Annotated in this window: 106 protein-coding genes, 1 tRNA gene and 2 pseudogenes (1 of these 109 cut by a window edge); 26 read left to right on the forward strand and 83 right to left on the reverse strand. The window is 60.1% G+C overall.

The features are described from left to right. Both guaB and EDD75_RS04920 read right to left on the reverse strand, forming a co-directional pair. Positions 1-1,389, reverse strand: the 5' portion of a protein-coding gene (gene guaB / locus EDD75_RS04915; protein ID WP_123928920.1) for an IMP dehydrogenase. The gene continues 75 nt to the left of window position 1, outside the view; 1,389 of the gene's 1,464 nt are visible here — the first part of the coding sequence; its start codon is at positions 1,387-1,389; its stop codon lies beyond the left edge, outside the window. A gap of 60 nt (positions 1,390-1,449) precedes the next feature. Further along, positions 1,450-2,688, reverse strand: a complete 1,239-nt coding sequence (locus EDD75_RS04920) for an ArnT family glycosyltransferase (RefSeq protein ID WP_123928923.1) — start codon at positions 2,686-2,688, stop codon at positions 1,450-1,452. Between the two features lie 167 nt (positions 2,689-2,855). On the opposite strand from EDD75_RS04920, the gene EDD75_RS04925 reads away from it, so the two are divergent. The 3 genes from EDD75_RS04925 (at position 2,856) to EDD75_RS04935 (ending at position 5,908) form a co-directional block, all read left to right on the forward strand. Further along, the gene (locus EDD75_RS04925; protein WP_170157721.1) at positions 2,856-4,052 is read left to right on the forward strand and encodes a glycosyltransferase family 2 protein; all 1,197 of its coding nucleotides are present in this window, start codon (positions 2,856-2,858) and stop codon (positions 4,050-4,052) included. Between the two features lie 227 nt (positions 4,053-4,279). Further along, entirely contained in the window at positions 4,280-4,864 is a 585-nt protein-coding gene (locus EDD75_RS04930; RefSeq protein ID WP_245963111.1) for an RNA polymerase sigma factor, read from the forward strand. Between the two features lie 9 nt (positions 4,865-4,873). Beyond that, the gene (locus EDD75_RS04935) at positions 4,874-5,908 is read left to right on the forward strand and encodes a DUF4349 domain-containing protein (protein WP_123928933.1); all 1,035 of its coding nucleotides are present in this window, start codon (positions 4,874-4,876) and stop codon (positions 5,906-5,908) included. Between the two features lie 124 nt (positions 5,909-6,032). Here EDD75_RS04935 and EDD75_RS04940 read toward each other — a convergent pair whose 3' ends face one another. The 15 genes from EDD75_RS04940 to sigG form a co-directional block, all read right to left on the reverse strand. Continuing rightward, positions 6,033-9,962, reverse strand: a complete 3,930-nt coding sequence (locus EDD75_RS04940) for a S8 family serine peptidase (RefSeq protein WP_123928936.1) — start codon at positions 9,960-9,962, stop codon at positions 6,033-6,035. Positions 9,963-10,056: 94 nt separating this feature from the next. Beyond that, positions 10,057-10,608 carry a pyruvate kinase alpha/beta domain-containing protein gene (locus EDD75_RS04945; RefSeq protein WP_123928939.1) on the reverse strand — a complete coding sequence of 184 codons (552 nt, stop codon included), beginning with the start codon at positions 10,606-10,608 and terminating at the stop codon, positions 10,057-10,059. Between the two features lie 21 nt (positions 10,609-10,629). Next, positions 10,630-11,637 carry a rod shape-determining protein gene (gene mreB, locus EDD75_RS04950; RefSeq protein ID WP_123928942.1) on the reverse strand — a complete coding sequence of 336 codons (1,008 nt, stop codon included), beginning with the start codon at positions 11,635-11,637 and terminating at the stop codon, positions 10,630-10,632. 119 nt (positions 11,638-11,756) lie between these two features. Further along, positions 11,757-12,008 carry a sporulation transcriptional regulator SpoIIID gene (gene spoIIID / locus EDD75_RS04955; protein WP_123928945.1) on the reverse strand — a complete coding sequence of 84 codons (252 nt, stop codon included), beginning with the start codon at positions 12,006-12,008 and terminating at the stop codon, positions 11,757-11,759. A gap of 197 nt (positions 12,009-12,205) precedes the next feature. After that, positions 12,206-13,174 (reverse strand): stage II sporulation protein D, encoded by a 969-nt coding sequence (spoIID, locus tag EDD75_RS04960; protein WP_245963078.1) that lies wholly within the window; start codon positions 13,172-13,174, stop codon positions 12,206-12,208. A gap of 196 nt (positions 13,175-13,370) precedes the next feature. Beyond that, positions 13,371-14,753 carry a radical SAM protein gene (locus tag EDD75_RS04965; protein ID WP_123928948.1) on the reverse strand — a complete coding sequence of 461 codons (1,383 nt, stop codon included), beginning with the start codon at positions 14,751-14,753 and terminating at the stop codon, positions 13,371-13,373. Between the two features lie 111 nt (positions 14,754-14,864). Continuing rightward, on the reverse strand, positions 14,865-15,536 hold the full coding sequence (locus tag EDD75_RS04970) for a helix-turn-helix domain-containing protein (RefSeq protein WP_123928951.1): 672 nt from the start codon (positions 15,534-15,536) through the stop codon (positions 14,865-14,867). A 106-nt stretch (positions 15,537-15,642) separates the two neighbouring features. Then, positions 15,643-16,161: an anaerobic ribonucleoside-triphosphate reductase activating protein gene (gene nrdG / locus EDD75_RS04975; RefSeq protein ID WP_123928954.1), complete on the reverse strand. Its 519-nt coding sequence runs from the start codon at positions 16,159-16,161 to the stop codon at positions 15,643-15,645. A 49-nt stretch (positions 16,162-16,210) separates the two neighbouring features. Then, positions 16,211-16,765, reverse strand: a complete 555-nt coding sequence (locus EDD75_RS04980; protein WP_123928957.1) for a BglII/BstYI family type II restriction endonuclease — start codon at positions 16,763-16,765, stop codon at positions 16,211-16,213. Continuing rightward, positions 16,749-17,723, reverse strand: a complete 975-nt coding sequence (locus EDD75_RS04985; protein ID WP_123928959.1) for a DNA-methyltransferase — start codon at positions 17,721-17,723, stop codon at positions 16,749-16,751. Before EDD75_RS04985 ends, EDD75_RS04980 begins: the two co-directional genes overlap by 17 nt. A 130-nt stretch (positions 17,724-17,853) precedes the next feature. Beyond that, a complete protein-coding gene (nrdD, locus tag EDD75_RS04990) occupies positions 17,854-19,884 on the reverse strand; it encodes an anaerobic ribonucleoside-triphosphate reductase (RefSeq protein ID WP_123928962.1) in 2,031 nt (676 codons plus the stop codon). A gap of 17 nt (positions 19,885-19,901) precedes the next feature. Further along, entirely contained in the window at positions 19,902-20,354 is a 453-nt protein-coding gene (gene nrdR, locus EDD75_RS04995) for a transcriptional regulator NrdR (protein WP_123928965.1), read from the reverse strand. Positions 20,355-20,525: 171 nt separating this feature from the next. Next, positions 20,526-20,789 (reverse strand): YlmC/YmxH family sporulation protein, encoded by a 264-nt coding sequence (locus tag EDD75_RS05000; protein ID WP_123928967.1) that lies wholly within the window; start codon positions 20,787-20,789, stop codon positions 20,526-20,528. Between the two features lie 184 nt (positions 20,790-20,973). After that, entirely contained in the window at positions 20,974-21,597 is a 624-nt protein-coding gene (gene spoIIR / locus EDD75_RS05005; RefSeq protein ID WP_123928970.1) for a stage II sporulation protein R, read from the reverse strand. A gap of 17 nt (positions 21,598-21,614) precedes the next feature. Beyond that, the gene (sigG, locus tag EDD75_RS05010; protein ID WP_123928972.1) at positions 21,615-22,385 is read right to left on the reverse strand and encodes an RNA polymerase sporulation sigma factor SigG; all 771 of its coding nucleotides are present in this window, start codon (positions 22,383-22,385) and stop codon (positions 21,615-21,617) included. A 203-nt stretch (positions 22,386-22,588) separates the two neighbouring features. Here sigG and EDD75_RS05015 point away from each other — a divergent pair, with 203 nt between their 5' ends. Then, positions 22,589-23,905 carry a DNA methyltransferase gene (locus EDD75_RS05015; protein ID WP_123928975.1) on the forward strand — a complete coding sequence of 439 codons (1,317 nt, stop codon included), beginning with the start codon at positions 22,589-22,591 and terminating at the stop codon, positions 23,903-23,905. 119 nt (positions 23,906-24,024) lie between these two features. Here EDD75_RS05015 and sigE read toward each other — a convergent pair whose 3' ends face one another. From sigE to mraZ, 20 genes are all read right to left on the reverse strand, one after another. After that, the gene (gene sigE / locus EDD75_RS05025) at positions 24,025-24,747 is read right to left on the reverse strand and encodes an RNA polymerase sporulation sigma factor SigE (protein WP_245963113.1); all 723 of its coding nucleotides are present in this window, start codon (positions 24,745-24,747) and stop codon (positions 24,025-24,027) included. 66 nt (positions 24,748-24,813) lie between these two features. Next, a complete protein-coding gene (locus EDD75_RS05030) occupies positions 24,814-25,707 on the reverse strand; it encodes a sigma-E processing peptidase SpoIIGA (protein WP_123928982.1) in 894 nt (297 codons plus the stop codon). A 166-nt stretch (positions 25,708-25,873) separates the two neighbouring features. Continuing rightward, positions 25,874-26,923 carry a cell division protein FtsZ gene (gene ftsZ, locus EDD75_RS05035; RefSeq protein WP_123928985.1) on the reverse strand — a complete coding sequence of 350 codons (1,050 nt, stop codon included), beginning with the start codon at positions 26,921-26,923 and terminating at the stop codon, positions 25,874-25,876. A 132-nt stretch (positions 26,924-27,055) separates the two neighbouring features. Next, entirely contained in the window at positions 27,056-27,397 is a 342-nt protein-coding gene (locus EDD75_RS05040) for a small basic family protein (protein ID WP_123928988.1), read from the reverse strand. An 89-nt stretch (positions 27,398-27,486) separates the two neighbouring features. Beyond that, positions 27,487-28,185: a DUF881 domain-containing protein gene (locus EDD75_RS05045; RefSeq protein ID WP_123928991.1), complete on the reverse strand. Its 699-nt coding sequence runs from the start codon at positions 28,183-28,185 to the stop codon at positions 27,487-27,489. Then, positions 28,186-28,893: a DUF881 domain-containing protein gene (locus tag EDD75_RS05050; protein WP_123928994.1), complete on the reverse strand. Its 708-nt coding sequence runs from the start codon at positions 28,891-28,893 to the stop codon at positions 28,186-28,188. It lies immediately after the preceding gene. Beyond that, complete coding sequence (locus EDD75_RS05055; RefSeq protein ID WP_342780968.1) at positions 28,805-29,566, reverse strand: cell division protein FtsQ/DivIB; 762 nt, start codon at positions 29,564-29,566, stop codon at positions 28,805-28,807. Before EDD75_RS05055 ends, EDD75_RS05050 begins: the two co-directional genes overlap by 89 nt. 117 nt (positions 29,567-29,683) lie before the next feature. Beyond that, positions 29,684-30,937, reverse strand: a complete 1,254-nt coding sequence (gene murA, locus EDD75_RS05060) for a UDP-N-acetylglucosamine 1-carboxyvinyltransferase (protein ID WP_123929001.1) — start codon at positions 30,935-30,937, stop codon at positions 29,684-29,686. 4 nt (positions 30,938-30,941) lie between these two features. Next, complete coding sequence (murB, locus tag EDD75_RS05065; RefSeq protein ID WP_123929004.1) at positions 30,942-31,856, reverse strand: UDP-N-acetylmuramate dehydrogenase; 915 nt, start codon at positions 31,854-31,856, stop codon at positions 30,942-30,944. After that, positions 31,853-33,229 (reverse strand): UDP-N-acetylmuramate--L-alanine ligase, encoded by a 1,377-nt coding sequence (gene murC, locus EDD75_RS05070; protein WP_123929007.1) that lies wholly within the window; start codon positions 33,227-33,229, stop codon positions 31,853-31,855. Before murC ends, murB begins: the two co-directional genes overlap by 4 nt. Positions 33,230-33,349: 120 nt before the next feature. After that, positions 33,350-34,468 (reverse strand): undecaprenyldiphospho-muramoylpentapeptide beta-N-acetylglucosaminyltransferase, encoded by a 1,119-nt coding sequence (gene murG / locus EDD75_RS05075; RefSeq protein WP_123929010.1) that lies wholly within the window; start codon positions 34,466-34,468, stop codon positions 33,350-33,352. A 4-nt stretch (positions 34,469-34,472) separates the two neighbouring features. Beyond that, on the reverse strand, positions 34,473-35,579 hold the full coding sequence (gene spoVE / locus EDD75_RS05080) for a stage V sporulation protein E (protein ID WP_123929013.1): 1,107 nt from the start codon (positions 35,577-35,579) through the stop codon (positions 34,473-34,475). A 12-nt stretch (positions 35,580-35,591) separates the two neighbouring features. Further along, positions 35,592-36,938, reverse strand: coding sequence for a UDP-N-acetylmuramoyl-L-alanine--D-glutamate ligase (gene murD, locus EDD75_RS05085; RefSeq protein ID WP_123929016.1), 1,347 nt, complete (start codon positions 36,936-36,938; stop codon positions 35,592-35,594). Between the two features lie 67 nt (positions 36,939-37,005). Further along, positions 37,006-37,989 (reverse strand): phospho-N-acetylmuramoyl-pentapeptide-transferase, encoded by a 984-nt coding sequence (mraY, locus tag EDD75_RS05090; protein WP_123929019.1) that lies wholly within the window; start codon positions 37,987-37,989, stop codon positions 37,006-37,008. Next, a complete protein-coding gene (locus EDD75_RS05095; RefSeq protein WP_123929022.1) occupies positions 37,986-39,374 on the reverse strand; it encodes a UDP-N-acetylmuramoyl-tripeptide--D-alanyl-D-alanine ligase in 1,389 nt (462 codons plus the stop codon). The genes mraY and EDD75_RS05095 overlap by 4 nt, the downstream gene beginning before the upstream one ends. Then, entirely contained in the window at positions 39,371-40,855 is a 1,485-nt protein-coding gene (locus tag EDD75_RS05100; RefSeq protein ID WP_123929025.1) for a UDP-N-acetylmuramoyl-L-alanyl-D-glutamate--2,6-diaminopimelate ligase, read from the reverse strand. The genes EDD75_RS05095 and EDD75_RS05100 overlap by 4 nt, the downstream gene beginning before the upstream one ends. 140 nt (positions 40,856-40,995) lie before the next feature. Beyond that, the gene (locus EDD75_RS05105; protein WP_123929027.1) at positions 40,996-43,140 is read right to left on the reverse strand and encodes a stage V sporulation protein D; all 2,145 of its coding nucleotides are present in this window, start codon (positions 43,138-43,140) and stop codon (positions 40,996-40,998) included. Positions 43,141-43,197: 57 nt separating this feature from the next. Continuing rightward, positions 43,198-43,671 (reverse strand): FtsB/FtsL family cell division protein, encoded by a 474-nt coding sequence (locus EDD75_RS05110; RefSeq protein WP_123929030.1) that lies wholly within the window; start codon positions 43,669-43,671, stop codon positions 43,198-43,200. Positions 43,672-43,797: 126 nt separating this feature from the next. Continuing rightward, complete coding sequence (gene rsmH, locus EDD75_RS05115; RefSeq protein WP_123929032.1) at positions 43,798-44,757, reverse strand: 16S rRNA (cytosine(1402)-N(4))-methyltransferase RsmH; 960 nt, start codon at positions 44,755-44,757, stop codon at positions 43,798-43,800. A gap of 13 nt (positions 44,758-44,770) precedes the next feature. Continuing rightward, positions 44,771-45,214, reverse strand: coding sequence for a division/cell wall cluster transcriptional repressor MraZ (gene mraZ / locus EDD75_RS05120; protein WP_123929036.1), 444 nt, complete (start codon positions 45,212-45,214; stop codon positions 44,771-44,773). 282 nt (positions 45,215-45,496) lie between these two features. Here mraZ and EDD75_RS05125 point away from each other — a divergent pair, with 282 nt between their 5' ends. After that, positions 45,497-46,882 (forward strand): MFS transporter, encoded by a 1,386-nt coding sequence (locus EDD75_RS05125; RefSeq protein ID WP_123929039.1) that lies wholly within the window; start codon positions 45,497-45,499, stop codon positions 46,880-46,882. Positions 46,883-46,958: 76 nt separating this feature from the next. On the opposite strand, the gene EDD75_RS05130 is transcribed toward EDD75_RS05125, so the two are convergent. After that, a complete protein-coding gene (locus tag EDD75_RS05130) occupies positions 46,959-48,830 on the reverse strand; it encodes a methyl-accepting chemotaxis protein (RefSeq protein WP_170157723.1) in 1,872 nt (623 codons plus the stop codon). A 140-nt stretch (positions 48,831-48,970) separates the two neighbouring features. Further along, complete coding sequence (locus EDD75_RS05135; RefSeq protein ID WP_211328098.1) at positions 48,971-50,377, reverse strand: aspartate aminotransferase family protein; 1,407 nt, start codon at positions 50,375-50,377, stop codon at positions 48,971-48,973. Positions 50,378-50,607: 230 nt separating this feature from the next. Here EDD75_RS05135 and ffh point away from each other — a divergent pair, with 230 nt between their 5' ends. From ffh to EDD75_RS05190, 11 genes are all read left to right on the forward strand, one after another. Beyond that, positions 50,608-51,948, forward strand: a complete 1,341-nt coding sequence (gene ffh, locus EDD75_RS05140) for a signal recognition particle protein (RefSeq protein WP_123929045.1) — start codon at positions 50,608-50,610, stop codon at positions 51,946-51,948. 29 nt (positions 51,949-51,977) lie between these two features. Continuing rightward, entirely contained in the window at positions 51,978-52,220 is a 243-nt protein-coding gene (gene rpsP / locus EDD75_RS05145) for a 30S ribosomal protein S16 (protein ID WP_123929048.1), read from the forward strand. A gap of 39 nt (positions 52,221-52,259) precedes the next feature. Continuing rightward, positions 52,260-52,487, forward strand: coding sequence for a KH domain-containing protein (locus EDD75_RS05150; protein WP_123929051.1), 228 nt, complete (start codon positions 52,260-52,262; stop codon positions 52,485-52,487). Between the two features lie 16 nt (positions 52,488-52,503). Further along, positions 52,504-52,908 (forward strand): YlqD family protein, encoded by a 405-nt coding sequence (locus EDD75_RS05155; RefSeq protein WP_123929054.1) that lies wholly within the window; start codon positions 52,504-52,506, stop codon positions 52,906-52,908. Next, positions 52,868-53,422 carry a ribosome maturation factor RimM gene (gene rimM / locus EDD75_RS05160; RefSeq protein ID WP_123929056.1) on the forward strand — a complete coding sequence of 185 codons (555 nt, stop codon included), beginning with the start codon at positions 52,868-52,870 and terminating at the stop codon, positions 53,420-53,422. The genes EDD75_RS05155 and rimM overlap by 41 nt, the downstream gene beginning before the upstream one ends. A gap of 49 nt (positions 53,423-53,471) precedes the next feature. Beyond that, positions 53,472-54,227, forward strand: coding sequence for a tRNA (guanosine(37)-N1)-methyltransferase TrmD (trmD, locus tag EDD75_RS05165; protein ID WP_123929059.1), 756 nt, complete (start codon positions 53,472-53,474; stop codon positions 54,225-54,227). 92 nt (positions 54,228-54,319) lie between these two features. Beyond that, positions 54,320-54,667: a 50S ribosomal protein L19 gene (rplS, locus tag EDD75_RS05170; protein WP_123929063.1), complete on the forward strand. Its 348-nt coding sequence runs from the start codon at positions 54,320-54,322 to the stop codon at positions 54,665-54,667. Between the two features lie 129 nt (positions 54,668-54,796). Further along, the gene (gene lepB / locus EDD75_RS05175) at positions 54,797-55,285 is read left to right on the forward strand and encodes a signal peptidase I (RefSeq protein ID WP_281277493.1); all 489 of its coding nucleotides are present in this window, start codon (positions 54,797-54,799) and stop codon (positions 55,283-55,285) included. A 21-nt stretch (positions 55,286-55,306) separates the two neighbouring features. Next, the gene (gene ylqF / locus EDD75_RS05180; protein ID WP_123929069.1) at positions 55,307-56,128 is read left to right on the forward strand and encodes a ribosome biogenesis GTPase YlqF; all 822 of its coding nucleotides are present in this window, start codon (positions 55,307-55,309) and stop codon (positions 56,126-56,128) included. 70 nt (positions 56,129-56,198) lie between these two features. Beyond that, a complete protein-coding gene (locus tag EDD75_RS05185; RefSeq protein ID WP_123929073.1) occupies positions 56,199-56,909 on the forward strand; it encodes a ribonuclease HII in 711 nt (236 codons plus the stop codon). Further along, a complete protein-coding gene (locus EDD75_RS05190) occupies positions 56,902-57,267 on the forward strand; it encodes a YraN family protein (RefSeq protein ID WP_123929076.1) in 366 nt (121 codons plus the stop codon). The genes EDD75_RS05185 and EDD75_RS05190 overlap by 8 nt, the downstream gene beginning before the upstream one ends. 74 nt (positions 57,268-57,341) lie before the next feature. Here EDD75_RS05190 and EDD75_RS05195 read toward each other — a convergent pair whose 3' ends face one another. Further along, positions 57,342-58,868, reverse strand: coding sequence for a YifB family Mg chelatase-like AAA ATPase (locus EDD75_RS05195; protein ID WP_123929107.1), 1,527 nt, complete (start codon positions 58,866-58,868; stop codon positions 57,342-57,344). 192 nt (positions 58,869-59,060) lie between these two features. Here EDD75_RS05195 and EDD75_RS05200 point away from each other — a divergent pair, with 192 nt between their 5' ends. Continuing rightward, positions 59,061-59,816 carry a DUF4198 domain-containing protein gene (locus EDD75_RS05200; RefSeq protein ID WP_170157724.1) on the forward strand — a complete coding sequence of 252 codons (756 nt, stop codon included), beginning with the start codon at positions 59,061-59,063 and terminating at the stop codon, positions 59,814-59,816. Between the two features lie 111 nt (positions 59,817-59,927). Here the strand turns inward: EDD75_RS05200 and EDD75_RS05205 are convergent, their stop codons facing one another. The 6 genes from EDD75_RS05205 to EDD75_RS05230 all read right to left on the reverse strand — a co-directional run bounded on the left by EDD75_RS05205 (position 59,928) and on the right by EDD75_RS05230 (position 63,386). Beyond that, positions 59,928-60,197, reverse strand: coding sequence for a DUF3243 family protein (locus EDD75_RS05205; RefSeq protein WP_123929113.1), 270 nt, complete (start codon positions 60,195-60,197; stop codon positions 59,928-59,930). A 65-nt stretch (positions 60,198-60,262) separates the two neighbouring features. Next, a tRNA-Sec gene (locus EDD75_RS05210) sits at positions 60,263-60,356 on the reverse strand. Positions 60,357-60,423: 67 nt separating this feature from the next. Next, positions 60,424-61,743, reverse strand: a complete 1,320-nt coding sequence (locus EDD75_RS05215) for a replication-associated recombination protein A (RefSeq protein ID WP_123929115.1) — start codon at positions 61,741-61,743, stop codon at positions 60,424-60,426. 37 nt (positions 61,744-61,780) lie between these two features. Further along, positions 61,781-62,548: a DUF72 domain-containing protein gene (locus EDD75_RS05220; RefSeq protein WP_170157725.1), complete on the reverse strand. Its 768-nt coding sequence runs from the start codon at positions 62,546-62,548 to the stop codon at positions 61,781-61,783. A gap of 24 nt (positions 62,549-62,572) precedes the next feature. After that, the gene (locus tag EDD75_RS05225; protein ID WP_211328099.1) at positions 62,573-63,004 is read right to left on the reverse strand and encodes an MOSC domain-containing protein; all 432 of its coding nucleotides are present in this window, start codon (positions 63,002-63,004) and stop codon (positions 62,573-62,575) included. Further along, positions 62,997-63,386: a hypothetical protein gene (locus EDD75_RS05230; protein WP_123929124.1), complete on the reverse strand. Its 390-nt coding sequence runs from the start codon at positions 63,384-63,386 to the stop codon at positions 62,997-62,999. The genes EDD75_RS05225 and EDD75_RS05230 overlap by 8 nt, the downstream gene beginning before the upstream one ends. A 183-nt stretch (positions 63,387-63,569) precedes the next feature. Here EDD75_RS05230 and EDD75_RS05235 point away from each other — a divergent pair, with 183 nt between their 5' ends. Then, positions 63,570-64,394, forward strand: a complete 825-nt coding sequence (locus tag EDD75_RS05235) for a tRNA (adenine-N1)-methyltransferase (protein ID WP_123929127.1) — start codon at positions 63,570-63,572, stop codon at positions 64,392-64,394. A gap of 40 nt (positions 64,395-64,434) precedes the next feature. Here the strand turns inward: EDD75_RS05235 and rbr are convergent, their stop codons facing one another. Next, on the reverse strand, positions 64,435-64,971 hold the full coding sequence (gene rbr / locus EDD75_RS05240; RefSeq protein WP_123929130.1) for a rubrerythrin: 537 nt from the start codon (positions 64,969-64,971) through the stop codon (positions 64,435-64,437). Between the two features lie 173 nt (positions 64,972-65,144). On the opposite strand from rbr, the gene EDD75_RS05245 reads away from it, so the two are divergent. The 5 genes and pseudogenes from EDD75_RS05245 to EDD75_RS05260 all read left to right on the forward strand — a co-directional run bounded on the left by EDD75_RS05245 (position 65,145) and on the right by EDD75_RS05260 (position 69,330). Next, the gene (locus EDD75_RS05245; protein ID WP_170157726.1) at positions 65,145-67,094 is read left to right on the forward strand and encodes a CoB--CoM heterodisulfide reductase iron-sulfur subunit A family protein; all 1,950 of its coding nucleotides are present in this window, start codon (positions 65,145-65,147) and stop codon (positions 67,092-67,094) included. A gap of 67 nt (positions 67,095-67,161) precedes the next feature. Further along, positions 67,162-67,386, forward strand: coding sequence for a sulfurtransferase TusA family protein (locus tag EDD75_RS05250; protein WP_123929136.1), 225 nt, complete (start codon positions 67,162-67,164; stop codon positions 67,384-67,386). Positions 67,387-67,689: 303 nt separating this feature from the next. Beyond that, a pseudogene (locus EDD75_RS11570) lies at positions 67,690-67,812 on the forward strand (hypothetical protein); the annotation flags it as partial. Continuing rightward, on the forward strand, positions 67,807-68,325 hold the full coding sequence (locus EDD75_RS11575) for a methyl-accepting chemotaxis protein (protein WP_425451658.1): 519 nt from the start codon (positions 67,807-67,809) through the stop codon (positions 68,323-68,325). The pseudogene EDD75_RS11570 and the gene EDD75_RS11575, both read left to right, overlap by 6 nt. Positions 68,326-68,397: 72 nt before the next feature. Beyond that, the gene (locus EDD75_RS05260; RefSeq protein ID WP_123929143.1) at positions 68,398-69,330 is read left to right on the forward strand and encodes an L-lactate dehydrogenase; all 933 of its coding nucleotides are present in this window, start codon (positions 68,398-68,400) and stop codon (positions 69,328-69,330) included. A 53-nt stretch (positions 69,331-69,383) separates the two neighbouring features. On the opposite strand, the gene EDD75_RS05265 is transcribed toward EDD75_RS05260, so the two are convergent. The 4 genes from EDD75_RS05265 to EDD75_RS05280 form a co-directional block, all read right to left on the reverse strand. Further along, positions 69,384-69,767 carry a hypothetical protein gene (locus tag EDD75_RS05265; RefSeq protein ID WP_123929146.1) on the reverse strand — a complete coding sequence of 128 codons (384 nt, stop codon included), beginning with the start codon at positions 69,765-69,767 and terminating at the stop codon, positions 69,384-69,386. Positions 69,768-69,782: 15 nt separating this feature from the next. Beyond that, on the reverse strand, positions 69,783-70,808 hold the full coding sequence (gene queA, locus EDD75_RS05270; protein WP_123929149.1) for a tRNA preQ1(34) S-adenosylmethionine ribosyltransferase-isomerase QueA: 1,026 nt from the start codon (positions 70,806-70,808) through the stop codon (positions 69,783-69,785). Beyond that, on the reverse strand, positions 70,801-71,580 hold the full coding sequence (locus EDD75_RS05275; RefSeq protein ID WP_170157727.1) for a YkgJ family cysteine cluster protein: 780 nt from the start codon (positions 71,578-71,580) through the stop codon (positions 70,801-70,803). Before EDD75_RS05275 ends, queA begins: the two co-directional genes overlap by 8 nt. Positions 71,581-71,796: 216 nt before the next feature. Beyond that, positions 71,797-72,501, reverse strand: a complete 705-nt coding sequence (locus tag EDD75_RS05280; RefSeq protein ID WP_123929155.1) for a helix-turn-helix domain-containing protein — start codon at positions 72,499-72,501, stop codon at positions 71,797-71,799. Positions 72,502-72,812: 311 nt separating this feature from the next. On the opposite strand from EDD75_RS05280, the gene EDD75_RS05285 reads away from it, so the two are divergent. Together EDD75_RS05285 and EDD75_RS05290 are read left to right on the forward strand one after the other, a co-directional pair. After that, the gene (locus EDD75_RS05285; protein WP_170157728.1) at positions 72,813-73,796 is read left to right on the forward strand and encodes an HD-GYP domain-containing protein; all 984 of its coding nucleotides are present in this window, start codon (positions 72,813-72,815) and stop codon (positions 73,794-73,796) included. Between the two features lie 66 nt (positions 73,797-73,862). Continuing rightward, entirely contained in the window at positions 73,863-74,069 is a 207-nt protein-coding gene (locus tag EDD75_RS05290; RefSeq protein ID WP_170157729.1) for a response regulator, read from the forward strand. 55 nt (positions 74,070-74,124) lie between these two features. On the opposite strand, the gene EDD75_RS05295 is transcribed toward EDD75_RS05290, so the two are convergent. Both EDD75_RS05295 and EDD75_RS05300 read right to left on the reverse strand, forming a co-directional pair. After that, on the reverse strand, positions 74,125-74,859 hold the full coding sequence (locus EDD75_RS05295; RefSeq protein WP_245963079.1) for an ABC transporter permease: 735 nt from the start codon (positions 74,857-74,859) through the stop codon (positions 74,125-74,127). Further along, on the reverse strand, positions 74,859-75,698 hold the full coding sequence (locus tag EDD75_RS05300; protein ID WP_123929164.1) for an ABC transporter ATP-binding protein: 840 nt from the start codon (positions 75,696-75,698) through the stop codon (positions 74,859-74,861). The genes EDD75_RS05295 and EDD75_RS05300 overlap by 1 nt, the downstream gene beginning before the upstream one ends. Positions 75,699-76,311: 613 nt before the next feature. On the opposite strand from EDD75_RS05300, the gene metE reads away from it, so the two are divergent. Further along, on the forward strand, positions 76,312-78,633 hold the full coding sequence (gene metE, locus EDD75_RS05305) for a 5-methyltetrahydropteroyltriglutamate--homocysteine S-methyltransferase (RefSeq protein ID WP_123929167.1): 2,322 nt from the start codon (positions 76,312-76,314) through the stop codon (positions 78,631-78,633). A 71-nt stretch (positions 78,634-78,704) separates the two neighbouring features. On the opposite strand, the pseudogene EDD75_RS11495 reads toward metE, so the two are convergent. From EDD75_RS11495 to EDD75_RS05465, 30 genes and pseudogenes are all read right to left on the reverse strand, one after another. Next, positions 78,705-79,937 (reverse strand): annotated as a pseudogene (locus EDD75_RS11495) (RHS repeat-associated core domain-containing protein); the annotation flags it as partial. A 384-nt stretch (positions 79,938-80,321) separates the two neighbouring features. Continuing rightward, positions 80,322-81,368, reverse strand: coding sequence for an RHS repeat-associated core domain-containing protein (locus EDD75_RS05320; RefSeq protein WP_123929173.1), 1,047 nt, complete (start codon positions 81,366-81,368; stop codon positions 80,322-80,324). Further along, the gene (locus EDD75_RS05325; protein ID WP_123929176.1) at positions 81,365-82,084 is read right to left on the reverse strand and encodes a zinc ribbon domain-containing protein; all 720 of its coding nucleotides are present in this window, start codon (positions 82,082-82,084) and stop codon (positions 81,365-81,367) included. The genes EDD75_RS05320 and EDD75_RS05325 overlap by 4 nt, the downstream gene beginning before the upstream one ends. Positions 82,085-82,134: 50 nt before the next feature. Continuing rightward, on the reverse strand, positions 82,135-83,019 hold the full coding sequence (locus EDD75_RS05330; RefSeq protein WP_170157731.1) for an RHS repeat-associated core domain-containing protein: 885 nt from the start codon (positions 83,017-83,019) through the stop codon (positions 82,135-82,137). Positions 83,020-83,145: 126 nt separating this feature from the next. Continuing rightward, on the reverse strand, positions 83,146-83,736 hold the full coding sequence (locus EDD75_RS05335) for a hypothetical protein (RefSeq protein WP_123929181.1): 591 nt from the start codon (positions 83,734-83,736) through the stop codon (positions 83,146-83,148). Beyond that, a complete protein-coding gene (locus tag EDD75_RS05340) occupies positions 83,726-89,545 on the reverse strand; it encodes an RHS repeat-associated core domain-containing protein (protein WP_123929184.1) in 5,820 nt (1,939 codons plus the stop codon). The genes EDD75_RS05335 and EDD75_RS05340 overlap by 11 nt, the downstream gene beginning before the upstream one ends. A 258-nt stretch (positions 89,546-89,803) precedes the next feature. Continuing rightward, complete coding sequence (locus EDD75_RS05345) at positions 89,804-90,973, reverse strand: phosphoglycerate kinase (RefSeq protein ID WP_123929187.1); 1,170 nt, start codon at positions 90,971-90,973, stop codon at positions 89,804-89,806. Between the two features lie 41 nt (positions 90,974-91,014). Then, positions 91,015-91,371, reverse strand: a complete 357-nt coding sequence (locus tag EDD75_RS05350) for a LytTR family DNA-binding domain-containing protein (RefSeq protein WP_170157732.1) — start codon at positions 91,369-91,371, stop codon at positions 91,015-91,017. Positions 91,372-91,626: 255 nt separating this feature from the next. Continuing rightward, positions 91,627-92,664 (reverse strand): type I glyceraldehyde-3-phosphate dehydrogenase, encoded by a 1,038-nt coding sequence (gene gap, locus EDD75_RS05355; protein ID WP_123930362.1) that lies wholly within the window; start codon positions 92,662-92,664, stop codon positions 91,627-91,629. Next, positions 92,642-93,352 (reverse strand): ribulose-phosphate 3-epimerase, encoded by a 711-nt coding sequence (gene rpe, locus EDD75_RS05360; RefSeq protein ID WP_123929193.1) that lies wholly within the window; start codon positions 93,350-93,352, stop codon positions 92,642-92,644. The genes gap and rpe overlap by 23 nt, the downstream gene beginning before the upstream one ends. A gap of 1 nt (position 93,353) precedes the next feature. Further along, complete coding sequence (gene fbp, locus EDD75_RS05365) at positions 93,354-94,487, reverse strand: fructose-1,6-bisphosphate aldolase/phosphatase (RefSeq protein ID WP_123929195.1); 1,134 nt, start codon at positions 94,485-94,487, stop codon at positions 93,354-93,356. Continuing rightward, positions 94,480-95,445, reverse strand: coding sequence for a transketolase family protein (locus EDD75_RS05370; protein WP_245963080.1), 966 nt, complete (start codon positions 95,443-95,445; stop codon positions 94,480-94,482). Before EDD75_RS05370 ends, fbp begins: the two co-directional genes overlap by 8 nt. Next, positions 95,436-96,296, reverse strand: coding sequence for a transketolase (locus tag EDD75_RS05375; protein ID WP_123929198.1), 861 nt, complete (start codon positions 96,294-96,296; stop codon positions 95,436-95,438). The genes EDD75_RS05370 and EDD75_RS05375 overlap by 10 nt, the downstream gene beginning before the upstream one ends. Next, entirely contained in the window at positions 96,280-97,182 is a 903-nt protein-coding gene (locus EDD75_RS05380) for a phosphoribulokinase (protein WP_123929201.1), read from the reverse strand. The genes EDD75_RS05375 and EDD75_RS05380 overlap by 17 nt, the downstream gene beginning before the upstream one ends. A gap of 1 nt (position 97,183) precedes the next feature. Next, complete coding sequence (gene rbcL / locus EDD75_RS05385) at positions 97,184-98,461, reverse strand: type III ribulose-bisphosphate carboxylase (RefSeq protein ID WP_123929203.1); 1,278 nt, start codon at positions 98,459-98,461, stop codon at positions 97,184-97,186. A 19-nt stretch (positions 98,462-98,480) separates the two neighbouring features. Next, a complete protein-coding gene (gene fsa, locus EDD75_RS05390; protein ID WP_123929206.1) occupies positions 98,481-99,161 on the reverse strand; it encodes a fructose-6-phosphate aldolase in 681 nt (226 codons plus the stop codon). Positions 99,162-99,547: 386 nt separating this feature from the next. Next, positions 99,548-100,291 carry a DUF4198 domain-containing protein gene (locus EDD75_RS05395; RefSeq protein WP_123929209.1) on the reverse strand — a complete coding sequence of 248 codons (744 nt, stop codon included), beginning with the start codon at positions 100,289-100,291 and terminating at the stop codon, positions 99,548-99,550. Between the two features lie 474 nt (positions 100,292-100,765). Further along, positions 100,766-101,593, reverse strand: coding sequence for a nucleoside recognition domain-containing protein (locus EDD75_RS05405; protein ID WP_170157733.1), 828 nt, complete (start codon positions 101,591-101,593; stop codon positions 100,766-100,768). Between the two features lie 354 nt (positions 101,594-101,947). Beyond that, positions 101,948-102,712 carry a class I SAM-dependent methyltransferase gene (locus EDD75_RS05410; protein ID WP_170157734.1) on the reverse strand — a complete coding sequence of 255 codons (765 nt, stop codon included), beginning with the start codon at positions 102,710-102,712 and terminating at the stop codon, positions 101,948-101,950. A gap of 32 nt (positions 102,713-102,744) precedes the next feature. After that, on the reverse strand, positions 102,745-103,746 hold the full coding sequence (locus EDD75_RS05415) for an ABC transporter ATP-binding protein (RefSeq protein ID WP_123929217.1): 1,002 nt from the start codon (positions 103,744-103,746) through the stop codon (positions 102,745-102,747). Then, entirely contained in the window at positions 103,739-104,674 is a 936-nt protein-coding gene (locus EDD75_RS05420; RefSeq protein ID WP_245963081.1) for an ABC transporter ATP-binding protein, read from the reverse strand. The genes EDD75_RS05415 and EDD75_RS05420 overlap by 8 nt, the downstream gene beginning before the upstream one ends. 18 nt (positions 104,675-104,692) lie before the next feature. Then, entirely contained in the window at positions 104,693-105,532 is an 840-nt protein-coding gene (gene nikC / locus EDD75_RS05425; RefSeq protein WP_211328101.1) for a nickel transporter permease, read from the reverse strand. A gap of 4 nt (positions 105,533-105,536) precedes the next feature. Next, positions 105,537-106,478, reverse strand: a complete 942-nt coding sequence (nikB, locus tag EDD75_RS05430) for a nickel ABC transporter permease (protein ID WP_123929226.1) — start codon at positions 106,476-106,478, stop codon at positions 105,537-105,539. Positions 106,479-106,568: 90 nt separating this feature from the next. Further along, positions 106,569-108,143, reverse strand: coding sequence for an ABC transporter substrate-binding protein (locus EDD75_RS05435; protein WP_123929230.1), 1,575 nt, complete (start codon positions 108,141-108,143; stop codon positions 106,569-106,571). 294 nt (positions 108,144-108,437) lie between these two features. Beyond that, positions 108,438-109,574 carry a magnesium chelatase ATPase subunit I gene (locus EDD75_RS05440; protein ID WP_123929233.1) on the reverse strand — a complete coding sequence of 379 codons (1,137 nt, stop codon included), beginning with the start codon at positions 109,572-109,574 and terminating at the stop codon, positions 108,438-108,440. Between the two features lie 120 nt (positions 109,575-109,694). Continuing rightward, entirely contained in the window at positions 109,695-111,737 is a 2,043-nt protein-coding gene (locus tag EDD75_RS05445) for a putative cobaltochelatase (protein WP_123929236.1), read from the reverse strand. A 60-nt stretch (positions 111,738-111,797) separates the two neighbouring features. After that, positions 111,798-112,556, reverse strand: coding sequence for an ABC transporter permease (locus EDD75_RS05450; protein ID WP_123929240.1), 759 nt, complete (start codon positions 112,554-112,556; stop codon positions 111,798-111,800). Next, a complete protein-coding gene (locus tag EDD75_RS05455; RefSeq protein ID WP_211328102.1) occupies positions 112,556-113,365 on the reverse strand; it encodes an ABC transporter permease in 810 nt (269 codons plus the stop codon). Before EDD75_RS05455 ends, EDD75_RS05450 begins: the two co-directional genes overlap by 1 nt. Before the next feature lie 182 nt (positions 113,366-113,547). After that, positions 113,548-114,522 carry an ABC transporter ATP-binding protein gene (locus EDD75_RS05460; RefSeq protein ID WP_245963082.1) on the reverse strand — a complete coding sequence of 325 codons (975 nt, stop codon included), beginning with the start codon at positions 114,520-114,522 and terminating at the stop codon, positions 113,548-113,550. After that, positions 114,509-115,327 (reverse strand): ABC transporter ATP-binding protein, encoded by an 819-nt coding sequence (locus tag EDD75_RS05465; protein ID WP_123929246.1) that lies wholly within the window; start codon positions 115,325-115,327, stop codon positions 114,509-114,511. Before EDD75_RS05465 ends, EDD75_RS05460 begins: the two co-directional genes overlap by 14 nt. Positions 115,328-115,343: the final 16 nt, after the last annotated feature.

Consider the following 115,343-nt stretch of genomic DNA (forward strand, 5'->3'; position numbering starts at 1 on the left):
CCCGGCGACGGTAATCCGCACAAAACGTGCCTTTTCTTTTAACTCCTCAATGGTCCGGCAACCGCAGTAACCCATGCCGGCCCGCAGGCCCCCGATAAGCTGAAAAACCGTTTCCGCCAGCGGTCCCTTGTAGGGCACCCGGCCCTCAACACCTTCCGGCACCAACTTTGGGCCGTGGTCCTGGAAGTAACGCTCCGCGCCGCCTTCCCGCATTGCACCAAGCGAGCCCATGCCGCGGTAAACCTTGTAACTGCGCCCCTGGTAGATTTCGATTTCCCCGGGGCTCTCCTCGGTACCGGCAAGGAGGCTGCCCAGCATAACCGTATCTGCTCCAGCCGCAATCGCTTTGGTAATGTCGCCCGAATACTTGATACCGCCGTCCGCGATGATGCGCCGGCCGAACCTTTTGGCCTCCTGGGCGCACTCGTAAACCGCGGTTATCTGGGGCACGCCCACGCCAGCGATAACCCGTGTAGTGCAAATTGACCCGGGGCCGATGCCGACCTTCACGGCGTCGGCCCCCGCCTCGAAAAGCGCCCGCGCACCCTCCGCCGTAGCCACGTTCCCGGCTACTAACTGAAGGTCGGGGTAGACCCGCCGGATTTCGCGCACCGCCTCGATTACCTTCTGCGAATGGCCGTGGGCGGTATCGACCACGATCGCATCCACTTTCGCCGCCACTAAGGCTTCCACCCGCTCCAGATAGGACGTCACGCCGACCGCCGCCGCTACGAGGAGCCGCCCCTGGGCGTCCTTCGCCGCGTGCGGGTACTTGTGCGCCTTCTCGATGTCCTTGATGGTAATTAAGCCGCACAGGTGAAAGTTCTCGTCCACCAAAGGGAGCTTCTCAATCTTATGCCGGCGCAGGATCTCCTTTGCCTTCTCAAGGGTAGTGCCGACCGGCGCCGTGATCAGGTTTTCTTTAGTCATTACGTTCTTTATCGGCTGGTCAAAATTAGTTTCGAACCGGATGTCCCGGTTGGTGATGATGCCGACAAGCTTCTTTCCCTCGGTGATGGGCACACCCGAAATCCGGTAGCGTTCCATCAGGGCCATCGCTTCCCGGATGCTGTTCTCCGGTGCGAGAAAGATCGGGTCGGTGATGACGCCGTGCTCGGACCGCTTTACCCGGTCCACCTCCAGGGCCTGGCGCTCCACCGTCATATTTTTATGGATAACGCCGATGCCACCCTCCCGCGCAATCGCAATCGCCAGGCGTGATTCCGTCACCGTATCCATCGCAGCGCTCACCAGCGGGATGTTCAGCCTGATCTGATTTGTAAAGTAAGTGGTCGTTTCGACATCACGCGGCAAAACGGCCGACGCGGCAGGAACCAGCAGCACGTCATCGAATGTGAGCCCCTCGCGGCCAAACTTCTCCGCGAACATCCGTCTCCCCCCTCGGTATTTAGGACCTAATTATAGCACAGGCCCCCCACAAAAGAAAGGTTACCGCGCAAAAACTTTCAGCGGCCAAAAAGCCGTGGCTGCCAGTAACGGCAGAAGCGGCAGCGCATACCGGCAGTGAGCGTAAGTAGCAAGATGAACCAGGGTGAAAAGGAGCAGGACCGCAAAAATTCTCCCGCTACCCGGAAAACAGCGCCACAGACCGTAGAGCAGGCCAAACCCGCCTGCCGCAACCAGCACGTAATGGTAAGGAAGGGTGACTCCCCGCGGCAGCTTGTCTTCGCCCCCCCAGACGAAGGCCCGCCCCCAGAGAAGCCGGAATTTCCCCCGCGTGTACCAGTCAAGGTAGCGCCAGAAATCGTTCTGGAAGCCATCCCGCAGGCGTTTTATGGCGAGGGCGGTATGGAGCTCACCCGTCTCCATCGGGTCTTTCCCCACCGGCCAGGAAGGATGCCAGCCGTACTTTATCCCCTCGAGATTAACGTAGGTCCCTAACAACAGGGGGTTGCCGCCGCTCGCCGTCAGGGGGATGAAGCGGTGAAAGACAAGGGCATTGCGCACCCACCAGGGAGAAAGAACGAGACAAAAGGTGAGCAGAAGGGCACCCAAAGCAGGCCAGAGAGCGCGGACCCCAATTTTTCTGCGCATAAGGCACAACGCCAGGCGGCCGGCAGCAGCAAAGAGCAGGAGAACTCCCGTGGGGCGCACAAGCGTGGCCAGCCCGCTTACCACACCGAGCACCGCGTGCCTCCGGGCGTCAGCGGGCTTCGTCTGCACCCAGAGGCCCACGAAGGATATAAGGAGAAAGGTGAAGAGGGTTTCGGTCAAGAGTAACCCGTTGATCAGAATGAGCGGGGGGTAAAAGGCGACTAAAGCCGCCGCCCCGAGCCCCGCCCACCTTCCGGCCAACTCCCGGCCAAGACGGTAGGTAAGATAGACCGAACCCACCATAAGGAAGGCCTGCGCGTACCGTGCGGCCGCCAGAGCGTGAGCGTTATCGCCCCAAAGATAGATAAAAAACGAGAGGAAAAGCGGGTAGCCGGGTGGCATGTAGGCACTCGGTCCTAAAGCCGGCTCCGGGGAAAGGCGCGGTCGCCAGTAAGAAAAGACGTGGTTCGATACGAGGCGCCGGGCACTCTCGGTGTAGCCGACGTCGTCACTCCCTAAAGCGAGGCTGCTCCCCCAGTGATGGATAAATACAACCCGGACCACCAGCGCGCCTAACAGCACCGCCGCTAATATAAGATACGTGAGCAATTCTTTCCGTGTGTCCCTCACCATAGATAGAAGTTTTTCGCCTTTAATTGCGCTCTTCCTCCTTCCCCGCACGCAAAACTCCGCTTTCTGCTGCCGAAAAGCAGGAATAGCGCGTAGCGCGGCGAAAAATTAAGCGGTACGGCGCCGCTTGCAGGCAGCGCAAAACACACCTGTCGTTCAAGGAGCAAAACGTGCCCCAAGTTTCGGTTATCGTTCCGGCTTTTAACGAAGAGCAGGGCATCGCCGCAACGCTCAAAGAGATCGCCGCTGCGGTCACGGAGCTAGACGCCGAAGTCATCGTGGTTGACGACGGCTCCACCGATAAGACGGCGGAACTGGCCCGGGCCTGCAACGCCAAAGTCATCTGCCATCCGGTCAACCGGGGCAAGGGCGCGGCAATGCGCTCGGGTTTTGAGGCCTCCCGCGGCGATTTCATCATTTTTATCGACGCCGACGGCACCTATCCGGCAAAATATATCCCGGAAATAGTGCAAGAGCTCAAAAAGACGGACGTAGTCTTCACCTGTCGCACAAACCGGGAAAATATTCCCTACTTCAACCGTGGCGGTAACTGGCTGATTACCCGGCTCATCAAAAACCTGGCCGGCTTTCCGGGAAACGACCCGCTTTCGGGATTATACGGTATGCGGCGGGGCGTGCTCGCCGCAGTGGGGATAGAATCGTCTACCTTTGCCATCGAAACCGAGTTGGTGGTAAAAGTCAGCCGGAGCCGCTTCCGGGCTACGGAGATTCCTATCGCCTACCGCCCGCGCCTCGGCGCATCCAAATTGCGCCCCTTCCGGGACGGCCTCCGAATCGCACGGGTCCTGCTCGACCTCCTTTTTATTTTTCAGCCTTACCTTACCTTCGTCCTTCCCGGTCTCCTGATCTTCCTGGCCGGGGCCATCCTCGCCGGTCTTCTAGCCGTTAGAGGCACGGTGCACCTCGACGGGATCAACTTGGGACTCCACTCCTTTCTCGCCGGACTTGCGTTTATGCTTCTCGGCATCAACACCGCTGCTTACGGAGGAATTATCGACCTTTATGCCGTGCGCCACCGCTTTAAAAAACCTTCCCGGGCCACCAAGCTCCTGACCAACCTCGCGCTTTACAAGCAGCTCCGGAACCTGAGTCTGCTGCTTTTGAGTGTTAGCGTCCCCGCGCTCATCTACCACTTCGCCTCCTGGGTAGGGAGCGGTTTCGGCCCCTTCACCGCTACCAGAAGCTGGATGCTCGCGCTTACGGGGCTACTCCTGGGGCTGCAAGGCATCTTTACCAGCATCATTTACCGCATCTTCGCCAAAGAATGCCTCATGCCCGAAACAACCGCTACGAATCCTCTCGTGAGCGCCATAGCAGAGCGCCGGCCGCGCAACATGCACGGTTAAAATGCGCGCCACCGGGAAATTTTCCCCCGCTTGCCGGAATCAGCCCCCGATGATAGACTTGAGGTGTAGCGCAACCCCCGGAAAGCGAAAGACAGCAGCGACTTTAATTTTAAGAAATCCTCCCGCGCAAATTTTGGTGACCCCAGGGAACTTTTCGGCATAATTTGGGGTCTAATAAGTGTCCGGGAAATTTGCCGGACCCAGAGGAGGACGCTCCTTTGGTCGACGTGAAAACTCTGGTCGCGCAGGCCCAGCAGGGCGACGTGCAGGCCTTTGAGAGGCTGGTTCTTGCATACCAGGATCGCCTTTACGGTCTCTGCTACCGCCTGGCAGGAAACCACGCCGACGCCCAGGATCTGGCGCAGGAAACCTTCGTACGGGCCTACCGGGCGCTTGATAGGTTTCGCCAGGAGGCCGATTTCGGGACCTACCTGCACCGGATAGCGGTCAACCTCTGGCTGAACCACCGCAAAAGAAACCAGGCCGTGTTGTCGCTTGACGACCCGGTGCTGACCGGCGAAGGGGAGTTACCCCGCCAGGTGGCGGACAACAACCGGCAGCCGGAACAAGCGGTCGAAGACGGTGAGCTGAAGGACCTGGTCTGGCAGGCGCTAGGCACTCTCGGGCGGGAGCACCGGGCAGTGCTGGTATTACGGGAAATGGAAACCCTCAGCTACGAAGAGATCGCCGCCGCGCTTGGCGTGGCCCCGGGTACGGTGAAGTCCAGGTTGAGCCGGGCACGAAACGTCCTCAAGAAGGCGCTTTACCACCTGGCGAAGCAAAGGGGACTCGAACTGCCCGGGATGGAATAGGTGAAACCGATGCGGTGCAAACGTTTACGGAAAAAGCTTTTGTTGCTCGTGGACCATCCGGAGCGAGACTTGCCGCCCGCGGTGGCCGCCCATCTCGCCGGGTGCCCGGCCTGTCAACGCGAGTTTGCCCTCCTGCGCCAGATGAGGGCCTTGTTGCAGGCGGCAGAGGCGCCGCCAGCGCCTGCGGGTTTCGCCGCCGGCGTCATGGCCCGCATCGCGGCGGCGGACAGGGAGCCGGCGCACGGCTGGCGTGTTCTGCTCACAGGATGGAAGCGCGTGGCCGCGGCAACGGCAGCGCTGCTCCTGGTGGCGGGCAGCGCCTTTGCCCTGGTGCGCTTCGGGACCTTCCAGCCGCCGCTGATCGCCTCTAAAGAGCAACGGACCGTGGTTTCCCCGGCAGCACCAGCAACACCGGTAGCGCCGGCCAAAACGGAACAGGTTGACAAGACCGCTGTCCCGGCGCCCCGACCGCAGCAGACGCCCGCCCCGGCTCCGAGCACCGGCAAGACCGAGCCTAAACCCGCCCCGCCGGCGGCCAAGGAAAAAACCAAGCCCGCAGATAGGCAGCCGGTGGCCGTTGCTGTGGAGCGCCCGGCGCGTGTCTTTCTCGACCGGCAACGGGTTGTTTTCAGCACCTTCCTTCGCGTGAAAGTGGTGGATCTCAACGCGGCAAAAGCGAGAGCAGCGGCGATCGCGTCTGCCTGGGGCGCAACGCAAAGCTACGCCACCAGCACCACCGATCGAAACCAGCAGGTCCAGATCTGCCAGTTTATCGTCGCGAAGGAGAAGAGCGCCGCTTTTGTTAACGAGCTGGCGGGCCTCGGATCGGTGGTCCTCCGGCAGGACGAGAAAAACGACGTTACGCAGGAGTTCAACAGCATTAAGGCTGAATACGAAAGGCTGACGGCGTTACGCAAAGCGGCCCCTGAAGATGAGCGGGCAGCACTCGACGCTACGCTGAACACCCTCGAGGGGCGGCTTAGCCAGCTAGAAACGGCCGCCAGCAGGTACACCGTAACCCTTTGTCTTAGCGAACAGGGCTAACGGTCCGTCGGCGCACTTCCAGTGGACTTCGAAAATAGCAAAAAGGAGCAGGGCAAGCACCTGGCTCCTTATTTTGTTTGGCAGTTTAGCTGAATATATTTATTTCAGTAACGCCTTCCCGGGCTCATTCCGGTAAGTAGCGGAGCCGGTAAAATAAAGCTGCCGCCTCCGCCCGCGTCAGAGGGGCGAAGGGGTCGAACCGGCCGTCCGGCCGTCCCCGCAGGATACCGCGGGCGTAAAGTTCGGCTACCGCCTCTCTTGCCTGCACCGGCACCTTTACCCAGTCGCGGAACGGCGGGACCGTGCCGCCGGGCGCTTCGCCCGGGAGGAGCGAAGCCAGCGCCGCCGCAACGGCCACCCGGTCCAACACCGCCGCCGGGCGGAAAAGCCCTGCTGGGGAAAGCGCCAAGGTACCGCGGTAAACCGCTAACCGAACGGCATCCCGCGCCCAGGCTGGCGCATCTGCGGGAACGGGGCCGCACGGCACACCGGGCCACAAACGCGCCGCTAGAACGGCTAACTCCACCCGGGTAACTGGCGCGTCGGGGCGAAAGGTTCCGTCCGGATAACCGCAGAGGAACCCTTCAGCGGCAAGCGCTGTAATCTCCTGGGCCGCCCATGAATCCGCAACATCGCTGAAAGTCCGCGGGCCGGACAGCTCCACCCAGCTCCCGTTAACGCCGCCCGTGCGCTCATCCACACTTACCACCCGCACCGCCCCCGCCGTCCTGACTCCGACAGCATAGGCAAACTCCCCGCCGTAAACCGCAACCGTAAGCCGCCGCCCGTCACCCGGATAGACGTAGAGGCGCGTCCCGCTCGTCCGACCCTGCAGGGGTTTCCCGTAAAGATGAGGCGCAATTTCCAGGATTGGGCGCGGTGCGTTGGTCTCGGCCTTCACCGCCAGGGCCACCGGTAAGCTCCCGGACCCCTCCCAGAAGGTCACCGTTACGCGCTCCCCCGCCCGAAAGTCGTCTACCGTCACCGGCCAGCCGTTTTTCAAGAGCAAACTCCGGGAGCTTAGCCGGTACGCCGTACCGTCCACGGAAATGATCAGGTGCGCGCTATCAAAACCTTCGATCACCCCCGCAGTCTGGTGTACTCCCCCTGATAGATCGGCCCGCACCACCCGCCCGTCAGGTCCGGTTTGCAAACGGACCCACTCTCCCGGAAAGAGCGCCGCAGCGCTGAGACTGACCGTACCGCAGAAAAAGCCAGCGCCCGGGGCAAGCTCGAGGACCCGGTAGTCGCCGTTCACGTCCTGAAGGTGGACTGTTTTTTTCGCCGCATCCAGAAAGAGAATCTCCCCGTAAACAAAACCACTGTCCGCCCAGGCGTGCAGTAACTCGGTCTTTCCGGGCAAAACCACGCCGGTGATATGTTCACCTGGTTCAAGCGCCGCCGCCGAAGCAAGCAGCCTTTCGCTACGGCTTACCCCCGCACCCGGGAAAAAGGAACAGGAGCGCCCGTCCTCGAAAGTAAGGGCAGCGCCGGAAACTTCTCCTACAAACCCGGAAACGAGTTCCTGCTGCACCGCAATGTGAAGCACCGCGCCGCTCCCGGGGTCCAGACGCAACGTCACCGGGAGGCCCGGCGGTAGCTCGCCTGCGGGCTCGGGCGGCCCGAAGGGCCTGTCTAACGGGTCAAGGCCGGCAATTCCCGTTTCCCGGCTTACCCGGCATCCCGGAGCAAGCGGGTAGCTTTCACCGTTGATCAGGGCAACCTTCGTTGTTTCCACTGCCGCGAGGAACCCTTTCTTCTCCACCCAGGCGGCACGCGCCGTCCAGACCGTCTGGGTCGCCGGATTAATCCCGAGCTCGGCCCGTACCCCGGAAGGGACCGCGGCCGGTGCAACTGCGGCATCGCCCACGCGCACTTGCGCCGGACGCAACAGATAACCGCCGTCTGGCAACGACCCGCTTTCCGACACCACAACCGCGCCCTTCTCCGTTCCGAGAAAATTTGCCGGTGCCACCACGCGCTTCTCCCCGACGGCGTAAGCCTTATCCTTTCCCGGAATTAAGTAGATATCCGTCCCGGGGTCCAAAGCCTCCTCTGGAGCCACCCGCCGGCCGTTGACAAGTGCCACCACCTCCCGGGGCAACACCAGCTCTCCTCCGTCGCCCGATAGCCGCACCCGGCCATTCGCGAAGTCTTCCACTATCTCCCGGCGCGGCACCTGACCGTAGGCCAAAGCGAAAGCTTGGCCGGACGCCGCCCCGCCGCCCACCCTGACCGCGGTAACAGTTACCAGGTAGCGACCCGGCACCGGCCGCGGGATGGTAACCTGCTCTACGTTGTTCAGCCTGTCCGGTGCGCCGCCGGTCACAAAATCGTTTCCGAGGTAGCGGCGCCCGTCCGGCCCTACCACCACCAGGTCCAGGTCACAGACCAGGGCTGGACCCGCTCCCGGCAGTGCCGGCGGGTCGGTCCAGCAGAGGGTAACCTTGAGGGGTGCGGTTCCATCCGTTACCGCCACTTCGTACGCGGCGCTCTCCTTCTCCTTCAAACCCGGCTCCACGACATAGCGGAAAGTCCTTTCCCGGAGCGCCAACACCGTAGCCGCCAGGTCGAGCTCCCCGAAGCCTCCCGCACCGGCCGGCGCGAAGTCTTTGCGCGCCCCGTTGATCAAAAGCGCCTTCAAAAGGGCTGCTGGCGGCGTCGTTAAACCTTCCGCCCGCTGCAGGTACTCGCGCAGCAGAACCGCCGCGCCGCCGGCGACGGCTGCCGCCATGCTCGTCCCGTCGAGCTGCCGGTAATAGCCCTGCCCGGGCGGGGAGGGAGCCAGCCGCGAGCTCGGCGCGATTACCCCCGCGCCCGGAGCCACCAGGTCGGGCTTGAGCCGCCCGTCACCCGCCGGGCCACGGCTCGAGAAGCCCGCTACTTTTCCCCCAGCATAACCGAAAAGGGGCCGGGGATTCTCCGCCGCGCCTACTACCAGAGCGTTCTTGCTGTTGGCCTCCGCGGTAATGCTCCCGGCGGTCGGTCCGCTGTTACCCGCGCCGAAAACCGGCAGAAAATCAGGGTTATAGTAGCAAAAACGATCGATCTGGGCCGCCGCAGCTGTATAACCATTCTTGCCACCGCCCCAGCCGTCGACGTGGACCCGCACGCCAGCGCTGTAGGCCGGTCGGAAAAGCGAAATTAGGTCCGCCGGTGGGTCCGGTTCTCCTTGCGCGTTGGCGATCGCCTGGAAATAAATGCTGCTCCCCGGCGCGATGCCCCGGTAACGCCCGCCGGAGGCGGCCCCTGTCCCGGCGATGGTCCCAGCAACGTGCGTCCCGTGCCCTGTTCGGTCCCCGAGCGGCCCCCCCACCCAAGAGCGCAGCATAACCACCTTGGGCATCTGTCCCGGCGTGCTCCCAAAATCAGGATGAAGGTCGTCAAGGCTGCCCTTATCCAGCCCGTTATCGGCCACCCCCACCATCTGACCGCTCCCGGAAAGTCCCGCCGCAGTAACAAACCCCGGCGACAAAAGCGGCGCCGTTCCGGTCACCGCTGCCGCCCGGTCTACCAGAAAACGCCGCGGCGCGTACGGTTCAATCCATACCACACCTTTTTCCGCCGCAAGCTCCCGGACGGCCGCCCGTGGCACTTTTACCCGCAACGTCGCCGCGTCTTCCTCGTCAAGCCCGCGCAAAACGGCGCCGCCGGCAGCCGCCACCGCCGCGGCCACCTTTTTCTTCTCGTCCGGCGAAAAGAGGGTGACGTTAACCACGAGGGGATCTGGGCGCTTATCCCCGTCCGTCTTAAGTTCCGGGGCAAGGCGCGCCTCTTTTGGGTAAGGCTGGACTTTGATTGGGGAAGGCAGGGAAACAGAAGAGGTGATCCGGACCAATCGCTTTCCGGCAACCCCTTCTCCTACCGCCACGCCGGGAAGGCCCTCCAACCGGGATACATTTCGGGAGTCGACAAGATAAAGCCCGGGCGCAACCCTGACGCTGCCGGACAGCCCAAATCGCTCCCGGCGTACCCCTGGACCTACCAGAAGCACCACCACGCCGAGCAGGGCAAAGAGGATGAAAAAACGCCGTATTTTGTCTCTATTTACCATTCTCACCGGAAAGTCCCAAGAGGTACCGGCTTATCAACGTGATTATAAATTTGCCGGTTTTACTGGTGCAACAGGTTTTAAGTGGCTGACGCAGCTAAAAATCCCTTGGTTTACAGATTATCTCGCGGATCTTCGTTTCGAAAAAGTGCTGGGAATGAGCCGGGCGAATAACAACCGCGGTATCTGCGCCGCTTGCGGTGCCGCCCACCGCTACAACATCCACCCCTGCCGGAATGAACCCGGCGTCAAGAGCCATTACGCTGATCTCGACGCAGACCTTGAGTCCGTGGCCGAAAAGCCGGAGGGTAGCGGCAATGAGCTCTGCCGGGTAGAGCCCGCCAAACTTAAACCGCAACGCCCGGTCCAGCCCCGCCATCAGATGGGTGGTAGTAAGCAGTTTCACGCCCGCCCGGGAGAGCCGCTCCCTCATCTCGGGGCTCATCTCGTCAACGCCGGGGGCCTCGAAGCCCACCTGGTGGGTTACGCAGACCACGCTGAGGCCCGTCCCTATGAAACGGGAGGCCGTCTCTCCGGAACAGGAGGCTACCACAAGATGCTGGATACCTAATTCTCTAGCGCGCGCGATTGCAGCCTCCACCGTAGCAACGGTATTGGCGCTCCCCTTAACCGGCCAGTAAAGCGTCACCCAAAATCCCCTCCGTGTAAATCAGTTCCGGGAGCGGGCGAGAACGTGGAGCATCCCCAAGGCACGACCGGTGCCCAAGGCCACACAGGAAACCGGATCCTCGGCCACGTACACGGGCAAGCCGGTTTCGCGCGCAATAAGCTTATCTATTCCTTCAAGAAGCGAACCCCCGCCCGTCATGACGATACCCTTGTCCACGATATCGGCCGCCAATTCCGGCGGCGTCCGCTCCAGCACCCCTTTAACCGCCGCCACGATGGCCTCGAGCGGCTCCTGAATCGCTTCCCAGACCTGGCGGCTGGTCACCATCACCGAGCGGGGCAGGCCGCTTACCAGGTCCCTTCCCCGAATGGCCGCCGCACGTTCCGAATTATTAGCCGGATAGGCCGTGCCGATTTCGATCTTCAGCTCCTCCGCCGATCGTTCACCAATGATCAGGTTGAACTCCCGCCGCACGTACCGGACGATGGCCTCGTCAAACTTATCCCCGCCGATGCGCGTCGAGGTCGAACAAACAATGCCGCCGAGCGAAAGCACCGCGATATCGGTCGTTCCGCCGCCGATATCGATAACCATCGACCCGCTGGCCTCACTCACGTCTATTCCCGCCCCAAGGGCCGCCGCCATTGGTTCTTCGATCAGGAAGGCCTGCCGGGCTCCGGCCTGGATGGCCGCCTGTCGCACGGCCCGCTCCTCCACGCTCGTTACCCCGGTCGGGATGCAAACCATCACCCGCGGCCGCAGTACAAAGCGCCTGCACCCGCACTTCTCTAAGAAATAGCGCAACATTCTTTCGGTGACATCGTAATCTGCGATGACCCCCTCCCGGAGTGGGCGCACCGCAATGATGTTTCCGGGTGTGCGCCCGAGCATCCGGCGGGCCTCCTCCCCCACCGCGATCACCTTGTTATCATCCCGGTTAACGGCCACTACAGAAGGCTCCTTCAAAACAATTCCCTTGCCTTTAACGTAAACCAGGACGGTCGCCGTCCCTAAGTCAATGCCGATATCCGGTGCCAAACCGAACATTGATTTCCCTCCACCATTTTGTAAGCCTGTCCCTATCTTTAGCCCAAAGGACCCCGCTGAGCTTGGCCTAACGTATATTCTACATTTTCCAGGGAAATTCCTCTACCGCCAGCAAATTTTTACCCGTTCGGTTTGTATTTCCGCCGCGTGGCCTCACCGCCACGCAGGTGCCTTTCCGCCTTGTTAAGATTCAAAACCGCGCGAACTTTCTGGGCCAGCTTTTTGTTGAGAGAGGGTAAGCGTTCCGTCATGTCTTTATGAACCGTGCTCTTGGAGACATTGAAAACCTGGGCCGCCTGCCGAACGGTGGCTTTGGTTTCAAGGATATAAGCGCAGATTTCGAGGACCCGCCGCTGGATATAATCCTGCATCACCCTACCTCCCGCTCCCATCCTGCTATTTGAATCTATATGAGCGAAAATCGGGAAAGATGCTTGTTCATGCTTGTTCAAAGGCGCCTTTCGCCATCTTTCGCCCTGAATAGCGGCGGGTTCAACAAGGGGGACCCCCCGAACGCTATAAAAAAGCAGGGCGTCCTTTTATCAAGGTCCGGTTACGCTACTGCCAACTATACTCCCGGATACTTGGTTACCTTTACGCCCGAATAGTAATGCGTAAGAATCTGGCGGAAGTTGTACCCGTGTTCCGCCATCCCTTTGGCGCCGTACTGGCAGAGTCCCACACCGTGACCGTAACCGATAGTAGTAAAGCAAAGGCGGTCACCCTCTATCCGCCACGTAAACCGGCTCGACTTAAGTCCCAGCCGCTCGCGTACTTCCGTCGCCCGGAAGGCCACCCCGTTTACCACTACCTTCTTCGGTCGGCCGGCAGCGGTAACCCGGGTCAGCTCCATCGTAAACGGCTTTCCCCCGCCAGCAGCAGCAGGCATGACCCCCCCGTTGGGGGAAAGGGCCCGCTCTACTGCGGCAATCGTAAACGAACGCTTTTCTACAGGTTCGGGATAGGCGTCATATGGGCAGGGAACGCTCCGGAGATACGGTAGATCGACCTGCCAGATCTCCCCCGCGCTTTCCGTCCGGCCGCCGCACGAAGCATGGTACACAGGTTCGATAAGTTGGCCTTGGTAGGTGAGGACCAGACCCTCCGTTTCCTCCACCGCACGCCGCACCCTATAGTAGTACCGGTAGTAGCCCAGCGGCCCCCAGCGCCGCTTCAGTTCCTCCCGGTCGAGGTAGGCCTGGCCGTGTTGCGGGTCGTCGCAAAGATCCGCCTCCGGGTGCAGCCTATTTGCCACCCCGCCGCCCAGGATACGCCGCAGGGCGTATGTACGAGCGGCAACCGCCTGGGCCTTGAGCGCCTCGAGCGGAAACGCGGCCGGCATTTCTGCCGCTACTACCCCCACCACATATTCTTCGAGCGGCAAAATTTCCACCCTGCCGGTAGCGTGCCGGTACAACCGGATCTGCTCCCCCACCGGCCGGATTTCAACCTGGTGGCGCCAACTCGGAGCGTAGAAGCGGCAGACAAATGCCGCCACTGCCACCGCCAGAAGAAAAAGGCCGCAGCGCAGCCGCAAGGTTTATCCCCCCGGTAAAAAGAACTTTGGCGTCTCGTCCGGCCTTACGGACAAGCTCGCTATAAAGATACGCCGCTTACCACGCATTATTACCCCAAATAAAACAAAAAGGCCGCCCGTGGCGGCAACAAAAACGAAGCAAAAATGAGTCCTCGTGGGAATCAAGGTTAGCGCGGCACCGCGGTAACGGCCAAGGTTACCGCAATTGAGCCACCTCTTTAACCCCGTGGCGTTCGGCCCAGATCTTATCGGCCACCCGGCCCCACTCCTCGGCCCGCCGGTCAAGGGCGGCGGCTATCGTGCCCGTCAGAATGCTTTCGGCTCCCGGATGGGTAGGCCGCGCACCCGACTCGGCCACAATCTCCCGCAAGGCCTGGGGCACGTCAATAATCGGGCAGGGCCGCAGGAAGTTGTCGTGGAAAGGCTGGCGTTTCTGGTAAGCCGCGAAGAGCGGGTTCTTCAACACCTCTAAGAGACTCTTACCCTTGATGTTGTCCACAGCGAAGTGGGCGAAGGCGCACGGCTCCACATTCCCGCTCGCGGCAATGTGGAAATACATCCGCCCGCCCGCAATGCAGCCGTGGGTAAGTTCGCCGTCGTTCCAGAAATCAGCGATCTGGATTGGCTTATGCGTGCGGATGTACGGGATGCGCTCGGCCAAATAAGCCCGCTGCTCCGGCGTTACCATCAGGTCCAGGTTCGGGTTGCGCCCTACCGGAATGTAGTGGAAGGTCCAGCCGTACGTTACTCCTTTCTCGATGAGGAAATCGATAAACGCGTCGCTGGTGACCTCCTCCACGTTATACTTGGTAATCGTAATCGAAACGCCAAAAATCGCGCCCCGTTCACGGAGCAGGTCCATCGCTTTCATGACCCGGTCGAAGACCCCCTTGCCCCGCCGGGCATCGGTCCGTTCGCGCCACCCTTCAAGGCTTATCGCCGGCGTCAGGTTGCCAATTTCAACAATCGCATCCGCAACCTTTTCGGTGATTAAAGTGCCATTGGTGTATAGCATAAAGGCCATCTCTGGATGTTTTGCCGCCAGACGTAAGAGGTCCGGGTACTTGAAGGGCTCACCGCCCGACATCACCACCCAGTAGATGCCGAGTTCCTTCGCCTCGGTCAGCAACCGGTCCAGCGTTTCAAAGTCTAAGGTATCGTGTTCCGCGTACATCCCGGCCCAGCACCCCTCACACCGGAGGTTGCAATCGCTGGTCGGGTCGATTAGGAAGAAATTAGGAATATGCACCCCCAACCGCTCCGAGAGCTCCTGCTGCCGGGGAATGCCGAGAAGCATCGCGTTGACAAACCAGTTGTACAGGAGCCGCCGCTTCACGTTTGGGTGGGTCCGCGTGAAAAGACGGTTAATATATTCCCGCACCGCCGGATTTTCATCGTACCACCGCGCGATCTTGACGATGTGCTGCTGGTGATGTTCTTTCTTGGCTAACTTCTGCGCCACCTTCAGGACCTTAGGGAAGTTTTCTGCAGGATTCTGATCAATATACCCAAGCATTTGCCGCAGCACCTGTTCCTCAACAAAGCGCTTAGCAAAATCAAAGCTTGGCAACACAGACATAAAATCCCCTCCTCACCTTATTGTTTCCATCCTTGGGTCACTTGCAGGACTTCCCCACGCCCCGGCTCTTTCTCACCCCCTACCAACACACAGGATTTCAAACATAAAGATTTAAAGCGGCCGCTCAAGCCCTTCCTTCACAAACTTCGCTAAAAAGAAGGCTTCCCGCGGTTCAAGCTCGGCAAGCTGGCTTTGCAGCCGCCGGACGCATTCCCCTACCGGTCCCGAAACAACCCCGCGCACGCGGAGCAGGCTCCCCATAACTGCACCCGCAAAAAGACTCAGCCCCTCCTCAGGCTTCCGCGCCCGGGCGACAGCCGCCGCAAGGGCGCGCCGCCCCCGGCCGCCGATTTCCTCAAGCTGCGCCAGTAAGACCGCTATATTGCAGGCCGCCCGCGCCAACCGCTCCTGGATCTCGGGCAATTCCTGGAGGATTTCCGCCACCGCCTCCTGAGCCGCTTTTTTCTTATCCTCAAGGAGCCGCAACAGGCGCTGCCGCAGCGCCGACCAGTCATCCGCTGCGCTTTTTTCCAGCTCCTCTAACGCCTGCGGCGTGGGCCGGTAGTAAATTAGGGTGCGGCCGGGCCCCTTTTCATCTCTCCCCGTCTCGTAAAGGGCTTCGAGGTAGCCGCCTCGCTCCAGATGCCGCAACAGATCGTAGGCCGTCCAGCGGCTTACCCCTAAAGCCTCGGCGACGCGCGTGTAATGGACAGGCTGCTCTGAGTCCTGGTAAAGCCGCACTACAACGGCAAGAAAATCCCTGCGCCGTCTCGTTAAAGCCAAACTCCATTCCCCCCCTAAAATCCCAAATGACCCAAAAAACCAATTTACTTTAGATTATATGTTACCCGGGAAAGAATAGACCAATGCAAAAACTGCGCAATTTTCGTTAAAAATGCAGTTCCACGAGGGTTTTGCTCATTCGGGTAGCGCGGAGGTCAATTATCCGCTGGTTTTTAGAGCCACGGAAAGGAAGGGTAAGGTCCCGCTCGGCCAGGATAAAGGGGCCGTCGATGAGGATGTCGGTCACCGCTAACAGATCCTGGACTCCTTTTTCCGCTATCGTCTGGAGCTCTTCGTAAGTGTAGCCCGTGTAAGTGACGATATTATAGCCTTTTTCGCGCAGCGCCTGCCCTAAAGCCGCAAAAGCCGCCGCCTGCGCAAAAGGTTCCCCGCCGGAGAAGGTTACCCCTGCTATCAGCGGGTTGCGGCTGATATCGGCTAACAACTCCGCCGCCGTGATCTCGTAGCCGCCCGCCGGGTCCCAGGTTTCCGGGTTGTGGCACCCGGGGCAGCGGTGCGGGCACCCCTGCGCGAAGATAACGTAGCGCAGGCCCGGCCCGTCCACCACGCTCTCCCGAACCACGCCGGCAATGCGCAAATATAACTTCCAGGCTAAACTACCCATTTAAGCCCCCAGCGCGTAGTCCTTATTTCGCCCGGTCCCAAAGAATCTTTCAGCCTCCATCATCAGCATCAATGAGGATGATTTTTACCGGCACGGCAGGGAAATGACGTTTTAACCGCTCAATATCGTAGACTAACTGTTCTCCGTAAGATACCCCTGTCGACATCTCCTTGTGAAGTGCATGACAAGGAACGATCTCCACACCAACATCTGCCTTGTTCTCGTTGAAAAAGTACTGGAACTTCGCCATATCATAAAACATGAAGGCGTACTTTCCGAACTGAACCTCGACCAGTACTTTACCTTTAACAAAATCAATCTGTTTGAATGCACCGGGAATACTCACATTGCTGTTAGGTACCGTAATAGTATAAGTATCACGCAGCTCGGTATAACCCCTAGCGGTAAATGCTTTACGAAACTCCCGGTTCATATCCCGGGGAGAATATAACTTCCTTCCCCGCATCGTCTTCTCTTTACTAACTTTGGATTTTTGAGCTTTGACGCCAGCTATGATCTCGTAGATCTCCCGCTCGTAATCGGGATACCGTAGGCATAAAATTTCCGATCCACCTAAATGTGAATACTCATAAACGATTTTCATTGCCTTGCTCCTCGGTAACGTAATTAACACGGCTCTCGAACAACCGGGGCTGCGTCAGAACAGATTTTAAATGGACAAACTTCGGTGGGAGGTTTGCCTTTGGCACATCTGGGTCATAAACCGATCTTTCCATCGGTCGAATACGCAGTTGGCCTTTCTCTGCAAGGTAAACACGTTCCCGGGCAATTTTTACATAGTCACTCACAATTTCTGCACCGATGGCCTTCCGGTTGTGCATGAGGGCAGCAATTGCAGTCGTTCCCACGCCGATAAATGGATCCAATACCCAGTCACCTTCATCCGTCATAGCAAGCACAAGGCGCTCTATCAACTCTACCGGAAATTGACACGGGTGAGAAGTCTTCTCTACGTGATTTGCCTTCACGTTGGGAATTTCCCAAACATCTCCAGGGTTTTTACCCAATGGGTTGCCGCTGAATTGCCCTTTTTTAGGGCCCTTATAGTACTTTTTCTCCGGATACTTCTGGGGAACGCGAACAGCATCCAGATTGAAGGTATAATCATTTCCTTTAGTTTTAGTAAACCACAAGATCACCTCGTACCGGCCAGAAAAGCGCCTTGACGCGTGCAAACCATGTCCGAAATGCCATACAATTCGGTTCCGCAAGTGGAGGCCAAGCGAAGTAAAGATCGGATATAGCACGATATCAAGCGGAATAATTTCACCCTTATCGACATAATTGCCTACCTGCCAGCAGATACTCCCCTGGTCATGTAAAACCCGGACACACTCTTCAATAACCCTACGTTGCTGCGATAGGTACTCATCCAGATCCAGGCGCCTTTCGTAAGGCTTGCCCAGGTTGTACGGTGGCGAAGTAACGACTAACTTAACGAAACCACTGGGAATATGCGGTAACAAATCAAGACAATCACCCTCGTAAAGAACCAGATCCGCGTCCGGGTTAAACTGAGAAGCAGTTCGCACAATCGACATTGGATACCTCCTTACGCGCACCATAACAACGATCATCTTAGCCAGACAGAGCCGACTCAGATAATCAGCTTATCCAAGCCCGACAGCTTTTCGGAAGGGGGACCGCTCATCCTGAGGCCCTCTTGGATTACTAATGCACCACTTCCGGCCGGCCTAAGTGCACCACCCTGCTCTTCAGTTCCGCCACTTTCGCGTCGTTGAAGCGGTCCACCGTCGAGAGGTAGCCGGTGATGCGGCGCACCCTTCTGATGGCGCTCGAGCCGCACTTGGGGCAGTTGTCCCCTAAAACGCCGCTGAAGCTGCACTCCTGACAGAAGTCCACGGGGAAATTCACCCCTACGTAGCCCATGTCGCACTTGGCCATATGCCGGATGATCGCCTCCACCGCCTCGGGGTTGTGCACCGGCGGCGAGGGAAGCTCCACGTAGCTGATGTGCCCGGCGTTGCAGAACTTGTGGTAGGGGCCCTCAAGTTCGATCTTTTTGAAGGCCTCGATGGGGAAGTGAACTGGAACGTGGAAAGAGTTGGTGTAGTACTCCCGGTCGTTAACCCCGGGCACGATCCCGAACTCCTTGCGGTCGAGCTTCACGAACCGGCCGGCAAGACCCTCGGCAGGCGTCGCCAGCAACGTGTAGTTGAGGTTGTAATCCTCACAGGCGGCATCGATCTTTTCGCGGAGAAAGCGGACAATCTCCAGACCCAGCTGCTGCGCCTCCTCATCCTGGCCGTGGTGCTTCCCCGTGAGCGCCACGAGCGCCTCGGCCAGCCCGATGAAGCCGAGCGCCAGGGTCCCGTGCTTCACCGCCTCGGCGATCGGATCCTCTGGTTTTAAATCCGCGGCACCCAGGTAAAGGCCTTGCCCCATTACGAAAGGCAGGTCCTTCACTTTCAGGCGCGCCTGAACGGTGTAGCGGTGGTAGAGCTGCCGGATGCCAAGCTCCGCCACCTCGCCAAGGAGAGCGAAGAACTTCTTGAGGTCCCGCTCGGCCTTGAGCGCCACTCGCGGCAGGTTGATGGTGGTGAAGGAGAGGTTTCCGCGCCCCTCAGTCACCTCCGGGCCGCGCCGGTTGGCCATCACCCGGCTCCGGCAGCCCATATAGGAGACTTGGTTCCCGTACGGGGCGTTAAAGCTGGAATCCATAAAACTGAAGGTAGGGTTGAGCCGCTTGGCGGCCACCCGGATCGCCAACTGGAAAAGGTCGTAGTTGGGGTCGCCCGGCGCAAAATTAACCCCCTTCTTAACCCGGAAGATGATGTTCGGGAAAATAGGGGCTTCGTTGCGCCCTAAACCAGCTTCATAAGCTAAAAGCAGGTTGCGCGTCACCTTCCGGGCGGCCTCGCTGGTTTCCGTCCCGAGGTTGATCGAAGAGAAGGGCACCTGCGCGCCGGCCCGGGAGTGCATCGAATTCAGGTTATAGACCAGCGCCTCCATCGCCTGGTAAACCTCATCGTCCGTAGCGTTTTCCACGTACGGCGCCATGTCCCGGTCGAAGAAGGCAAAAGACTGCCCGCCGAACATGTCGTTCTGCGAGCTTTGAAGGATGATGCAGGCCAGGGCGGTTGCGGAACCCGGACGCTTTGGGGGCCGGATGTAGCCGTGGCCGGTATTGAACCCCTCGGATAGGAGCCGGCCGAGCGGAATCTGAATGCAGTTGAGCGTTTTAGCGTAGAAACCGAGGTCGTGGATGTGGATATCGCCCCGCACGTGCGCCTGCGCGAAATCCTCGGGGATGAGCCGGGTGAGGTAATACTTTTTGCTCGCCGCCTCGGCGATCTGGAGCATCTTGGCCGAAGGAGAGTTGGAAACGTTGGCGTTTTCCCGGCTCGTCTCCTCGAGGATTTCCTCCACCGCATCCATCAGCTCGCTCTTCGCCTCGCGGATGCGGGTCCGCCAGTCACGGTAGAGGATGTAGGCCTTCGCCGTCCGGGCATGTCCCGCCTCGATGAGCACCTTCTCCACCACGTCCTGCACATCTTCCACGCCGAAGACGGTGCCGTTGTACTTGGCCTTCAGCAGCCGCAGCACCTCGAGCGTCAGGCGCATGGCCGTTTCCCGGTCCTCACCCCCTACCGCCCGGGCCGCCTTAAAGATGGCCTCCGTGATCTTCGTCTCGTCGAAGGGAACCTCCCGCCCGTCACGTTTCCTGATGACCTGGAACACTTACCCTCTCCCCTTTCTCAGTCCTGAAACATTTTTTCCAACTCCGCCTTGAAGTCGCGCCCGTCGCGGAACTCCCGGTAAACGCTCGCAAACCGGACGTAGGCCACCTCGTCGAGGCGCCGCAGTTTCTCCACCACCAACTCCCCGATGACGTGGCTCGCAACCTCAGATTCCAGGCGGTTACGCAGTTCGCGCTCGACCTCGTCCACAATCCGCTCCAGGTCTTCCCTTTTCACCGGCCGCTTGTGGCAGGCCTTGAGCAGACCACCGAGAACCTTGGTCCGGTTAAAAAGTTCCCGCCGCCCATCCTTTTTCACGACCATCAGGGGAAGCTCGTCCACCCGCTCAAAAGTCGTAAAGCGCCGGTTGCACTGGGGACACTCGCGGCGCCGCTTAATGGTGGCACCCTCATCCGCAGTCCGGGTATCGACGACCCGGGTATCGGCAAAAGCACAAAAGGGGCAACGCATCGCTTCACCCAAGATGTAGTATTGGTAGTTATTTTATATCCCTATATTTTGGGATGGCAAACAGGAAAATGGCGGGAAATGGGGGCAAGTAACGCCGTCTTTCTCTCCGGACAGCCCCGGGCTCGTCCGGACGCAGAATTCAAAACTTGTCCTTTTATGTCGAATAAGGCCTCAGCGCCGGCAGGAGTAGCGGGCATAGGAGTCGGGAACCTCTACTAAGATCACGTCAAGCCCGATCCGGACTATCTTTTCCCAGGGCACGACAATCTCGTCTTCCCGGCCGAAGAAACCGAATACCCGTGCCGGCCCGGGAAGGACCAGGGCGTTGATTTTCCCGTTTTCTACGTCGATGTCGATATCTTTTATCAGGCCGAGCCGCCGCCCGTCAAGAACGTTGATTACCTCCCGCATCCGGAGGTCCGAAATCTTGAGCATCCGGCCGCCCTCCCAGCTAAAAACTTCTTGGGCCACACGCTACGGTTATTTTTAGCCTATGCTTTTCCTCCCGGCCTTAGAAGACTGAACGGCGGTAATGATGAATATCGCCCGCGCCCGTAAAATAAAAAGACCCGCGCTTAAAACGGGCCTTTCCCTTACAAACTCCCGGCGCGTGATCCTTCTATTTTTCACCCGTCCCGCGCAACCGGACAACCTGCTTCCACGGGGTCGTAAAGTGTTCGCGGGCCACCTCCCAAAGCCGCGACCGGAACTTTACCCGCAGTCCGCCTGCTCCCGCAGCGGCCGGAACGGCCGTCTCCTGTGCCGTGACATTCACCATGCACAAAGGAGGAAAGAGGACGCACCACCAGTTCTGCCCGCGACCGGCGCCGAGAACGATCCGCACCGCCTCGTATTCCCCGGCCGGCAGCGTTAGCCGGCCGTAGGTCCGTTCCGGAAAGAGGAACCGGCCGTGATAGACCGCCACGCCGTAATTCTGACCGGCAAGCGCCACCTGCCGCGCTGCCACCGCCCTGATTCGGTCCATATTAGCGTCAACCAACCGGCGAGCCTCGTTAACGTTCCTGAGATCTTTAAACTGGGGCGCCATGGCCTGGATGACCGCCCGGCGGACCTGGTGTTTGAGCGCCTGGTCCACCGGGGCGTCACTGTTAGGGATAATGTGGAGCCTGATGAGGTTGTCCGGGTTGTACGCCTCAACCGCCCGGTCAGACAGGAAGCCAAAAACCAGGCCGGCACACAGCAAACTGCACCCCACCAGTACGGCAACTACCTTTTGCTTCATCCTGAACCCCTTCTCTCTCAGATGTATTTACGCATGTGGTTAAGCGCTGCCTTCTCCAAGCGCGAAACCTGCGCCTGAGAAATCCCGATCTCTTCGGCTACCTCCATCTGGGTTTTCCCTTCAAAGAAACGCATGGTAAGGATCAATTTTTCCCGCTCACTTAAGCGCCGTAGCGCGTCCCGGATAGCGATCACCTCGAGCCAGTTGCTATCCTGGTTCTTTTCGTCCCCGATCTGGTCCATCACGTAGATCGGGTCGCCGCCATCATGATAGATCGGCTCGAAGAGTGAAACCGGTTCCTGAATGGCGTCAAGCGCCAAAACAACCTCTTCCTCCGGCAGTTTTAGCTCCGCCGCAATTTCGTTCACCGAAGGCTCCCGCGCGTTCTTGCTCGCCAGCGCGTCCCGCACCTGCAGGGCCTTATAGGCCACATCCCGCAGCGAGCGCGATACCCGGATCGCGTTGTTATCCCGCAGGTAGCGGCGGATCTCCCCGATAATCATCGGCACCGCGTAGGTCGAAAACTTTACGTTTTGTTTGAGGTCGAAGTTATCAATCGCCTTGATCAGGCCGATACACCCAACTTGAAAGAGGTCGTCCACATATTCCCCCCGGTTGGTGAAACGCTGGATCACGCTCAAAACCAACCGCAGGTTTCCGTTGATAAGCTCGGTGCGGGCACTGGGGTCACCGTTATGCATCGCTTCAAAAAGCTCCCGCATCTTGGCCGCAGTTAGCACCGGAAGCTTTGCCGTATTGACACCGCAGATCTCGACCTTGTTGAGCATGTGGCTTGGCTCCTTGCTCCGATTTTGCGACCATGCTTCGATTCTCATTATTACCGGACTCTTTTGGCTTTATACGGTTTGAAATTAATCAAAAAATAAGAAAAACACCTATCTTTGGGGTCATGCAAAAGCAGGAAGGTAAAGGAGACCCTGAAGAAGAAATAAAGTTATAACTATCATCCCGGTACCGAAGAGGGGAAGTTATGCGCACCACGCATAAGATAATCATCGGCGACGCCAGGTGGATGAAAGAGGTGGCTGACGAGTCGGTGCACCTGATCATCACCTCGCCGCCCTACTGGCAGCTCAAGGACTACGGCAACGGAAAGCAGATCGGTTTTAACGATACCTATGAGGACTACATCAACAACCTCAACTTAGTTTGGAACGAATGCCACCGGGTGTTATACCCCGGCTGCCGCCTTTGCATCAATATCGGTGACCAGTTTGCCCGGTCGGTCTATTACGGCCGGTACAAAGTCATTCCCATCCGGACGGAAATCATTAAGTTTTGCGAAAGCGCCGGCTTTGACTATATGGGCGCAATCATCTGGCAGAAGGTTACCACCTGCAACACCACCGGCGGGGCCACGGTGATGGGCTCGTTCCCCTACCCGCGCAACGGCATTCTCAAGTTAGACTACGAATTCATCTTAATCTTTAAAAAATACGGCACCCCGCCGAAGGTAAGCAAAGAGCTCAAGGAAGCGTCAAAGCTAACGTTAGAGGAGTGGAACCAGTACTTTTCCGGGCACTGGAACTTCCCCGGCGAGAGGCAGGACAGGCACCTGGCGATGTTTCCGGAAGAGCTGCCCCGGCGGCTGATCAAAATGTTCAGTTTCGTGGGTGATACGGTGCTCGACCCGTTCCTCGGCAGCGGCACCACTTCTCTGGCCGCTAAAAACCTGGGCCGGAACTCCATCGGCTACGAGATAAACGCCGCCTTCCTCCCGGTGATAAAAGAGAAGTTAGGGCTTGGGCAGATAACCACCTTCGCGGATGCAACCTTCGAGATAATCAAGCAAGAAGAGCCGGAGGCAGATTTTAAAGCGGCGATTTCCAAGCTGCCTTACATCTTCCGCGACCCGGTAAAATTCGACAGGAAGGTTAACCCGAAGAAGCTGCGTTTCGGCTCAAAGATAGACAACGCGCACCACGAAAGAGAAACTTACTATACGGTGGAAGAGATTATCTCCCCCGAAATACTGGTCTTGAACGGGGACTTAAAGATCAGGCTGTTAGGCGTTAAAGAGAAGATAGAGAAAACCGGCGAAGCCCTAGCGTACCTACGGCAGAAAACCCGGGGGCAGAAGGTCTTCCTACGCTTTGACGAGATCAAGTACGACGATGATAACAACCTGCTCTGTTATCTTTATTTACGGAATAAAACCTTTATCAACGCGCACCTGATTAAGAACGGGTTGGTTGCTGTAGATGCTTCGCTTGATTACAAACACAAGGAGAAATTTTTATCTCTTGCCAACCACCGGAAGCCTACAATCCATGAAGCACAAGCTTAGACGAAAAGAAATCCGTGGGCGTCTTGATATATAGAAACACCTGAATTCCCAAAATATGTTGCTCCCTTGATTAACCTTGTCAACCGGTTTGCCAGGGTACCCGGCCGAAAGGTGAGTGATTAGGCCAGCCGGCACATCTCCTTCTGTAAACGCTTGATGATCCTTTTCTCTAAGCGGGAGATGTAAGACTGCGAGATCCCGAGGAGGTCAGCCACCTCCTTCTGGGTCTTCTCCTCCCCGTGGAGGCCGAACCGGAGCTCCATGATGATCCGCTCCCGCCCCGTCAGGCGATCGAGCGCCAAGCGCAGGATCTTGCGGTCAACCTCCTCCTCCAACCGCCGGGAAGTAACGTCCGCCTCGGTGCCCAAAACATCGGAAAGCAGCAGCTCGTTGCCGTCCCAGTCCGTGTTGAGCGGCTCGTCGAAGGAGACCTCCTGCCGGAGTCGCGCCTGGCGGCGCAGGTGCATCAGAATCTCGTTCTCAATGCAGCGGGAGGCGTACGTGGCAAGTTTCACCTTGCGCTGCGGGTTGAAGGTGTTAACCGCCTTGATAAGACCGATACTCCCGATCGAGACGAGGTCTTCAATGTTGACGCCGGTGCTTTCGTATTTGCGCGCGATATAAACCACCAGGCGCAGGTTCCGTTCGATCAACGTATTCCGTACAGAGTAATCGCCGGCTTCCAGCCGCGCCAGCAAGCTCATCTCTTCATCGGCGCTCAAGGGCGGCGGTAGCGTTTCCGGCCCGCCCACATAGTACCCGGAGCGCCGCCAGCCGAAACGAAGGAAAGACCTGAGGCACAGGAGCCGCAACTGCAAGACTATCTTCCGGAAAAGGTTCACCGCCATCCCTCCCGAAAAGCTGCCGGTGCCGGAGATTGGAAACGCAACCCGGCCCAGGGCCATCTCCTACAGAAAAGCCTTAATGAGCTGCGGGTGGAGCAGCGCGTTATAGCTATCTTCCGGACTCAAGCGGTGGCGGTAAACCGCCACCACCACCCGCGACGTTTTAACCACCCGCTCGCCGTAGATAACCTCTACCAGATCAGGTTTGAAACCCACCAGGAGCCCGCCGCTCTTTCCGAGCGACCGGTAAGGTATAAGCCGGAGCCGCGTCGCCCAGTTGCCTTCCAGCGCAGCCACCAGGGCGCTAAAATCAGGCTCCCGGTCCCTGGCCAGCGCCTCCCTCATCACATCCGGGATAAAGTCCTTGATCGCTTCGAATTCCACAACCACGACCGGGTCACGCGTCACCGGGTCGCTCAGCTGATTCCCGGTATCAACCAAACCTTCCAACTCTACTCTGGCCGTGCCGAGATGAATGATTACCGGTACCCGGAAAAAGCCTGCGGTGACCCTCCGGCGCAAAATGGCGCCTTTCCGGCCCACAACCGCCACCAGGAAAAGCGCCGATAGGATCCCGGGCCAAAGGGTCCGGGATTCGCCGCCAAGGGCGCCCGTTCCCGCCACGAGGCTGTTGATGCCCATAACCACCCCGCCGGCCAGAAAAGAGACGCCGAAAAAGAGTATCCAAACGACTAAAAAACGCCGCCAAGGCAGTAAACCGAAGGCAATCAGGAGCACCACCACGGAGAGCAGGAGCTTCCCGGCCAGATTATAAAAGGAGGCGGCCCCGGGTAAAAACAGGACGAAAATGTACAGGGAACCCGTTAGTGCCGCCGTGACCACCCGTAAAACACGGCAGGGCACGCCGGCGAGCCGCGCCGTCAGGTAGAGAATGGCGCAGTTCATCAACAGGTTGTTGGCGATGATCTCGTCGGCATAGACGGTGTACTCTACCATAACGTATACCCGTCCATAACCCAAAAATTTCTATAAGACTATGCGGGGCAAGGTCCGCATATGCCCTGAAAAAACTAAAAACCCGGCTTCAATTATACTGAGCCGGGGCAGTAAAATCTGTCAAAATATGGGTTTAGTGCAATTCTTTCACGGCAAACCGGGGCGCTTACCGGTTTGAGCGGCGCAAGAGAAATTCCGGAATGTCGATATCCTCGTGCTGGTTAAAGAGCTTTATCCCGGGGTCCACGCTCGCTTTAGCCGGCCTGCTTTCGAATCCGGTAGCAATCACCGTCACCCGCACCTCGTCGTTGAGGCTCTCGTCGATCACTGCGCCGAAAATAATGTTGGCCTCCGGATCAACTACCTGAGCAATAATCTGCGCCGATTCGTTGACCTCGAGAAGCCGCATCGAAGGATCGCCCGTCATATTAAGGAGGACCCCGCGCGCCCCCTCGATACTCGTCTCTAAGAGAGGGCTAGAGATTGCTGCTTTGGCCGCCTCAACCGCCCGGTTTTCGCCCCGCGCCACGCCGATGCCCATCAATGCGGAGCCCGCATCCTTCATAATGGTGCGCACATCGGCAAAATCCAGGTTGATGAGCCCGGGAACAGCGATTAAGTCCGAGATGCCCTGTACCCCCTGGCGCAGCACGTCATCGGCAATCCGGAAGGCCTCCACCATCGAGGTATTTTTATCGATCACCTGCAGAAGCCGGTCGTTCGGGATCGTGATCAGGGTATCAACCCGCTCCCGCAACCGGTTGACTCCGGTCTCCGCCTGGAGCTGCCGCTTTCGTCCCTCGAAAGTGAAGGGCCTGGTTACCACACCTACCGTCAGGGCGCCGAGTTCTTTAGCTAATTCGGCTACGATGGGCGCCGCCCCCGTGCCGGTGCCGCCGCCCATGCCGGCAGTTACGAAAACCATATCGGCACCTTTGAGGCTCGCCGCTATCTCGTCCCTGCTTTCCTCTGCCGCCTTTTCACCGATTTCGGGATTTCCCCCCGCCCCCAGCCCCTTGGTCAGCTTGGCCCCGATCTGGATCTTGTTCGGACTTTGAGACATTGCCAGCGCCTGAGCATCGGTATTGATGGCGATAAACTCGACTCCCTTTACTCCCGCGGTAATCATCCTGTTTACGGCGTTACTGCCGCCGCCGCCAACGCCAATTACCTTAATGTTCGCAAACCTGTCCAGATCGAGTTCGATGTCGATCACCTTTTATGTCCTCCCCTCTCCAAATCGCAGAAAAACCTTGGCCAGGCCGACAAAAGCCAACCTGAGGGAGCTGAACCCCAATAAAAATTCCACGTGGGGTCTAGCAAATCCTTTTTCCTAAAACGACAAATTTTACTTTTTCAAGAGGTGGCGCCTGATAACCCCTAAGTTTTGGAAAAGCCGCACGCCGAAAGCCACTATCGCGGCCGTGTAGAGCTCCACCCCGAGGCGGTCGCCGAGAAAAACCAGTCCGGCAGCCAGGAGGGCATTCGCAAAAAAGCCGCTGAGGAAGATAACGTCGTCAAAACGGTCTTCCATCGAGGCCCTAATACCGCCGAAGACCGAATCAAGCGCCGCCAGCACCGCCAGCCCGATATATTTTCCGTAGGCCTGCGGAAACACCAGGGGGACGTTAAGACCGATAGCTGTGCCGAGAATCAGGCCGACCAGGGCAAAGAAGATCCCGAGCCACATTCAAGCCTACCTCCTCGCAGGCAAATTTCGCTACTTACCTTGCTACTGCATCTTATTTCGACCCAAAGCGGACCCGGCCGCGCCCGGCTTTACGCGGGCCCGCGCACCGGCCGCGCGTACTGGTAGCGGAAAGGCCCCTGGTAAGCAGGGACGATGACCCGGTCCTTCGTCTCCACCGTAACGTCGATACCCCAGTCACGCAGTGTTTCCACCAGCCCGCCTTTGATCTCCAAGCTGCTCCGGAGCGCAACTGGGTCACCGATGGCGATGATTTCGTAGGGCGGCGTAATCCGCCGGAGGTTCACGTTAATGTACGCTCCCGCCAGGCGGATCTCGGAAGTCGAAAGGAGCCGCTGCCCGTTGATGCTCAAAACCTCCGCCCCTGCAGCACGTAACTCGTTCACGATTTTTAGCAGATCCTCGTCGCGCACGGCAAAGATGGCCCCCTGCGGGGTGGTTGTCCCCCGGTTGCTTAGCAAAACCCGCACCCCGGGTCCCACCATAGGGGTCACACCTGCTAAAATACTAGCATCTTTAACCTCGGCTTTGATCGCTTCCTCGGCCTGGGCGTAACCAAGACGCGCGCGGGAGAGTTTTTCTTCCAGGTCCCTTACCTCCGCCTCCAGCCCGGCCCGCTCTTTAGCCAGCGCCTTGAGCTCGACCGTTAGCTCGTGGGCCCGGTCATAAGGGACGGATTGCTCGACCTGGTTGGTGGTGCGGAACTGAAAAACCACTAACAAACCAAGCACGAGCGAAACAAAAACCACGGCAAGATAGCGTCTGAGCATTCACTCTTCCTCCTGGTAGGGATGCGCGTAAAGGAACTTCTGGCTCCCGGAGTACGCAGGGATGGTCACCTCGGCAAGCTTTCGGATGGAAACCTGAATGCCCCAGAACTCCTGGAGGGTATCAACTACCCCGCCCCGCATCTTCAACGCACTGATCATCGTGTCGGGGTCACCAATCGCGGTGATCCGGAAAGGAGCCGCCAGCCGCTTGGACTTGTTTACTAAAATGGTCGGGCCGGTACAGCGGACCTCACTGGTGGCGAGCAGACGCTCCCCGTTTATGGCCAAGACTTCCGCCCCAGCAGCCTTCAGTTCGTTGAGGACCCGGAGGATATCCTCGTCATGCAAAACGTACAGATTCGGGTTCTGCCCGGGCTGCAGGGCAGTGTTGCTGTCGTTCAGCACCACCTCGATGCCGGGACCGCTCGCCGCAACCATCCCGGCTTCCAGCTGGTACTCCCGCAGCTTCCGCTTGAGCGGCTGGAGCCCCTTCTGGGCCGTAGCCGCGTCGAGTTCGGTCCTGAGACTGGTAACCTGCGCCTGCAACCGGTCACGCTCCGCCCGCGCCGCCCTAACCTCAGCCGTCAGCCTCTGGACCCGCTGGATAGGAACGGTTCGCTCAATGTCCTGGTAAATCCGAAACTGGACCGCTAATAGTAGCCCCAGGAAGAGCGTAACCAGCAGTACTGTGAAGTGAATCGTGCGCACCCTTTTCCTCCTCCGCAGGCACAAACTTTACCACCGGCCTGTCGGCAACTTTCAGGTCGATGTAAGCTACCTTACGGCTACCGAGGGCGTCCAGGAGACGGGAGAGGATTAATCCTTTTTCCATAATCTTCTCGGGACGACCAAAATAAACTTTCACGCCGTCGCTGGTAAAAAGCTCAACCACCTGGTACGGCGTTACGTGAACCTCTGCCAGCCGTACCGTAAGCTTAGCGTCAAAGGCTTTCAAAACCGTAACCGCCGTCCGGTAACCCTCGGTAGCTAGGCTCCTTCCCGGTGCCGGTGCACTCCCGGCTCCGGTGACGACCGGCAGGGGGCAATCGGCTCTCGCTCTGCCGATACATACGCCCGCTTCGTCGAGCGCGTAAAAACCGCCCTTTCCCGGAACGAGGGCAATTGCCTCCCTTTCACAAACCCTGATCTTGATCCGGTTCGGCAGGCACCGGACGACCGCAACCTCTTTCACAGCGGGAATCCGTCTTACACGCGCAGCTGCATCCTTCAGGTTGACCCGAAAGATGTTTTCACCCGGCGGAATGTGTGCCGCACCAGTTATTTCCTTCGACGCTACCTGTTTATTTCCTTCCACCTGGATCTCGCGAATAGAAAAAAGAGGGGAGCTGAGGAGCACAAACCCACAAACGAGCAGCAACACTATGATGCAAACCCGCTCGATCAAGTTCGGTTTAGCGGGATGCCCTTCTGCCGCACCCGCCCCTGCAAAGTAAGAACTTACCAGAGCTTGTCCCTCCAAAACACAAAAAGCCGTCTCTCAAGAGACGAGCCGTTCGATAGCTGCTCCGAGAGAACGGTACTTTTCCTCTATTTTTTCGTAGCCCCGGTCGATATGCGCCACGTTGTCAACCACGGTAGTGTTCTCCGCCGCTAACCCCGCCAGCACCAACGCCGCTCCGGCCCGCAGGTCCGGCGCCTCAACGCGCGCCCCCGTCAGCCGCTCGACGCCCCGGATGATTATCGCCCGGCCCTCGGCATAGATATCCGCCCCCATCCGCCGGAGCTCCGGAACGTGCTTAAAGCGGTTGTCAAAAACAGTTTCGGTTACGACACTCGTCCCCCGGGCTACGGCCAGGAGGGCGCACATCTGCGCCTGGAGGTCGGTGGGGAAACCGGGATAGGGCATAGTCCGGATGTCTACCGCCTTGAGCACTCCTTCCCGCCGGACCCGCACCGCGTCTCTTTCCACCTGGATATCCACTCCGGCCTCGCGCAGTTTCGCCAACAGTGGCTCTAAGTGCTCGGGGATCACGTTCTTTACCACCACTTCCCCGCCCGTAAGGGCCGCAGCAATGATGTGGGTTCCTGCTTCGATGCGGTCGGGAATAACCCGGTGCCCCTGCGGGGCGCGCAAAGATTTCACGCCGTCCACCTTAATGGTGGAAGTTCCGGCTCCCCGAATCCGGGCACCGGCCCGGTTGAGAAAGTTTTGCAGGTCTACAATTTCCGGTTCCCGGGCCGCGTTTCTGATTATGGTGGTACCGGCCGCAAAAACTGCCGCCATCATCAGGTTTTCCGTAGCCCCGACGCTCGGGATGTCCAAATGAATATCTGCCCCTTTTAGTCTCCCGACTTCTGCCGTTATGTATCCGGAGCGCTCTTTGATTTCCGCCCCCAGGGCCCGCAACCCTTTAAGGTGTAAGTCTATCGGCCGTGACCCGATGTTACAGCCGCCTGGCTGGGAGATCCTGGCCCGTCCGAACCTTGCCAAAAGCGGGCCCAAAACCAGCGCCGAAGCCCTCATCCGGCGCATCAATTCTTCCGAAACCTCTTCCAGCCGCAAACTTGCCGTATCTATGGTAAGGGTAGCGCCGTTCCGCACCGTCTTGGCCCCCAGATGGGACAAAACGTCGCACATCACGTCGACATCTTTGAGTTGGGGCACCCCTTCGATGATACTTTGGCCGTCACACAGGAGCGTCCCGGCCAGGATGGGCAGAACAGCGTTTTTGGCACCACTGGTTTCAATAGTTCCGTATAAGCGGTTTGGCCCCTTGATGACGAAGCGCATTCGGTCACCCCGCCCCGCTGTCGCCCAGTATTTTCACCTCAAGCTCTAAGGTTATACCGAACTTCGCCCGCACCATTCCGCGAACCCGCTCAATTAGTAATAGGACGTCACTCGCTTTCGCCGCTCCTAAGTTGACAATGAAGTTCGCGTGTTTCTCCGAAACCATCGCGTCGCCAATCCGTAACCCTTTAGCCCCGGCAAGTTCGATCAGACGCCCGGCCGCATCGCCGGGAGGGTTCTTGAAGACGCTTCCCGCACTCGGGTACTCGAGCGGCTGGGTGCGGCGCCTTTTCTGCAGGTATTCCTGGCTCCGCCGCCTGATCGCCTCCGGGTCGTCAGGCGTCAGGCCGAGGACCACTTCCACCACGATTGCCTTGAGCTGCTGTAACCGGCTGTAACGGTACCCGAAAGCAAGCTCCGCCCGGTTGAAAACCTTTTCCTGCCCCGCGTAATCAACCACAGTGACTGTCTCAACCAGATCGCCAATCATGGAGCCGTTGGCCCCTGCGTTCATCGTCACGGCCCCGCCGATCGTGGCCGGGATCCCGACGGTGAATTCCAGCCCGCCGAGCCCCGCTTCCTGGGCCACCGCCGCCACCCGGCCAAGTTTGGCCCCGGCGCCAGCGGTGATGCTCCGACCGGCAACGCTAATGGCTCCCATACGCTCGCCAATCTTGACTACCACCCCCCGGATTCCGGTATCACTCACCAGGAGATTCGAACCGTTGCCGATAACGGTAAAGGGTAGCCCCTTTTCCCGGACAAAGCGCAAGATCATTTTTAAATCCTCACGCGAAGCCGGCTCTACCAAAAGGTCCGCAGGCCCACCGATCCGCCAGGTGGTGTGTTCTTTTAAAGGCTCGTTAGGCAGGACCCGGCCCGCAATCCTGGCCGCAAGCTCTTCCGCCAGGCGGTTCACCCGTTATCAGCCTCCAGCAGCGCCACGAGCGCCTGGCCCACCTTATAGATGTCGCCTGCACCGAGGGTCAAAACGATATCCCCCGGTTGGACCAACTCCTTAACGTAAGCAGCACCGTTGGTATTAGGCAGCCGGAGCACCTCCCGCCGGTCGTGCTGCCTGATCGCTTCCCTGATCAGATCGGCGCTCACCCCGGGAATTGGCTTCTCGCCGGCGTTGTAAATCTCGCCGACCACTACCACGTCGGCCTCGCTGAAAGCCCGCCCGAACTCCGGGTAGAGAAGCGCCGTGCGAGTGTAGCGGTGGGGCTGAAAAACGGCCACCACGCGTTTAGGAGCGAGTTGCCGCGCCATCCTGATGGTTGCCGCGATCTCGGTGGGGTGGTGGGCGTAATCGTCAATCACCGTAACGCCACGCGCCTTCCCGAGTAACTCGAACCGCCGCCCCACGCCGCGGAAGCCCTCCAGTGCCCCGGCCGCCACGGCGAACGGAACGCCCAGGTGGTGCCCCACGGCCACGGCCCCTGCTGCATTGAGCAGGTTATGCATCCCGGGAATGTTGAGCCGTAACCGCCCTATCCGCTCCCCCCGGAAGTAGAGAGTAGCTTCCGAAACGGGGCCCCTAAGACTCACTTCCGCTACCCGCCAGTCAGCCCCCTCGCCCACGCCATAGCTAACCACGGGTTTCGGTGCCTCGCGCGCAAGAGCACGGAGGTTCGGGTCATCCCAACAGACCACCGCAATGCCGCCGGGCGCGACCCGCCCGAGAAAGTCCCGGAAGGCCCGGATCAGGTTTTCCACCGAACCGTAATAATCGAGGTGGTCGTTCTCGATGTTCGTCACCGCCGCGACCTCCGGGGAGAGGAGCAGGAAAGAAGCGTCGCTCTCGTCGGCCTCGGTTACGAAGCAAGGACCGCCACCCATACGGAAATTACCGCCAATTGCCGGCCAGTTGCCGCCCACTAAAATGGTGGGGTCAAGCCCCCCCGCCATGAGTACAGCGCCGACCATGGCCGTGGTTGTCGTTTTCCCGTGCGCACCGGCCACGGCGATACCCCGGTAGCCCCGCAGCACCGCGGATAGCAACTCGCCACGGCGCATAACCGGAATCCCCCGTTCGCGCGCCGCAAGCAGCTCTGGATTCTCCGGCCCGATGGCCGAAGAAACCACCACCAGCTCCGCAGCACCCACATTTTCGGCCTTATGTCCCTTATAAACCGTAGCCCCCTGGGCCTGAAGCCTTTCGGTCAGCGCCGAAGGTTTGAGGTCGGAACCCGTGACCCGGTGGCCGCGCAAAAGGAGCAGGGCGGCCAGGCCGCTCATGCCCACGCCGCCGATGCCGATAAAGTGCACGTTGTGTGGTATTTTCCCCATATTTTCGCGTTACTCCCTCCTGACCGCCGCTCCACGGTATATTATGCAACCACCGGGCAAACTGCTACCGAACTTGTCCTCCATAACTGACAAAAAGGGCGCCACCTCCTGTACCACCGCTTACAAGCGTCCAATTTCCTTAATGCAGGCAATGATCTGCTCCAAAGCGTCAGGCTTTCCTAAACTGGCGCTACGCGCCGCCATCTCCCGGAGCGCCGCTGGGGCAGCAAGCAACCGCTCCACTTCCTCTACCAACCGTTCCGGAGTAAGCACGGCATCCCGGATCACCACCGCCGCGCCTTGCGCCGCAAGCGCCCGGGCGTTAAACTCCTGGTGGTTGGCGGTCGCATACGGATACGGGACGAGGATCGCCGGTCGCCCCAGGCAGGTGAGCTCCGCAATGGTCGCCGCCCCCGCGCGGCAGATGACAAGGTCTGCCGCGGCGAGATAATCCGCTATCTGGTAGAAATAGGGAACAACCGTTATGTTTCCCCAGGATGAAAGGTCTATTCCTTTAATACGTAACCATTCCCGAAATTTATCGTATCCCGCCGTCCCCGTGGCATGAAAGAGCCTCACGCCCGGTCTCCCGCCGAACGCCGGGATAAGCTCTGCTATCGCCCGGTTGAGACGCTCTGCCCCCCGGCTGCCGCCGAAAGAAAGGAGGACGGTCTCTTCGCCCACGTTAAGCCGGGCCCGCGCCCCCTCCCTATCCGCGTTCCGGATCTCCTCCCGCACCGGCAGGCCAGTGACCTTAGTCCTGACGCCGCGCGGCAGGAAACGCCCGGCCTCCGGAAAGGTAAGCGCTACGCAGGCAGCAACCCGCGCAAAGAGGCGGTTGGTGAGGCCCGGAAAGGCGTTCTGCTCGTGGATCAGGAAGGGCACGCGGCAGAGATATGCCGCTAGGAGGACCGGGCCCGATACGTAACCGCCTGTCCCCACAACGACCGCAGGCCGCACATCCCGCACCAGACGCACCGCTTCTCCCGCGCCCTTCAGGGCAAGCGCTAGCGACCAAAGGTTCCGTAGCGTGAGCCGCCGTTTGAGGCCCGCAGCAGTGATCGTGCGGAAAGGGAATCCCGCTTTGGGAACAATATCCGCTTCGAGTCCCCGGGCCGTACCCACGTAAAGGACCTCGCAGCCTGGAAAAGCTTGTTTTAAGCCCCGGGCAATCGCCAGGGCCGGGTAAATATGCCCTCCCGTTCCACCACCCGCGATGATAAACCGTAAAGTGCCCATTACTTCACCTGACCGTATGCCGGGAAATATTAAGAAGCACGCCAATAGCGGCGAGGGTGAAGACCAGGGAGGTGCCGCCGTAACTGATGAGCGGCAGCGGGATACCCGTTATCGGCATACTGCCCGTTACAACCCCGATGTTAATTAGGGCCTGCAAACCGATCCCTGCCGTGATCCCGGCCGCAAGGAAACTGCCGAAGGCATCCGGCGCGTAGAGCGCGATCCGCAAGCCCCGCCAGATAAAGATGATGAATAAAAGAATCACGAATGCCCCGCCGATGAAGCCCAGTTCCTCGCCGATCACGGCAAAGATAAAATCGGTGTGCTGCTCGGGCAGGTAGAGAAACTTCTGCTTCCCCTGGCCGAGTCCAACCCCGAAAAGCCCGCCGGAACCGATCGCGTAAAGCGACTGAATGATGTGGAAGCCGCTCCCTTGAGGGTCTTTCCAAGGATCGAGAAAGGCCAGCAACCGGCGCCACCGGTAAGGCTCCATGTAAATTGCCGCCAGCGCCGCCGCAACACCACCCAGGCCGGTCACGCCGAGGGCGGAAAGGGGCGCGCCGGCGCAAAAAAGCATCACGAAAACCGTCCCGGCAAGCGCCATCGCCGTTCCTAAATCCGGCTGCAGCAGAATCAGAAGCGCGGCCGCACAGGTAATGCCGAGATAAGGGAGGATTTCGCGGGCTCGCCTTATCCCTCCTGGCACCCTGCTGAGACCGTAAGCGGTAAAGACCACAATGCCGAACTTGATGACCTCGGAGGGCTGAAGAGTTAACGGGCCGAATTTGAGCCACCGCTGGGCGCCGTGGGAAGAATGCCCGACTCCCGGCAAAAGAACCAAGAGAAGCAAAAAGAAAGAAAGTGCTAATAACAGCCCCGCGAACCTTCTAAAGTTGTGGTAATCATAGTTAAGGAAGTAGAACATCGCCCCGAGCCCCAAAAAGGAGTAGAGAAGCTGACGTTTAAAAAAGTAAAAGGTGTCGTTGAAGCGGACCAGAGCAGCGTACTCGCTGGCGCTGAAAACCATTACCAGGCCAACCGATAGGAGGCCCAGCACCGTGAGAAAAAGGAGGAAATCGGGTGGTCTTCTTGCCCTGCCCCAGGACCGCATCTTTCTCCCCTCTTACGAAGTAACCATTTCCCTGACCAGTTTTTTAAAGAGTTCGCCCCGTTCCTCGTAATTCCGGAACATATCCCAGCTCGCGCAGGCGGGCGAAAGGAGAACCACGTCCCCCGGCCGGGCTGCGTCCCGCGCCAAATAGACCGCCTCGCGAAAATCCCGGGCGTAGCGGATTTCCGTCACTCCGGCCGCCCGGGCCGCCGCCGCGATTTCTGCCGCGCTTTCACCCACGACCACGAGCACCCGCACCTTTTCCCTAATTTTTTTAGCGAACGCCCCGAAGTCGCTCCCTTTGTTTCGCCCGCCCGCAATCAGGACAATCGGTTCCCGGTAAGCCTCGAGGGCCTTGATGGCGGCATCGGGATTGGTTCCCTTAGAGTCGTTAACGTAGCGGACCCCGTCAATTTCCGCCACAAACTCGAGCCGGTGCGCTACCCCTTTAAACTCCCGCAGCGTCGCCGCAATGACCGAAGCCGGCACCCCCAGCGACCAGGCCGCCGTGGCTGCTGCCAACGCGTTCTCTAAGTTATGCGCGCCGGGAAGCGCGATCTCCCCTACCCCGCAGACCGGGACCACCGCGCCGTTTTTCCCCAAGACGATCTTTTCTTCCCGGACAAACGCCCCCGCCTTCAAATTATGTCGGCGACTGAAGAATAATACCCTGGCAGGACTCTGCCCGGCCAGCGCGGCCACCAGAGGGTCATCAAAGTTGAGCACCGTCACGTCATCCTGCTTCTGGTTGCTGAAAATGCGCGCTTTTGCCGCCGTATATTCTGCCATTGACCCGTGTCGGTCGAGATGGTCAGGGGTGATGTTGAGAATAACTGCTACCCGAGGCCGAAAGAAGCGGATTGTTTCGAGCTGAAAGCTCGAAACTTCGGCCACAATGATGTCCTCCGGCCCAAAATCCGCTACGGCCGCCACCAGTGGTAAGCCAATATTCCCGGCCACCAGCGTCCGGCGCCCGGCTCTCCGGAAGATCTCGCCGGTAAGCGCGGTGGTCGTGGTTTTACCGTTTGTGCCGGTGATCGCCACGATCGGGGCCCGCGCGAAGCGGTAAGCCAGTTCGAGTTCGCCAATCACCTCGATCCCCGCCTGCCTTGCCTCAACCACCGGAGCCACCGTTAAAGGCACGCCTGGGCTCACTACCAAAAGGTCGTACCCTGCTGCCGGGGGGTAACCGCCGCAGAAGATCGTCACCCCTGCCCCTGCAGCCACCGTCTCAAGTTCGGCCGCCGGCTTGCTGTCAGCCAGCGTTACCACCGCTCCTTTTTCCCGCAAAAAACGGGCCGCCGCAAGGCCGCTCTTCCCGGCACCGATAACCAGCACCTTCTTATTCTTTAACTCCAAAATGGACCTCCTCACTAATAACTAAATTCCGCACCAACCGGCGTTCCCCGTTTTCTACCCGCCTCGCTTATCCCAAACGATAGAGGCCCGCCAGGCCGAGCAAGCCGGCCACTAAGCCTACCAGCCAAAAGCTTACCACGACCCGGTTCTCCGACCACCCGCATAATTCAAAATGGTGGTGGAGCGGGCTCATCCGGAAGATACGCCTTCCCGTGAGCTGGTAGGATATCACCTGCAGGATAACCGAAAGAGCCTCGGCGGCGAAAACTGCTCCCACCACGAGGAGAAAGAGCTCGCTCCTGCTCAGGACTGCCGCCGCGCCGAGGGCACCGCCGAGCGCCAGGCTGCCGGTATCACCCATGAAGATGCGGGCCGGGTGCCGGTTATAAATTAGAAAACCGAGACAGCCGCCCGCCACCGCGGCGAGGCCCACCGCCAGCCCCATTTTGTCCATCACCAGCGCAAAGAGAAGGTAGACTCCGGCGGCTATCGCCACCAATCCCGCCGCCAGCCCGTCAAGCCCGTCGGTAAGATTGACGGCGTTCGCCGTGCCGGTCAGGACCAGAACGGTAAAAAAGGCGAAAAAGCCGAAGCCCCAATCGAAGTGCACCCCGCCGTCACGGAAAAAGCCGGAAAAAGGAACGGCCAGGTCCGTGCCCCGCCCCAGGAAAAAAACCGCGCCTACCGCCAGTCCCAGCGCCACAATCACCTGGGCTAACAGTTTTTCGCGCGCCCGCAGCCCGAGCGAGCGCTTCTTAACCACCTTTAAAAAGTCGTCGAGGAACCCCGTCAACCCGTAGGTCAACGTTACGAAGAGAAAGGTGAGCGCTTCCGCATTCCCCCGCGCAAACCACAGAACGGCTCCGGTAATACCTAAAAGAAAGAGCAGGCCGCCCATTGTCGGCGTTCCCGCTTTGGAAAGGTGGCGGGCCGGCCCATCGTAGCGAACCCGCTGCCCCACCTTTAGCTGTTTGAGCACGGGGATGAGGACCGGTCCAGTGCCAACCGTTACGGCGAGCGAAAGAAGGAAGGCCCCTGCTACCGGGTTCACTGTGCCGCTTCACCTCCCGTGCAGAGAGCCTCGGCCACTCTCTCGAGGCGCATCCCGCGTGATGCTTTTACCAGGACCGCTTCGTCACCCCGCAAAAGCTCTTTCAAAACGGCTACCGCTGCCGCCGCATCGGGGCAGGTTACCACCTGCCGCGGCGAAAGCCCGGCGGCCAAGGCCCCTTCCGCGATCCCTTGCGCCAGTTCCCCAACGGCCACCACTACGTCCGCAACCGCCGCCGCAGCCGCACCAATCTCCCGGTGGGCCGCTGCCGCCCGGCTGCCGAGTTCCAGCATGTCGCCGAGCACCGCCACGCGGCGCCTCTTTTTACCCACTTCCTTCAGCACCCCGAGCGCTGCCCGCATAGAAGCGGGATTGGCGTTGTAGGCGTCGTTTATCACGAGCAGCGTGCCGCACTCCCTTATTTCCAGCCGCATCCCGGTGAGCCTTACCCGCTCCAGGCCCTGCTGAATCTCTTCCGGCCCGAGGCCGAGCTCCCGCGCCACCCCTATGGCCGCGACCGCGTTAAGGGCGCTATGGTAGCCGGGCAGGGGGATGAAGTACTCGGTGACCAGACCCCCGGCGGCTACGGCGAAGCGACCGCCCCCGCCCACAGGCCCGTAGTCGGTCAGGCGAATCGTCGCCGCCCCACTCGTGCCAAAAAAGATAACCCGCCCGCGGCAGCGCTTTGCTTGCTCAAAAATGTAAGGGCTTTCGGCGTGGAGCACCGCAAAACCTGCCGCGGGAATGTAGTCCAGGATTTCCCCTTTCGCGGCCGCAATCGCGGCCACGCTCCCGAGGCGCTCGAGGTGGGTTTCCCCGATATTCGTAATCACCGCGGCATCGGGAGCGGCAATCCGGGCCAGCGCGGCGATCTCCCCCGCCCCGCGCATCGCCATTTCGACCACCGCCACTTCGTCGCCGGGCGAAAGAGACAGCAGCGTGAGCGGCACCCCGATTTCGTTGTTCAGGTTCCCCTGCGTAGCGCAAACCCGGTACCGCACGCCGAGGACCGCCGCTATAATGTCCTTGGTGCTCGTCTTCCCGGTGCTGCCGGTCACCCCGATCACCAAAACGCCTGCCTGTCGGCGCACGTAGCGGGCAAACGCCCCAAGGGCCGCCAGGACGTTAGGGACTAAAAGTACTACCGTCTCGCCGGGCAGGGCCGCCACCGGGCGGCTCACCACTACCCCTGCCGCTCCTTTGGCCACCGCATCGGGGACAAAATCATGCCCGTCGTAACGCTCCCCTTTAAGCGCAAAAAAGACGGCGCCGGGAGGGACCTGCCGGCTGTCGGTGGTAACCGCCGCCACCCGGCGGTTCGGTTCCCCCTGTAGTAAAGAAGCGTTAAGCGCTGCCGCCAACTCCGCAACCGTGACCGGAATCATTCCCCATCCCGCTCCCCAATCATTTCCCTTAGAATTTCCGCCGCCACCTTCCGGTCGTCGAAGGGCAACTTTTTATCGCCGATAATCTGGTAATCCTCGTGCCCCTTCCCGGCCAGCACCACAATGTCGCCCGCCTGCGCCTGCCCTAGCGCCAACGCAATGGCCGCGCGCCGGTCCGCTTCCACGGCGTAACTGTCCGGGGCGCCGCACCGCCGGAAACCCCTCTCGATCGCCGCAATGATGCGCTGCGGGTCCTCGCTGCGGGGGTTATCCGAAGTGATCACCGTGAAATCGGCGAGCTTGGCGGCTATCTCCCCCATTAACGGCCGCTTACCCGGATCCCGGTCACCGCCGCACCCGAAAACAACGATCACGCGGCCGCGGGTCTGCGCGCGCGCGGCCCGGAGGACGTTCTCCAAACCGTCGGGCGTATGGGCGTAATCGACCACCACCGCAAAATCCTGCCCGACATCAACCCGCTCAAAGCGCCCGGGCACCGCCGGCACGCCCTCCAGGGCCTCGACCACCCGGGCCACGGGGTAACCCTCCGTCACCCCGACCGCAAAGGCCGCCAGCGCGTTGTAAACATTAAACCTTCCCACAAGCTGCAACCGTACCGGCACCGCCCCCCCAGCCCACTCTACCGTAAAGGTGGTCCCGTCGCGCCCGAGCTCGATTTCCCGCGCCCGGAAGGCGGCCTCCCGTTCCACACCGTAGGTGACCACCTTACCCCCGCTTGCCGCCGCCAACCGCTGGCCGTACGGATCGTCAACGTTAAGCACGGCCCGTTTTGGCCGCCCCTTCACCCCCGGCTGCTTCAGCTCCAGAAAGAGACGCGCCTTGGCGGCGTAATAATCCTCCATGTCCCGGTGAAAATCGAGGTGGTCCTGCGTGAGGTTCGTGAAAACCGCTATATCGTACTCTATGCCCGTTACCCGCTCCAGCGCCAGGGCGTGGGAAGAAACCTCCATCACCACCGTTTTTACCCCTTCATCCACCATCCGCCGGAGCAGGGCCTGCAGATCGAGAGACTCCGGTGTCGTCCGCTCGGCAGGAAGCACCGCGTCGCCGATCATCGCCCAGAGGGTGCCGATCAGCCCCGTCTTTTCCCCCTGAGCCTCATAAATCGCCCGGATAAGGTGGGTGGTGGTAGTTTTCCCGTTGGTCCCCGTGACCCCTACCAGCCGCAGCTGCCGGTCAGGATGGCCGTAAAAAGCCGCCGCCGCCAGCGCGAGCGCCCGCCGGGTGTCCGGAACGCAGACAGCAACGACCCCGGGCGGCACCGCAACCTCCTTTTCCACCACCACGCCCACCGCGCCCCGCCGGATGGCATCCCCAACAAAATCGTGCCCGTCCTGCCGAAAGCCTTTGATGGCGAAAAAGACAAAGCCGGGCTGAACCCGCCTGGAGTCGTAGGCCAGCCCCGCAGGCGCAAGCGCAAAGACCCGGGTAAGCGCCTCTTTCAGGCTTTCCGTTGCCAAAAATCACACCCCGTTACCGCAGGATTAACCCGCTAACCAGCCCCCAAATATTATTACCAGCTTCATCCTGAAAAAGCCACGGCCTCCCGCAAAAAGACCCCCGACTCCCAACCGGTCCTGCCCCGCAAGCAGGGCCCTCTTCAGGGGTGAAGCACGGTCGGCTGGCTTTCTTCTGCTTCCGGAGAAGCAAAAATCACCCGAACCGAGCCGCCGCGCCGGAGCCGGGTACCGGGAACCGGCGTTTGCTGCACCGCCACGCCGCTTCCTTCCGGAACGAGCACCAGGCCCATCTTTTCCAACAAGACGGCCGCGTCTTTAATCGTAAGGCCCGTGAGGTCGGGTACCGCGACTTCCGGGCCACCCTCCGGTGCCGCCTTGAGCTCCAAGATAACCTTCGTTCCCGTCAGCACCGTTGCCCCGCCCTGCGGAACCTGCGCCCGAACCACGTCCCCCTGACCGCGGACGGTAAACCTGAGCCCCGCGGCCCTCAGACGCTCGATCGCTTCGTGGACCGGCAAGTCAACGACCTCCGGAACCGTTACCGGCTTGGGTTCTTCCTCTATCAAATACCACGGTTTCTCCGGTTTTTCAAGGCCGGCTTGCTGCGGCACACCCAAGTAGCGCAAGGCGTCCTGCATCACCGCCTTAAAAGCGGGAGCCGCTACCAGGCTGCCGAAATAGACCCCCCCTTGCGGTTCCCAGACAACCACCAGCGTTACCAGACGGGGATTATCAACCGGGGCAAAACCGACAAACGAAGAGACGTATTTACCCGGAACGTAGCCACCGCCTGGCCCGACGACCTGGGCGGTTCCCGTTTTCCCTGCTGTCCGGTAACCGTCCAGGTAAGCGTTAACCCCCGTGCCTTTGAGGACCACGTTTTCTAAAAGCCGCGCCAACTCCTGCGCCTTTTCCCTTGACAAGACGCGCCGGCGGTGCTCCGGTTTAAAGACCCGCACCGTTTTCCCGTCGGGGGAAACCACTGCCCGGATAACCCGCGGGGCGAGCAACTCGCCGCCGTTGGCCACCGCCGCCGCCGCAGTGACGAGCTGGATAGGCGTTACGGCAATCGACTGACCGATGGACATCGTGGCGATATTCAGGTTGGTCGCCTTATTCTCCGGGATAAGGATACCTTTAGCCTCTCCTGGAAGGTTAATCCCGGTCGGCCGGCCGAAGCCGAAGGCCCGAATATACTTGTAGAACTTTTCCTTCCCGAGGCTTAGCCCCACCTGAATGAAGCCCGGGTTGCAGGAGTTCTGAACCACCTCCGCAAACGACTCGCTGCCGTGGCCGCCTTCTTTCCAGCACCGGATCCGCCTGTCCGCAACCTGCACAAAACCCGGGCAGTAAAAGTGGCTTTCCGGGCCAACCACGCCTTCGGAGAGCGCCGCCGCTGCCGTTACGATCTTAAAGGTTGAACCGGGCTCGTAGAGTTGCCAGATCGCCGGGTTGCGGTCCCAGACCGCCTGGGGCACGTCCCGCCAGGCGGCTGGATCGAAGGTGGGGCGGTTTCCTAAGGCCAGGATCTCGCCTGTTTTCGGGTCCATAACGATTATCGAGGCGGCCGCCGGGTGATAGGTATCGACGATCTTATCCAATTCCCGCTCCACAAAATACTGGATCGTCTCGTCGATCGTCAGCAGAACACGGTTTCCCGGAACAGGTGGGTAAAGATGGTGGAGCGCCGCCGGGATGTTCCGCCCGGCGGCATCCTGTTCGACCACTATCTTCCCCGGCACGCCGCGGAGGAACTTTTCGGCTGTTTTTTCCACCCCGGTGAGTCCCTGGTTATCCACCCCGACAAAACCAAGGATGTGGGCGGCCAGGGACCCGCAGTTATACTGGCGCCGGCTTTCCTCGATCAGCTCAATTCCCGGGAGCTTGAGTCCCCGTATTTGCCGCGCCGTCTCAAAGTCAACCTTCCGTTTAAGCCAGACAAAAGCCTGTTTTCTGGTAAGCAGCCGGTAGAGAGTTTCTTGATCCATCTTAAGGAGCGGCGCTAATTTGGCCGCGGTGCCTGCAGCATCCGCCACCTGCGCTGGCATGGCCGCGACGGAATCACAGCTCACACTCGTAACCAGCACCTTGCCGTTGCGGTCGCAGATATCCCCGCGTTTCGCCTCTACCGTGATTTCCCGGACCCTGTTCTCCCAAGCGCCCCGCTCAAGCTCAGCGCCGCGCACTAACTGAAGCCAGAAGAGCCGGCAGACAAGCAGAAAAAAAAGAAAAGCGGCCAGGACAAAAAGGCTAGCTAACCGCTTGCGCAGCACCAGATTGCTCATCCAATCTCCCCTGCCGGTCGCGAACTTTTCTGGCAAGTATATATTTACGAGAATCCGCTAACGGGCAGAACCGCCCCACCTGTCCGCAAGGAGCCCTAAAAGCGCCGGGAGCAAGCCGTCCGGGCGCGCTTCCTTTACCGCCTTCTTCCGCGCTGCCGGAACCGTAGGTATAACTGGCTGCCGGGCCGGAAGCGAGACCTCGAGCTGCGTCCCGGGTGCCGGGGGGACCATCCCGAGCTTTTGCACCGCCACCCTTTCGATTTCGTCAGCCGACAGAAGGCGGTCGACGGTCCCGGCGAGCGCCTCGTTTTCCATCCGCGCCGCGGCCAACTCCTTCTGGAATTCCTGCAGGCGATAACCAACGTAGGCCATGCGGGCCTGACAGAGCACGACCGTCACCCCGCAAAGAAAGGCCAGCAAAACCATGCCGCTGAGCTTCAGCCGCTCCGCCCGAACCGCTCTTCTAGGCCGCCGCAGCGGCTGCGGTTGCTGCGGCAGCGGGCGCGCCACCTGTTCCCGCGCGAGAATCACCCGGAAAATCCCCCCTGTCTTTAGCCGGTTAAGCGACCAACCTGCGTTATCCCCCGGAAATGACCAGCTGCCAACAGCGGTGGCTATTCGTGCCTGTTTCGCTCCCGGGCGGCCAGCCACCGGAAACTACCCGGCAGATTCTGCACCGTTCGCCGGCAGTTTCTCCGCCGCCCGCAGCCTGGCACTCCGCGAGCGGGGATTGCGTCCCAACTCCTCCCCCGCCGGCGTGCGCGGTTTCCGCGTGAGCCGCCGGAGCGCCGGCTTCTTGCCGCAAACGCACACAGGCGCTCCGGGCGGACAGATGCACCCCGCCTCCGCCGCTCTGATGAACTCCTTCACTATCCGGTCCTCAAGCGAATGGTAGCTCAGAACCACCAGGCGGCCACCAGGTCGCAGCAACCCGAGGGCCTGCTCCAGCGACGCCCGCAGCGCCTCGAGCTCCTGGTTCACCGCGATCCGCAGCGCCTGAAAAGTCCGGCGTGCCGGGTGGGGGCCCGTCCGGCGCGCCCCTGCCGGCACCGCCTTCTTGATCACCTCTACCAACTGGCCCGTCGTTTTAAGCGGCCCGCGCTCCCTTTCCGCCACAATAAAGTCCGCAATGCGGGAAGCCCACCGCTCCTCGCCGTATTCGGCAATTATTTTCGCGAGCTCGCGGGCACTCAGACTGTTAACCAGGTCGGCGGCCGTCACGGGCCCTTCCGGGTCCATCCGCATATCGAGCGGCACATCCTCCCAGTAGGTAAAACCCCGGGCCGGATTATCGAACTGGTAGGAGGAAACGCCGAGGTCGTAAAGTATCCCGTCAACCTGACGCACATTCAGTTCCGCAAGCACCGCCGCGAGTTTCCGGAAATCGGCCCGGACAAGCTGCACCCGCGGATCGGCCCCAAGACGCAGCCGCGCCGCCGCCAGAGCCTCCGGATCCCGGTCGAAGCCTATGAGCCGGCCCTGCGGGCCCAGGAGCCCGAGAATCGCCGCCGCGTGGCCTCCCCCGCCGACCGTGCAATCGACGTATATCCCGTCAGGCTTCACGCCTAAGAGCGCCACAACTTCCTTTATCATTACCGGCTGGTGCCGAAACTCCATCCGTCAGTACCCCTTAGTCTGTAGCCGGAAAATCAAAATCGACCAGCTTCTCCGCGATCTCCTCGTAGGCCGCCTGGGTCTGGGCGCTGTAACGCTCCCATTCCTCCTTCGCCCAGAACTCAACCCTTGAGGAAACCCCCAGGATAACTACGTCCCGAGCGAGGCCCGCGTAATCCCGCAAGGTTGCGGGTATGAGAATGCGCCCCTGTTTGTCCACCTCGAGCTCGGCGGCACCCGCAAAAAAAAGCCGGCTGAAGGCGCGGACGTCCGCCCGGGCGAAAGGCAAGCGGCGCAGCCTCTCCTCTAATTTGCCCCATTCAGCGAGCGGGAAACCAAAAAGGCACCGGTCGAGCCCCCGGGTTACCACAAAACGCTCTCCCAGTCCCTCCCGGAAACGGGCCGGGATGAAGAGGCGCCCTTTGGCGTCGACCGTATGCAGGTATTCCCCGATGAACATCTGAGGGACTGTCCCCCACTTTTAACCACTTAGCACCACATATTCGCCAGACCCATAAAAACTCCTTCTTTTTCTCAGAAAAAATTTCGACAAAATTCGCTGAACAACGGCCATCCGAATGGGAACATTCCGGGAGTACGGTAATACTGTATAGCAAGATCACGCAAACTACAGGTTCCAGACCGGGGGAGAAAAAGAGGAGATCGGGACAGAACAGCGAAAATCCCCTTAAATAAGACGAGATGCGGTTTTCTAGAAACGCCGCCGCGAAAGGAAGGGACGATGCAGCACCCCACCCAGAAGAACGAGACAAGCAAGAAGGTGGCTTCGGCCGTTGCCGCAGTGAGTTCTTTCCTCACGCCCTTCACGGGTGCCGCGATTAACATTGCCCTTCCCGCCATTCAGCGCGAGTTCGCGATGAACGCGCTCCTTTTAGGCTGGGTTTCCGCCTCTTTTCTCCTCTCGTCAGCCATGTTTCTGGTCCCCTTCGGCAGGATCGCGGACATTTACGGTAGAAAAAGGATTTTCCTCACCGGTATCACCCTTTTCGCGCTCTTCTCGCTTCTCTCCGCGCTCGCTAACTCCACCCTTACCCTCCTCGCGGCGCGCCTCCTGCAGGGTGTGGGCGCGGCAATGATTTTCGGTACCGGCGTGGCGATCCTCACTTCCGTCTACCCGCCTCAGGAAAGAGGAAAGGCCCTCGGCATTAACGTGGCCGCCGTCTATACGGGCCTCTCCCTCGGGCCGGTTCTGGGCGGAATCTTAGTCCACCAGTTCGGTTGGCGGAGCATTTTTCTCGCCGTTACGCTGCTGAGCGCAGGAGCGGTGATCTTAGCGTTGTGGAAACTGAAGGGGGAATGGGCCGAAGCCAGAGACGAGAAGTTTGACCTGCCGGGTGCGTTTATCTACGCCCTATCCCTTCCGGCTTTGATGTACGGTTTCTCCGCGCTTCCTGCCGTCGCGGGGATGCTCTTCATCGCTGCAGGGGTATTGGGCCTCATCCTCTTCGTTAGGTGGGAGCTCAGGGCCCAAAGCCCGCTTTTAAATATGGCCCTCTTCCGCAAAAATACCGTCTTCACTTTTTCGAACCTGGCCGCGCTCATCAATTACAGCGCCACCTTTGCCGTCGGCTTTTTGCTGAGCCTCTATCTGCAGTATTTAAAAGGGCTTACCGCTCAGGCCGCAGGAGCTACCCTCGTCTGGCAACCGGCGGTCATGGCCCTCTGCTCGCCTTTCGCCGGCCGCCTCTCCGACCGCACGGAACCCCGCATCGTTGCTTCCGTGGGGATGCTTCTTACCACCTGCGGGCTTCTCCTGCTCGCCTTTTTAAGCGCCGGCACCCCCTTCTGGGCCATCATTGCGGTGCTCATCCTGCTCGGCCTTGGCTTCGCCCTTTTCTCCTCCCCCAATACGAACGCCGTTATGAGCGCGGTGGAAAAACGGTATTACGGTGTAGCGTCGGGAACCCTTGGTACCATGCGCCTCACCGGGCAGATGTTCAGTATGGGCATCACCATGCTCGTCTTTGCCCTGTATATCGGCAAGGTGCAGATAACCTCTGCCTACTACGCGCCTTTCCTCGCCGCGGTGAAGAGCGCCTTCCTGATTTTCGCGGTGCTCTGCGCCGGCGGCATCTTCGCCTCGCTGGCCCGGGGCAAAATGCGTTAAACTGCCGCCGAAAAAGTTGCGGGTGGAGCCGCTGCCCCACCCAACTACTACCATTTCCCGGTTAACGGTGTGCTGCTCACACCTTGAACTTCTCTACTGCACTCCGCAGGACCTTTGCCACCTCCGCCATCGTGTCGGTAACGGCGGTAATCTCTTCGAGGGTGGCCGTTTCCTCTTCGGCGGTGGCGACGATGTTCTGCACCCCCGCGGAAAGCTCTTCGGTCGCCGCGGCCACCTGCTGCACACTGGCCGCCATGCCGCTGATCCGCTCAAGAATCCCGTTGAAGGAAGCCTTCCCGTCCGCCACGGCTTCTACGCTCGCTGCCGTAGCCTTCTCGCCCTCCTCCATCGCGCCGACGGCCGCCTGCGCCTCTTGCTGCACCCGGGCGATCAACTGGTTGATCTCCTTGGTCGATTTGCTCGACTGTTCGGCGAGCCGGCGAACCTCCTCCGCCACCACCGCGAAGCCGCGCCCGTGCTCCCCGGCCCTGGCCGCCTCGATGGCCGCGTTGAGGGCTAAAAGATTAGTCTGCTCGGCAATCTGGTCGATCAGGTCAACGATGCGCGAGATCTCTACCGCACTCGCGTTAAATTCCTTTACCGCCGCGCCGACCCGGCTGGCCGAAGCGGCAACGGCCCCGATCTTCTCCTCAATGAGGTCCATTTTCCGCTGCCCTTCGGTCGCCAGCCGGTTCGTTTCCTCGGCCTTAACCGAGAGGTCCTGCATATTCTGGGAAACCTGCGCCACCGTGTTGGCAATCTCCGAAATGTTGGCCGTCGTTTCCGAGACGCCTTCGGAGACCTGGCGCGTGCTTTCGGAAAGCTGATCAGACACTTCGCCTAAGGCATCCGTGTTGGCTTTCACGGTGCTCAGGGCAGCCCTGATGTCCCCCACCATTTGGTAAAAACCGGTAATAAGCCGCCCCATCTCTCCCCGGCAATCTTTTTCCGGTTCAATCGTGAAGTCGCCTGTACCAGCCACCCGGATTGCTTCCTCCAGCACGCCGATGGGGCGCAGAAGGTCTTTACGGAGCAGGAAGTAGATGACCGCCGCACCGGCCGCTACAATCAACACGAGGAGGATGAGGCTCTTCGCCAGCATGCCGTTCGTCTTGGCGATAATTTCCTGCCTATCGAGAACGCCTTTAATGTAAGCGACCGGTTGACCGGCGTAGTCGCGCAGGGGGATGATCAGCGCCGCGTACCGGCCACCCTGCGGGTAGCCTACCACCATCTTGTTCTCCGCTAGTGCCTCTTCTACAGAAGCTTCAGGCACCGGATAGTCATCTTTGGGCCCCGCCGCAGCCAAGAGAGTGCCCGGCAAACCGCCCCGCGGCGCCCGGTAAGCGTACCAGAAGCCGCCGAATTTCTTTGCCAGCTCGCTTACAATGCAGTCGTCAAGCTCAAAACCGTACTCTACGCTCCCGATATGTTTCTGTCCGTGAAAGACCGGTACCACCACCCGGAAAGAAACCGCTTCCGCCCCTTCCTCGATCCCTTCCACGATCTGCCGCGTCGCGTTGGCCTGCACCACCGTACGGCGAAAAGAAGAGAGGTCGTCGCCGTACTTCTGCGGGGACTGGACCCGGAGGAAAGAAGTGGCCGGCGGCAGATGGTAGTGAAACTGCTCAATCCCTTCCTTCTTAATCTGCTCGTAAATCGGCCGGCTGAGAGCCAGAAGCTTTTCCCTGTCCCTGCGGGCGAAGGCCGCCTGGATCTCGGGGTTGCGCGCGACGCTCAAAACGCCTACCCGGGCCGTGGCGAGGACATCCTCTAACTTGTTTTCGACCATAACCCTAAGCGATGCGTACCGGTTTTGCTCCTCCTGGCGGAGCAGATGCCGCGCGGTAACAAACTCGTAAGCCACCAGAAAGACCGCAACCAGAGTTAAAACGAGCGTTGTTAGGACGAGAATCCGCGACCGGCCCTGGATAAAGCGGTTCAGCAACCCACATCCCCCCAAAAAAGATCTTCGCTTTTTAGCAATATCGGTTTCTCTACGGCAAACTTGAGCCTCGCAGACAAAACTTAAGGGGGCGATTTCTCGCCCCCGCTTACCGTCCGCCGCCTGCATTGCGCCACCGGTGCCTAACGTTTTTCCTCCGCCTTCCCCCGGATGCGCAGGGTGCTTTTTACCCCGGAAACCGCAAGGCCTAAAAAACTCCGGTTACGCTCTAAGATCTCGGCCAGCGCACCGAGAACGTAATCGATTTCCGCAAAGCCTACGCCAAGAGGCGGTTCGAGCCGGATGACGTTGGGGTTATTCAGGGTATAGGCCGTGAGCACCCGGTGGCGGTTCAAAAGCTCACCGGCGACGAGGCTCCCGAGATACTCCTCCGCAAGCTTATCCAGCAGACCGAAGGCGAACTTATGGGCAAACCCCTTTTTCTTCTCCGCAAACTCAACCCCGATCAAAAGCCCTCTGCCGCGCACATCGCTAATAAGTGGCGAAGTCGCCTTGAGCTCCCCGAGCTTCCGGAGCAGGTAGTCCCCTTTTTCGGCAGCCTGACGCGGCAGGTCCTCTTCGATGATCACCGCAAGCGCCGCGATGGCTGCAGCGCAGGCCCAAGCGTTGCCGCCGAAGGTAGAGGTGTGTAAAAGCGCCCGGTCGAGCGAGCCGTAGGCCTTCTTCCAGGCGGCATCCGTGGCGATGTAGGCGCCGATGGGCATCACCCCGCCGCCGAGCGACTTCGCCAGGCAGAGGATGTCGGGCTCCACCCCTTCGTGTTCGCACGCAAACATCCTCCCCGTGCGGCCGAGGCCCGTCTGGATCTCATCCGCGATGAAGAGCGTGCCGTGCTTGGCACAGAGGCGCTTCGCCTCCTTCAGGTAGCCCGGCGCCGGGACGTTGATCCCGCCCTCGCCCTGGATCGGCTCGACGATAAAAGCCGCCGCGTCCTTCGGATGGAGCGCTTCCTCAAGCGCCGCGAGGTCGTTGTAGGGGATTGCCTGGCAGGCGGCAACTAAAGGCCGGAAGGGCTCCTGGTACTTGTGCCGGCCGGTAACCGACAACGCCCCCATCGTCTTCCCGTGGAAAGAATTTTCCGTATAAATCAGCTTGGTCCGGCCGGTGGCGATGCGGGCCAGCTTCACCGCCCCCTCCACCGCCTCGGCACCGCTGTTGCAGAAAAAGGAGCGCTTGAGGTCCCCGGGAGCGACCGCGGCCAGGTTTTTCGCCAGCGCGCCCGCCAAGGGTGATAACGACGCCTGCAGCAAATTCGGCAGTTGCCGCACCGCCTCTACGGCGGCAATGACCCGCGGGTGGTTGTGCCCGGTGTTAAGCGACCCGTAACCACCTAAGAAGTCGAGGTACTCGCGCCCCTCGCTATCCCAGAGGCGCACCCCTTCGGCGCGGACGAACCGTCTATCGAAATCCAAGAGCTTGAGCAGCGTCACGAGGCCGGCGTTGAGGTATTCCTGGTGGAGCGCGCGCACCTGGTCGCGGTCCAAGGATAATGCTTCTTCAAGCGTGATAAAGCCGTTTTTCCCCGCCAAAACCGTTCTCCTCCTTCTTTCGCCCGGGTCCGGACGGAAGATTCCCGGAAAAACTTTGCGTCCGGCAGACTATCTCTTCGCCGCCGCGCAAGAAAATCCTCTTAAAATTTGGCAGGCGGCCGGCCTTTGCTTGACAGCAAGAAGCGCTTTCAGTAAAATCAACCTGTATTCTGCACTAAAGTAGAATTTGGCGGTTTCTTGGCCTGACGAAAGGGGGGACCAAGCCGCGGATGTTTACAAGTCTTACGGAAAAGCTGCACGAGGTCTTCAAGAAGCTGAAAAGCAAGGGAAAGTTGACGGAAGAAGACGTTAACGCGGCGCTGAAAGAGGTCCGGGTGGCGCTTCTGGAGGCCGACGTTAACTTTAAAGTGGTCAAAGACTTCGTTGCGCGTGTCCGGGAGCGGGCGGTAGGACAGGAGATCCTGGCCAATCTCAACCCCGCCCACCAGGTGATCAAGATCGTCCGGGAAGAGCTGACCGCGCTTATGGGCGGTCAGGACGCGCGACTCAATACCGCCGCCAAGCCCCCCACGGTGATCATGATGGTGGGTCTCCAGGGCTCGGGTAAAACAACCACCGCCGCGAAGCTCAGCCTCTTCCTCAAAAAACAGGGGCGCCGGCCGCTTTTAGTCGCCGCCGACATCTACCGGCCCGCCGCCATTAAGCAGCTTCAAGTCCTCGGCGAGCAGATCCAGGTGCCCGTTTTTTCCCGGGAAGGGGATCCGGTGGCCATCGCGGTGGGCGCGGTTGAGGAAGCAGGCAAGAAGGGCTACGACCCCGTTATTATCGATACGGCGGGGCGCCTGCACATCAACGAAGAGCTGATGACGGAACTGGAGCGGCTCAAAGCCGCGGTCAAACCCCACGAAATCCTGTTAGTGGTGGACGCGATGACCGGGCAGGACGCCGTGCGGGTTGCCGAAACCTTCCACCAGCGCTTGGGGCTCGACGGGGTGGTTTTAACCAAGCTCGACGGCGATACGCGGGGTGGCGCAGCCCTTTCCATTCGCGCGGTGACGGGCTGCCCCATTAAGTTCGCCGGCGTCGGCGAGAAGCTCGATATGCTTGAGCTTTTCCACCCCGACCGGATGGCGGACCGGATCCTGGGCATGGGCGACATCCTCACCCTCATTGAAAAGGCGCAGACAACCTTGGACGCCCAGCAGGCCGTGGAGATGCAGAAGCGGATCAAGAGCGCCGACTTCAACCTGGAGGATTTCCTTACCCAGCTCCGCCAGTTCAAGAAAATGGGACCCCTGGAGCACATTCTCAGCATGCTCCCTGGCTTCGGCGGCATGAAAAAGCTGCGGGAGGAGTTCCAGTTCGACGAGCGGGAGCTGGTGTGGGCGGAAGCCATCATCAACTCGATGACCCCGGAGGAACGACGCCACCCCGAGATCATCGACGGGAGCCGACGGCGCCGGATCGCCCGCGGCTGCGGCCTGACGGTCCAGGACGTGAACCGGCTGTTGAAACAATTCGAGCAGACAAAGAAGCTGGTCCGCCAGCTTACGTCTTTCGAGAAGGGTTTCAAGAAGGGCGCTAAACTCGGACGATTCCCTTTCATGTGAGACAATACCGACGGAAGGAGGTGAAACGGTTGGCCGTTAAAATCAGACTGAAAAGAATAGGCGCCAAGAAGCAGCCCCGTTACCGGATCGTGGTAGCGGACGCCCGTTCGCCGCGAGACGGCCGTTTTATCGAAGAGATCGGCTATTATAACCCGGTTGCCGACCCGGCCGAACTCAAGATCGACGAAGCCCGGGCCCGGGAGTGGCTTGCCCGCGGCGCGCAGCCGACCGATACCGTGCGGGCACTGTTAGCGCGAACCGGAATCCTGTAAGCGGGGGAAGGGCCGGACTAATAGGGGGCTAAGACGCTAATGAAGGAACTCGTCGAGATTCTGGCCAAAGCCCTGGTCGATAAGCCAGAAGAGGTGGATGTCAAGCTCATCGAAAAAGAACAGTCTGTCGTGATCGAGCTGCGGGTGGCCGCCGAAGATACGGGGAAGGTAATCGGGAAGCACGGCCGGATTGCCCGTGCGCTCCGGCAAATGGTAAAGGCTGCGGCGGCCAAGTCCCGCAAAAAAGTAGTCCTCGAGATTCTTTAAACACCTGGTGAACGACATGGACCGGATAACCGTTACCCGGCCGGTGATCATCAAAGCGCGGGTAACCGAAAAATACAAGGAGTTTCTCCTGGCCAGGCTCGCCGCGGCAATCGAAGAAGCAGACCGCGAAGTGCAGCGGGTCGAATTCCAGGCCAAACGGCTGCACGCCGAAAAGAAAGGCCGCCCGGTCCCCGCCGAAATCGAACAGCTCGAAAGGGTGCGCCGGGAAAAGGTGGCGGAAAAACAGCGGCTGCAGCACCAGTACGAGGCCCTGAAACAACTTCCTCCCGGTGCGGAAATCATCCAGGGACGCACCGAAAGCCTGGTGGAAATAGGAATAGGCGACGATGCAAAACGCCTCAACCCGGTGGAGATCGTAATTGAAGAAGGAAAGGTTATCGCGCTCAGGGAGCAGGGTTGAACCGGTAAAGGAGGAGTTCATTACCGTAGGCGAAATTGTGGCCCCCCACGGATGCCGGGGGGCCGTTCGCATTCTCCCCCTGACCGACTTCCCGGAGCGTTTCCTCCGGATGGAAAAGCTGATCCTGTTAAGGAAGGGCGAAAGAAAGTCTTACGTGGTTGAGGAAGCACGGGAGCACAAAAGGTTTGTCATCGTCAAGCTCGCCGGCATCGATACCATGGACGACGCGGCGGCCCTCCGGGGGGCCCTCATTCAGGTGCCCCGCGGGGAAACGGTACCGCTCCCGCCAGGCCGTTACTACGTTTTTGAAATCATAGGACTCAAGGTCTGGTCGGAGGAAGGAGCCTTCCTCGGCGAAGTGAGCGCGGTTCTGGCGACCGGCGCGAATGACGTTTACAGCGTCCAGACACCTAGCGGCAGAGAGATCCTGATCCCCGCCCTGAAGGCGGTAGTCCGGAAAATCGATCTTCAGGAGGGGAAGATGGTGGTCCGGCTGCCGGAAGGACTTTTATGAGCGTCTGGCGCTCGCGGTTCAGCAATGATAGGGGGTGAAGCGACGGAAAATGCAATTCGATATCCTCACCCTCTTCCCGGAGATGTTTACCGGCCCCTTCTCTGCCAGCATTATCAAGCGGGCAATTGAGCGGGACCTGTTGACGGTAAACTTAATCAACATCCGGGATTACGCACGGAACAAACACCGCACCGTGGACGATGCCCCTTACGGCGGCGGCGCCGGAATGGTCATGGAGCCCGAACCTGTCGTCTTGGCTCTCGAAGCAGTGCGGGAAAAGCGCGGGGGCGATATGGGCCCGGTAATCCTGCTCTGCCCCCAGGGCGAGCCGTTTACCCAGCGGCTGGCGGCCGAGCTGGCGGAGGAGGAGCATATTGTCCTCGTCTGCGGCCACTACGAAGGAATAGACGAGCGGGTGAGAGCATACACCACCGGCGAAATCTCCATTGGCGATTACGTGCTGACCGGCGGAGAGCTGCCGGCGATGGTGGTGGTGGACGCCGTTTCCCGCCTTATTCCGGGCGTCCTGGGTGAAGAAACGTCACCCGTGACGGACTCTTTCGCCACCGGTCTTCTGGAGCACCCGCACTACACGCGCCCCCGGGAATTCCGCGGCGCAGCGGTGCCGGAGGTGCTCTTAAGCGGCCACCACGCCCGGATAGCCCGCTGGCGGCGCGAGGAAGCGCTGCTGCGCACCCTCGTCCGGCGCCCAGACCTTCTCGCCACGGCGGCCCTGACCGCCGACGATAGGCGTTTTCTCAAGGAACTCGCCACCCACCTTAACCGTCTAAATCTCGGCGACTAAATTATTGCGGCCGGCAGGAACCCGTGGTATAATTTTTCCTGGTTTCCGTGCGGGGAAAACCATTTTTACGGAAGGGAAGCGAGGAACCGAAAATGACCCATATTCAGGAGTTGTTTGCTAACGAAGCGCATCTAACGAAGGAGATCCCTGATTTCCGGCCGGGAGATACCGTACGCGTCCACGTCAAGGTAGTAGAAGGCGGCCGGGAAAGGATCCAGGTATTTGAAGGCGTAGTCATCCGGCGCCGTGGGGGCGGGCTCGACGAGACCTTCACCGTCCGGCGCGTCTCCTACGGCGTGGGCGTTGAGCGCATCTTCCCGCTGCGCTCGCCGCGGATTGACCGCATCGAGGTGGTCCGGCGCGGTAAGGTACGGCGCGCCCGTCTTTACTACCTGCGGAAATTACGCGGCAAAGCTGCACGTATCGAAGAACGGCGATAGAAAACGGGGCCCGGAAAGAAGTAAAAAGGGCCCCTTTTGCTTGCAACCGCCGCTCAAAAGCGATTACCGATATCATAACGGGGGGTTCTGGCGCTGAAACCAAGGGGAGAATCTGGCTTCCTGGGGGACATCCTCGAGTCGCTCATCATCGCGATCGTTTTAGCCGTCGTCATCCGGGCCTTTATTTTTCAGCCCTTTTACATTCCTTCCGGCTCGATGATGCCGACGCTTTACCGGGGAGACCGGATCATCGTCTCTAAACTCTCCTACCGGTTCCACCCTCCCCAGCGGGGTGACATCATCGTTTTTCACTACCCCCACAACCCGAAGAAAACCTACATCAAGCGGCTGATCGGTCTTGGCGGCGAAACGGTAACGCTGGCCGACGGCAAACTTTTTATCAACGGGCAGGAGGTTCCTGAACCCTACCTGCCGCCGGGTACCTATTTTGCCGACTTTGGTCCGGTGAAGGTCCCCGAAGGCTGCTACTTTATGCTCGGTGATAACCGGATGAACAGCGAGGACAGCCGAGTGTGGGGCTTTCTGGACCGGCGGTTGATTATCGGGAAAGCGGTGCTCGTCTACTGGCCACCGGACCACATTAAAGTAATCCACTGAACCGCTTAAGGAAGAGGGCCGATGGATATTCACTGGTATCCGGGCCACATGGCCAAAGCCCGGAAGCTCATCAGGGAATCCCTCAAGCTCGTTCACGTCATCTTCGAACTACTTGACGCCCGCATTCCCCGCTCCAGCCGCAACCCCGACATCGCCGCGCTCCTTGCCGGCAAGCCCCGGGTGGTGATCCTGAATAAGACCGACCTCGCCGACCCCGCCGAAACCCGCCTCTGGGCCGAGAGGTTAGTTGCCGAAGGCACGCCCGTGGTGCAGCTCGACTCCTTCACCGGGCGCGGTTTTGGCAAAATCCCGCGCGCCGTGCGGGAGGCGGCCGCACCCGGGCGCACCGGGACTATCAGAGGTATGGTCGTCGGCATCCCGAACGTCGGTAAATCCACCTTCATCAACCGGCTCGCCGGCCAAAAGGCGGCGGCCACCGGCGCCCGGCCCGGCGTGACGCGTGGCAAGCAGTGGATCCGCGTTGCTCCGGGAATCGAGCTGCTCGACACGCCCGGCGTCCTTTGGCCCCGCTTTGACGACCGGGAAGTGGCACTCAAGCTCGCGGCCACCGGAGCGCTGAAAGAAGAAGCGATCGACTGCGAGGCAGTCGCCCTCTGGCTTCTCGACTGGATCCGTGCCGAATACCCGGGGGTGCTCAAGCGCCGCTACCAATTGGCGGCGCTGCCGGCCGACAGCCATATGCTCTTGGAAACGATCGGGCTGAAGCGCGGGCTGGTGGTCGCCGGGGGCCGGGTGGACCGCTTTAAGGCGGCGGTGGCGCTCCTGAAAGAGTTCCGGGAGGGCCGGCTCGGCAGGTTTACCCTGGATAAATGTCCGGTTTGATAAAAATTCAAGGGCGCCGGAATAAAGCCGCAGGCCGTTTCTATAAGGCCCCGCAGGTTGGAGGATGCCGATGTTTCCGCAATACACGGTAACCTTTTCGGAAGATGCCCGGGAGTTACTTTGCCGGGGCACGCCCGCTGAAGAAAAAGCGCGCTACGAAGCCCTTTTCTTTTTTGAGCAGGACCTGCGGCGGCGCGGCTGCGCGCTGATCGCCGGCGTGGATGAGGCTGGCCGGGGACCGCTGGCCGGCCCGGTGGTAGCCGCAGCGGTAATCCTGCCGGAAGAGGTGGACCTGCCAGGACTTGACGACTCCAAGCGCCTCAGCGCCGCGCAGCGGGAACGTCTGGCAGCGCAGATCTGCACTTGTGCCCGCGCCTGGGCGGTGGGCCTGGCCTCCGTCGCCGAGATCGACGCCCTAAACATCCTCCAGGCCTCTTTCTTAGCGATGCGCCGGGCACTCGCCGGCCTTCCCCTTAAGCCCGACCACGTAGTGGTGGACGGGCGTCCCATCCCCCGCCTCCCCCTGCCCCAGACGGGCGTAGTCCGCGGCGACGCGCAGGTGGCGGCGGTGGCCGCGGCCTCGATCATCGCCAAAGTGACGCGCGACCGGCTAATGGTCGCGCTCGACCGGGAGTTTCCCCAGTACGGCTTCGCCCGGCACAAGGGCTACCCCACCCGCGAACACCTCGCCATGCTCCAGCGGTACGGCCCCTCCCCCCACCACCGGCGGAGCTTCGGCCCGGTGAAAGCCCTGCTCGGAGGACCGGGCGGTTATGCCTGACGCGAGGCGACGCCGCGGCGCCGAAGCGGAAGCTTTGGCCGCCGCGTACCTCAAGCGCAAGGGCTACCAGATTCTCGCCCGGAACTACCGCTGCCGCTACGGCGAAATCGACCTCATCGCCATAGACCAGGGCACCCTCGTCTTCGTCGAGGTCCGGGCCAAATCCTCCCTGCACTTCGGCACCCCTCAGGAAAGCGTCGGCTACAAAAAACAGCAGAAACTCCGGGAAGTGGCGCGCTACTACTTGGCCAACGAGTGGCGCCGGGGCAGCCCCTGCCGCTTCGACGTCGTCGCCGTGCAGTTCGACCGGGAAAGCGGGGAAATGAAAGACCTCGAGCACATCGAGAACGCGTTTTAAAAAAAGTTGCGGCACCGCTGTTTCTGAACCGGTAGCTACCCGTAAAGAGGTGCCTGTGGCCCCGGAATCCGCCTCTAAAAAGCCGCCCCCTCGCGCTCCCGGTACTGCAGCGCCTCGGCGATGTGCGCGGTGCCGATCGCTTCGGCACCTTCCAGGTCCGCGATGGTCCGGGCAACTTTCAATACCCGGTCGTAGGCGCGCGCACTCAGCGCCATTTGCCGGAAAGCCGCCTGCAACATCCGCTGCGCCTCCCGCGTCGGGCCACAGAAACGTCGCACCTGAGCACCCGTCATCGCCGCGTTACAGGTGACCGGCGTGCCCCGGAAACGCTCCCGCTGGACCGCCCTTGCCCCCTCCACGCGCTGGCGCACCGCCGCCGAGCTTTCCCCAGCCGGTTCGCCGGCCAGCTCTTCAAACCGGACCCGCGGGACGGTGATGCAGATATCGATCCGGTCGAGCAGCGGCCCGGAAAGACGGCTCCGGTAGCGCTGCAGTTGCGCCGGCGAGCAGGTGCACTCTTTCTCCTGGTCCCCTTGATAACCGCACGGGCAGGGGTTGGCAGCAGCAACCAGCATGATCCGCGCGGGAAAGGAAACCGCGGCTGCCGCGCGCGAAACAGTCACGATCCCGTCCTCCAGCGGCTGGCGCAGGGCCTCGAGCGCTTCCTTAGAAAACTCGGGGAATTCGTCGAGAAAAAGAACGCCGTGGTGGGCGAGGCTCACTTCCCCCGGGCGGGGATAGCGGCCGCCCCCGACAAGCGCCGCTGGCGAAGCGGTGTGGTGGGGCGCGCGGAAGGGTCGCTCCCGCAAAAGCGGCTCGCCCGGAGGTAAAAGGCCCGCCAGGCTGTGGATTTTTGTCACCTCGAGCGCCTCCGCGAAAGTCATCGCCGGTAAAATGGTAGGCAACCGCCGCGCCAGCATCGTCTTGCCCGTTCCCGGCGTGCCGATCATGAGAACGTTGTGCCCGCCAGCCGCCGCCACTTCAAGCGCCCGCTTAGCATAAAGCTGGCCCCTAACCTCACTAAAATCAAGCGTCGCTTTCCGGGGTTCACCCGCCGCCAGGTCAACCCTGCACGGCTGCGGGAGCTCTCGCTCCCCAGCGAGAAACTGCGCCAGCTCCTGCAGATTTTCCACGGGATAAACCGTGGCCCCCGCCACCAGCGCCGCCTCGTGGGCATTTGCTGCCGCCACCACTACCTCGTTTTCCCCGTAGTCCACCGCAGCCGCCACCGCCGGCAGCACCCCGCAGACCCCCCGCACCGTGCCGTCGAGCGAGAGTTCGCCAAAATAGACAAACCGGGCCGCGGCTTGGGCCGGCACCTGCCCCGTCGCCGCCAGGATGCCGGCGGCCAGCGCGAGATCGTAACCCGGTCCCTCCTTACGGATATCGGCCGGGGCCAGGTTGACCGTAATCCGCCCGAGCGGAAACGTAAATCCGGCATTTTTCAGCGCCGCCCGCACTCTGTCGCGCGCCTCGCGGACGGCCGCATCTGGAAGCCCCACAATCTCAAAGGCAGGCAATCCCCCGCCGACATCAACTTCCACCCGCACCAAATACCCCTGCAGGCCGTAAAGCGCCACGCTTTTAACCACCGCCAGCAACTGCGCCGCCTCCCCTTGATTTCAAGCTTCAATTCGCCACAACGGTTAAGGCTTCCTCCTTTATCCCTGGTAAATCCACCTTTTCGACAGCTTACCAGTGTGGTATTCTTTATCTAAACGCCTGTAGGTCTACCGATGGATTAGGGAGCCGGGTAAAACGGAAGAATAGTTCTCAAAACCGAGGTGACACTGGTGACAACGCTCTTAAAAGCAGTAAAGGGACACGAGATCTGGCTCCTGCCGGAGGCCGGCCACGGCCACAAAGGCCGTGAACTGCGCTGCCGGCTCTTTTACGGCCACGCGATGCACCCGGACGGGGTAGCCCCCCGCGACCGGCTTAGGGCTTGGGCGGTTGATCCGGGGGGTGAAAAGATCAGCCTCCCGGTCACCGAAAACGGCGACGACCACCACCTCGTCCGGCTGGTGCCGGAGCGGGAAGGGCTGTGGGCGCTGGTCGCTGAAAATGACGTAGGCCCCATAGTGTTGACTAAAGGCGGGCTTTACAAGCCCGGCACGCGCAAGGAGTACCCGGACGCCCGCGAGGCTGCCTGTTACTACCAGTACGCCAAAACTTACCTGCAGGTCGGCCACTTTTGCGCCGCCTGCGGCGACCTCTTCAAACAAGCTGACGTCAGCTTCTTGGGGAACGAGCTCGAGATCGTCCTGTCGCCCGGCGATTACCGCGCCGGCAGCGAGGTCGCCCTCCAGGTGCGCTACCGCGGCGGGCCGCTCCCTGGCGCGCTCCTCTGCGCCAACTGGAGTCTCAGCGAAAAAAGGGACTGGCCGCTGCGCGTTCCCACCGACGCCCAGGGCCGGGCAACGATCCGCCTGACGGCAGGCGGCCACTGGCTCTTCTACGTCCGCCACACCGATGCCGGCCGCGGCGTGCCGGGCGAGTACGAAAAACGGGTGGTCAGCGCCACCCTAAGCCTGTACGGCGTCCGGTAAACCAAAATACGCCACGCTCGTTGTTTCCTACCCTGACGCCGCGCAAAAACGGGGCCCGCCGCTTTTACCCCCGGCGGGCCCCGCCTAATTTTACATCAAAACCTTTAAAACTTAATGAACCACCTTTGAGCCGAGCCGCAGCACCAAACTCGCCATCGTCCGCTTCTCCGCGGGCGTAGCCATGCGCCACATCTCCTTAAGCAGCGCCTCCTCCGGCGAATCGGGCTTCACAAACTTGGCCAGCACGTCACCTAAATTAATAATCCCGTCCACAAGCTGCTCGTCGGAAAGCCCTGCGGCCTTGCCTTCCCTTATCTTGGCCGCCAGCTCTTTGGGGAAATTCTCTAGGGCCATCCGCTCCCCGTGCTCCATCCGTTCCATAGAACCTTCACCTCCTCACCTTTTAAGGTGAGTTTTCCCGGTGAAGGTAATTTTTATTCGCGCTCTGGCGGGAGTGCGTGGGAATCGAACCCACCACGGACTTTTGGCCCGTCAGCTGGTTTTGAAGACCAGGAGGCCCACCAGGACCCGTCCACCCCCACCCTCGATTATAGCGAAAAAAGCGAAAACCTGTCAAACCCGCCCGGGCAATAAGCGCCAAAGCCAGCTACCCTTTCTTCCCCTCCCGCAGCCGGCGCAGTTTTTCCAGTCGCTCCCTTAAAACCGCCTCGGCGCCCCGGTCCGTAGGTTCATAGTAAATAGTGCCGCGCAACCCCGCCGGCAGGTAGTCCTGCGCGACGAAACCGCCGGGGTAGTCGTGGGGGTACTTGTAGCCGGCGCCGTGGCCGAAGGATTTGGCGCCACGGTAACTGGCGTCCCGCAGGTGCGGCGGCACCGGGCCGGTTTCTTTCTGCGCCACGTCCGCCAGCGCCTGCTCAACCGCCCGGTAGGCCGCGTTACTTTTCGGGGCTAGAGATAGGTAGATCACCGCTTCGGCCAAAATGATCCGCGCCTCCGGCAGCCCGACGAACTGCACCGCGTCCGCCGCCGCTTGGGCAACCAGTAACGCCCGCGGGTCGGCGAGGCCCACATCTTCGGCGGCGCTGATGACCAGCCGCCGCGCAATAAACTTCACATCTTCCCCGGCAGCCACCATCCGGGCTAAGTAGTGCAGCGCCGCGTCCGGATCACTTCCCCGGATCGACTTGATGAAGGCCGAAGCGACATCGTAGTGCGTATCGCCCGCCTTGTCGTACTGCAGCGCCCGCTGGCGGATGCACTCCGCCGCCGCCGGCAGATCGATGGTGATGACCCCGTCTGGCCCCGGCGGGGTGGTCAGAACCGCCACCTCCAGCGCCCCGAGCGCCGCCCGGGCGTCCCCGGCCGCAGCATTAGCCAAGTGGTCCAGCGCCTCAGGCAATAGTCTCACGGCATACATCCCCAGCCCCCGCTCCGGATCCGCCAGCGCCCGGGTCAGGATTATCCGGAGGTCCTCAGCAGTCAGCGGCTCAAACCGGAAGATCTTAGCGCGGGAGCGGAGCGCCCCCACAATCTCAAAGTAGGGATTCTCGGTAGTGGTGCCAATAAGGGTAATGATGCCATCCTCGACGAAGGGGAGCAGCGCGTCCTGCTGGAGCTTGTTCAGGTGGTGAATCTCGTCGAGGCACAAGACCACCGGTCGCCCCTCCCGCTGGGCCCGCGCGGCCACCTCCCGCAGCTCCTTCACCGTAGTAAGCGCCGCGTTTAAGCGCACAAAAGGACTGCCGCTCGTTCGGGCGGCGATCTCAGCCAGCGCCGTCTTGCCGGTACCCGGCGGCCCGTAAAAAATGGCCGAGCCCAGCCGCCCGGCTTTTATCGCCCGGTAAAGGAGCTTTCCTTCGGCGAGCAGGTGGCGCTGCCCGACGAATTCCTTCAGGGTCCGGGGCCTAAAACGGGCCGCAAGGGGTTGCGTTGCCAGTTCTTCTTTCAGGTTGCCATCCCCTAACATTGGCGACTCCCTTTCTTGGTAGACGGACCAGGTAATCCTATCGCCGTAAAAGCATACCGGCCAGCAGCTCTTTAAGCTCTCGCGCGTTAGCCACGGCATAACTGCCGGCGTCGTTGTTGAAGTAGGCGTAAACGTCCCGGCCCGCAGCGAGGTGTGCCGCCATCTTTTCCGCCCAGACCGCCAGCACCTCCCGTGGGTAGGAAGAAGCGTAAAGGCGCTCGTGCCCGTGAAAGCGATAGTAAGCGAAATTGGTCGTGATCGCCTCGACGCAGGGCCAGCGCGGCGCGTCAGCGGTACAGAGGGCGTACCCGTAAGCGCGCAGAACATCGTAAATTTCGGGGGCAAACCACGTTGGGTGGCGAAACTCGAAAGCGTGACGGGTCGTCTTCGCCACCGGGTTTTCCTGCAGCAACCCGCAAAACTCTTCCAGGCGCTTCCGGTCGGCGCGCATCCCGGGCGGTAGCTGCCAGAGAACTACGCCTAATTTTTCCCCGAGCAGCGCCGCGCGGGTAAAAAAAAGGGCCACCGTCGCGGCCACATCGCTTAACCGCTTCTGGTGGGTAATGAGACGGCTTCCCTTTAAGGTAAAAGAAAAACCAGGCGGTGAAATCTGGTACCAGGTTTTCAGGGTGCTTTCCCGGGGAAGGCGGTAAAACGTGACGTTAAGTTCGACGGTGTTAAAAACCGTGGCGTAAAAACGTAACTGCTCGCGGGCAGGCAGCTCCGGCGGGTAAAAAGTCCCCCGCCAGTGCGGGTAGCTGTAACCGCTCGTGCCTATCCACGCAATAGCCTGCCGCCCCGCCATGGAAGCCATTCGCCCCGCGTTGGTTCACGGCAAGACCCGCACCGGGTCACCCGCCCGGACCCGGCCACCCCGCACCACCCGGCCAAAAACCCCTTCACTTGGGAGTAGCCGCAGCCCGTGGAAGGAATAGTGATGGGGCTTGACTTCCTTCCCGATCTGGACCACTTCCAGAACACCCTCCCCTACTTGCAGCCGGTCGCCGGGCCGCAGTCCCCGGAGGTCAATGCCGCGGGTAAGGATATTCTCCGCAAAATCCCCGGCCTGCGCCGGAACTCCTGTTTCCTGGGCCACCCGGAGAACGCTTTCCTCCATCAGCAGGCTCACCTGCCGGGACGTCCCCGCATGGGCGTCACCACGCAGGCCGTAATTCTCCTCGAAGAAGCCCTCACCCACATTCTCCTTGGCCGTGCCCCGTTCGCGGCTAATACAAACGGCCACTACCTGACCCTCATTCACTCTTTCCACCCGCGCTTTGCTCATTCTCTTCTCTAGGCAGCAGTTCGAAAAGATTCATATCCAGGCTTAGCGTTACGGGACGCTGCGGCGGGTTTTTAACGCGGAGCCGGAAAACCGGGTTCTTCAAGAGGCACTGCCAGACGGTAACCCCCTCGTAACAAGCGCTTTTATCGGCTATTACCCACTCCCCGTCGCGGTGCTCTTCGAGAAAAAGGATAAAGCGCCCGTTGCTTTTTGCTCTGAAGGCCACAACCAGCGGTTGGCTCCGGAACTCTCCTAGGGTAATCTCTTCACCGGGAGCAAGTTCGCGGTCCTGGAGCAGGGAAATGATATTGGGTTTAAGCGCCGGCACCGGGCAGACATCAAACAAAGGATAGTACATAGGCGTCCTCCTGTAAAATTTTTCGGTTTTCCCTTCAATTATAAGTCGTTGCCTCACCCCCGGGCAAGGCGTCCCGGCCAAGACCTTTAAAAGAGCCTTCTTTTCTTTTGGAACCCGCCTGCTGGCTTTACGGGGTGCTTTATGGTAAACTTTATCCTAAATTTAACCTAACCGGGGTGAAACATGACTTTTCAAGCAGGAGAGCTGGTTGCCTTTATCGACCAGGAAGGCCGGGCCTACTTGCAACGGCTCGTCCCGGGCGGGAGATTTCACTCCCACCGGGGGTACGTGGTCCACGATACGGTTATCGGCGCGGCGCCCGGCGCCGTCGTTACCTCTTCCCGCGGGGCAAAGTTTTACGTTTTCTACCCGACGCTGACCGATTTCACGATGAACATGCCGCGCATCAGCGGTATCATCTACCCCAAAGACACCGGTATCATCCTGCTCTGGGCGGATATTTTCCCCGGCGCCAAGGTCCTCATAGGAGGCGTCGGCAGCGGGGCCCTGCTCCTAGCGGTGGCGCGCCAGATAGGAGCCGGCGGCGCGATTGTTGCCTACGACGTCCGCCAGGATATGCTCGACCACGCCGCCCAGAACCTCCGGGAGTTCCTCGGCGCAACGCCGCAGCTAACCTTAAAGCGCGGCGACATTTACCAACCTATCGAAGAAGAGGGCTTCGACCGCGTGCTCCTCGACGTCCCGGAACCGTGGCGGGTTATAGAAACTCTCCAGAAGTCCCTCGCCCCGGGCGGCATCGTCTCGGCCTACGTGCCCTCGATCACCCAAGCAGACGCTTTTGTTAACGCCCTCAAGGGCACCGGCAACTACGCACTGGTAGAAACCATCGAGGTCTTGGTGCGTGACTGGCATATCGCCGGGCGCAGCGTGCGCCCGCACCACCGGATGGTGGGGCACACCGGCTTCCTCACCTTCGCCCGGAAGCTAAGCGCGCCCCAAACGCTGTCCGTCTGCCCGGAAGAGCCTCCCGGTACGGAAAGCCTGTAGCGCAGCGGGCACCCGGCGCGCTTAGCCGCTAAGACTATACTTAATAATTCTCGCAGAGCAGCTCAAAATACGCCTGCGGGTGCGCGCAGGCCGGACAGACCGCCGGCGCCTCCGGTCCTTCGTGGATGTAGCCGCAGTTGCGGCACTTCCAGCACACCGCCCCCTCGCGTTTGAAAACCTTACCCTCTTCGAGGTTGCGGCGGAGCGCTCGGAAACGCGCCTCGTGGTGCTGCTCTGCCGCCGCAATCTTCCGGAGCACAGCCGCGATCTCCGGAAAACCTTCTTCCTCCGCCACCCGCGCAAACTCGGGATACATCGCCGTCCATTCGTAGTTTTCGCCTTCGGCCGCGGCTTGGAGATTTTCCGCCGTCGTCCCGATGCCCTGCAAGAATTTCAGGATGCGCTTGGCGTGCTCCTTCTCGTTGTCCGCCGTCTCCTGGAAAACCGCCGCGATTTGCTCGTAGCCCTCTTTGCGCGCCTGACTAGCGAAATAGGTGTACTTGTTGCGCGCCTGCGATTCGCCGGCAAAAGCGGCCCAGAGGTTCTTCTCGGTCCGAGTCCCTTTCAAGTCTTTCATAACCTCATCCCCTTTCCGAAGTTAAAGCTGCCTTTCCCAACATTTTACCATAAATCTTCCTCACTCAACCTTATCTGCCGGGGATATTTTACCGGCACATGTAAAGTCCCTCCATCGATATCCGAAATAAAGAACAAGCAAGCTACTTACGGGTCAGGATGGGGGGCAAGTCTATGACCGGAAGGATCGGGGTCTACATCTGCAGTTGCGTAACGAATATTTCCGATGTCGTTGACGTGGAAGAAGTAGCGCGCTTCGCCACGCAGTTCCCAGGGGTCGCCTACGCCAAAGTCCACAGCCTGCTCTGCTCCGAAGAAGGGAAAGCCTTCCTTAGTGAGGACATCCAAAAGGAGCAACCGGACCGGATCGTGATCGCCGCCTGTTCCCCCAAAGAACACGAGCATACCTTCCGCAAGGTCCTCGCCGCAAACGGGCTCAACCCGTATCTCTTACAAATGGCGAACATCCGCGAGCAGGTAGCGTGGGTCACCGCCGACCCGGATGAGGCTACGGCGAAGGCTAAGTCATATCTCAAGGCCGCCCTACAGAGGATCCCCCTCCACGAACCGCTACCCAAACAGGAAATCGAGTGCAACCCTAACGCCCTCGTCATCGGCGCCGGCCCGGCGGGAATGGAGGCGGCGTTAATGCTTGCCCGGGCCGGACGGAAAGTTTACCTGGTAGAGAAAAACCCTTTCATCGGTGGCAAAGCAGTTCTTTACGAAGAGGTTTTCCCCAATCTCGAATGCGCCACCTGCATGTTAGAACCCAAGATGGACGAAGTGCTCCACCACGAAAACATCGAGCTCTTCACCCTAAGCGAGGTTCAGGAAGTCCTCGGGTTCATCGGTAACTTCACCGTAAAAATTAGAAAACACCCGCGCTACGTGGCCGCAGATAAATGCATCGGCTGCGGCGCCTGTTTTGAAGCGTGTCCCGTTAGCGCCAAAAACGAGTTCAACTTCGGCCTCAACAACCGCAGGGCGATTTTTACACCCTTCGCCGGAACCCTTCCCAACGTTCCGGTAATTGACCGGCAGAACTGCCTGCGGTTCAGAGGGGAAGAGTGCACCCGCTGCCAGGAGGTCTGCCCCTTTGGCGCGATTGATTATGACGACCGGGAGTTGACCGTTGAGCGGAACGTAGGGGCAATAGTTGTAGCCACCGGTTTTGACCTCTGCGACCCGACCGCCCTCCCGGCCTACGGCTACGGCAAGATCCCGGACGTCTTTACCAGCCTTGAATTTGAGCGCCTACTCGCCGCAACCGGTCCGACAGAGGGCAAAATTATCCGGCAAAACGGCAAGAAACCGAAATCCGTGGCCATCATTCACTGCGTAGGGAGCCGCAACAAAAAGGAGCACGCTTACTGCTCCGCAGTATGTTGCCTTTACGCCACAAAGTTCAATCACCTCATCAAAAAGAAACTTCCGAAAGCGAGCGTCTTTCATCTCTACACTGACTGGTGTCTCCCGGGGAAAAACAACCACACCCTCTTCGACACCTTCAAAGGCAAGACCTGCGCCCTCCGGGTTTTATCCCCGCAGACCATAAAAGTGAAGCGGGAACGTGACCAAATCGCTATCACTTACCAAGATCCGTCCGGAACCAAAAACAAACTCTTAACCGAGATGGTCGTCCTCTGCCCCGCGATGGTGGCGTCGCAAGGAACGGCCGCAATCGCCAGCGTGCTATCTCTGCCGCAAGGAAAGGGGGGGTTCCTCAGCGAGAGCCATACCAAGCTTGGGCCTGTAGCTACGACCACCGAAGGGGTGTATATCGCCGGTTGCGCCCAGGGACCGAAAAACATCGAGGAGTCCGTCGCTCAGGGTGCCGCGGCGGCGGGAGCGATCCTGGCCGCCCTCGTTCCGGGCAAGAAGCTCGAACTCGAAGCCACGACGGTAACGGTCGACCCTGAACGCTGCGGCGGCTGCGGCATCTGCATCGCCCTCTGTCCTTACGGGGCGCTCGGTTGGGATGGCGAGCGGAAGGTGGCCGCGGTTAACCAGGCCCTATGCAAAGGCTGCGGCACGTGCGCGGCGGCTTGCCCCAGCCGCGCGCTAAAGAGCAGGCACTTCACCACCGAAGAAATATATGCGGAGATCGAGGCGCTGGTTGGGTAAGGCTATACCACAAAAGACGGCAGCGCCAAAGCTCTATCTCCAAAACTTTAAAGAGGAGGAATAAGATATGGCTACCGAAACTCTCGATGCTCTGGGTCTCAAGTGCCCTCAGCCCATTCTTAAAGTCACCGCTAAGGCGGCTACGCTTAAACCAGGCGACATCCTCGAAGTCGTTGCCGATTGCCCCACCTTCGAGAAGGACATCCGCCAGTGGTGCGAAAGGATGAAGAAGCCGCTTCTCTGGATCCGGAACGAAGGCGGCGGCAAGATGCGCTGCCAGATAAAGATGTAGCGAGCGCGGGCTCGCTACAACCCGTCACCGGAAACGGCTGAGTTAAGGGAGAGCCCAAGCATGAAACTTCTACGGAAGAAAACTCAGAGTGCCCTCGAAGCAAAGGTTAAGGAACTCGAAGCCGAGGTAGCCGAGCTTAAGAAGGTTAACGAGGCGTTGCACGAAGGGTCGATGCGGGTGGCGATGGGTTTAAGCGATTATTTCGCCGTGCTCCAGCGCCTCAGCCGCGGCGACCTTACCGTTCGGGCAAACGAAAAAACAGGTGACGACCTACTCGACCAGCTCGGGGTGCTAACAAACGAAATGATCGCTTCGCTTGAAGAGCTGGCAGCTTCCGCCGCGAAAATCGCTGCCGGCGACCTGACCGTGGACATCAGGCTCCGTTCGGAGGATGACCACCTCGGTAAAGCGTTTATGGAAATGGTGCACCACCTGCGGGGGCGGGTGGTGAACGCCTCCGGTTCGGCGGATAAGGCGATCACCGTCGCCCAAAAAGGCAAAGAAGTGATGGAAAACACGCTAAGCAAAATGGCGTCGGTGCAGGCATCAATCGAGCACGCGACCAAGAGCATGCAAGGACTCGAAAAATGGTCGAGCGAAATCAGCGAAATAGCAAACGTGATGACCAAAATAGCAGACCAGACCAACCTCCTGTCGCTCAACGCGGCAATCGAAGCGGCCCGGGCCGGCGAAAGCGGGAGAGGGTTTACGATTGTAGCCGACGAGGTCCGCAAACTGGCCCAATCATCCACCACGCAGGCCCAGGAAATCTCTAAGATCGTCCAGCAGGTCCTGACCGATACCAGGAAAGCCGTTGAAGCGGTAAACCGGGGGGCCAAAGATATTGAGGAGGGAAGCTCGCTCATAAACCAGTCCCACCGGATGTTTTTCGAGATTACCAGGGCGGTAGAAAACATCTTCAGGGAGCTGAATACTTAGGGGTCGCATTGTATAACTGTTCCGCCCTGATGGAAAAATAAGCTCGGTAATCTGGAGAGAAGGGGGCTTTTTGTGGCGACCATCGCCGTCATTGGCGCCGGTTCGGTTGGGGCCACCACTGCCTACGCCATCATCGCGAGCAACATAGTGGAAGAAATTGTCCTCATCGATATCAACCGCCCGCGGGCCGAAGGGGAAGCGCTTGACCTCGGCGACAGCACCGCCTTTACGACCCCCACCCGCGTTTTCGCCGGTGACTACGCCGACTGCCAAAACGCCGATCTGGTCATCTTCGCTGCCGGCGCGGGTCAGCGCCCCGGGGAAAGCCGCCTCGCCTTGGCGGAGAAGAACCACGCGGTCCTGCGCGACGTTCTCGCGCAGCTGATGCCCTACTGGCGGGGCGGGCTGCTCTTAATCGTCTCGAACCCGGTTGATCTCCTCACTTACGCCGCCGTAAAAATCACCGGGCTTGAGCCCTCCCGGGTTCTTGGCAGCGGTACAATCCTCGACAGCGCCCGTTTCCGGTATGCTTTGAGCACCTACACGGGGGTAGACGCCCGCAACATTCACGCCTACGTAATCGGTGAGCACGGCGATAGCGCGGTGCCGCTCTGGTCCCGCGTGCGCGTTGCGGGAATTCCTCTCGACGAATTTTGCCACCAAAAAGGAATCGCGCCCCCCGACCGGGAAGTGGTAACGACGGCCGTTCGCCAAGCCGCCTACCGGATTATTGAGCGAAAAGGCGCGACTTATTACGCGATCGGACTGGGAATCCGGCGGATCTGCGAGGCGATCCTGAAAGACCAGAAGAGCGTCCTAACCGTCTCTGGCCTGCTTGCTGGCCAATACGGGTTTAACGACCTGAGTTTTAGCTTGCCCACGGTGGTAGGGAAAAACGGTAGGGGTATCGCCCTTGAGCTGCCGCTTGTAGCGGAAGAACTCGCGGCACTCCGCCACTCTGCTGCCATCCTGAAAGCGGCCCAGGAGCGCCTCGGCTACCGGTAGGCCTATAGATTAAGTCGGAAAACGTTACCTTTGCGCTTTTGCCTGCGGTTCGGTCAGTCCCCTGCCCCAGCCACGTAATATTCCAGAAAGTTGAGGAGCTCCTCCGCTAACTTGCCCTGGTGGTAAAAACCAATACCCGCGGTCACGGCGAGGGGGAAAAAGGCAAGCCAGCCAACGGCTCCGGCCGCCGCCTTATCCAGCCACTTGCCCGCCCCGGTTTCCACCTCTACCCCACCCTCCTGTTGTTTAAGCCGCACCGTCAAAGCGTAAGACATCCCCGCCACTTTCGCCAGCGTTCCTCCCTTTTTCGCCTGCACCAGGAAAGTTGAACCGTCGGCTAAGCACTGGGTTTCAAAATCGCGGCGGCGGAACCAGAGGACAATCGCGCGGCTGAGCTCCGCGGCGGTGATTTTTGTCCGGTAGATACGCAGCGCCAAAGGCCTTCCCTCCGCCTAAAGTATCAGCATCGCGTCCCCGAAACTGCAAAAACGGTAGCGCAGGCGGACCGCTTCCCGGTAAGCCCGCAGAATCTTCTCGCGTCCGGCAAAGGCCGCCACCAGCATCAACAGCGTGGAGCGCGGGAGGTGAAAGTTAGTGATGAGGGCATCAACTACTTTGAACCGGTAGCCCGGATAGATGAAAAGATCCGTCATCCCGGCTCCTGCCCTCACCCTGCTACCTTCACCCGCAACCGTCTCGAGGCAGCGCACAACCGTGGTGCCCACAGCAATAACGCGGCGTCCTTCCGCCTTCGCCTGGTTTACAGCCGTTGCCGTCGCCTCCGGCACAAAGTATTCCTCCCGGTGCATCCGGTGGGCCGCAATGTTCTCTTCCCGCACCGGCCGGAAGGTATCAAGCCCGATGTGGAGCACCACCGGCACCACCCCAACCCCCATTGCCCGAAGCGTCGCGAGCAGCTCCGGGGTGAAGTGAAAACCTGCCGTCGGCGCCGCAGCGGAACCAGCCTCCCGGGCGTAAACCGTCTGGTAACGTTCGGGAGCCGAAAGCTTCTGCTTGATGTACGGCGGGAGCGGCACCTCCCCGACCCGCCGCAATACCTCCTCGAAGGAGCCCGCGTAGTGAAAACGAATGAAGCGCCCACCCGTCTCGGTGCGCGCAACCACTTCGCCGGTAAGCCACCCACCGCCGAAAACAAGCCGGGTCCCCGGAGGCACCCGCCGTCCGGGCCGCACCAGCGCCTCCCACAGGTCCTGCCCCACCGCACGAAGAAGCAGCACCTCCACCCTGCCCCCCGTCTCTTTTACCCCGTGAAGCCGCACGGGCAGCACCTTCGTCTCGTTTACCACCAAGAGGTCCCCGGGAACAAGATACGCCACGATTTCCCGGAAAACCCGGTGCTCAAAGTCCTCCCGGTCCCGGTGGACTACCAACAGGCGGGATGCGTCCCGCTGGGGCAGCGGCTCCTGCGCAATGAGTTCGGGCGGTAGTTCGTAATCAAAATCGCTCGGTTTAAGCAAAGTCTTCGGACCCGCTTCCCTCCCACGGGAAAGGTGCTTCCATCTCCCCGCGCAAAATTTCGCCTATTCGCGCCGCGTCTATGTCCTGGTGCGCAGCCCGCTGGGCCAAAAACCACCAGGCGGCTTTCAGGCTCCTCTCCCAGAAGAGCGCGTCGGAAACTGCCGGGCCAACCCCGCACCGCTCGCGCCAGCCGTCAGGGTCGTAGAGCAGGCGCAAAACGGTCCAGGCTCCTGTTTCATCAAGCCATGCCGACCAGGCGAGCCTCTCCTTCGCCTCCCGGAGAAAGCGCAGGAACTGCTCCGTCTGCGCCATATCCTCCGGCGCGACCCCTTCCCGGGCCAGCCACTCTGCGGGCCGGTAGCGCGGCGCTTTCGGGTCAAAACCTTGACAAGACGCGGCGTGCATGAGCAGGTAGCCCCGCTCGAGTCGCCCATCATCCCCGATCTCCACAATCTCCCCCACAGGAAAGGCGCGGCAGACCCGCGGCCGGCAGCGGTAAATCAGGCACCGGCCATCCCCGGACAGGAAAGGGCAGCGCCCCCGCCGTACAAGGCAGACTACGGGTAAGGGGTGTTTCTCGCCCCTGTAAAACGTGCAGACCTTGAGGAGCTCGCCGGTAGCGACCCCAACCCCCCGCGCGATCCGCAAGAGGTCCCAGGGGTCAACCCGGATTGTGGTCGCGGCGCAACACCGCCCCCAGCATTCGGGCTTGCAGGTGAAAGGGAAAGTGTCACCGGGGGCAAGAAGCTGGTATTTTCCTGAACCCGCCAATTTGGGGCCACCACCTCGCATCTTACTTGCCAAAAGCTTATAACACTGAGCCCGGACGGTCAAGCGCTCCGCACACGCCACCCCAGACCGCACAATTACTTGCCGGCCCCTGATCTGACTTTCCACTACCACTAATTCGGCACCACCGGAGCCAACCCCTTACGCAGTTAGCAATCATAACCGGGGTCACTACTCGGGGACCTGATTTTTCGGGATTTACGGGTCATCGCCGCCTCTTTTTCTCCCCCGGTGCCGTTCGGGAGGCAGGTGCACTGAGGTTGCAAAGGAGCTTTTCTGGGCCCGTAGCAACTTTTCTATACAGGCAAAGAAACGATCGAGGTCGAGGTCTTCCGGCAGCAGGTTTTCCGCTGGGAGTTCATCTGTGGCAACCTGCCGTAGTTTTTCCGGAGGGGAGGCGGCAACAGCCACAATAATCCGGGTCAGAATCCTCAGGAACTCCTCGCGGGCGGCAGCCAGATCCGACCAATCCGGAGGGCCTTCGCCCTCCCCGGAGAGCAGCCACTCCGGGGTCACCCGCAAGAGGCAGCACAGCTTCGGGATCGCCGGGAGCTCAAGCTGGCGGCCTTCGAGCATTGCTTTTACTTCAGCCTCAGATACCCCGAGGGAGCGCGCAACCTCTGTTTCGGTGAGGCCGACCCAGACCATCGCCCTCCCAATTCGCCCTCCGATAGCCGCGAACGGGGCCTCCGGTTCTACCTCGTTCTCTTCGTCGGCCAGAAACCATTCCATGGGCCGGCCACACAACCGGGCTAGGCGGTAAAGAATCCTGGCCTCCGGAATCCGCCCGGAGACATAGTTTGACATCGCCTGTTCCGTAACCCCGACGGTTCTTGCGGCTTCCTTCTGGGTCAGCCCGGCTTCTTTCAAGGCCTGTTTAAGTCTCCGGCCAAAGGAAGGCATCTTCTTCTCTCCACGTAGTGATTAAATTTTCCGATAAGTTAAACTCCTGTTTACATTCTTGCTCAAAATCAACTTTAAGATTAAACTCTTATTTAGCACAAGCCGATACAGTTATTGGAGTCATAAACAGATGTTTCATTGTTGTGGCCTTCGCGATTTTACGCCAAAATTCGGTGTCCCAAAACACCTCGTCGAAGGTATTTTACCACACATCTGACACCGGCAGGTGAGTGGCCTGGGAGGGGATTCCCATGATTAAACAGCTTCTCCGAATATCCCAACGAGGGGAATCAAAAGAAGGCGACAAAGTTGTGGCCGCGCTGTACTTCTTCACACCTTTATTTGTTTCCCGCCTCAAGCCCTACTCGTTCGGCCGCCTGTTGTTGCTTTCTCCTTATTGGTACGGCGCTTTCACCGTCGTCCTTTTCGCATCCGTTGTTCTGTTAGATAGTATGGCGGCGAATCCGGAATACCATTATGTGGTTCACTTCCTTTATTATCTGCCCGTGTCCGCCGCAGCGCTCGGCCACCCGCTCTTCGGACTCGCCGTAGGGCTATTCGCAGCCCTGGTCGAAACTGCAGGCCATTACCACCTGAGCCCGGCAGGAGTAATCCATTTTGCCGTCGGTGCGGTTACATATGGCGGTCTGGTGGGTCTACTTCACTTTCTCCAGGCACGGATAGAGTTTAGCGCGGTAATTTTCAACGGCTTCGTAAGCGCGTTCAGCCGCCTCCTTCACGAGCGCGACGCCTACACCGCGCACCACTCGGTCACGGCTGCTCAGTTAGCTCTTCGTACAACCGAGGAACTTCGTCTAACACCGCAACAGCAGGCGGAAGCCTATCTTGCAGGGCTGCTGCACGACATGGGAAAGGTAGCCATACCGGACGCTATTCTCTTCAAGCCCCAGAGGTTAAGTCGCGAAGAATGGACGCTGGTCAAGCAGCACCCGGTGGTAGGAGCCACCCTCCTGGCGCAGATTCCCGGACTGGAAGGAGTGGCCACGGCGATACGGCACCACCACGAACGCTGGGACGGCACCGGGTATCCGGACGGGCTCAAGGGGGAAGCGATTCCCATCACCGCCCGGATCGTCTGTGTTACCGACGCCTTCGAAGCGATGCTCTCGCACCGTCCGTACAGGCGAGGACTTTCGTTGCCGGAAGCAGTGGCAGAGCTTGAGCGGTGTGCAGGTAGCCAGTTTGACCCGCAGGTGGTAACGGCGGTTACAAGAGTCGTACAGGCGCCGGATATTGCGTCGCAGCTGAAGCTCATAGAGCAGCAAAATAGATAGGAGCGCACCGTCGCAGAAAATTCCCGGTCACCGGCAATACCGGGCAGTTCGAGGGGAGACGACCCGTTGCGGCTTCTTTTGATCGACGACGACACCCTTATTTTCGAGAGCCTGCAGGCAGCGCTTGCGCCTGCAGGCTACCCCTGCGACTGGTACACCGACCCCGCGCAAGCAGTTAAGCCATATCGGCCCGGGCAATACGACGTCCTGCTCACCGATATGCCCCAGATGAGCGGGACCGACGTTTTGCGGCAGGTGCGGTCGAGATATTGAACAGATAGAACATAGGCCGATACCGTCCCCGAAGTGGTGTGCCGCCGTTTACGCTTCAGCGCAGCCGGCGCACAGTCCAAACGGCGGCAGCAAGGCAAACCGCCACGTAACCAGCGAGAACAGCGAGGGAGACGAGCGGTAGCCCCTTGCCCGCCGCTAACGCGCGCAGGGCGTAGCTGGTGTGGGTCAGAGGCAGGCAGTAGATGAGGTCGGCCACGACCCGGGGCAGGTTCTCCGCCCGGAAGAAGGTGCCGCAAAGGAAGGCCATCGGCAGGATGACGAAGGTACTGAAGTTGGACATATCCTCGTGGGAAGGCACCGTCATCGCCGCCACTACTCCGAGGGCGGCGAAGAGAAAACAGGTAAGAAAGATAACGGTAAAAAATCCCAAACCCGCTGCCGGCCGGGCGCCGAAAAGGAAACCGAGGACCAGGATAATGAGCGCCGCCACCAGCCCCCGGACCGTGCCTGCCAGTACCTTACCCAAAACGAAGGAGAAACTGCTGACCGGGGCCAGGAGGTACTCCTCCAAGGTCTTATGGTAGAGGCGGCTCATATTGAGCGAAACCCCCACGGCGTTAAAGCTCACCGTCATCGCGCTGAGCGCAATGATGCCGGGAACGACAAAATCGAGGTAGGAACCGCCGTTTACGGTAATGTTTCGCCCGAGACCCCAGCCGAAAGCGACGAGGTACAGAAAAGGGCTTATCAGGCGCGTGGCGGTGAACTTCCAGAAGCTCCGCCGAAAGGCAAGCATTTCCCGCCAGAAGACGGTGTAGAAATCCAACATCAGTCCCGCACCTTCCTTCCGGTCAACTTCACAAATACGTCTTCCAGGGTCGCCTCCCGGATGGTGACCGCTTCGCTTAAACTGCCGGCGTAGCCGACCGCCTCCTCCCGGGTGCCGAAGAAGGCGTAGGTGGCGCCCGCGCCGTCGAATCCTTCTACCACGAAGCGGCCCACCTGCTCTTTCAGCGCCGCCGGCGTGCCTATCGCGATCAGCCGCCCCCGGTCCATAATCCCGACCCGGTGGCAGAGCGCTTCCGCCTCCTCGATGTAGTGGGTGGTGAGGAGTACCGTGACGCCCTCCCGGTTCATCCGCCGCACTAAGTCCCACATCCGCCGCCTGGTCTGGGGGTCAAGTCCCACCGTCGGTTCGTCCAGGAAGAGCACCTGGGGCCGGTGCAAAAGCGCCCGCGCGATCATCAGCCGCCGCTTCATCCCGCCGGAGAAACGGTTCACGAACTCATCAGCCCGGTCGGCGAGCTCCACAAAAGATAGGAGCTCCTCGATCCGCCGCTGCCGCTCCGCCCGCGGAATTTTGTACAGGCGCCCGTGCAGCTCCAAGTTTTCCCGGGCGGTAAGCTCCTGATCTAAGTTCATGTGCTGCGGCACCACGCCGATCGCGTGGCGCACCCGCGCCAGGTCTCGCTGCACCTCGTACCCAGCGATATAGGCCTCGCCGGCGGTTGGCCGGGTGAGCATCGTTAGCATCCGGACGGTGGTGGTCTTCCCGGCCCCGTTAGGGCCGAGCAGACCGAAGATCTCACCCTTTTCGATCCGGAGAGAAAGCTGGTCCACCGCCCGGAGGCTTCCGAAGTCTTTGGTTAATCCGTTGATTTCGATCAAATTGTGACCTCCCCGTAATAAGGGATTAAGAAACGCCTGGGGAAGTGTCGCCCGGGCTTTCTTACTTCTTCTGCAGCCGGGCAATCTCTTCCTGCCGACCACTCCCAAACCGAAATAATAAAAGGACCACCAGAGACAACCTTTCGGCAACCTCCGTGGTCCCCTTTAACTCTTCCGCGTGCAGGAAACAGAAGTACTGTGCGGCGCAGTTTCAGAAAGCTTAAGTTCCCTAGTGCCGCAGACGGGCTCCGGCCCGTCTTTTTAACCGAAGTATAAGCCGGTGACCCGCTACCCGTCAACACTGGCGCGCCCGAGCGGCAAATTTGCGGCTACGGCAGGTTGGTTTGCGCCGCTAACGGCAAATAATCTGCACCCCCACTATCCCTATGCAAGCGCCCGCGCCGCGTCACTAACGCAACTTCTGGACACCGCTTAAGGAACTTTAAAAACCTTTGAAGCGCAATCTGCCGGCTAAAATTGACCCCCTTAAAGACCCGTGCTACAATGTTCTCCATAAAGAAAAATCTTCCCTACGGCAGGGAAACCTTACCGCTGCGAACGGCGGAAACCCGCTATAAGCCTTAATTTCCTTGAAAAAGGGGGCGCGGTAAGGATGCTGGTGACTAACCTCGGTTACCCCCGCATCGGGCGGCAACGGGAACTGAAGCGTCTGCTCGAATCTTACTGGGAGGGAAGATGCAGCACCGCAGAGCTAATAGATGGCGCCCAAGCGACAGAGGAAGCCAACTGGCGCCGGCAATTAAAACTCGGCATTGAGCTTTTGCCGGTGGGGGATTTCTCCCTCTACGACCACGTGCTCGATACGGCCGTGATGTTTGGTCTCATCCCGGCACGCTTTAAGCCCCTATCACAAAACGGCGGCCTCGACCTTTACTTCGCGCTGGCCCGCGGTACGGAAGATGCGCCGGCGCTGGCAATGCGGAAGTGGTTCGATACCAACTACCACTACTTGGTGCCGGAGTGGGACCCGGAAACGCAGCCGGTGCTCTCCCGGAATCTGCCGCTGGACGCCTTCCGTCGGGCGCAGCGGCGGCTCGGTACCGCCGGTAAACCGGTCGTCTTAGGGCCCTTCACCTTCGTTAAACTCTCCCGCGTGACTAACTGGCAGCGGGCGCTTGAGGCGATGGTCCCTCCCTACGCCCAGATGCTGCAAGAGATGGAAGCGGCGGGGGTGGAGTGGGTCCAGGTAGACGAGCCGGCACTCGTTTGCGACGTAACCGCGGCCGAGTTAAAGGCGTTAACCGCTACTTATACGGAGCTCGCCCGGCCCCTCAAAAACCTAAAGCTCATACTGCAAACCTACTTTGGAAGCGCCAACTGGTTCTCCCACTTGATCACCCTACCGGTGGCCGGCATCGGCCTCGATTTCGTCCGGGGGCGCCGGGGAAACTTGGCCAATCTCGAACATTACGGTTTTCCGCCCGGCAAGGTGCTCGGCGCCGGGATTGTAGACGGGCGAAATGTCTGGCGGACGAACATAGAAGAGGCCTTACGCCTTCTCGAAAAGCTACAATCCTTCGTTCCGCGCGAAAGGCTCTGGCTGCAGCCCTCCTGCAGCCTCCTGCACCTGCCGCTCAGCACCGCCGGGGAGGATTCCCTCCCCCCGGCCCTCCGGGAAGCGCTTGCCTTTGCCGATGAGCGGCTCGCGGAGCTTAGACTTCTTAAACGCGCCCTGGCTGAAGGAACCGGCGTCGTAGCCGCAGAAATCAGCGCCGCTAACCGCGCCCTGCGGGCCCTGGAAACGATGGATCACCGGCGTATCCCGGCCGTCCGGGCACGCGTGGCGGCGCTCAAAGAAGAGGATTTCTCGCGCCCCACGCCGTTTTCCGAGCGCAAGGAGTTGCAGAAGCGCCGCCTTGGCCTCCCGCCACTGCCCACTACCACCATCGGCAGCTTTCCCCAGACTCCCGACCTGCGCGCGGCGCGAGCGCGTTTCCGGCGCGGTGAACTGGGCCGCCAGGAATACCAAGCCCTCATCCGGGAGAAAATCGCGGCCTGGATTCGCCTTCAGGAGCGCTTGGGGCTCGACCTTCTTGTCCACGGCGAATTCGAGCGGAGCGATATGGTGGAGTACTTTGCTGCCCGGCTCCCCGGCTTCGCCCTCACCACTAACGGCTGGGTGCAATCTTACGGCTCCCGCTGCGTCAAACCGCCCATCCTTTACGGCGATGTCTGGCGGAGCCAGCCTTTGACGGTTGCCGAAACGACCTACGCCCAATCACTGACCAGCAAACCGGTCAAGGCGATCCTCACCGGCCCCGTGACCTTTCTAAAATGGTCCTTTGTGCGGGAAGACCTCAGCGAACAGGAGGTCGCCTACCAGTTAGCGCTCGTTATCCGGGACGAGATCCGCGACCTCGAAAGGGAAGGGATTGCCGCCATCCAGATCGACGAGCCCGCCTTCCGTGAAGGGCTGCCGCTGCGGGCCAGGGACCGTGAACGTTACCTCTACTGGGCGGTAACCGCTTTCCGGCTCGCCACCGCCGGTGCCGGCCCCGAAACGCAGATCCATACCCATATGTGTTACAGCGAGTTCGGCGACATAATCCACGCCATTGAAGGTCTTGACGCCGACGTTATCTCCCTCGAAGCCGCCCGCAGCGGCGCCGGCGTGCTTGCCGCCTTCCGCGAAGCGGGTTACCGGCGGGACATTGGTCTCGGCGTCTTTGATGTCCACAGCCCCCACCCCCCGGAAGAGGAAGCGATGGCGCGCCTCCTCCGGGAGGCGCTCCGGGTCTTTGCCGCCGAACAGCTCTGGGTCAACCCCGACTGCGGCTTGAAAACGCGGCGGGAGGAGGAGGCGGTAACAGCGCTGGAGCGGATGGTGGCCGTCGCCCGGCGGCTGCGCGCCGCGCTCGCCCCAGAACGGCACGGAAAACAAAACGGTCCGTCTAAAGGTGCAATAGGCTCTTGAGGAGCAGGTTTTTTAACAGCCGTCTTCTTCCCCGGCGTTACCTTCGCGTCCTGCCTCCGCAGCCCCAGCGGGTCGGTGAAGTTCACCGGGTTGTTCTCGACGTAGCTGTAGCCGTTCTGGCTCAGCGGCATGCTCAAGAGGCCGGGGAAGGGGTCCTTAGAGACAAACCGCCCGACTTCCGGGTCGTAGTACCTTGCCCGCAGGTACACAAAGCCGGTCTCGCGGTCGTGCTGCTCCCCGGTGAAGCCGTAGGGGTTGTAGAGCACGTTGGCGTTCGCGCCGGGGAGCTTCCCGCCCGTCAGCGGCAGGCCGAAGGGGTCGTAGTCGTATTTCGCCCGCTGGTTTCCGGCGGGGGTGACAAGCTGCCGCACGCTGCCGAGGCCGTCGTGCAGGTAGTAGAGCGGCTCCTGGGAAGCGGGTCTTGTGTTGTCAAGGTGCGCGACGCTCAGGAGATCAAGGCCGTAGCTGTAGGCCGCCAGGTAGTTGCCTTCACCGTCGGCAGTGAGCAGCACTTCGGGCGCGTCCAGGCTCACGTCGTTGACGTAGCGGGTGACTTCCGCCTCAGGCGGCAGGAGGCCCGGTTCGAGTTTCCCGTTCTTGTACCAGCCTAAGTGCTTGCCCTTCAACCAGCCTAAGTGCTTCCCTCGGTCGGTGTGCTCCTTGTCGCGGCCGCAGCCGTGGCCGCCGCCGGAATTACCGCCGGCGTTGCCGCCACCTTGGCCCTGGCCGTTGCCGCCGGCGTTGCTGTGGGCGGGCGGCCCGCCCCCCTTCGCTTCGGCCAGCGGCACCGGGGCCGGGAAGAAGACCCCGCCGTTCGCGGCCAGCTTCTGCGGCCCGCGCTCCTGGTTCTCCCTTCTACCCTTAGCGGCCTTTTCCTGCTTTCCTTTCGCCCGCTTCTTCACCGCCGGGTTGGCGGTGACTTTCAGCAGCCGGTTGCCGTCCCCGTCGTAGCCGTAAAGCGCCCAGGCGCCGTTTTTCTTTTGCACCTCGGTCAGCCGCCCCGCCGGGTCGTAGCCGTAGGCGGTGAAAAGCTCCCCGTCCTTGTACGCCGCGACCAGGTTGCCCGCCGCGTCGTAGTCGTAGGCGAAGGCGGCATCGGGCAGGGTCCGGCCAATTAACTGGTTGGCCGCGTCGTAGCGGTAGGTGACGGTGCGGGTCTCGTCTTTTGAGACCCGCGTTTCCGCGACCCGGTTGCCCAGGGCGTCGTAGGTGTAGGTCCAGCTTTCCCCGTCGGAAGCAGTAGCCTCAATAAGCTGGCCGCACGGGTCGTAGCGGTAGCGGACCGTCTTTTCGTCGTCGTTAATTTAAAGTCTAAGTTATTTCTGTCATTTTGCTTTTTTCTTGAAAAACTCTTCCCTGTAGTTAATATAAACTAAATACTGTTGCCGGATAAAATAATGGGTGATAAGAAAATTGCTTGGCAAATAATAAGCATAGAAATACAGGTTTGGCCAATTTTGTATAGCAGTCCCGCTAGCTTGTTCAATCAAAATCGTAATTATTATGAAAATAAAAGCCCCAAAATACATTTCGATGAGCTGCCTAATGGCTAACCGTTTTTCTCTCATCAAAATGTAATTTATAGTTAACAAGAGTCCAGGAGCGAAAAAACTAAATATAAACCATGGATACGCCCATTTAGGATTAAACGGCTTGATATTAATACTCCTTTCCTTGTAATGAAAACGCTAACGTCGTGTAATTCGCAATTCTCCTTCTAATCCCACCCATTCATGGTATCCGAATTTAAGACGTCTCCGCGAAATATCTACCCCCGCAGCAGCACCAATACTTCCTAAAGTACCTCTAACCGTGAGTTCTATCTTGTATCTGCCGGCACCTATAACCCACGTTCTTTCTCCTTCAACCAAGTACGCTTTGCCTCCCAGGCCGATGCCTCCAATATCTCCGCTTGCTCCGGCCCACGCTTCGCCCGAAATGCCCAAACACTTAGTGGCTGCGGTACCATTGCTCCTAAATTCAGGCAGTATAAGTACGCCTGTTTCTCCCGTAGCACTAAATTTAGGGGGCCATAGCGAAGCTTCTACCGATGATCGCTTATAAGAACCTATGTTGGCGTAATCCAGAGCTATCCCGATTCCGTAAGGGTATTCTGAGTCGAGCAAGTTTTTACCCTTTCTTTTCGGAATTGGGCGTGTATTCTTCCCCGGCGTTACCTTCGAGTCCTGCTTCCGCAGTCCCAGCGGGTCGGTGAAGTTCACCGGGTTGTTCTCGACGTAGCTGTAGCCGTTCTGGCTCAGCGGCATGCTCAAGAGGCCGGGGAAGGGGTCCTTAGAGATGAACCGCCCGACTTCCGGGTCGTAGTACCTTGCCCGCAGGTAGATGAAGCCGGTCTCCCGGTCGTGCTGCTCCCCGGTGAAGCCGTAGGGGTTGTAGAGCACGTTTTCGTTCGCCCCGGGGAGCTTCCCGCCCGTCAGCGGCAGGCCGAAGGGGTCGTAGTCGTATTTCGCCCGCTGCTTTCCGGCGGGAGTGACAAGCTGCCGCACGCTGCCCAGGCCGTCCTGCAGGTAGTAGAGCGGCTCCTGGGAAGCGGGTCTTGTGTTGTCAAGGTGCGCCACGCTCAGGAGATCGAGGCCGTAGCTGTAGGCCGCCAGGTAGTTGCCTTCACCGTCGGCGGTGAGCAGCACTTCGGGCGCGTCCAGGCTCACGTCGTTGACGTAGCGGGTGACTTCCGCCTCAGGCGGCAGAAGCTCCGGATCGAGTTTCCCGTTCAATTCTCAAAATGCGCGCCACATTTTGGGCAGGCTGTTGCATCTCGAGGAACGGAAGCCTGGCAGGCAGAGCAGGTCCATTCCCTGTAAAGATTAGGGAAGCGTGACCGCCATAATTTCCTCAAGGTGGTGATATATATGGCAACTACAATAACTGCCACGATCATGCTTCCTGACGCAGGAAAATTCCACACCAACACAAGTACCAGGATTATCCCGATCAGCAACGGAAAGCAAACTAACCAGTCAAGCCATATCCACTGCTTATAGCCCGCCTCTTTTTTTGCTATCTTAGGTTTATCTTTTACTTTTGTTTCAGATTCGCAGCTTGCATCCCACAGGCTCATTTCTGCGGTTAATAACGCCCAAAAGTTCTTAGTTTTAAAAACAGTATTTTTTCGGGGAAGGTCGAAAGATTGACCAAAAGACCAGATAGACCATATATATACGATACTTCCAATAAAACCTCCGATTCCTAAAACAACCGCTTCTCCCAGAAGTCCCCAAAATCCGTACCGCTTCCCCCAGTAAAATATTCCTTCGGGAAAAAGTAACTTAAAGGTAGGAAAGGCCATTATAAATATCGCGACTGCTGTGAGTGAAGCAATTTTGAGCATAAAGCATTTTATTCGCCGCCGCCGGTATATAGCTATCGGGATTACTATTCCTAAACCCATAATCAGGAATACCGTTATAAACCACAGAACCACAGGGTCCATTTTGTTCACCCTCTCAAATTATCTTACACAAGTTACCTTACCATGTTAAATTAGGCAGCGTCTCGCTTCTGTTTCTTAGGCGGATGCCCTGGTTTAGGTACAGGCGGTCTGGGTCTAACTTTCTTTCTGGGCTGCAGGGTTATTTCTTCTGCCAACCCTTTTGCGAAATTATAAGTTGCCGTAGTTTTCCCTATGCCCACAGAAAGCCCTTTAGCGATAGTGCCTACCATACCACTTGCAACTCGGCCCACACCGCCAGTAAGTAGCCCCAAACCTCCCAGAGCCAGAGAAGTGTTACGTTCTGCCTTGGAAATCTTGCCTTGCCTATACTGCCATTCGGTATAACCCATAGATACTCCGGTTACGACAAATCCTGCAAATGTTGCTACACCAATAATAACAGGTGAACTAACTGCTAAACCTACTAAACCTACCGCTAAGAAAGAGCCGCTTGTTATAGCCAACCCAACTTTGAACCAATCCTTTCCGCTCGGGTCCACTAAGTTTACCGGGTTATTCAACACGTAGAGATACGCGTTTAAACTCAGCGGGTTGAACACCGTCCCCGGCACCGGGTCGCGGCTCATAAACCGCCCGGTCTCCGGGTCGTAGTACCGCGCCCGCAGGTAGATGAAGCCGGTCTCCCGGTCGTGCTGCTCCCCGGTGAAGCCGTAGGGGTTGTAAAGCACGTTGGCGTTCGCGCCGGGGAGCTTACCTCCCGTCAGCGGCAGGCCGAAGGGGTCGTAGTCGTACTTCGCCCGCGGGCGGCCGGCAGGCGTCACCAACTGCCTGACGCTGCCCAGGCCGTCCTGGAGGTAGTAGAGCGGCTCCTGCGCCTTGGGACGAGTGTTGTCAAGGTGCTCGATGCTCAAGAGATCGAGGCCGTAGCTGTAGGCCGCCCGGTAGTTGCCTTCAGCGTCGGCGGTGAGCAGCACTTCGGGCGCCTCCAGGCTCACGTCGTTGACGTAGCGGGTGACCGCCGCTTCCGGGGGCAGAAGCTCCGGGTCGATCCCGCCGTTCTTGTACCAGCCGAGGCAGCAGCATGCGCCTCACCTGGAGCATTATTCCTCAATTTTTGTTAGTTCCGGAGAAGACTTTGACTTCTTTTTCGCCCGGCTTAACAATGACAAACTGTAAGTCAATGCTGCCAGAGAGCTTAACGACAAAGTTACCGAATCTGGCAGATTACCACTAAATATGAATGTAACTATAGCCACTAAAAGAAAACCTTTTACTGTGATTTTTACTGTAAATTTCTCTAATTCCGGGTCAATCTCAGTTGCCACAAACCAAATAAAAACCGTCACTAAAAAGATCAGTTGTGCCGGTAAAATTGTTAGAACAGCATTTATTGAAACAGCCCTTGTTAAAACCAATGCTACATAAAATGGCATTGCTAACAAAACTGCTCTCCCAACGCATTTGGGGAGATTTACCAAAATTGGTGTATAATTTCCTAAGTGATAAATCCGAAAAACATAATAAAGTACGAAAGAGTTAAACAAAACTGAATATTTCCAAAGCATATGCTCACGATATCTTTGGGGTTTACCTAACAGATGCTGAGATATGACTACTCCAAACAGAGCGGCAATAGCCAGCCCTGCTACCATATAAATTGGCGGCAAAAACCTCCTTTTCTTATCTTTCATAAGCGTTCCAACCCTTCATAAAACCCTTTTTAAAAGTTCTTAAGTCTTCAATTAAAAGGTACCACCCTATAACCGGAACAGCTTTCGCAATAATCCTCCCCCCAGCGCGAGGTACTATAAGTCCCTCTTTTACTGCCATACTATAGCCTTTAGCTATTGGCATCCCCGCGCCTGTTAAAACGTCCTCAAGCCCGTATTCACTCAGCCACTCGTTAACGCCGCCTTTAAGCCCACTCCACGTTTTCCCGGTATAATATTTGGCGTTACCTTTTATTCCCTCCCAGTTTATGCCCAGTTGAGTAGTTACCTTCTTCGCGCTTCTGCCCGGGGGTTTCAGAGTATTCTTCCCCGGCGTTACCTTCGAGTCCTGCCTCCGCAGTCCCAGCGGGTCAATGAAGTTCACCGGGTTGTTCTCGACGTAGCTGTAGCCGTTCTGGCTCAGCGGCAGGCTCAAGAGGCCGGGGAAGGGGTCCTTAGAGATGAACCGCCCGGTCTCCGGGTCGTAGTACCTTGCCCGCAGGTAGATGAAGCCGGTCTCCCGGTCGTGCTGCTCCCCGGTGAAGCCGTAGGGGTTGTAAAGCACGTTGGCGTTCGCGCCGGGGAGCTTCCCGCCCGTCAGCGGCAGGCCGAAGGGGTCGTAGTCGTATTTCGCCCGCTGGTTTCCGGCGGGGGTGACAAGCTGCCTGACGCTGCCCAGGCCGTCGTGCAGGTAGTAGAGCGGCTCCTGGGAAGCGGGTCTTGTGTTGTCAAGGTGCTCGACGCTCAGGAGATCGAGGCCGTAGCTGTAGGCCGCCAGGTAGTTGCCTTCAGCGTCGGCGGTCAGCAGCACTTCGGGCGCGTCCAGGCTCACGTCGTTGACGTAGCGGGTGACTTCCGCTTCCGGGGGCAGGAGGCCCGGTTCGAGCTTGCCGTTCTTGTACCAGCCTAAGTGCTTGCCCTTCAGCCAGCCTAAGTGCTTCCCTCGGTCGGTGTGCTCCTCGCCGCGGCCGTAGCCGCCGCCGTGGCCGCCGCCGGAATTACCGCCGGCGTTGCCGCCACCTTGGCCCTGGCCGTTGCCGCCGGCGTTGCTGTGGGCGGGCGGCCCGCCCCCCTTCGCTTCGGCCAGCGGCACCGGGGCCGGGAAGAAGACCCCGCCGTTCGCGGTTAGCTTCTGCGGCCCGCGCTCCTGGTTCTCGTTTCTATTCTTATCGGCCTTTTCCTCTTTTCCTTTCGCCCGCTTCTTCACCGCCGGGTTGGCGGTGACTTTCAACAGCCGGTTGCCGTCCCCGTCGTAGCCGTAAAGCGCCCAGGCGCCGTTTTTCTTTTGCACCTCGGTCAGCCGCCCCGCCGGGTCGTAGCCGTAGGCGGTGAAAAGCTCCCCGTCCTTATACGCCGCAACCAGGTTGCCCGCCGCGTCGTAGTCGTAGGCGAAGGCGACATCGGGCAGGGTCCGGCCAATTAACTGGTTGGCTGCGTCGTAGCGGTAGGTGACGGTGCGGGTCTCGTCTTTTGAGACCCGCGTTTCCGCGACCCGGTTGCCCAGGGCGTCGTAGGTGTAGGTCCAGCTTTCCCCGTCAGAAGCAGTAGCCTCAATAAGCTGGCCGCACGGGTCGTAGCGGTAGCGGACCGTCTTTTCGTCGTCGCCCAGAAGCTGTTTGAGCAGGACGCGGTTGCCCGCCGGGTCGTAGGCGTAGGCGAAGCGGGAGAGGAGCTTCCCGGCGGTGTTTGTATGGGCGATTTCCGCCAGGCGCCCCGCCGGGTCGTAGGCATAGCTGCTCTCCACGCCGTTCGGCAGAAGCGCCTTCAGCAGCCGCCCCGCCGGGTCGTAGGCGTAACGCGTGGTCTCGCCGCGCCGGTCGGTGACCGTGGTGAGCCGCCCCGCCGGGTCGTAGGCGTAGGCGGTTTCCTTCCCGTCGGGGTAGGTGAGGCGGGCGCGGTTGCCCGCCGGGTCGTAACTGTAGCGCACCGTTTGCCCCAGCGGATCGGTGACCGCGGTAAGTCGGCCTAAAATATCGTATTCGTAAGCGGTGGTGCCGGCGGGGTCCGCCATCTTGGTCCGGCGGCCCGCGGCATCGTAAACATAAGCTGTTTTGGTCCCGTCGGGGTAGAGGATCGCCGTCAGGCGGTTCAAGGGGTCGTATTCGTAGCGGGTGGTTTCGCCCGCCGGGCTGGTTTTCGCCGTCAGGTTGCCCGCCGGGTCGTACTCATAGCGCGTCTCCCGGCCCAAGGGGTCGGTGACGCAGGTGAGGCGCCCGGCGGAGTCGTAAGCGTAGCGGGTCAAAAAGCCGGCGGCGTTGATCACCCCGGTCAGGTTGCCGGCGGCGTCGTACTGGTAGCGGGTCTCGCTGCCCACCGCGTCCACCACGGAGGCCAGGCGGTCCAGCGGGTCGTAGTTGTACCGCGTGGTGTGGCCGTTCGGGTCGGTGACGGCGATAAGGTCCCCCGCCGCGTCGTAACTGTATTTGGTCGTGTTGCCCAGGGCGTCGCTGACGCTGGTCAGCCGCCCGGCCGGGTCGTAGGCGTATTCCACCGTGCGGCCGGTGGCGTCGGTGACTCTCACCAGGTTGCTTTCGGGGTCGTAGGCGAAGGCGGTTTTATTGCCCAACGGGTCAACGACGGCGGTGCGGTTCCCCACCGGGTCGTAGGCGTAACGCCAGGTGTGGCCGTTCGGGTCGGTGACGGCGACAAGGTTGCCGTCTTTGTCGTAGGCAAAACCGGCCTTATGCCCGAGGGCGTTGGTGACCCCGGTGAGCCGGTCGAGCGGGTCGTAAGCGAAGCGGGTGGCCGCCCCCGCCGGGTCGCGGTAAAGGATCAGGTTGCCCGCCGCATCGTAGGCGTACTCGCTGCGCGCGCCCAGAGGGTCAACGACCGCCGTCAATTGGTTAAGCTCGTCCCAGCAGTAGGCGGTGGTGTGGCCCCGCGGGTCGGTGATGCCGGTCAGGTTGTCGCTGTCGTCGTAGCGGTAGCGGGTGGTGCCGCCGTCCGGGCCGGTCACCTTGATAAGCCGCCCGGCCGGGTCGTAGTCATAGCGGGTGGTGCCGCCCCGCGGGTCGGTGACCGCCGTCAGGTTGCCCTCGGGATCGTATTCGTAGCGGGTAACGTAGCCGAGGGCGTCCCGCGCCTCCGTTAACTGGTCGCGCGCATCGTAGCGGTAGCGGGCGGTACGCCCCAGGGGGTCGGTGACCGCCGTCAGGTTGCCGTTGGCGTCGTAGGAATAGCGCGTGGTGCAGCCGTTGGGGTCGGTGACGCTCAGGAGGTTGCCGCGCCCGTCGTAGGTGTAGGTGGTGGTGTGGCCGCGCCGGTCGGTGCCGCTCAGGAGCTGCCCGGCGGCGTCGTGCCGGTAGCGGGCGGTGTGGCCGCGCGGGTCGGTGACGGCGGCGAGATTGCCGAAGGCGTCGTAGCCATAAATCCAGGCGTTTCCTTCGGGGGTGGAAAGCCCGGTGATCCGGCCCCAGAGGTCGCGCGTAACGACGGTTTTCCCGCCCGCGGGGTCGGTGATGGCGACTGCGTTGCCGCGGGCGTCGTAGGCAAAGCGCAGGCACCGCCCGGCGGGGTCCGCCGCCGCGGTCAGGTTATTTTCGGCGTCGTAGGCATAGGTGTACCGGCGGCCGGCGGGACCGGCGGTTTGGGTCAGGTTGCCGCGCGCGTCATAGGTATAGGTGGTGGTCCGGCCCGCCGGGTCGGTGACGGCAGCGATCTCGCCGTTCGCGTACCGGTAGCGCCAGGTGCGGCCCAAGGGGTCGGTGACCGCGGTAGCCCAGTAGTTTTCGTCGTAGCAGATGACGGTCTGGTAGCCCCGGCCGTCTTGGTAAACGGTCCGGTGGCCTGCCGGGTCGTAGGTGAAGGCGCAGGTGTGGCCCTGGCTGTCCCGCTGAAGCACCACCCGGTCTGCACTGTCGTAAATGTTTTCGAGGATCAGGTTGCCCGCCGGGGCGATGAGCCGCACCAGCCGGTGGCGGTCGTCGTAGGCGTAGCGTGTGGTGTGGCCGTTCGGGTCGGTGACGGCGACAAGGTCCCCCGCCGCGTCGTAGGTGTAGCGGAAGGTGCGGCCCAAGGGGTCGGTGACCGCGGTGAGGCGGTTTTCGCTGTCGCTGGTAAAGGTCAAGGCGCGGCCGAAGGGGTCGCTGACGCGGGTGAGCTGGCCGGCGGCGTTGTAGAAAAGGGCGAGGGTGGCGCCGTTTTTATCCGCGACCCGGGCCAGCCGCCCGGCGGGGTCGAAGTGGTAAACGACGCCCTCTTTGGCGGTCAGCGTCCAGTTGCCCCCGCGGCCGCCCCGCAGGACGTCGTAAACGCCTGCAGTCAGCGGGGTGTAGCCGCCGCGGCCGTCGGGTTTAAAATAGGTGCAGGCGCCGTCGCCGCGGGTAACCCCCACGGTCCCGTCCTGGTAGAAGGCGAGCCTGCGGTTGTAGTTATGGTCCCAGCCGAAGCCCAAGGGTCCCCGGTAGGGCAACCGGGCGTTGTAGGTGCGGGTGAACTCCAGCGCTAAGCCCCGCTCGACCGGGGCAAGACCGCCCGGCTCCCCGAAGGCGGCGGGGGTGACCTTAAAGGAAAGCGCCGCGCCCCGCACGGGGATGAGGACGTCCTGCTGGACGGCGTAGTAGTTGCCGGTGGCCGGGTTTACCGGCTCGCCGGCGGGCGGGTTGTTTTTCGCCTTCCCCGCCGTGGCGTCGCGCCTTGGGTCGGGCGGCGGCTTCGGTTTGTTATACGCACCGCTGCGCGCGGGGTCGGGGACGAGGAGGTACCAGCCGGAGACGATGTGGTTCGTGGCGGTAAGACCGCTGGCGGCGGCGATGCGGGTGTGCTTCGCACCGTCCCGGTAGTAAAAGGCGGCGATTTCCCAGAGGGTGTCGCCGGGCTGGGCCTGGTAGATGAGGAAGCGCCGGGCGGCGGAAGGCGGGCTCTCACCGGCGTCGTTCACCGCCTTGGCGGATAGTTCGTGGGTGGCGTTTTTACTGATGTTTCCGGTGCCGAAGGTGCAGGACCAGGAGCCGTTTGCGCTGTAGTGGGTGGCGTAGCGGGTGCCGTCCACGAAGACCCTGACCGTGGTGCCCGGCTGGGTGGTGCCGCTGGCGGTGAGGTAGCCGCTGGTGTGGTTGATGCTCAAGCCGGTGACGGACGGCGCCGGCGGCGGCTGGGGCTGCGGTTCGGGCGGCGGCGGCGGGGAGGGCGGCGCGGCCGCGCTGCGCACGGTAACCGAACCGGTGATCGCGTAAATGGCGTACTTGTCCTGGGGGATAATCTTGATGACGTACACCCCGTCACGGGCCGGGCCGCTGTCCGTCCGGCCGTTCCAGGTGACGCTGTTTACGCCGGCGGGAAAGTAACGGTTGTCACATAAGGTATAAACCCGGACGCCGTCCTTATAAATGAGGATGTCTGTTACGTGGGGCAGGTCGTACCGCCAGGTGATGGTGGTGGCGCCGCCCTGGGAGGAAAACGGGTCGGGCAGGATGCTGATGAGTTCGCCGGGGTCGGCGGCTGCGGGGGCGGTGAGGGGGTTTAGGCAATCCACCAGCGCGGCGCCCCATTTTTTAACCCCTGCCGCGAGGGACCGGAAACCGGTGCGGTGTTCGCGCAGCGCTGCGGCGACGGATGCGGCGCCGTGGTCTTGCAGCCGGTCTTCAAGGCCCGTCCACAACCAGCGGGCGGTGACGGTGAGGCTGTACCGCCAGCCGGCGCATTCCGCCCGCACCTTGGCCGTAAGTTCCGCGCCGCTCACCTCCTGCTGCAGGCTGCGGATGAGACCGTCGAAGGCGCCGAGATACAAAGCGAAAACCAGCAGGACGGCGACGGCGCGGGTAAAGCTCCGGCGGCGGTGCCAGAAGCGCACGGCTTTCTCCTCCCCGTGGCGCAGCAGGCCGCGGCCCGGGCTTTAAGCTGTGCGCCGTGTTCCCGCCGCGCGGCGTGGCTATTTTTCTTATCGTTGGCGAAAACTGCCAGCCATTGAGGAAATGGTATCGAAAAATGTTGCTTATTGTCAATAGGACTTTGGGCCTAACTTTTATAGATCTCGCAAAAATAAAATTGCGCCACCGGCGGTAAAAAAGGGCTGCCCCAATAGATTTCCGGGACAGCCCCTCCCTATCTGCTACCGCGCCCCGGCGCTGCTAGCTAGTGCCGCCACCGCGGGCAAAACCTCACCCGCGAGAAACTTCAGTGTCGCCCCGCCGCCGGTGGAAATGTGGCTGAGCGCTGCCGCCACCCCGGCCGCTCGGGCCGCCGCCGCGGTATCGCCCCCGCCCACCACACTGGCAGGCGCAGCAGCCACCGCGCGGGCTACGGTCTTGGTACCCGCATCAAAGGGCGGTTCCTCAAACTTTCCTACCGGCCCGTTCCAGAAAACCGTCGCCGCCGCCCCGATCTCCCGCGAAAATCGCGCCGCTGTTTCCGGGCCGATATCCAGCACCTCCCCGCCAGCCGGTAAAGCATCGCTCCCGGCAGTCCAGAAGCGCCGCCCCTCCCCGCTGTTTAAAACTCCTGCCGCATCCACCGGGGTGAGCAAACGCACCCCGCAGGCCGCCGCCCGGGCCAAAATTTCTTGCGCCGCTTGTCGCTCCGCGGCAGGCGCCGCCGAATCCGACCAGAAGGCCGCGGCCATTTTCCCTCCAATCAGCAACGCGTCGGCCCGCGCCATCAGGGAGCTTAATACCCCGATCTTATCGGCAACTTTCGCTCCCCCCGCCACTACGACAAAAGGGCGCGCCGGGGCGCCGAGTAGGCCCTCCAAAACCGCCAATTCCCGCTCTAACAAAAAACCAGCAGCAGCCGGCAGAAAGGCCGCCACGCCGACTGTCGAGGCGTTGGCCCGGTGCGCCACCCCGAAGGCGTCGTTAACGAAAAGATCGGCCAGCCGGGCGAGCGCCCGGGCAAAAGAAGGATCGTTCGCCTCTTCTTCGGGATAGAAGCGGACGTTCTCCAAAAGCAAGATCTCACCCGGCCCGAGCGCTGCCACCTGCGCCTCCACATGCGCCCCAACGCAGTCATTTACTTTTCGCACCGGCCGGCCCAGCAGCCGCTCCAGGGTGGCAGCCACAGGATCGAGACGGAGTTCTTCCACCCGGCGGCCCTTGGGGCGGCCTAAGTGGGAGGCCAGGATTACCACCGCCCCGCGCTCACAAAGATAACTGATTGTAGGGAGCGCCGCCCGGATCCTGGTGTCATCGGCCACCGTTCCGCCCGCCAGCGGGACGTTAAAATCCACCCGGACCAGCACCCTTTTCCCGGTAACAGACAGCTCCCTTACACTCCGTACCCGCACATCCTTCCCCCCAAATACCGAGCGCCTGACGCGCCGGCGAATCAAAACTTAAAGCGGTCCCGCAACAGCATGTGCCGCAACTCCCGCGCGTGCTCACGCGAAAGCGGTATCCGGCTTTTCTCCCTGTCCCGGAGCAAAAGGTCATAAGTGCCCCGGCTGATTTTAACTATCCCTTCCACCCAATCGAGGTTGACGAGGTAGCACCGGTGGCTACGGAAAAAGCCGAAAGGTTTTAACCGCGCCGCCAACTTCTCCAGCGTGAAAGCAGAAAAGAACTCGCCCTGCTCCGTCTTGAAAAAGCCCCGCCGGCCATCACGGCCGCAGTAGATGATCTCCTGGACTGCAAAAAGGTATATTCTCCCCTCGGCGGTGCTCCCGGCCAGACAGGCAACCTGCAAACCCTCTTCTCTAGGGTATACTTCGCAGGGGGACGAGCCCAGAGGAGACCAGAGTATATCCCTTTCCGCCGTCCCCTTTCCCGCGGCTCGACTACTCCTTAAAGAAGATACACGCAGAAGATCCTGGATTGCTTGGGCCACCACGCCTCACCTCCAGGAAGGTCCGTCACCCATCACCACACCAAGCCGCAGCCTTCAAACGGCATTGCCCGCGATCTGGAGAACAACGCACCAGCAAAGGAGCAAGATAGGGTACTACCCCCGGTTTTCCCGCGCCGCTAAGTAAGCCGCTAGGTCCAGCACCCGGTTGGCGTAGCCCCATTCGTTGTCGTACCAGGCCAACACCCGCACCGTTCGCCCCTGAACGACCATCGTCGAGGGACCGTCCACCACCGCCGAGTGGGGATCACCAACGAAGTCGCGGGAAACCAACGGCTCCTCACACAAAGCGAGAATGCCCCGCAACTCGGTCGCCGCTGCCGCCGCAAAGGCGGCGTTGATTTCCTGGGCCGTCGCCTCTCGCTCCAACACGGCCACAAGATCGACCACCGAGACGTTCGGCACCGGCACGCGCAGCGCCATTCCGTCCAAGCGCCCCGCCAATTCCGGCAGCACCAGGCCGATTGCCTGAGCGGCGCCGGTGGTCGTCGGAATAATCGAGGCGGCTGCCGCCCGCCCCCGGCGCGGGTCGCGGTGGGGCATGTCAAGCAGTTGCTGGTCGTTGGTATAGGCGTGCACCGTGTTCACCAAGCCGCTTACGATACCGAACCGCGCGTGCAGCACCTTCGCCACCGGTGCCAAGCAGTTGGTAGTGCAGGAAGCGCTCGAGATAACCCGGTGCTTTTCCGGATCGTACACCGCCTCGTTCACCCCCATAACCACCGTGAGGTCGGCATCTTTGGCCGGCGCGGAGATGATAACGCGCCCGGCGCCGGCCGTTAAGTGCCGGGCACTTCCCTCCCGGTTGCGGAACCTGCCGGTAGCTTCAACCACCACTTCAACGCCGAGTTCCCGCCAGGGGAGCGCTGCGGGGTCGGCCACCGCTAAAATGTGAATCTCCCTACCGCCGACCCGGAGCACCTCTTTCGCCGCTGCTACCGGATGGGGGAATTTCCCGTGGACCGAATCGTAAACCAGCGCCCGCGCCAGGGCCTGGGTATAATCAGGGCCAGGTGGAAGCCGCCGGGAGTAGTGGTTGACCGCCACCACCTCGATCCCGGGCCGGTCCACCGCTGCCCGGAGGACCATCCGGCCGATTCGCCCAAAACCGTTAATCCCTAAACGTAGCGGCACCAAGCCGCTCACCTCCCCGCGAAAAATCTCTCCCTTCCGCTGCCTCCCGCAATGCTCGCACCGCCGCCGCCCGGTCTGGTGCACCGAAAACGGCCGTTCCCGCGACCAGGATCGTTGCCCCTGCCGCCGCGACCACCGGCGCGGTGGTGACATCAACTCCCCCGTCCACCTCGACCGCCGCCTGGCAGTTCCGGTCGCGGAGGAAGATAGCGGCGGCGTTAACCTTCGGGACCACGAAGTGAAGAAACCGCTGCCCGCCAAAGCCCGGGTTGACCGTCATGAGCAGTACCAGGTCCACCAAAGGCAGCACCTCTTCGACCAGGCCCAGCGGGGTAGCCGGATTAAGCGCCACCCCGCAAGCGGCCCCTTTTTCTTTGATCTGGGCCAGAACCCGGTGCAGGTGAACACAGGCCTCCACGTGCACCGTAACGATATCCGCCCCGGCGGCAATGAAGTCGGCTACGTACCGTTCAGGCGCCGCGATCATCAGGTGAACGTCAAAAAGGAGGCGGGAGTGGGGTCGTAACGCCGCCACCAGTTGCGGCCCGAAGGTGATGTTGGGCACAAAGTGACCGTCCATCACGTCGAGGTGCAAAAGGTCGGCCCCGGCGGCCTCAACCGCCGTCACCTCTTCCCGGAGACGGCCGAAGTCGGCCGATAAAAGCGAGGGCGCGATCTTCACCGTCACTTCAGGCCACGCCTCCCGCCGCTTTCTCTTTTGGCTTCTTATCCCGCCGGAGATCGATAAAGCGATCCTTCAGTTTTTCCATCACCTGGGGCATGGTGGTGTACTCCATCTCGTCGAGGTGCAGGCGGTGCGGCTCAAACGGACCCATCCGGCGCATATAATCGGCGATAGTAAGCGCCAGCTTCCGAGCCCGGTCAAAGGCCGGATCACCGAAGAAATCGTGTGGACCCACCAGCCGCCCGTTAGCTAACTGGAAGCCCAAGGCCACCACCCGTGGCGGGCCGTCAAAGCGCGTGGGCCGGGCGTCGGCCATCGCCACCGGCATCAGCGGCCCGCTGTGGGAACCCCGCATCCATCCCGAAACAAGGTGCGGGAAGGCAAAGGGTTCGAGTACCTCGCCCACCGAAGGGTAACCGTTCTGGCACCGGACGATACAGACTGGGTCGTCCTTACCCACATAGCGGCCCGCAATAAGGTTCAGGCGCTGGGTGCTGGAAGCCGCAGCGATCTCGCCCGTCCCCCGGTGAAAAACCCGCTTCACCGCGTACCGGCCGGGGGCACCGATGAAAACCAGCAGGTCGTAGAGGTCTTCCGGACAGGAGAGGATCACCTTTTTGTTCTCGATCAAGTCCCGCACCTCAAAATCGAAACCGCAGTGCATCTTCGGGTCGATAACCAGCCCGATGGTATTGAAGGGATCGGCAAAGATCTTGTAAAGGGGCAGGTTCCAAGCGCCCGGTTCCGTTTTATCGGCCATTAAAACTACAACCGGCTCGCTCTCCCGTTCCTCCACCTCGATCTCCGCTACCCCCGGTCCCAGCCCTTTAATGTTACCGGAAAAGGCGTCGGACAGAAGGTCCTGCCCGGCACCGTAGAGCTTGAGCTTTTTCGCCACCTCCGTGCAGGCCGTAAAGGTGTCCCAGGCAAGCTGGTGGATCTCACCGCTGTTACGCCCCCGGTTGTGGGTCATAATCAGGTTCACATCGTCCCCTACGTGGACCACCCGGTAATCGATAAGCAGCGGGTGGCCTTCAAGACACCCCCGCGCCTTCTCTATTACCTCCGGATGCACCGCACTGTGTCCTACAAAGCCGCCGATGTCCGCCTTAATTACGCTTAGGGTCACCTTAGCCATTCTTCTTCTCCTTCCTTTCAATTGCCTTTTTTACCGCTTGCGCTACGTCTTGAGCCGTAAGGCCGTAATGGGCTAAGAGTTCCGCCGGCTTGCCCGATTGGCCGAAGCTATCGCTAATTCCCATCCGGACCACGGGCACCGGCATTGTCGCCGCAAGCGCCTCGCAGACCGCGCCGCCGAGCCCGCCGATGATGCTGTGCTCTTCCACTGTCACCACAGCGCGGCTGCGGGCCGCGTACGCCAGAAGCGTCTCCGTATCGAGAGGCTTGAGCGTGCTCACGTTGAGCACCGCAGCCTGAATGCCCTCGGCCGATAGCTTCTCGGCCGCCGCCAGCGCCACTCCCACCATTAGCCCGCACGCGCAAATCGTCACGTCGTCTCCTTCCCGGAGCACTGTAATCCGCCCGATGGCAAAGGGCTTTTCGGGCGGCGTGACGACCGGTGCCGCCGGTCGGCCCAGGCGCAGGTAAACCGGCCCTTCCCACGCCGCCACCGCGAAGGTGGCCTGATAGGCCTCGTAAGCATCGGCCGGAACCACCACCGTCATTCCCGGCATCGCCCGCAGCAGCGCCAGGTCATCCACCGCTTGGTGCGAGGCGCCGTCTTCCCCAACCGTAATCCCGGCGTGGCTCGCCGCGATCTTCACGTTGAGTCCCGGGTAGGCAACCGATTGAAAAATCTGGTTTAAGGCCCGCTGCGTGGCGAAGATGGCAAAGGTCGAGGCGAAAGGAATAAAGCCGCTCGCCGCCAGTCCTGCCGCCATCCCGATTAGGTTCGCCTCGGCAACCCCGGCGTTGAAAAAGCGCGCCGGAAACTCCCGCGCGAAGCCGGCCGTCTGGGTGGACTTGGAAAGGTCCGCATCCAGCACTACCACCCGTTCGTCCCGGTGGCCCAGTTCCACAAGCGCCCGGCCGTAGCCCTCCCGCGTCGCCAGTAAAGGCCCGCTGTTCACCGCCACGTCGCTTCCCCCCTTTCTTGCAGCTCTTTCAGCGCCTGCTCCCCCTGCTCCCGGTTCGGCGCCTTCCCGTGCCAGTCAACCTGGTTCTCCATAAAGGAGACCCCTTTACCCTTGACGGTCCGGGCGATGATCGCCGTCGGCCGCCGGGCGTAGCCCACGCTTTCAAAAGCGGAAAGGAGTTCGCCAAAGTCGTGCCCGTTCACCGTAATCACCGACCAGCCGAAAGCCTTCCACTTATCAGCAAGCGGCTCTAAGGCGAGTACCTCTTCTGTGGGCCCGTCGATCTGGAGCCCGTTGCGATCCACTATAGCCACCAGGTTCCGGAGGCGGTAGTGGGCCGCCGCCATCGCCGCTTCCCAAACCTGCCCCTCCTGGCACTCCCCGTCGCCGAGGAGCACGTAAACCCGGTAGCCGCTTTCTCTGAGCCGCCCCGCCAGCGCCATACCAACGCCTACCGATAACCCCTGCCCTAAAGACCCGGTTGACATCTCCACTCCAGGAACCTTCCGCATGTCGGGGTGGCCCTGGAGCGGTGAACCAAGCCGCCGCAGGTCTTCTAACCAGCTTAGCGGGAAGAACCCCCGCTCGGCCAGGGTCGCGTAAAGTGCCGGGCAAGCGTGGCCCTTAGAGAGAATGAAGCGGTCCCGCTCCGGATCGTCCGGTTGGCGCGGGTCAACCCGCAGCACCTGAAAGTAAAGCGCCGTCAGAATCTCGACCGCGGAAAGCGACCCGCCCGGATGCCCCGATCCGGCAGCGGTAAGCATCCGGATCACATCCTGGCGAATGGCGCAAGCCTTCCGCTCCAATTCCCGGTACTTGCCCGGAGCGGGAAACCTAACCGCCGACGGCATAACGCTCCCTCCCGTAAGACTCCTTCTGCTTTCTTATTTGCTCCAACCGGGCCGCCAACAAGGAAAGCAGCACCTGGAAGGGAATTACCTCCTCCCCTTTTACCCGCCGCAGCACCGCCTCGGTAATGCCGAAGGCCGCTCCCAACTCGCGCAGTTCTTCTTGCGTTAGCGGCATGGTGATGGCAGTCACCCACATCTCGCGGCCCCCGTACCATTCCCGGCAAGAACGGATCTTACCCGCTTCCCGAAGCTTCACCGCCTGCATCCCGGCTGGATTTAGCCCCGGACACGTCTCCTTTAACTCGACCCCGATTACGGACCCATCGCCCGCAGGCGGCAGTAAGGTAACCACCGTATCGGCGTACCACCACTGCGGCTCGACAAAGCTCCGGATATCCCATTGGCGCAACTTTATCTCGCGGCGCACCTGCTCCACCGTGTAACCCCTGTCGGCCGCATCGCGCTGCACCTTCCACGCCACCTTAAGCTCCGGGTGAGTATCGTAATACACCCGGTAGTCGTACATTTCCGCCAGCACCCCGAAACAGAAGGGGTGCAGCCCTTCGCAGATGATAAAGGGCCGCGGCTCAACCCACTCCGGGTCGCCAAAATCGCCGGTATCATGGTCGTATACGGGTTTTAGCACCTTCTCCCCCTGCCGTAATCGGTAAAGATGCTCGATGAAGAGACCTAAATTATTCGCCCGCGGGTTAAGCGGCGTGATCCCGACCGCCTTCCGCTCCTGCCGGTTCAGCGAGTGGTAGTCATCGAGCCCGATCACCGCTACCTTTTCCGGGCCTAACAACTGGCTGAGTTCCCGGATAAGGGTGCTCTTCCCGGCGCCGCTGTCGCCGGCCACGCCGACCAAAACTGGCTTCGTACGCATCCTACATCCCTCCCCAACAAGATAATGCTGCCCGTAAAGCCTCCTGGGATTCTGCCGCCGCCGCCAGCGAGGTCCCTGCAACGACCGCCTCTACCGCCTCCCGGACCGCCTGCGCGCCCGCCCGGGTCCCCTTCGGGTGACCGTGGACCCCGCCGCCAAACTGCAACAACACATCGTGGCCGAAGATGCCCACCAGATCCGGAACGTGGCCGGGGTGCAATCCCCCTGAGGCAACGGCGAGGACCGGCTTGATCCCCTGCCAGTCCTGTGGCGGCAGGGCGCTTCCCGCCCCAGGTGCCGCGCCCGTCTGATTCCCGAGGGCCCGGTGACAGGCCAGCACCTCCTCCCGGTCACCCTCCATCTTGCCTACCACCGTGCCGATGTGAAGCTGGTCGACACCCGCCAGCCGGGCAAGCTTCGCCAGGACCAGCATACTGATCCCGTGGCGCTTATTCCGGGCAAAACTGGCGTACATCGCCCGGTGGGCGTGGATTACCAGTCCTAAGTCCGCCCGCCGCAATGAAAGAAGCCCTGCAAAGCCGGTGGTGACGATATCCACCATCACGTAGCGGCCGCCTTCCCGCTTCACCATCACGGCGCGGCGGAGCATCGTTTCCGTATCCCCCGTGACGTTGGGCAGGTAAGCCTTTTTCTCCCCCGTTGCCGCCTCCGCCCGCGCGCGCGCCTCCAAGCAGCGTTTCACCCGCTCCTCGAAAGGCGAAAAGGACTGGCTCGTGAGGTTCTCGTCGTCCTTCACAATATCCACCCCGCCGACGAAGGCCTCGTAAACAACCTCCGCCTGCTCCTTCGGGGTGAGGCCGAGCTTCGGCTTGACAATCGTCCCTACGAGCGGCCGGTCCTTAATCCCCAAAACCTCTCTGACCCCCGCCACCCCGAAGGCGGGCCCGGGGCCGCTAACCAGCGCCGGCGGCAGGTAGATGTCGTTGAGCCGCAAGTTCTCAACCGCTTTCATCCCGAAAACATTTCCGGCTACGCTGCTGAGAAACTGGGGTATGTTTCCGGGCTCAAAAAGCGCCGCGGGATAGGCGATCGTTACCGTATTGCCTTCGATCCGGCAGACCCGCGCCCGCAAATCCTCCCAGATGCGCGTGCTCAGCGTACACAGGCTTTCCGTCCAGGTGCCGATGGAGGATTCCGAAGCCACGGCTCCCGCCGCTTCGAAGATGTCTACCCCGACCGCCGGCTCCACATAGAAAGAAGCCAGGCAATCGTTGGGCCCCGGCAAATAATCCAGACTCAAAAAATCGCGGTAGCGCATTACCCTTTACCTCCTTGATTTAACAACCGCAGGCCGCGGCCGGCCCGGTCTGCTTCTCGGTGAGCGCCCGCCAATCGGCCAAAAAGCGTTCGATTCCGATATCGGTCAGCGGGTGCTTTACCATCTGCTTCAAAACCGCAAAAGGAACCGTCGCGATGTGCGCTCCGGCCTTCGCCGCCGCCAGTACGTGAAGCGGGTGCCGGATACTCGCCGCGATGATTTCAGTAGTAAACCCGTAAAGCCTAAAGATCTCCGCCGTATCGCGGATTACCGCCAGCCCGTCGTGCGAAATATCATCCAGCCGGCCGACGAAGGGGCTGACAAAGGTCGCCCCGGCCTTCGCCGCGAGCAGCGCCTGGTTGGCCGAAAAAATCAGCGTCACGTTCGTCTTTATTCCCTCCTGAGAAAGCTCCTTTACCGCCTTCAGGCCCTCCACCGTCATCGGAATCTTAACGGCGGTGTTCAGTTTCCACGCCGCATAGGTCCGGGCCTCCCGGATCATTTCCGCCGCCGTAGTCCCCAGTACCTCGACGCTCACCGGACCGGGCACCAGCGCGCAGATCTCCCGGGTCACCGCCGCCACGTCCGCCTGACCGGCCCGCGCCAAGAGCGTTGGGTTAGTGGTTACCCCGTCGATCACGCCCCACGCAACCGCCTCCTTGATTTCCGCTACTTTTGCCGTATCGAGGAAGATGCGCATTCCTTTTCCCTCCCTGAAGCAAATTTGCAACCCCACCGGGTCACCTTGACCTTAGCTTACGGCGCCACCGGGCACCGGCTCAACGAAACCGTCACCAAACGTCGCTAAGCTCTCCTTTGTCCCGCCTAACCGCTACCCGTTTAAAACGCCTAACCGTTCAGCGGCCATAAATAACCGGTTACCCGAAGGCGCGCGAAACACCGCGGCCACCGGCGCCACCGCGAAAGGCCGCCCGCAACGGGAAGGCGAACTACCGGCTTTTGCTCCAAAAGGGAAAGGCCACCCCAACCGCCGGAGAAACGGCATTACGAAACCTTCGGGGTAGCCGCTTTGAAGGGTTAACTGTGGAGGGGATAGAAGTTATGGCGGGGCGCCTGCTGAAAGCCTCACCGCACCCCGAAAAGCCCCAGCGTAGCGCTGTATACGCGCTTGTCGTACTCGCTTTCTTTACCCAAGGTTTCATCGGCGTGGCGGGTGTAAAAGAGCCAGTGGCCGGGATGAGCCAGCGTAAACTTTACCTTTCCCGCCGCATCGGTTTGTCTCACCAGGGCCCAGCCCTCTTTCTCCCGGAGGCTCCACGTGGCCTTCACCTCCGCCCCGGCCAGCGGCCGGCCCCGGTAACGCACCTCCAGGAGCGCCGCGTCGCCCACCCGGAAAACGCCCGGCGCCAGCACCAGTTCCAGGTCGTGATCCAGGCACGCAACCCCCGGCGGCCGGACCACGCCGCAACCTTCGCAGAAGTGTCCCACCTGCACGTAAGTCTTGGCGTACTGGTAATAGTAGCCCACTTCGCGGGCGTCAGGGTAGTCCCGGCGGGTGCCCCGGCGGTAAAAGCCGTCTTTGGCAACCGCTACCGGCCCCACGTCGTTTTCCACCGTCACCGCCCAGAAGCCGTCCTGATCGGGCGTAAAACGGGCGAAGTGAAAGGTGTTGTCTCCCGGTCCTAAAGATGCGGCTATCCGCCTGCCGTCCGGCGCCACCGCCCAGGCCGCAAGGCGGTTCACGTCCGCCAGGCCGTCCGGCCGGCCCGCGTGCCCGTAAAAGACGCGGCAGCGCGCCTCGCGCCCCTCATGCACGTGCGACGCCTCCGGCAAAACCCAGATCTCGTGACCCTGAACAACTTTGAGCATAAAACAGCACCTCACTTTTGCTCCGGTAAAACCCTACACATCATCGATCATTTACCTTTTCCCGCTTGAAGCTAGTAAAAAATTTTTTGAAGCGCCTCGCGGTAAATACCACCCTTTATTCCTGTTGTCATCATCAATTACAACCGACCCGAAACACTTCAAACCGATACCCAACATCGAAGTACGCGACTTGCGTGAGGAACTTGCTCTTTGAGCCAGGCATTGGCCGGGGCCGGCTCCAGGGCGGTCACCCTCCCCGCCCGGCGATCAAGGGGAAGGGTGAAGACACCCGTACCGGTACCGATGTCCAGCACTTCCATCCCCGGCTGCAGGCCCCCCTGCCCCTCCAGCCAGGACAACACCCTGTCCATTCGTCTTCTGGTGCGCTCCTGGCCGGACCAGCGTTCAAACCGCCCGGCCAGCCGGTTTCAGTAGTCCAGGGAACCCAAGTCGCGGCGACGCCGGGCGTGTTTCCTACCGCAAAAGGATCACCAATCCCAGGGCCTGAAACGTTGCGAATTCCCGCACCAGCAACACTGCCAGACTCACCTCCATTCCCAGTTTAGGTCCGAAAATAGAGACATTGGTGGGCAAACCATGGCTCCAGAATTCATACAGGTAATGCAGTACCGAAGTAACCAGCAACGCGGTGACTGCCTCCGCCGGAGTGACCAGACCGGCCTGCAGGATGGGGCCGAGGGTGCCTATGGCGGCAATCATGCTCAGCACACCGGTAGTAATAACGAAGAGCACAGGGCCCGGCAGACCCAGGTAACCTAAGATGGGGTCAACCTGCCGCATTATCTGGCCGACAAGCTCCGTATGCAGCATGATCAACACCAGAAAGGTGACGGGCATGAAAACCACGGCCAGGCGGCAAAAAGCGGGAATGGTCCGCCGCGCCGCTTTCGTCAGCTTGTCCCGCCAGGATGTATGAACTGCTTCCCGGCTTTGTTCACCCCCTTTCTGAGCCTGACCCGGCCGCGGCAAAAGCAGCCTGCCCAGCAGCAACCCCACAGCGCCGACCGTCAGACTTATACCAAGGTAAATTGTCAGGTATACGGCTCCAGTGAGGCACCCCAGGGATGCAATAACCGCCGGGCTGAAGAAAAAAATCGTGAAATACAGCCCGGTGGGAAGCGCGGAAACCAGAAAAGAAACTACCACCTCACGGGCCCCGACTACCCCGGTATTTTTCAGCCCAGCCAGCATGGTGTAGGCGGCAATCCGGTCGACCAGGCATAAGGTGAGGGAGGTGGCACAGCCCACAGGCAAATGGCCCAACTGCGCTAGGGGGTACATTACCCGGCCTAGCCGCCGTAGAAAAACAGTATTTTGAAACAGATTGCCCAAAAAACAACCCAACAGCATGGAAGGCAATACATTCTTCCACAGCTTCAGCACATCGGGCAGAACATCTGAAATGAGCTGCACCTGTCATCCCCACCTTTCCATAGGACCGGCAGGAGTTCAAAACCACTCCGGCTTCCTGCCCGCTACCAGGTATCGCTGGCGGTTTTTCCTTCAAAGCCGTTCCTGCCAGCCCGTTCAACCCCTATCAATTCGTCTTCCGAGCACCGTGGGCCGGCACGTATCTTCAGAGCGGAGGTACCTGAGACATCCCGCAATAACAATTTGCGTTAACTGGCCATGGGTTCAATGAGGGCAATCAGTCGCCATAAGTAAAAACTCCTCTCCGCGGAAATAACCATACTTGAGGTACCCCAAAAACGTATCCCAGCGCGGAATGTCTACCTTCGTTACCTCCACCCGGAACCCCAGGCCTCTAAGTATCTCGATGTCTGCCTCAGGACGCTTCTTTTGCCTCATCGGCAGGTATTTTTCCATCTGCCGGTGCCCCCGCCCGGCCCAGGGATTTCTTCTTTCTGTTAAAAGGATAAGTAACTGGGCAAAAAAACGCCATGCTTTTTTGTATAACGGCATCGTTTTGCCCCAGTTGCTGTCAATAATGATCAGTTTTCCCCCCGGTCGCAAAACTCTTTTCCACTCCGCCATCGCTTTTTCCGGATCAGGTAACGACCAAACGACGTGCCTGTTAATAACGGCATCAAAAGAATTATTTTTAAAAGGTAATACCTCCGCGTCACCGACCCGGAATTCTACAGCAAGATTCAACTTTTTTGCCTTCTCCCTGGCTTTCTGCACCATTTGCTCAGCAATATCTACACCCGTCACCCTGTGCCCTAATTCCGCCAGGAGCAGTGCAACGACCCCGGTACCCGTTCCCACATCCAGGATTTCAAGCCTTTTATCCCCCAGTACCCCTTTTAGAAGGCCAATCCAGGCGTCTTTTTCTCTTGCGGTATGAATGCCGTGTCCCGGTGACCTGTCAAAGGTATCCGCTCTGCGGTTCCACCTTTGCCTTATCATTTCCTTTATTTGCGCGTTTTGAACCGTCATAACCATCTCCCCCCTTAAGACCGCTGTTAAGATTAAAGAAAGCAAACTTTCCCCGTCACATTCGCCTGGACAGGAACAAGATCTTTAAAGCGGTGGCAGGCTACCTGGTGGTCAGGAGCCGAGGCCACCAGCGGGGGTTCTTCCTCCCGGCAAATTTTTTCTGCGTGCGGGCAACGGTCTTGAAACGAGCAACCACCAGCTTTTTCAAGGTTAACTTCAGGTGATACATGATTAAGGCTCGCTACCCTCCCCGTTCTCCCGGCTTCAGGGTCAGGAACCAATATGGCGCCTAATAAAGCTTGGGTATAGGGATGCCGGGGACTGCCAAAGATACTCTCCGTTTTCCCTTCTTCAACGATTTTCCCCCGGTACATTACCGCAATCCGGTCACTCATCCAGCGGGCGACGTTCAGGTCGTGAGAAATAAAAACGCAGGCGAATTGAAACCGGCGCTGCAGCTTCTTTAAAAGAGTAAGTACCTGAGCCTGAACGGATACATCCAGCGAAGAAGTTGGTTCGTCAGCTACAATGAGTTCCGGCTGAAGAGCGAGTACCCGCGCCAGTGCCACTCTCTGGAGTTGCCCGCCGCTAAGTTCAAAGGGATACCGGTTTAGGTGTTCCGGGTGCAACCCAACAGTTTCAATTAACTCTAAAACCCGGTCGATAATTTCCCTGCTCCGGGCCAACCGGTTAAGTTTAAAAGGTTCGGCCAGACTATCCCTGATCTTCCAGCGAGGGTTAAAGGCCCTATCGGGGTCCTGAAAAATGATCTGGATTTTCGGCCTCAACTTTCTCAATTTCCGGGGGTCTAGCCGTGCAAGCTCTATCCCGCTAAAAAGAATCCGACCGGCGGTGGGTTCTATAAGCCTCACAATCATCTTCCCAACCGTGGTTTTGCCGCAACCGCTCTCGCCCACCAGGCCCAGGGTTTGTCCTTTATGAACCCTAAAAGAAACTCCTCTAACCACTTCTATAGATCTCCGGCGAAAAATCCCGCTCGTAAAAACTTTTCTAATCCCCACCACCTCAAGCATAAAAACACCTCACCTCATGGTCTAAACCTATCCTCTGCATCAAAGGAGGTTCATGTGCGCATTTTTTGCGCGCCTTCTTACAGCGGGGGTGAAAACTACAGCCCGACGGCAGGTTTATCAAGGAAGGGCTGAAACCCTTGGTGGCTATAAGTCCATTACTGGGATGAGAATCCAGCAGCGCGCGAGTGTAAGGATGCCGCGGATTTTTAAATACTTCTCCGGTACGACCGTACTCGACGATTTTACCGGCGTACATTACGGCCAGGCGGTCCGTCAGTGCTGCAGCCACCCCCAGATCATGGGTAATTAGCAACATCGAGCGGGTTGGGTGAACACCCTTTATTACCGCATGCAGCAATTCCACAATCTGTGCCTGAATGGTAACATCCAGCCCCTTGGTAGGTTCGTCAGCAATAAGCAGGGAAGGAGCGCAGGCGAGACCGATGGCAATCATGGCCCGCTGCCGCATTCCTCCACTTAATTCATGGGGGTAACTGCGGATCCACTTCACCGGGATACCCGTCAGTTCCAGAAGTTCTCCTGCCCTCTGCCAGGCTGCTTTTCTCTTCAGTCCCCGGTGTTCCCGAAGCACTTCCGCAATCTGTTCGCCAATGCTCAAGGTTGGGTTTAAGGAACTCAAAGGATTTTGAAATATCATTGATACCTGTCGTCCCCGGACCTTCCGCATCTCTTCCTCCGACAACGCCAGAAGGTTTTGTCCCCGGTATAAAACCTCACCACTTACCGCAGCAGTTTTGGGAAGCAGACGGGTTATTGCCAGTCCTAATACGGTTTTCCCGGAACCGGTCTCACCCACAAGCCCGAGTATTTCCCCGGGAGATAACTCCAGATCCACCCCGTCTGCCGCTTTAACAAATCCGTCCGCTGATTTGAAGTAAACCCGAAGGTTGGTAATTTTCAGGAGCACCACATAACCTCCTCCCTGCTACACATTCAGCACTTCCCGTGCCCGCGGATCTAAAACATCCCTCAAACCTTCACCCAGGAGATTGAAGGAGAGAACGGACAAAGTTATAGCCAGCCCCGGGAAAATCATCACGTGTGGATGCGTAAAGATGAACTGTTTGCCCTCGCTTAACATGGCGCCCCATTCCGGCGTAGGAGCCTGTACACCCAGACCCAGGAAGCTTAATGCAGCAATAGACAGGATTGTATGGCTAACGTGAAGAGTAGCCAGAACGAGTAAAGGAGGAAAAGCGTTAGGTACGATGTGCCGCATAATTATGTACATGTTGCTCCCCCCGAGGATCTTAGCGGCATCGATGAACCCCTGCTCTTTGATGGACAGCACAAGACCCCGAGATACCCTCGTGTAGCTAACCCAGCCGAGGACAACCAGAGCAAGAATAAGATTTTGAATGGAAGGACCCAGAACCCCCACTATACAAAGCGCCAGGATGATATTAGGGAAAGCCAGCAAGATATCTACAACACGCATGATCAACTCGTCTACCAAACCCCCAAAATATCCAGCAATGGATCCAACCATCAGACCCAGAAGCAGGTTAATTGATACCACTACCAGCGCGAGAAACAAGGAGTACCTGGTTCCAAAAACGACTCTGCTGAAAATGTCTCTTCCAAAGCCGTCTGTACCCATCAGGTGGTACTCGCCGGGGGGCAGGAGGCGTTCTTCCACCTTTACATCATCAGGGTTATACGGAGCAATAAAGGGAGCAAACACAGCCAGTACCATGAAGCTAAATATTAAGATACTGCCTGTTAGTAGCATCTTTTTTCCCCTGGTTACTTCCAGAATGTACAAGTAATTAACCCCTCCCCTCATATCTTACCCGCGGGTCCAGGTAAACATATAGAATATCCACCAGTAGATTAATCAGTACATATATCGCGGCAATGATTAGAACAAATCCCTGAATAACGGGATAATCGCGGGCGTATATAGAATCAACGAAAAACTTACCTATGCCGGGCCAGGAGAATACGGTTTCGACTATCACTGCTCCAGCTAACAAGTGCCCCAGCTGTATACCGAGGATGGTTATAACCGGGATCAGGGCGTTTTTTAAAGCGTGCTTCCAGACGATGATTACCTCTCTGAGACCTTTTGCCTTTGCGGTTGTGATATAGTCAAGGTTTAGCACCTCTAGCATGTTGGCCCTCACGAATCGCACCAGGGATGCAGTAATCCCTACGGCAAGCGTAACGACTGGTAAAACCAGATGCCTTATGGTACCGTAGCCAAAGCAGGGCAACCACCCCAGGGCCAGCGAAAAGCACAGCATCAACATCAACCCAAGCCAAAACTCGGGAATGGATACCCCTGCTAAAGACACAACCCGGATTATGTGATCGAAAAGTGAATTGGGTTTTGTAGCGGCAAAAACCCCTATTGGGAGTCCAATGATCACCGAAAGGGCCATTGCAGCTCCGGCCAGTTGAAAAGTAGCACCAAACCTGGCCGTGAACTCTTCCAATACGGGTTCCCCCGTCCTGAGAGAAACACCTAATTTACCGTGGGTGAGTAAATACAACCATTGTAAGCATTGGACAAGAAAGGGCCGGTTCAAATCGTGCCGTTTCATAAATAGTTCTATCTCGTCGTAGGTGGGATCCAGCCCGCTCTGCTGTCTGAGAATAGTTTCAGCCGGGTTTCCCGGAGCAGAGAAAAGAAGGGAAAAAGAAAGAAACGACGCGATCAGCATTACAAAAACGGCTGATACCAACCTGTGGATGAGCAGTGTTCTCATAACCATGTTTCCTTTCTTCCGTGCCGGGCCGGTTTTCCCCGGCCCGGCACGGACTTGAAACGTCTATCGTGGTCCGCTTATTTAACTTCCTTATTTAACTTCAATGTACTGAAGCTCCATATCGAACATGGTCGGGGCGGGTTTGAACCCGGATACGTTATCCCGGTAAGCAACCACTTTTACGATATCATAGAGAGGGATGCAAGGAGCCTGCTGGTGCAAGATCTCCCATATTTCATCACAAATTTTTTTACGTTCACCTTCATCAGGGGTACTCCAGGCTTTTTCGATCAACCGGTCCAGTTCCTGAGTATGATAAGCGGCGGGCCAGCTTTTAGATTTGGAATGGTACTTCTGGCCGATGCCAATACCGCCGGGGATCGAGGGTAAACAAAAGCTATGGTGCACAAACATGTCGTATTCTCCTTTTTTAGATCTATCCCAGGCCGCTCCGCTTTCCAGGGTAAGTAGCTTCATCTGCACTCCAATCTTCTTCAACTCCGACTGCACGAAAACAGCTACAGCATCAGCGTTTGCCTCCCCTGCCGGGATTAACAGTTCAAAAACAAATGGTTTTCCATTTTTGTCCAGAATCCCATCTCCGTCCGTGTCCTTCCATCCTGCTTCAGCCAGCAGTTGTTTTGCTTTTTCTGGATCGTAACCGTACTTATGCTTAACGTTAGAAGGGCCGTACTTAAACCACGGGGCGGTTATCGTGTATGCCGGCTCGGTAAGCCCCCCGAAGAGTTCCTTGACCATCTTTTCTCTGTCAATAGCTAAATTTAAAGCTAGCCTTACCCTTTTATCCTTGAATGGCTCTTTCTGGCAATTAAACTCCAACACTTGATACCGGCCGTAGGATGTTGCCTCTACCTTAATTCCCGTCTTTCTGAGGCCTGGGACCTCCACGTAAGGTATGCTGGAATGATGTTCTGTAATCCCAATCATATCAATTTCTCCTGCCTTGAGAGCCACGATCTGGGCATGCGGGTCAGGTATCGTTTTCCAGATAACCTTGTCCACTTTGGGCTTATCACCCCAATAGTCGTCGTTACGAACCAGCACCGCCTGTTTATCTTTTTCGTAATTTGCCAGCTTGAACGGCCCCGTCCCAATGAAATTAGTCAGTTTACCATCCACACTCCCCACAGGTTCTACGGCCTCAGGGCAAATCACAGGACTGGTCCATCCGCTGGCCAGGTCGAGCAAAAATGGGGCGTAGTATTCTTTAAAGTATACTTTCAAAGTATTATCGTCCGGTGTCTCTACCTTTTCAATATAGCGTCCGAAAGGCGCTTGGTTTGCTATCCACTGAAAAGCAAATTTTGCTGTAGAAGCATCGAGTACTGTCCCATTGTGGAACTTAACCCCTTTTCGTAAATGGAAAGTGTATATTTTCCCATCCTTAGATACATCCCAAGACTCTGCCAGTTGCGGAACAGGATTTCCTTCGCGGTCGACACCGACAAAACGCTCAAAAATCAAATTTTTGCCCTCTATAGCTTCTTTAAAATCCTTTACCGCTCCCAGCCTTAACACCTTCTCCCCTTTGGTAGCCGGAGCCTGATCGCCAGTTTTTGCGCAACCTGCAGCTGCGGAAATTAAAAACAGGCTGATTAAAGCGATGCTTACGGCTCTTAAATAACCCTTCATTCTCAGTTGCATTTTCGTTCCCCCTTGTCGATTTCACTTTCAAAGCTAAGGGTGCACTCTACCCCGAAAATAAATTTTCATCCTTCTGCTGGTGCCGCTAAAAACAGGATGGGCGCCTTATGACAAACGACGTCCCGGGCCTTATGTTAAAATAATTGCGGCACCTGTTCACCTGCGCATGTTGCAGAAAGTCAGTGTGACGTGTATACGCGGCAAAATGGCACGCCAACAGGTGACCCTTCATCACCTCCTTACCTACACAACCTCGCCCTAAATCATTTTTAGGCTTTGAGTCACCCGAAAACCTCACCACCCCCCGCCGTGGCTGTGCTCGCGCCCGTGCGGGTGGGTGTGCGCGTGACTGTGCTGGTGGGTGTGCGGGTGGGTATGGACTGCTGCCTGTCCGTCGCGGCGGTGCAGCCGCGCCCCCAGGATACCCGCGAGTTTTTCCTGGTCCACCGCGACTTCCTGGAAGGGCTTCCGCCGCATCCGGTGGGCCAGGGCCAGGTGCGCCGTCTCCCGCACATCTTCCTCGGTTACCTCACGCCGCCCGGCGAGCGCCGCATTGGTTTTCGCCGCTTTCAGCATCACCAGGTCCGCCCGGTGGCCGTCTACCCCCATTTCGATCGCCGTCCGGGCGATGAGGAGCAGGATCTCGTCGGCGGCCGTCACCCGGGGCAGAAGCACCCGCGCCGCCACGATCTGCTCCCGGAGCCGCTGTTGCTCCGGTTCCCAGGCCGCCGCAAAGCCCGCCGGGTCCTCCTCAAAGGCGAGGCGCCGCTTCACGATCTCGGCCCGCAGCGCCGGATCGGTCACGCCGGTGATGTTGACGCAGAGGCCGAAGCGGTCGAGCAACTGCGGCCGCAGCTCCCCTTCCTCCGGGTTCATCGTCCCCACTAAGATGAAGCGCGCTGGGTGGCTGAAGGAAACGCCCTCGCGCTCCACGGTGTTCACCCCCATCGCCGCCGCGTCGAGCAAAACGTCCACCACGTGGTCGTCGAGCAAGTTCACCTCGTCCACGTAGAGGATGCCCCGGTTGGCTGCGGCAAGCACCCCCGGCTCAAACCGCTTCTCCCCTTTTTTGAGCGCGTGCTCAATGTCGAGCGTCCCCACCACCCGGTCTTCCGTGGCCGAAACCGGCAGGTCCACCACCCGCATCTTCCGCGTGGCGACAGGCAACGCTTCGCCCGCCTCCCGCCGCTGGCGGCAATCCGCACACATCACCGTTATGTCGTCCGGGTCGCAGCCGAAGGGGCAGTCGGCCACCACCCTGATTTCCGGTAAAAGCTCGGCCAAGCCCCGCACCGCCGTCGATTTAGCGGTGCCCTTCTCGCCCCGAATCAGCACCCCGCCAATGCGCGGGTTGACCGCGTTTAAGACCAGTGCCTTCTTCATCTCTTCCTGACCGACCAAAGCGGTGAAAGGAAAAATCTCTTTGCGCATAAGTTGCCTCCCCACGAATTTTCGTTAGCACCATAGTAACCCATCATTAGTCAACGCAACCGGTACCGCCGATTTCCCCAAGACCCAAGCTTCCAAGCCCTAACTTCCAACCTCCAACCTCTAACCTCCAACCTCCGTTATCGCCCGCACCGCCGCCACCAACACGTCCGCCTTCAAATCCTCAACCCGGAAATAGGTCGCGCCTAAAGCCGCCGCTAACCGCCGCGCCAGCCCGAAACTCAAGACACCTTCTTTCTCCACGTCCACCACCAGGCTCTTAATCCGCTGCTCCTCGCGGATGAGCGCCGCCACCCGCCAGGCCTCTTCCAGGGGTTTACCGTTCGCCAAACCCACGTTCCCCCGGCCGTCAGAAACGATGATCAGGAGCGGCGAAAGGTTGGGGTTTTTGAAAAGATGGGCGCGCGCCACCTCGTACGCCTGCAGCAGCCCCGCGGCGAGCGGCGTTCGCCCGCCCGTAGGCAGTTCTTCCAAGCACCGGTGCGCCAGCTCCACGCTGTTCGTCGGCGGGAGCAAAACCGCCGCCTGCTCCCCTTTAAAGGCGATTAGCCCCACGCGGTCCCGCTTCTGGTAGGCGTCAAGCAAGAGCGATAAGACCGCCCCTTTGGCCGCTACCATCCGCCGCTCGGCCCCCATCGAGCCACTCGCGTCCACTACGAAGAGGAGGAAGTTCCCAACGCGCTTCTCCCGCACCTTCTCCCGGATGTCGTCAGGCGCCACGGCGATGGCCAGGCCGTTCTTTTCCCGCCGCTGCTGGTAGGGCGCGGCCGCCCGCAGCGTCGCGTCGAAAGCGAGATCGTTCCGCCCCTGCCGCGCCGTCGCTCGCACGTAGCGCCCGGCGCGGGTTGGGGTGAGGGTGCGCGAGCGGCGTCCCGAACCCTTGCGTAAGATACGGTCGCGCCCGTGGTCGAGCCGCCGCACCGGAAAAGGCTCACCGACGGCGAAAACCGTCTCCGCCGCTGCGGCCGGCGGCGGTGAAGCCGGTGCCTCTTTTTCCTCCCGTTCCTCACCCGCCTCTTCCCGCTCTTCTCCTTTCTCTGGCGGCGGAGGAGCTTCGTCCTTTTCTTGCTCCTCCTGGGCCTCCGGCTTCTCCGGTTCTCCCGGCTGCTCCGGTTCCGGTGGTTCCTCCTGCTGCTCTTCCTCCGGCTGTTGCGCCGGCGGGGGCGGCGGGGCCTCGCGCCGCCGGTGGTAAAGCACCAGCTCCGCCACCCGCTCTACGTCCGCCGGTGTCGCCGCGTCCCGCCCCTCCCAAGCGGCGAGCGCCCACGCCGCCTGCACCAGCACGATCTCCGCCCGCTGCCCGGCGCAAAAAGCCTCGGCCGCTAACTCCGTCGCCCGCTCCACCGCCGCCTCACTGACCACCACTGCCGCCAGGCGCACGCGCGCCGCCGCCAGCCGCTGCCGCAGCTCTTCCTCCTGCGGCGCAAAAGCCTGGGTGAAACCCAGCGGGTCAGCGTCGTATGCCTCGCGCCGCCGCGTAATCGCCGCCCGCGCCGCCGGATCCCGCACCGCCGCCACCGGCACGCACAGTCCGAAGCGGTCGAGTAACTGCGGCCGCAGCTCCCCTTCCTCCGGGTTCATCGTCCCCACCAAGATGAAGCGCGCGGGGTGGGCAAAGGAAATCCCTTCCCGCTCCACCACGTTCACCCCAGAGGCCGCCGCGTCGAGAAGCAGGTCCACGAGGTGGTCGTCTAACAGGTTTACCTCGTCCACGTAAATAATCCCGCGGTTCGCCCGCGCCAGAATCCCCGGCTCGAAGCGCCGCTGCCCGTAGCGCAGCGCCTGCTCGAAATCGAGGCTTCCCACCAGCCGGTCCTCGGTAGCAGATACCGGCAGGTCCACCACCGGCACCGGCCGCGTCACCGGCAAAAGCGGCTCACCGGCCGCCAGCCGTTCCCGGCAAAAAGGGCAGAGAGCCACCTCATCCTCCGGGTCGCAGTTACAGGGGCAACCGGCCACTACCCTAAGCGGCGGCAAGAGCGCCGCAAAAGCCCGCACCGCTGTTGATTTGGCCGTCCCTTTTTCCCCGCGCACCAGCACCCCGCCAACCAGCGGGTTGATGGCGTTCAAAATGAGGGCCAGCTTTAGCTCCTCCTGGCCGATGATAGCCGTGAAGGGATAAACGTAGCGCCTGTATTCGGCCATTTTTACCTCCCCAAAACGATTCCTGAATTTCTACTGCCAACTTCAAGCTAACTTCAAACGCTACTCCTCGTCCCGCCTTAGCCGCCACAGCCCGAGCAGGGCGAAAAGCAGCGTCCAGCCGGTGAGCAGGGCCACGGCCGACCAGGGCACCGGATTTCCAATGAGTCCCGCCCGCACCACCTGCGTTGCCGGCGTGAGCGGCAGCAACCAGACCAGGTGCTGCAGGACTCCGGGGAGCCGCTCGAGAGGGATAAGCGTGCCGCAGAGAAAGGTCATCGGCACCACAATGAACTCACTGATCAGCGTCTGGTCGTCGAAAGAGCGTAGGGAAAGCCCCAGGAAAACCCCGAAAGCGCCCGCGGCAAAGGCGCAAGCCACGAGCCACGGCAGCCCGGCAAAAGAAACACGAAAGTTAGGAACGAAGAGAAGCGCGAGCGCCAGCACGATGCTGCCGGACAGCAGGCCCCGGAGCGCCCCCGCAAGCGTGTAGCCAAGCCAGAGCACGGCTTCCGCCATTGGCGCCAGCCGGTAGGCCTCAAAACTCTTGAAGTGCAGCCGGTTGTAAAAGAGGCGCACGGTTACCGAAGTAATCCCATTGTTAAAGATCGACAACGCCACCACGCCGGGCACCAGGAACTCGAGGTAACTAAGCCCCCCGGGCATAAGCAGCTTGAAGCGCTGGCCCGCCCCGTACCCGAAACTCAAGAGAAAGATGAGTGGCGAAAGCATATAAACCGTAAAGTAGAGCCAGAAGCGGCGCCGCCAGATGAGGAGTTCCTCCCAGACGACCGGATACCAGCCAAAGACAACTTGGCGCATCAGTCCTGCCGCCTCCACTCCAAGAGCAGGTAAGCGAGAAGGTAGAGTGCCCCGAGCCAACCCAGGCTCTGCAGGAACCAGCTCCAGTGGTTCGCTCCCTGTAGTGCCAGCGAGCGCAGGTTGTAGGTTCCCGCCGTGAGGGGCAAAAACCAGCTCACCTTCGTGAAGACCCCCGGCAACCTTTCTACCGGAAAGAAAGTGCCGCAAAAGAAGGTCAAGGGGAAAACCAGGGCGTTGGTGAACATCAGCACATCCTTGTCCCCGCGGGCAACCATCGCCACCGCCACGGCCAGGGCCGCAAAGGTAAAGGCAATCACGGCAAGCTGCACTACGAAGAAAAGCGACAGTTTAAAACCACCAACTATCACCCAGGCTGCCAGGTAAACCAGCAGGGCCATGAGCACTCCCTTCCCGCCGCCGGCTATTAAATGACCCGCCAGCAGGGAACGGGTCCCAAGCGGCGCCAGGAGGTACTCGTCCAGCACCCGGTAAAAGGTCCGCCGCAGCGTGAACCAGTTAACCAGGTCACTGTAGCTCGCGGTAACGGCCGCCATCACCACCAGGCCTGGAACGAGGAAGTGGAGGTAGTGCACGCCGGCTGTATTTTCCTTAAAGTTCCAGGCGAAGAGCAACAGGAAAAGCACCGGGCGGTTCAGTCCCCCAACAAGAAAGCGCCACCAGCGCCGCCGCCAGACCAGCCCCATTGCCAGCACCAGCGGCAGCCAAGCGGGATAGATTTTCTCGACCCAGAGCCTTTTCCCAGCAGCAGCTTCCAGCATTTCCTTCGTTCCTCCGCCTTCCGCCTTCACCCTTTTTACCGCCAAGGCGCCAAGATCAACAAATTAGCAGGGTGTCTTTAATACCTCTTTCTCCCGCCCTAAAACATCCTTCGCAATTACCTCATAATCTGCTTCTACCGGATTCTTTCCTTCATGTCATGTATCCTTGGCGTCTTGGCGGTTCATCTTTGCCTTTCACAATCGCTTAAACCCTACCCGCCCCGAATTTCCCTACCCGTGAGTTCCACGAAAACGTCCTCCAGATTCGTCCGCCGCACCGTCACGTCCCCGACCAGGGTACCGGCGTAAGCCTTGGCCTCCTGCCGCGTGGCAAAGAAGACCCGGCGCATCCCCTCCCGGCCGAAAAATTCCACACAGAAAGCACCTAACTGCGCCTTCAGTTCCCGCGGCGCCCCCAGGGCAATAAGTTTCCCCCGGTCGATGATCCCGACGCGGTGGCAGAGCGCCTCCGCTTCCTCGATGTAGTGGGTAGTGAGAAGTACCGTAACGCCATCACGGTTCAGGAGCTGGATTAGATCCCAGATCTTGCGGCGTGTCTGGGGATCAAGCCCGATCGTCGGCTCATCAAGGAAAAGAATGGCAGGCTGGTGCAAAAGCGCCCGCGCAATAAGCAGCCGCCGCGCCATGCCCCCGGAGTAATTCTGGACGCGGTCGTCGGCCCGGTGGGCAAGCCCCACGTAGTCGAGAAGCTGTTGGATCCGCTTCTCCCGCAATTCCTTCGGCAACCGGTGCAAAAGCGCGTGCAGAACCAGGTTCTCCCGGCCCGTCAGCTCCCGCTCGAGGTTGTTGACCTGGGGCACTACACCGATTAAACGCTTCACCGTTACCGGATCTTCCGCCACGTTTACTCCGGCAACGAAAAGCTCCCCCGCCGTAGGCCGGGCCAAGGTGGTAAGCATCCGGATCAGCGTTGTTTTCCCCGCGCCGTTCGGGCCCAAAAGCCCGAAAATCTCCCCGCGCCTGACAGAAAAAGTAACCCCTTCGACGGCGGTTACCAGCCCGTAGCGCTTCACCACGCCGCGCACCGCCAGTCCCGCTTCTTCCGGAAGCAACTCCTCCTGCGGGGGAAAGGCGGTTACCCGCTCCGGATAAGCCGCATCGCCCTCACCGACAGGCCGCGAGTTAGCCCGTTCCCCTTTGACGAGCAAGAATTTACGCCCGCGCAAGCGCTGCCTCCTTCCGCGCCTCTTTTTCCGCCGCAGTTGCCGGCGCTACCGGGGTCACCTGAATCCCCCACGGCGCCTCAGTAACCACCGCCTCCACCCCGTAAACCGCCCGGAGGTTCGCCGGCGTGAGCACCGCCGCCGGTTTCCCCGCGGCAAAGATCCGCCCCTCGTGGAGCAGCAGCAAACGGTCCGCAAAGCGGCCCGCCAGGTTCAGGTCGTGCAGCACCGCCACCACCGTGCGCCCCTCCTTTGTGGCCAGGCGCCGGATCAGCGCCATCACCTCCAGCTGGTAGCGGATGTCGAGCGTCGCCGTAGGCTCATCAAGGAGCAAAACTTCCGGTTCCTGGGCCAGCGCCCGCGCTAAGAAAACCTTCTGCTGCTGCCCACTGGAAAGCTCCCCCAGCAGCCGCTCCGCCAAGGGCGTCAGCCCCAAATAGCCGAGGGCCGCACTCACCACTTCCAGGTCGCGCCGGCTCACACCCCAGGTGAGATAAGGCCGCCGCCCCTGCAAGACCGTCTCGACTACCGTCGTGGGGAAACCCGCCTGCCCGCCCGGCGGCGGAACATAGCCCAAACAACGCCCGATCTCGTGGCCGCGGAGCGCCGCCAGGTTTTTCCCGTCAAAAAAGATAGTCCCTTGCCGGGGCCGGAGCACCCGCGCCAGGCACCGGAGCAGCGTCGACTTCCCGGAGCCGTTGGGACCGATGATCCCGAGCACCTCACCCCCCGATGCCTTGAAGGTGATATTCTCTAAAGCCGGCACGCTGCCGTAGGTGAAGGAAACATCCTTTACTTGCAGCCGCATCTTTCATCCTCCCTAC

It is taken from the genome of Thermodesulfitimonas autotrophica, from assembly GCF_003815015.1.
GTDB lineage: Bacteria > Bacillota > Desulfotomaculia > Desulfotomaculales > Ammonificaceae > Thermodesulfitimonas > Thermodesulfitimonas autotrophica.

Coding starts and splice junctions, on each gene's coding strand:
- EDD75_RS05280 (WP_123929155.1), bottom strand. CDS start 72,501: ATGCCTTCCTTTGGCCGGAGACTTAAACAGGCCTTGAAAGAAGCCGGG.
- EDD75_RS05235 (WP_123929127.1), top strand. CDS start 63,570: ATGACTTTTCAAGCAGGAGAGCTGGTTGCCTTTATCGACCAGGAAGGC.
- sigG (WP_123928972.1), bottom strand. CDS start 22,385: ATGCTCAACAAGGTCGAGATCTGCGGTGTCAATACGGCAAAGCTTCCG.
- mraZ (WP_123929036.1), bottom strand. CDS start 45,214: ATGTTCATCGGGGAATACCTGCATACGGTCGACGCCAAAGGGCGCCTC.
- EDD75_RS05450 (WP_123929240.1), bottom strand. CDS start 112,556: ATGCGCCAAGTTGTCTTTGGCTGGTATCCGGTCGTCTGGGAGGAACTC.
- EDD75_RS05415 (WP_123929217.1), bottom strand. CDS start 103,746: ATGCTTGAGGTGGTGGGGATTAGAAAAGTTTTTACGAGCGGGATTTTT.
- rbcL (WP_123929203.1), bottom strand. CDS start 98,461: ATGCGCTACCGCGATTTTTTGAGTCTGGATTATTTGCCGGGGCCCAAC.
- EDD75_RS05465 (WP_123929246.1), bottom strand. CDS start 115,327: ATGCGGCTGCAAGTAAAGGATGTTTCCTTCACCTACGGCAGCGTGCCG.
- fsa (WP_123929206.1), bottom strand. CDS start 99,161: ATGCGCATCTTCCTCGATACGGCAAAAGTAGCGGAAATCAAGGAGGCG.
- EDD75_RS05325 (WP_123929176.1), bottom strand. CDS start 82,084: ATGGACCCTGTGGTTCTGTGGTTTATAACGGTATTCCTGATTATGGGT.
- fbp (WP_123929195.1), bottom strand. CDS start 94,487: ATGGCTAAGGTGACCCTAAGCGTAATTAAGGCGGACATCGGCGGCTTT.
- EDD75_RS05095 (WP_123929022.1), bottom strand. CDS start 39,374: ATGATTCCGGTCACGGTTGCGGAGTTGGCGGCAGCGCTTAACGCTTCT.
- EDD75_RS05245 (WP_170157726.1), top strand. CDS start 65,145: ATGACCGGAAGGATCGGGGTCTACATCTGCAGTTGCGTAACGAATATT.
- EDD75_RS05435 (WP_123929230.1), bottom strand. CDS start 108,143: ATGCAACTGAGAATGAAGGGTTATTTAAGAGCCGTAAGCATCGCTTTA.
- EDD75_RS05440 (WP_123929233.1), bottom strand. CDS start 109,574: ATGCGCAAAGAGATTTTTCCTTTCACCGCTTTGGTCGGTCAGGAAGAG.
- nikB (WP_123929226.1), bottom strand. CDS start 106,478: ATGAGAACACTGCTCATCCACAGGTTGGTATCAGCCGTTTTTGTAATG.
- spoIIID (WP_123928945.1), bottom strand. CDS start 12,008: ATGCAGGATTATATCCAGCGGCGGGTCCTCGAAATCTGCGCTTATATC.
- ylqF (WP_123929069.1), top strand. CDS start 55,307: ATGGATATTCACTGGTATCCGGGCCACATGGCCAAAGCCCGGAAGCTC.
- metE (WP_123929167.1), top strand. CDS start 76,312: ATGCTGGTGACTAACCTCGGTTACCCCCGCATCGGGCGGCAACGGGAA.
- EDD75_RS04920 (WP_123928923.1), bottom strand. CDS start 2,688: ATGGTGAGGGACACACGGAAAGAATTGCTCACGTATCTTATATTAGCG.
- trmD (WP_123929059.1), top strand. CDS start 53,472: ATGCAATTCGATATCCTCACCCTCTTCCCGGAGATGTTTACCGGCCCC.
- EDD75_RS05185 (WP_123929073.1), top strand. CDS start 56,199: ATGTTTCCGCAATACACGGTAACCTTTTCGGAAGATGCCCGGGAGTTA.
- EDD75_RS04940 (WP_123928936.1), bottom strand. CDS start 9,962: ATGGTAAATAGAGACAAAATACGGCGTTTTTTCATCCTCTTTGCCCTG.
- rsmH (WP_123929032.1), bottom strand. CDS start 44,757: ATGGAGTTTCGGCACCAGCCGGTAATGATAAAGGAAGTTGTGGCGCTC.
- EDD75_RS05015 (WP_123928975.1), top strand. CDS start 22,589: ATGCGCACCACGCATAAGATAATCATCGGCGACGCCAGGTGGATGAAA.
- nrdG (WP_123928954.1), bottom strand. CDS start 16,161: ATGGGTAGTTTAGCCTGGAAGTTATATTTGCGCATTGCCGGCGTGGTT.
- EDD75_RS04980 (WP_123928957.1), bottom strand. CDS start 16,765: ATGAAAATCGTTTATGAGTATTCACATTTAGGTGGATCGGAAATTTTA.
- EDD75_RS05295 (WP_245963079.1), bottom strand. CDS start 74,859: ATGTTGGATTTCTACACCGTCTTCTGGCGGGAAATGCTTGCCTTTCGG.
- EDD75_RS05215 (WP_123929115.1), bottom strand. CDS start 61,743: ATGTTAGGGGATGGCAACCTGAAAGAAGAACTGGCAACGCAACCCCTT.
- EDD75_RS05045 (WP_123928991.1), bottom strand. CDS start 28,185: ATGCTCAGACGCTATCTTGCCGTGGTTTTTGTTTCGCTCGTGCTTGGT.
- EDD75_RS05000 (WP_123928967.1), bottom strand. CDS start 20,789: ATGCTCAAGATTTCGGACCTCCGGATGCGGGAGGTAATCAACGTTCTT.
- murG (WP_123929010.1), bottom strand. CDS start 34,468: ATGGGCACTTTACGGTTTATCATCGCGGGTGGTGGAACGGGAGGGCAT.
- EDD75_RS05155 (WP_123929054.1), top strand. CDS start 52,504: ATGGACCGGATAACCGTTACCCGGCCGGTGATCATCAAAGCGCGGGTA.
- EDD75_RS05250 (WP_123929136.1), top strand. CDS start 67,162: ATGGCTACCGAAACTCTCGATGCTCTGGGTCTCAAGTGCCCTCAGCCC.
- EDD75_RS05405 (WP_170157733.1), bottom strand. CDS start 101,593: ATGTACCCCCTAGCGCAGTTGGGCCATTTGCCTGTGGGCTGTGCCACC.
- mreB (WP_123928942.1), bottom strand. CDS start 11,637: ATGTTCGGTTTGGCACCGGATATCGGCATTGACTTAGGGACGGCGACC.
- EDD75_RS05445 (WP_123929236.1), bottom strand. CDS start 111,737: ATGGCCGAATACAGGCGCTACGTTTATCCCTTCACGGCTATCATCGGC.
- EDD75_RS11575 (WP_425451658.1), top strand. CDS start 67,807: ATGGTGCACCACCTGCGGGGGCGGGTGGTGAACGCCTCCGGTTCGGCG.
- EDD75_RS05230 (WP_123929124.1), bottom strand. CDS start 63,386: ATGTACTATCCTTTGTTTGATGTCTGCCCGGTGCCGGCGCTTAAACCC.
- EDD75_RS04935 (WP_123928933.1), top strand. CDS start 4,874: ATGCGGTGCAAACGTTTACGGAAAAAGCTTTTGTTGCTCGTGGACCAT.
- EDD75_RS05220 (WP_170157725.1), bottom strand. CDS start 62,548: ATGGCGGGGCGGCAGGCTATTGCGTGGATAGGCACGAGCGGTTACAGC.
- EDD75_RS05410 (WP_170157734.1), bottom strand. CDS start 102,712: ATGACGGTTCAAAACGCGCAAATAAAGGAAATGATAAGGCAAAGGTGG.
- EDD75_RS05190 (WP_123929076.1), top strand. CDS start 56,902: ATGCCTGACGCGAGGCGACGCCGCGGCGCCGAAGCGGAAGCTTTGGCC.
- EDD75_RS05375 (WP_123929198.1), bottom strand. CDS start 96,296: ATGCCGTCGGCGGTTAGGTTTCCCGCTCCGGGCAAGTACCGGGAATTG.
- EDD75_RS04985 (WP_123928959.1), bottom strand. CDS start 17,723: ATGTCGATTGTGCGAACTGCTTCTCAGTTTAACCCGGACGCGGATCTG.
- EDD75_RS05395 (WP_123929209.1), bottom strand. CDS start 100,291: ATGCTCAAAGTTGTTCAGGGTCACGAGATCTGGGTTTTGCCGGAGGCG.
- EDD75_RS05125 (WP_123929039.1), top strand. CDS start 45,497: ATGCAGCACCCCACCCAGAAGAACGAGACAAGCAAGAAGGTGGCTTCG.
- EDD75_RS05205 (WP_123929113.1), bottom strand. CDS start 60,197: ATGGAACGGATGGAGCACGGGGAGCGGATGGCCCTAGAGAATTTCCCC.
- EDD75_RS05040 (WP_123928988.1), bottom strand. CDS start 27,397: ATGTGGCTCGGGATCTTCTTTGCCCTGGTCGGCCTGATTCTCGGCACA.
- rbr (WP_123929130.1), bottom strand. CDS start 64,971: ATGAAAGACTTGAAAGGGACTCGGACCGAGAAGAACCTCTGGGCCGCT.
- spoIIR (WP_123928970.1), bottom strand. CDS start 21,597: ATGAAGCAAAAGGTAGTTGCCGTACTGGTGGGGTGCAGTTTGCTGTGT.
- EDD75_RS05105 (WP_123929027.1), bottom strand. CDS start 43,140: ATGAGCAATCTGGTGCTGCGCAAGCGGTTAGCTAGCCTTTTTGTCCTG.
- EDD75_RS05335 (WP_123929181.1), bottom strand. CDS start 83,736: ATGAAAGATAAGAAAAGGAGGTTTTTGCCGCCAATTTATATGGTAGCA.
- murA (WP_123929001.1), bottom strand. CDS start 30,937: ATGCGCTTCGTCATCAAGGGGCCAAACCGCTTATACGGAACTATTGAA.
- EDD75_RS04965 (WP_123928948.1), bottom strand. CDS start 14,753: ATGTCTGTGTTGCCAAGCTTTGATTTTGCTAAGCGCTTTGTTGAGGAA.
- EDD75_RS05380 (WP_123929201.1), bottom strand. CDS start 97,182: ATGCGTACGAAGCCAGTTTTGGTCGGCGTGGCCGGCGACAGCGGCGCC.
- murC (WP_123929007.1), bottom strand. CDS start 33,229: ATGGGGAAAATACCACACAACGTGCACTTTATCGGCATCGGCGGCGTG.
- EDD75_RS05150 (WP_123929051.1), top strand. CDS start 52,260: ATGAAGGAACTCGTCGAGATTCTGGCCAAAGCCCTGGTCGATAAGCCA.
- nrdR (WP_123928965.1), bottom strand. CDS start 20,354: ATGCGTTGCCCCTTTTGTGCTTTTGCCGATACCCGGGTCGTCGATACC.
- spoVE (WP_123929013.1), bottom strand. CDS start 35,579: ATGCGGTCCTGGGGCAGGGCAAGAAGACCACCCGATTTCCTCCTTTTT.
- ffh (WP_123929045.1), top strand. CDS start 50,608: ATGTTTACAAGTCTTACGGAAAAGCTGCACGAGGTCTTCAAGAAGCTG.
- EDD75_RS05030 (WP_123928982.1), bottom strand. CDS start 25,707: ATGGTAGAGTACACCGTCTATGCCGACGAGATCATCGCCAACAACCTG.
- rplS (WP_123929063.1), top strand. CDS start 54,320: ATGACCCATATTCAGGAGTTGTTTGCTAACGAAGCGCATCTAACGAAG.